Here is a 115,343-nt window from a genome sequence, read left to right as displayed (position 1 = left end):
TCAAGCCCTCCCTTGCGCCTTTACACGCTCGCAGGTCCGGCAACGACAGTCCCTCTGTCATCCGGACCGCTCGCCCCGACAGCTCCCACGCTGGAAATCAGCCGTGTTTCACTGCCCGACTACCTCGACTCCCAGGATATTCTCACCCGTAACGGGCAGGCCATCGAACGCAGTCCGAATGGACGCTGGGCTGAGCGGCTTTCCAACGGGATTACGGACCTGATCACGGCAAGACTCAGCGCTGCACGTCCCGATATGTTTGTGACCGAGCAGGCGCCGCCGGGTTCGGCTTCGGTATCCCGCATCCGCACTGCGGTCACCCGACTGGATATTCCCGCATCCGGTCGAGCCTTTCTCGACGCCAACTGGACCTATATTGCGGGTGACGACCATATCTCGACGAGAACGGATCGGGTTCAGCTCACGTCATCCGTAACTGACAACGGCACTGACGCAAAAATAGTCGAAACGACGAATGATCTTGTCAGTCAGCTCAGCAAGGCGATTGCTTCCTCCCTGCCGCAATAAGTCGATTTTTCAGCATATTCCAGCAATGTTCGTGAAAGCGCCTTTCCTTTACCGGTTCTTTCACGAAATGTCCTTAGGTTTTTGTAAGTCCAACAGACGTGCCTCACTGATTGTCGCAGGCTATCGCCTCATTCCTGAAGCGCCGGTAAGTTCTGATGTAGTGTTCGGCAACTTTGTCGATGCCGTATCGAGCGCCGCACCGTAATGCCGTTTCCGCAAATGCTGTGCGCTCCTCGTCATTCATCATCTCCCTGATGGCCTGCATGATGAAAGACTGAAAAATTTCATCATCTTCCTCAAGAGGTAGCAAGAGACCTGCCAGACTGTGATCGTCACCTGTCATCATCGACCGGACGAAGCCAACCTCCGTCGCAATGGCAGGTGTCCCAACCTGAAGCGCCTGAATCAGCGTAAGGGGGAAAGACTCTCCCGGAAATCTCGTCGGCAGCAGCATGCAGTCAGCCAGACGATACAGGCCGCTGATACAATCCTGATAACCAAGGAAATGGATTTCAGGAATGTCACCATACTGCTCGACAAGTTCTTCCAGTGCGTCTCCGGTTCCACAAAGCAGCAGATGTACTTTTCGTCCATTTTCCGCCAGATTAAGCTGGCAGACAGCTACACATGCCTGTTTCCAGCCTTTTTCGGGGATGCAGCGGCTGGCTATGGCCAGAACGAAGTCATCTTCAGTCAGACCAAGTTGGGACCGGCTCATCGGAAATGGCCTGTCATCCAGAGCCATGCCGTTACCGATAAAGGCGATGTCTCCAACAGGCAGTTGCCCCTTCTCATCACGCAGATGCAGAAGGTTTTTCTCTGTCAGATAAACCCAGAGCGTCACAGCCTTTTCCAGACGTCGAATGATGTTTCTGGAGAAAGAAACGCATTCATAGGAACCATGCAGCGTCACCAGATAGGGCAGTACAGGCAGGGACGCATCATCAGGGAAAAACAGCAGTTCACAGAAGCAGAAATGTGAATGAATCAGGTCTGCACGCAGGTCGAGAACATAACGCCACATCCCGACCATACGCGCGGCATCGGCTGAATAGACGGGAATGGAGCGATCCAGAAGCGCACGTATCTGCGGGTCTTCCCCAGTATGTTCGTATACCAGAAACGAGACCATGACGCCCTGTTTGACAAGCTCGTTGGCAAGCTGGATGGGGAGAATTTCCCCTCCTCCCAGCTTAAATCCGAGCACGGCAAAGACAATGTGCTGTTCTTCATGCTGACAGGCAAGAACCTGCTCCAGATCGAACACGCTTTCGAAAGACCCCAAGAGCTGTTCAGCCGCCACAGAGGTAAAAGTCGATTTCAGGGCGTCAGCAAAGCGCAGCACATGGCCATCGTCCACGCCCCATTTGCGACGGAGATACTCTATCAGTTCCTGATGTTCCCGATAAAAACGGGCTGTTTTAAAACTGTTTACCGACGTATTTCTCTCATGCTGTCTGAAATACGCTCTGGCTTCAGGAGAGTAGACGATCTGGCCTCCTGCGGCCCACTCCGCATAAAGGTACCAGTCGCCAAGAACGTGAAACTGTTGCGCCCTTTCCCAGACTTCAGGCCGAACATCATGACGACGGATCAGACACCCGCCAACATTGGCAATGACGTTCGATACAGAAAAGGCGTTGGTAAACCACCATCCGGCAGGCTTCACCAGCGGTGCGTCCCATATGCCTGATTGCGCACGCTCCCTGTAACCATCAAGGCCATCCTGAAAATTGCCCTGACGGTCGCAATACTGGATGCGACCAAAAGCTATCTGGACACTGGGATCAACAAAGCTACCGACCAGTTTTTCCACAAAGGTCTCATCCGCGAAATCATCACTTTCGCAAATCCAGATGACTTCGCCCTGAGCCGCCTCTACCCCTTTGCGCCACTGTCTGAAAACATTCCCGGAATTAACTTCATTGGAAAAAATCTTTATTTTATCGGGATATTGCTCTTTGAATTTTTCCGCGATCTGAAGACTTTCATCCTCCGAGCAATCATCGAGAAAAATTATTTCTATATTTTTATAGGTCTGATTTATAATGGAGTCGAAACGTTTTTCAAGAAATTCCGCGTGGTTATAGTTGGGAATGATGGCGCTGATCAAGGGGGCGTAAGCTATGGATTTCAGGCGCTGTTCGTAAGGCACCGCTGGACGGCCTTCACGTCGTCCATGCAGAACCCAGTGCCACAGCGGGTGCATGCCCGCCTCTATGACATCTGGATATCTGTTTCGATAATAATTGGTATCAAAACCCTCACAGGGGTTCAGTCCTGCGTCATAGCCTGATCTCAGGTAATGCGCCGCGGCGGTAAAATTATCCAGATTTTCCAGAGAGATACCCGACTGCCGACTGTAGTACGGAACGTCAAAGACCTGAGCAATATCAGACGCGATCATACGCTCCGTGTCGTCGAGGACATATTCTGGTCGATGAGCGCCTCCATCCGCTTCACCCGGCGCGTCATCGCGTACGGGTGCTGCAACTGACGGATTAGCGCCTGCCCGATGGCGGACGCGCCGGACCGCGGACCTCACGAGAGGCATTTTTGAGAACACATACCGGACCGGTTTCGTCACGCGCCATGCAGTACTGTTCTCAACCGCATTATACCGGTGTTCAGCTCCGGCAAGCCTTTCAGCCAGATCCTGCGTTTCCTTGCTCAGGACATTGTTTTTCTCTTCGCGTTCATCGCAGAGGGCCGCCAGAAGGTTGGCGTTATGACACTGGGTGGCAAGGTCCGTTCTGAGAACGGCATTTCTTTCACGCTCCTCGAACAGATTACGGGCGAGATCAATGACCTTCACCTTTTCCCTGTCCAGTTCGCCTTCCAGTCTGGAAGAATGGTGTTCTATCTTTGACATGCTTTGAAAAGCATCGCTTTCCGTCACATGGTCTATGCAGACGCCGCGCACAGCCAGAGGAAGATCCGCTCTGGATGCTATGGCGATCAGATACATCGGTTCCGGAACGTCTTCAAACCGGGCGATATCGCCCTCAGCAAGCGAGAAACTGACATCCCTGCTGGCTGTGTCGGGAAAATCTATGACCGTCCCGAACATGTTTCTCTGACCGCCGAATACGACATTGGAAAAATACTGCCGCATGAGTTGCTGAAACTCATGGCTGAAAAGTTCTTTTACGTGAAACTCATTGGAATAGCCGGTGATCATGGAATAACGATATTTATCGGGGCTGGAAATGATCACCACACCCGATGGTTTCAGAACACGGACAAACTCCCCGAGCATTTTTTCATGATCGGCGACATGCTCGATCGTTTCGAAACTGACGATAAAGTCGATGCTGGCGGAAGGCAGGGGCAACGCGCAGGCATCGCCGGTCAGGAATTTTACGCGGTCGTTACCATATTTACGCTGGGCATGTTCCGCGGCGCTCCGGGACACATCCACGCCAACAACCGTCCCGGCCTTTGCACTGAGAAGAGCGCTTCCGTAACCCTCGCCCGATGCCACATCCAGAACCGCAGCCCCTTCACTGATGACCTCCCGGGCGAAAAGATAACGGTGCATATGCTCGAGCGCCGTCTCGCCGCGCATCTCAGGCATGAACCGTTCACCAGTGGCATCCAACGTCATGGTAGTTCCTCAGCACCGAATATCTGCCGGTCGAGGCATCTGCCTCAATTGCACTATTTCACCGTTTGTTAGGAGAGGGAGGAAAAAGCGTCAAGCGATGTGACTGAATCACAATCCCATGTCACAAAAAGAAAAACACCATAAAACAGCTTGTAAAATACCGTTTTTTGCATGCCTTTTCCGTCCGGCCTTCCGTTGCCTGCCCGGGATGGCGGTCCCGCCGGGACTGAAATATGATATCACCACGAGAACAGGGACGGCTCCGGTCCAACGATCCGGTCAGGGCCTTCCGTCCAGACAGACGCACGAAACCCTTTTCCCCTAGCGAACACCCAATGGGATACGGCATACCTTACTGATGAAACTTCGTTTTGCTCCCAGTCCGACAGGCATGCTCCATGTCGGCAACGCACGCCAGGCTATTGCCAACGCACTCTTCGCCCGCAGACATAATGCGGCGTTTCAACTGCGTATTGATGATACGGATATCGGCCGATCCCAGGAAATCTATGTCTCCGGCATCAAGACCGACCTCGAATGGCTTGGAATTTCGTGGGATGAAACCTTCCGCCAGACAGAGTGTCTGGATCGCTACAACCGGGCGATTGAAGCCCTGAAGGCGTCTGGCCGACTTTATCCCTGCTTTGAAAGCGAGCAGGAACTCGCCGCCAAACGGGAGATGCGGATCAGGTTGCGTAAACCACCGCTCTACGATCGCGCCATGCTCAAGATGACGGCGGCCCAGCGCGCGCAGGCCGAAGCAAACGGCAAGGTCCCCTACTGGCGCTTCAAGCTGACCGACGCCAGCAAGGGCTGGAAAGATCTTGTGATGGGTGACTGCTCCGTGAAGCTGACAGCGGTCTCGGACCCCGTGCTTGTGCGCGCGGACGGCACGATCCTCTACACGCTGGCGTCGATTGTGGATGATCTGGAAACGGGCGTGACCCATATCATCCGAGGCGAGGATCATATTACGAATACCGGCGTGCAGCTTGACATCGCCGAAGCTCTGGGCGCGAGGCCCGGTCGTTTTACGTTTGCGCACCTCCCCCTCCTGCTGGATGAAGGCGGTGGAAAACTCTCCAAGCGCTTTGATTCCATGTCCATCAAGACATTGCGTCGCGACGGCGTCGAGGCGGAAGCAATGACGACCTATCTTGCCAGTCTGGGCAGTTCCAAATCGCCTGAGCCAATGGGTTTCGACGCTCTGGCACAGGATTATGACCTGTCGTGCATCTCGAAATCCGCCGCACGCTTCGACATGAAGCAACTGTTGACGCTCAACAGGCGCATCCTCACCACCGCGGAATTTCAGGATGTCCGTGAGCGTCTGCCTGAAGGCGCTACTGAGCAGTTCTGGCTGGCCATTCGCGGCAACATCGAACTGCTTACGGAGTGCCATCACTGGTGGCATGTGACGCACGGAGAAATCAACTCTTCCGCACAACCGGAAGAACTCGACTATCTGAGACAGGCAGCCAGCCTGCTCCCGGAAGAACCGTGGTCGGAAGACACATGGTCTATCTGGACAAAAGCAATTGCCGAAGCAACGGGGCGCAAAGGGAAGGCGCTTTTCCGTCCACTCAGGCTGGCTCTTACGGGTGAAGAGCATGGCCCTGAGCTAAAAATGCTTCTGCCGCTGATTGGACGGAAACGCTCGTTGGCCAGACTGTCGTTGACAGTCTGATTTACTGTCCGGGTAAGGCAATCAGGGAGAGCCTGCCCATAATCTCGGGCGGGACAGTCTGGAGCAATTCAACGCAACGCATGTCTGTTGAGTTGCTCCAACCTTTTGCCTGTACTCAGTTTAACCATGTTCGTTTAAACTGGACTGATCTCAAGACCAGATGGCCCAGACACCCAGCGCCGCCACAGATGTCATGGACGCTATGTGACGTTCAACTGTGCGCGCTGCTGGCGATACTGTTTTTAACCTCGGTATAAGTCGCTCCATTCTGGAACAGGGTCATGGCTGCTGTCAGTTCACTGTCTGTTGGCGCACGTGAGAAACTCGCCATGTAGAATCCCGTGATAATGGACTGCGCTTCAACACCATGAGCCAGGGTCGTCACGAATGTCGCATAGGTCGTTCCATTAGACATCGTGTCCTGCCACGCGCTGATCTGGGACGACGAAGGGGTTATGCCCAGTATCGTTTCATAGGCATTGGTAATCATGCTTTGTGCCTCAACACCATGACTGATGACGCTGACCATGGCGCCATAGGTTCCGCCGGAAGCAAGATAGGATGTCCATGCGTCTAACTGCGCGGAAGCCGCGACAATACCGGTTTTATCCTTATATACAGCCGCAACGATCTGACGTGCCTGATCTCCTTGCGAAACAGAACTCACCAGATCCCTGTAAGTAGCGCCCTGCGCCAGATAATCTTCCCATGAATTTATTTCGACGGTCGAAGGAGTGATGCCGATTTTCTGCTGATAGACAGAAATGATGGCGGAAGTCATGTCACTGCCATGCGATATCGCTGTGACCATATCAGTATAAGATGAACCGCTTGAAAGCGCATTGACCCAGACTGCGAGAGCGCTGCTGCTGGGGCTGACACCTGTTTTCTGCTGATACACGCCCGTAATGACCGACTGGGCCTCCTCTCCGGAGGAGACGGCTGAAATGAGAGTGTTGTAGGTTGCGCCATTTCCAAGCGCGTCTTCCCATGAATTTATTTCATTACTACTGGGTGTATAATTAAGCTTGCTTGAATATACCGAAGAAATGATTGCTGAAGCCTCAACACCGTGAGTAACGGCCTGGGTAGCCGTCGCCAGTGTGGCCCCACCATTCGTCATGTTTTCTTCCCATGCCGCCACCTGATTGTCGGTATTCTTGATCGTCAGCCCCAGCTTGTCATAATACAGAGAAACAATAGCATCGGCTGTGTGACTGCTGGCAATGATGCTGTTTTTAAGACTGCCAAGGGTATCCTGTTTGGCCAGAAGGGCTTGTCCCTGAGTAATGATACTGTTTGAAGCCTGTTCACCGGTATAGTTAGAAAAATATGAGCTTAATGTTTGATACGCTTCACTACTGTAAGCGAGCGTCGACACCAGAGCTGAATAATCCGAGTACATAAAACCATTAGACCCCAGAGGCGCAAGCGTTATCTGGGAAGCATAGGTTGCCTGTTCCGCCGAGGTTGGATCACGACCCAACACTGACTGAAAAACCCACGAAACACTCTGGCTGATCAGAGCATCCTGATTGTTCGTGACAAAGAAAGGCGTCGTTGGTGACAGTGAAGATGACCAGACGAAATTGGTGTCGTTGATCGTATTGTCGGTTGCTTCTGACGACGTCACCAACAGTGCCGACTTTGCACTGAGAAACTGAATTGTTCCTGTTGATGAAGATAACGCTGTCGTGGAATCCTGCGCATTCGCTGCGGTCGCTGTCGCTGTGATGCCGGAAGAAGACAGTAAACTTGCCGCACTGCTAACCAGATTCCCCGTCTGGGAATAATCTCTGGAGACAAGACTGCCTGATATCGTCGTGTCAGCGACTGATGAGTTCGCGTAACCGGCGGCAAGCGCATCCGCAGTGGATTGTGTGGAAACCGTACCCGCAATAATCTGGTCACTGGTTGAGTCGCCAGTTGTGCTGCCCGACAGCAGCAGGGAGGTATCGGTCATTCCCAGCCTGTTCTTTATATAATCCCGAAATCTTCTTTATTAAGATCAGTGATTCGGAATTATGTTTAATGATTTATTAGCGATACAAAATAAATCATCACATGGTCAACAAAACATTTGTGTAAATTTTTATAATGTATTTATACTATAAAAATAAATCGAAAAATAATTATAAAAAATAATTAATTACAATAATAAATATCAAAAATATCTCTAAATACAAAAATTTATCGTAATTTTTATTTTGGATTTCATTATAAATAATAAACGCACATTCCGGAAATTTTTGGAGACACCCGAAAAACTTATGGTCGTCCAGAACGATGATAGGGATGCCCGGTGGCAATCGCGCGGGCTCTGTAAATCTGCTCCACCACCATGATGCGAACCAGCATATGCGGCCATGTGAAGCTCCCCAGAGAGATCGATGCATCTGCACGGACCACTACCGCAGCATCCAGTCCTTCCGCTCCACCAATGATGAAACAGACGTCACGCCCCGTTTCCGTCCACTCACCCAGTTTTTGTGAAAACACTTCGCTGGACATGAGTTTTCCCGCCAGATCAAGGACCACTACAAAAGCACGGTCAGGGAGGGCCGACAGAATCGCCTCTCCTTCCCGGCGTTTGATTTCCGCCGGACTACCTTTTCCATCGGGAAGTTCTGTGATTGTCAGGGGCGGATTCAGGCGTTTGAGGTAGCGTTCCACCAGTGCCCGCTCATGACTGTCCTTCATCCGCCCGACGGCGATCAGGCGCATTTCAAATGAGCCCCCTGACTGTGGGCGACACTACTTCGTTCCGAACAGCCGATCTCCCGCATCCCCCAGTCCCGGGCAGATATAACCGTGATCATCCAGTTCCCGGTCAATCGAGCAGGTAATGATCCTCACGTCAGGATGCGCCTTCTGAAGGCAGGCGACGCCCTGAGGAGCAGCAAGCAGACAGACGAAGATGATGGAACTGCATCCGGCGTTTTTAAGACGATCAATTGCCGCGACCGCGCTATGCCCTGTCGCAAGCATCGGATCGACGGCAATGCAGATACGCTCGCCGATATCGTCCGGCAGTTTCATATAATATTCGACAGCTCCCAGAGTTTCCGGGTCTCTGTACAAGCCGATATGACCGACGCGGGCTGATGGAATCAGGTCGAGCATACCATCCAGAATGCCGTTTCCCGCACGCAGGATCGAGACAAAGCAGAGTTTTTTGCCGGAAAGCTCCTCGGCCTCCATCGTCTCCTGAGGGGTCTCAATCGTCACCGGCTCAAGCTTGAGATCCCGGGTTGCTTCGTAAGCGAGCAACAGGCTCAACTCACGCACCAGCCGTCTGAATCCGGCGGTCGATGTCGTGCGGGCTCTCAGATGTGTCAGCTTGTGACGAACAAGAGGATGACTGACGACAGTAACCATATCGGTCGGCATGCGGGAACTCTCGGTTGAAGTCATGTCAAATAGCACCTGAACTGGCGGAATCTTCCGGCTGGAAATCGAGAACCAGACCGTTCATGCAATAACGAAGTCCGGTGGGAGGCGGTCCGTCGGGAAAGACATGACCAAGATGTCCCTGACAGTTCGCGCACAGAACCTCGACGCGTATCATGCCGTGACTGATGTCTCTCCGTTCCTCGATGGCTCCGGGCAGAACATCGAAAAAGGATGGCCAGCCACTCCCGCTCTCATACTTGGTGTCGGCCGTGAAAAGAGGGTTGCCGCATCCCGCGCAGCGATACTGCCCCGGCCGTTTTTCATGGTTGAGCGGACTTGAGCCCGGCCGTTCCGTTCCGTGCTCACGCAGGATACGCACCTGATCCGGTGTGAGCGATCCACAAACGGCTATCGGTGTGGATTTTTGAACCATTGCCTGACTTCCCTGAAGCCGCACACTTCGGCGGCATGCCCGCTGTAACGCCATCGTCAGAAAATACACAGCCCGTGTCAAACTGCGGTTCCTGATTTTCAGCACGGAATCGTGATGCCTGAATGATTTTAGTCCGCAACTCTCCATTCACACGGCGTTGAATCTCCGTGGACACGTCCATGGAAAGAACCGGAGAACGTGAGATGAGTGAGAAAAAACCACCCGTATGCGGGACATCAAGCTCCAGCAAGTCCATCAATGAAATTCTGGATGACGAAGGCAAGGGATCTTTCCCGGCGAGCGATGCTCCCTCGTCAGGAAAAATAACCGGGGCCAATGATTGCGTCGATGACATCGCGGACAACACCGAGAAAAAGAAAGGGGAGGATACGGGCAGTCACCCCTGAAATCCGCCTGTCCAGAATGGCAGTGACTTGGAAGCTTCGGCGTGTGGTGCCATATTTGGAGCACGAATAAAGGCGCACACAGAAGAAGGCCTGAGCAATAATGGTTCCCTCATCCACTCCCCGCCCGGTCATGCTCGCCATTCTTGACGGCTTTGGCTGGCGTGAAGACGAATCCGACAATGCGGTCCGTCTGGCGTCCACACCTGTCTTCGATGGGCTGTGGGACACATGCCCCAGCACTTTCCTCGACACCAGCGGGGAGGATGTCGGTCTGCCGGACGGACAGATGGGCAACTCCGAGGTCGGACATCTGAATATCGGCGCGGGTCGTGTGGTGATGCAGGAGCTTCCCCGCATCGGCAAAGCGATTCGGGACGGAAGCCTTGCCAGAAACGAGGCGCTGACGGCCTTTATCGACACGATGAAGGGAACAGGCGGAACCTGCCACCTGCTTGGACTTGTTTCCTCTGGAGGCGTGCATGCCCATCAGGACCACGCCGCGGCGCTGGCGCATATCCTGACCGATGCCGGTGTGAAGGTTGCCTTCCATATCTTCACGGATGGTCGTGATACAGCCCCCCAGTCCGGCGTGGGCTATGTCGGAAAACTCCTGAAAGCCCTTCCGCAAACAGTCGAGATCGCGTCGATCTCCGGGCGGTATTACGCCATGGACCGCGATAATCGCTGGGAGCGCGTGTCCAGGGTCTATGATGTGATCACCAGCGCCGAAGGCCCGCGCGCGGCCTCCCCGCTGGATGTTCTGGAGGCGTCCTACAAGGCGAATGTAACGGACGAATTTGTCGTCCCCACCGTGCTGGGGGATTTTCAGGGCGTCAGGGACGGCGACGGTATTCTTTCCTTCAACTTCCGCGCGGATCGCATCCGCGAACTGCTCACGGCGCTTCTCGATCCGGAGTTCAACGGCTTCCAGCGAAAGGCCGTGCGCCACTTTGCCGCGACAACCTGCATGACGCGGTATAGCGATGAACTCGCGAAACTGACGACCGTTCTGTTCGCTCCGCAGGACTTGCAGGATCTCCTCGGCGACGTTGTTGCCGCCGCTGGCAAAAAGCAGCTTCGCATGGCGGAGACCGAGAAATATCCGCACGTCACCTACTTCCTGAACGGTGGCCGTGAGGAAAAATTCGAAGGAGAGGATCGTATCCTCGTGCCTTCCCCCAAAGTCGCCACCTATGATCTGCAACCGGAAATGTCAGCGCCTGAACTGACGGACAAGGCTGTCGCCGCCATCGAAAGCGGCCAGTACGATCTGATCGTGCTCAACTACGCCAACCCTGACATGGTCGGCCATACAGGTGTCCTGTCCGCCGCCATCAAGGCCGTTGAAACGGTGGATACCGGGCTGGGTCGTATTGCCGACGCCATCCGCAAGCAGGGCGGCGCGTTGCTCGTCACCGCCGATCATGGAAATTGCGAAACCATGAAAGACCCGGAAACCGGCGGCCCGCATACTTCCCATACACTGAACGAAGTCCCCTGCGTTCTCATGGGAGCAGGAGATGTCAGGCTCCATCACGGACGGCTTGCCGATATCGCCCCAACGCTGCTCGGTCTGATGGGACTGCAACAACCGACTGGCATGACCGGGAAATCCCTGATCTCCGCGCAGGAGGCCTGAATTTTCCGCTGTCCTGAGACAATGGCGACAAGGGAAGAAGCGTGAGTCCCGCACAAACGCTTCCCCCTGACGCAGCAAGAAAATCATCTGTCAGCAGTCGGAGAAAATGGGCCTGTCGTGTTTTGACAGGAAGCGTCCTCTTCTTGATGGGGACGCACATGTCTGAGGCAACATCCGGCAGACAGGCCCGGCATCCGGTTTCATCGCACGCAAGTCCGCATACAGGCAGGAAAGCCGCACGGCCTTCCCTTCCGGCGTCATCCTCCACCCGTGCGACGCTCGAAGCCGCGCAGGCACGGGAAACGGCACTGAGGGCGCAGACAAAAGCGGAAGCCGCACGGCTGGAACAGGCTCGCCGACAGAATATCGCCGCAGCCACGCAGGCGGCGCAGGATCATGCCCGTTCCGTCGCCCTTTCCTCCGCGACGGTCGCGGCGGCGGAGCAACTCCAGAAAACGGAAACCCGCACCCAGTCCCTTCAGTCACAGGTCGAGGATCTCCGCGCCGATCAGCAGACGACACAGGCCGCGCTGGAGTCGGACGCCAGAGCGCTCGAACCCATGCTGCCTGTCGCCCAGCGCCTGTCGCTCTATCCCATGGACGTCCTGCTGACAGGCGCTGGCCCCACGGAAAACGTGGTGCGGGGTTTGATGGTCATGCGGGGGCTGGGCAGCCTTCTGGAAACACGCGCGGAATCCCTTCAGAGCCGACAGAAGGATCTTCTGGCGATTGAAGGCAGGCTTTCCGGACAGGTCGCGGAGCTGAACCGGATCGAGAGCCTCCAGAAACGGCAAAGGGCTGATCTGGTCAGACAGGCGACTGCGGCGCGGAATGCCCAGATCCAGTCGAACGCGGCTGCCAGACTGGCCTCCAGCAATGCCTCTCAGGAAGCAGCGAAACAGAAAGCGCTTCAGGCGGAACTCGACAGCGTGCTCGCCGCGGAAACAGCAGCCATGGCTCAGTTGCAGAGAGAGGCCGAAGCCGCGGAACGGGCAAGGAAAGCCCGTGAAGCCGCCGAAGCGCGCCGCAGAGCCCAGCTTGCCGCGGCGGCAGCGGCCGCCCGTGCAGCCGGCCATCATGTTACGGTCAGGGAAATTGAACCGCCGCCAGCAGCAATTTCAGGCCACGGCGGGGATGGCATCGTCACCGGCCATCTTCTCACGGCATGGGGACAGCCGATGGAGGGTGGCGCGGCCTCGGGCAATACATATTCGGCGGCTCCCGGTAGCAGCGTGCGCGCTCCCTGCTCCGGCACCGTGGAATTTGCCTCTCCTTTCCGGAGTTACGGCCAGATGCTGATCCTGAATTGCGGGCGCGGCTACCGCTTCGTGCTGGCTGGCCTCGGCAGCATGAATGTCGCAACAGGCCAATCGCTGGCCAAAGGCTCCTCGGTAGGGTCCATGCCCTCTTCTGGCGGGGCGCTTCTCGTCCAGCTCCGCAACGGAGCGCGGTCGGTCAACCCTAAATCGCTTCTTTGACGGGTATTATTGCTGCCATGTCCGGGTGTTGGATGACACGCGGGTTGGCGTCCCGGATGAGAGGCGGTATTCGTTTTGGTAAGAACCTTGTTGGATGATACGCCCCGACTGGGGCGATTCGTGCCGAGAGAGACAGAAAGCTGACTGCCGCGCGGCGCAGTCCGGCAACAGGAGACTTCACTTTATGACGTTCCGCACCGCCCTGCTGTTCGGAGCCGCAGTTCTTTCCGGACTGACGCTCGCGCCCGAGTTCCCTGCTGCTGGAGGACATTACGGCGTCATCGCAGAGGCTCACGCCGAGACTGCGCTCGTTTCCTCCACTGACCCCAAGGTCAGCCATGCCGAGACCTACAAGCTTCTGACCCTGTTCGGCAGCATTTTTGATCTTGTGCGCGCCAACTATGTTGATCCGGTCTCCGACCGTGAACTGATCACCAACGCTCTCAACGGCATGCTGAGCGGGCTTGATCCTCACAGCTCCTACATGACGGAAAAACAGTATGCCGACATGCAGGTCCAGACGACCGGCAAGTTCGGCGGACTGGGACTGGAGGTTCAGGGCGAAGACGGCCACGTCCGCGTGGTCTCACCGATCGACGGCACGCCTGCCTGGCGCGCGGGGATCAAACCGGGCGACTATATTGTCGCCATCGACGGGCACAATATTGACGGCAGCCCGCTGAATGACGCCGTCGAGAAGATGCGCGGCAAGCCCGACACCAAGATCACGCTCACGCTGATTCGGGCAAAAACACCCAAGCCGGTCATCGTGACCCTGACCCGTGAAATCATTCATATCGAGGCCGTCAAATCGGCTCTCTATGACAAGACGGGTTACATCCGCATCCCGCAGTTCACGGAAGATACCTCGGAAGAACTCCACAAGGCCTATGACGATCTGCTCAAGAAGGCCGGTGGCAAGCTGACGGGCGGCCTTGTACTGGATCTGCGTAACGATCCGGGCGGTCTGCTGACGCAGGCGATCGATGTCGCCTCTTCCTTCATCAGCAATGGCGAAATCGTATCCACACGTGCCCGGCATCCCAAGGACAGCCAGCGCTGGGACGCGAAGGGTCATGACATGACTGACGGCATGCCGATCGTCGTCTTGATCAACGGCGGGTCCGCATCCGCCAGTGAAATCGTGTCCGGAGCGCTTCAGGACCATCAGCGCGCCGTTCTCATCGGCACCAAGACCTTCGGTAAAGGGTCTGTGCAGACGATCATGCCTATCCCGGGAAATGGCGCCGTTCGTCTGACCACGGCGCGCTATTATACGCCATCGGGGCGTTCCATTCAGGGGCTCGGGATCGTTCCTGACGTCTCGGTGAAGGAAAGCCGCGAAGAGCCCGCTTTCAGCATCAGGGAAGCGGACCTTTCCCACATTCTGAAAAATCAGGGTGGCAACCAGACCAAGCCGCCGCAGCGTTCGGACCTGCCGCCTCTTGCATCCAAACTGCCGGAAGAGCCGCCAGCCAACTGGCCCGCTTTCGACGTGACCAAGCCGACCACGGACTTCCAGTTGCAGGAAGGGCTTCGTCTGGTACGGAGCATGGCCGGTGTTACCGCGCCTGATCCGGTCGCCGCACTGCCGCCAGCTCCCACACCGGTTTCCGACAAGACAACGCCAGTAAAGAATGAGGCCTCCCATCACTAACGACGCTCTTCATCCGGCGGACAAGGCGCTGGACGGTACGGCTGCTGCCAGTCTCTGGCAGCGTTTGCCCCCGAACGGGCGATTTTTCGTCCGTTTCTGGGGCGGTGTCTCCTTGCTGGCGCTTCTGGCCGGTATCGGCTTACAGGAACTGTCTTCCAGACACAGGACAACCGCCGCTGTCGCCGGGCAGAACAAGCCAGTCGCCGCTCCTCAGGTTGCGCAACCCCAGCCTGCAAAAGAGGTCGCTCCGAAGCCTCCCACCGCTGTTGCGGCCAATATTCCACCGGACCCGCAGAAGGTGGATGCCTCGTCTGAGGTTACTCCCGGCGTGGCCCCCATCCCTCAGCCGATGCCGGACCTGCTGGAGCCCGTGGAGGGCGATCCGGGACACAGCCTGCCGAAGGTCGGCCCGCACGGTGAAATGTCCCGCAACGTTTATGCGGCGGCTATTCCCTCCGTACCGGCAGGAAACGCCCGGATCGCCATCCTTCTGGACGGCTACGGCCTGTCCGAAGACATGAGCCTGAATGCGGCCCGCAATCTTCCTGCGATGGTCTCGTTCGCTGTGCCAGCCTATGCGCCCGCCCGCCAGCTCCTGTCTGAAACAGCCAGACTGCGTGGCCACGAAACCTTCCTTTCTCTTCCGATGCAACCATCCACGGCGCCGCTCGACGATGAAGGCCCCCGTGCCCTTGGCTATGACCACACCGCGGAAGCCGATAAGGAAAATCTGGAATGGGCGCTCTCCCGTTTCAATGGATATGTCGGCGTGACAAACGCCTTTTCGGGTCTGGATGGAGATGCCTACGCGCAGTCACCTGACTTCAGGATGGTAAGCCACATCCTTGACAGCAGGGGACTGCTCTATCTGAACGCCACGCCGGGCGCTCCACGAAGTGGTCCCGTCATGGGCGGAGACGCCTCCCTCACAATGGATACCAATACGGATGCCGCCGGGGTCGATGGTCAGTTGGCGCGTCTTGTAGCCATGGCGAAATCCCGTGGAACCGCTACCGCAGTCGCTGGACCGATGCGGCCGGTGTTCCTGCAAAGACTGATCGAATGGACCCATTCTCTCTCGAATCAGGGTGTCACACTGGTTCCCGTGAGCGCACTGAGCCGGAACGCTCCTCTTTCTCCAAGCGTTTCGGATAGCCGGACGTTGCATGTCACGGTTCCGGCGGTGGCATCCCAGCCATCGCCCACGCCTGTTGTCGCTCCGGCAAAAGTCGGGACGGCGTCAGGAAAACGCTCTGTCACGGAAACTCCTCTTGCCTCCCCTGCTTCGACGCCTGAACAGACTGCTTCGCCTCCGGCTCCATAAACTGTTGAAGACCAAGATGACTGATCCATCATCCCTGCCCTATCGCCGTAATGTCGGCGCCGTCATCTTCAATGAAGCTGGCGAAATCTTCGTCGCACGGCGCACTGATATGCCCGGTGCGGGCGGTGGACCGGATGAAGGTGTGTGGCAGTGCCCTCAGGGAGGGATTGATGAGGACGAAGCCACAGATCACGCTGTTTTCCGGGAGGTCGCTGAGGAAACCGGCATGACGTCTCTGGCTCTTCTCGGAGAACATCCGGACTGGCTGAGCTACGATCTGCCTGCCGAGCTTGTCGGCAAGGCTCTCAGAGGGCGCTACCGGGGACAAACGCAGAAATGGTACGCGTTACGTTTCACGGGACCGGAGACTGAGATCCGGCTCGATCTTGATGCACATCAGGAATTCGACGCATGGAAGTGGATTCCGCTGTCACAGCTTCCCGCGCTCAATGTGGGTTTCAAGAAGCCCGTCTATGAGACGCTCGCAGTCTCTTTTGCGCGTTTTTCCTGACCGTTTCTATGCTCGCTGACAGCTCAGATATCCTCCAAGGATATGAGAGATTTTTTCAATCCACACTTCGGCGCCGAGCCTATGGCCATGCAGCCCGAAGCCTGTGATCAAAACTGCCATCAGGCTGAGAAACGCTATCTTGGGTGAAAATGGGTAATGTCTTTGTCCCAGTAATCGATGCAGGACCATGACGGCACCCACGCCAATCATGCCCCCGACAATAACTTCCGGAACCGTGTGGACCTGCAACAACACGCGGGTAAGGCCGAACCCAACAGCCAGAGCGCAGGCTCCAAAAAGAACGATCCACCCATTACGGCACATCAGAGCCAGCAATCCTCCATAAACCAGCGTTCCACCCATCGTATGACCACTGGGACTATAGAGAATACGCTGGTGCGGCACGCCACAGCGCTCACACCACAGCTTCAGCAGAAGAATGAATACTGAGGCCGCCACCATGACAGCGGCCCATGCCAACGCATCCTTTTTTCGTCCGGTCAGTAAAAGAATGAGGAAAACCGAAATCTCAACGGGACCGGCAACGGCCTGATCGGCGAAATCACTGAAAGCACCGATCACTCATGACACTCCGCACTGTGAGACCGGAAAAAGGTCTCTCTGGTCGCTGTTCCCAGCCTTATACGGGAAATGGCAGCAATGACGATGCCAAGCATGACGTAAAAATCGGGCAAACCTATGGTGGGGGACGAGAGGATGGCCGCGATCAACCGACCGGCAATCGCCGCGAGAAATCCTTCTATCGCCATTCCTTCCCCGGACAGCGGCGCGGAGCGGAGCGCGGAACCTGCCGCTTTGGCCAGTTGCCAGTCAAAGACAAGCAGGCTGATAACCCCCACAATGCCAATGGTTGCCAGCAGTCCGGGTATCAGACTGGATGAGCGGTTGCTTCCCCAGCCCGTTCCCAGTCCGTAGGTCGCGCGAAAGGCCGCCATGGCGTCCAGATCGACCTGACTGCGTTCCTGATAGGACGAACTCTGTTTTTTCTCCGCCGTGCCGCTGGCCACACTCTGCGCGGCAGTGATCACCTTGGGCGAAAATGTCGCAACCGTTGCACCGGCGACTCCCAGAATCAGCGCACCGATCATGCCCAACTGTCCAATCCGTCCCAGAAGACGGCTGTGTCCGGTCACCACCACCAGCACGGGCAGGAGCATCAACCCGATCGCCACAGTGCCAAAACCCGTTGTCGAGGTTGTCAGGCAGAGTGCGACGCTGGACGCCCAGATCAGCGGTCGCATTCCCCGGACGCGATAGCCTTTCAGAGTGAGCCAGAGAGTGGAGAACACGATACCAGCCAGATAGGACGCACAGGCTGCCGGTTCTGAAAATGAGGCATTGATGCGGGGAACAGGCCCGGCAGTCTGTCCGTCAAGGACGGACCAGCCTGTATTTGAATAAAAGAATGAACGCGGAAAAGGGACATGCACTGTTCTCGCGGCAAACTGCCAGACACAGATACCGACCAGAAGCCAGCCGGTGAAAACGAACGTCTTATAGAATTCCGCGATCTCGATATGTTTGCGGGTCAGATACTGCGCCGTCAGCACCATCAGAACCACATTGATGATGAGATAGGCATCCTGTGTGACATTGCCGAAATTCGGCGCAAGCAGCGACAATGTGCCAGCGGCGTCCTGTTTCTGTGGCCAGACCAGAACCTCGTTGCGGAATAAACGCGGCATGATCTGCGAACCGAGAACGGCCCAGACAAGGTTGAACAGCATGCCCATCGAGAGCGTCCGCACGTTTCCCTCGCCGGGATAACGGACTCCCAGCAGCTTTTGCAGAACGACATAGGAAATGAACGCCAGTCCCGGCGCGAGCGTGGGCTGGAGACAGAAGCCGCCAAGTTGCAGCACGGCTGCGGCCGGGAAAATTCCGGCGATGAGAACCAGTTTCAGCAGACGTTCGGGTCTGGACCAGAACACAAGGCTGAGCGGAATGAGAATTGCTCCCATAAGGGGAAGCATCGGCTGTATTTCCTTGTATGTCTCTACGCATCATGACCCAGTTCTGAAGCCATGCTGCGCGATTTCAGAACCGGCTGCTACACCCCCTCCGCCAGAATGCGGTCGGTGAGATCGATGATGTGGGAACGGAACGCGGCTTTTGAAAAACGAAGCGCGTTTTCCCTGCATCCCTCGGCAGAGATACTACCCCGTATGGATTCAAATCGGTCTATGGCCTCAACAATTGCATCCGCAGTCTGCTCGTTGAACAGAAGGCCTGTGGGTGTCGCCGAGAGCGCATCATCCTGAACAATATCCAGCGCTCCTCCACGACCGAAGCTGATAACGGGTGTTCCGCAGGACTGGGCTTCGACCAGCGTGATTCCGAAATCCTCTTCGGCGGCAAACACAAAAGCCCGCGCGTTCTGCATCAGGGACAGGAGCTCCGGATGAGGCACCTTCCCTTTGAGAATGATATTCGGAGCGCCCGCCGCAACGGTCCGGATCTTCTCATTCTCAGGTCCGTCACCAACCACGACCAGTTGTCTTTGCGGCATGCGACGGAACGCTTCCACCACAAGATCGATGCGTTTGTAAGGAACCTGCCGCCCGGCAACCAGATACGCCCCACGGTCAGCCGAAGCAGCAGGAAGGTTGAAGGCATCCGTATCAACGGGCGGATGAATGACCGTAGCTTCCCGACGATAGACCTTCCTGATGCGCCGGGCGATGTAGCGTGAGTTGGCGACAAAAACATCGACACCGGTGGCCGAGCGTACGTCCCAGTTCCGGATGCGATGAAGAAGCCAGCGGATAAACAACCCTTTCAGGCCACGCTCCAGACCGCTCTGTCTCAGATAGGCCGCCTGCATGTCCCAGGCATAACGCATCGGGGAATGGACATAACTGATATGGTACTGGTCAGGACCTGTGATGATCCCCTTTGCGACCGCGTGGTTGCTCGAAAACACAAGATCAAAACCGGCGAGATCGAACTGTTCCACTGCGAGCGGCATCAGCCCGAGGTAGTTCCTGAAATGTTTTTTCGCAAACGGCAGCTTCTGGATGAAAGTTGTCGTGACCTTGCGCCCTCCGAGAAAGCTCCGTTCTTTTCTGGGAAGAAAATCGACGATGGAAAAAACCTCCGCCTGTGGAAAGACGGCGAGCAGTTCTTCCACCACACGTTCTGACCCGGCGTAATGCTCCAGCCACTCATGAACAATCGCAACTTTCAGTGTTGAGGTTCCGGCCTTCACATTTTTCCCTTTTCTGTCTATTGATCAAAAAGTAAATAATAACTATTTTTTAGACGATAAAACCTTTATCTTTTTCATCTGTTAAAGGTTTGGTCATAAGTGTCCACTACTGTTCGCTGACAAGAGCCTTATTGGAAGCCCGGAAATGACACCTGTTTCCTCCCATGCGCAGTACGACCACCTCTCCTCCCCTCGTTTTTCCGCGTCGCTGCCCCAGCGGGAAAAACTGGCTTCAGCGAGAGGTATTGTGCTCGCTATGATGGCAGGAATTGCCTTATGGACGCTTGCTCTTGCTTTTGCTCTCTTCTCCTTTCGTTGACATCAGCAGCAAAACAAAGGCGTGATTTTCTGTTATATTAGAAAATACCAGCATTTCTTACAGTCAGGCTTTTCTTTCTGACTGCTGCGATCGCACCTGAGCGTGCGTTTTGTGCGGCAGCGGAATTTTGAAACATGTGACAGTGTTGCGCGTTCATGGCGAGGTGAAGTCCAAAGCGTGCGTTCATCGTCTGTGCGAAATGTCCGCCGAGAGAATTCACCATCATGGTGTTGGCGGCTGGCATGATTTTTACGTCACTTATATAGAATTCCTGCCTCTCCCCATTTTCAGCACTGCACCACACAAAGCTTTTCTTCTGGACATCTTGTGGTGTGAGAGAACCGTCATCTGCGTTTAATGAGGCAGAGCTGTCCTGCGCCATGAGTGGCACGCCACCAGGCAAAATGAAGCTTAGTCCCATCAGGATCAGCACGCGTTTTTTCTTCATTCCCTATCGTCTTCCGCCAGAGCGACCAGCATTCGGGCGGCTCTCTCCCACGTGAAATACCTTGCCCGAGCATCTCCTCTGTCGCGCAGGCTGGCCGCAAGCTCAAGGTCGCCAAGCAAACTGCATACGCCGCGACTGATTTCCTGCGGATTGCGCGGATCGACATAGAGCGCCGCATCACCACAGACTTCTCTCAAGGCCGGAATATCGGCCGCGACGACCGGACAATGGCAGGCCATCGCCTCGATCGCTGGCAGGCCAAAACCTTCATAAAGCGAGGGAAACACAAAACAGGAAGCCGCAGCATAGAGCGCGTGCAGTTCCTCATCCGTCACCCTGCCGACATACAGAGCCGATTGCGGCAACTCCACCTGCCCGGAAAAAACGCTCTTATCGATACCGCCACTGATGACAAGAGGCACACCACGCTGCTTCAGATCGCGGGATAGAACCGTGAGCGCACCGAGGTTTTTATGCCGCGCAAGATTACCCACAGCCAGCACGAAAGGGCGTCCCACAAGATCATGGCGCTGGAGAATGGAGGTGTCAGGCGTAACGCGCGCTATATGTTCACAGCCTTCGGGAATGACCTCAATGCGCTCAGGACTGATCTTCAGGTATTTTGACAACTCCCGTCGGGAGAAGTCTGAAACTGTTACGATTCTGGTCTTCGTATGGCAGAGAACTGTCTGTAAAATCCTGTACCAGAGACGAAATTTCCAGGAATATCCCTCTGGTTGAGCAAACACCGCAGCATCATGCAGCACCACAAGCTGATGGCGCCCGGAAACAGGTGCGGTATTGCCGGGATTGATCAGAAAGCGACCTCTGCTGGCACGAGGGAGATCAAACTGCTCCCATGCCTGCCCTCTCAGGCGACCGCATGGCGCAACACGCACTCCCAGTTCCTCTGGAGGAAGCCGCAGTTTTGTGCGCGGCGCCAGCAGGACAGGCTCCCGTCCCGGCTGCCAGCCAAGTCCTGCAATGGCGCGTGTCAGTTCTCCAGCAAATCGCTGCACCCCGCTTTGCGGCTGCGAAAGATATCGCCCGTTGATGGCGATTTTGACCGTATCCGGCATCTTCATCACGAAGCCAGTAGCCCATAATGACGATAAACCTGTAAGGCTGCTCCCGACAGGCCGGAGGCATTCCCTGCCGGAACCTGCGTGAGCACGGCTCCGAGAGTGCGCGCGTCATAGGCTTCCAACTGCCGCATCGCCCCTTTCAGATTTTCCTTTGTCGTCGTGCCCCATTTGACTATCAGCACAACGCCGTCCGTTTCATGAGACAATACGGCCGCGTCAGGAAAAGCCAGCAAAGGCGGGGTGTCCAGAATGATCAGATCGTAGTGGGGACTGAGTTCCGACAGCACGACCTGTATGACTTCAGGGGCAATCATCTGATCTCCTGAAGATTTCCAGTTGCTCATCGTCATGACATCCACGCCGGGAAGCACATCCCGGCTCAGACCGTTCTGATCCAGCGTTGCAACCTGATTTTTATCGGCCTTCCCTTTGCCTGACATTCGGGCGGTTTCCAGCGCGGAAGGCCCTCGCGTGTCACAGTCGAGGATCAGCGCCTTTTTTCCGGCACGGCCAGTATTGGCGGCCAGAGACAAAGCGAACACCGTCTTGCCTTCTTCCGGTCCGGAGGATGTGACAGTGATTGTTTTCGCCCGGAAACGACTGCGCCCGAACGAAAGGATCGTTCTTATGGCCTCAACGGATTCCATATAAACCGAAGGCTGATGGGACCGATAAAGCTCCGAAAGCGGACGGGAAAAGGATGGAATCATTCCGAGCGTAAACAGTCCCGGAACAGAGTCGATTTCCGTTTCCTGCTTCACGCCCTTCTGCATCCGCTCCTGTCCGATGGCGACCCCGACCCCGACAAGCGCTGAAAAGAGAATTGCAATGGCCATAAACTGCATGCGGTGCGGTCCCGAGACGCCGAGGGGTTGGTCAGCGCGACTGATCAGCTCGGCCTCCGGTTCCTGCAAGGCCGCGGCGCTTGAAGTCTGGGCATAGCGGCCAAGAAAATCCTGATAGACGGCGCGGGCGGCCGCGGCTTCGCTTTCCAGTTGCTGCAGGGTGACATTCGCCTCGTTTTCGCGCCCGACATGCTCCTGCAATTTTGTGACTTCATCCGTCAGGGCGGCAACCCGCCGCTCGGCGCTCCGCAGATCCTTGTCCGTGCTGGTCGTAATCTGCGCCGTCACCTGTTCGATCTGCGCCCTGACATGAGCCGCCGCAGCCCGGGCCGCCTGCAAATCCGGATTGGCGTCTCCCGCCGTGCTTGCAAGGCTGGCGACACGGGCGTTCAGCATGGCTTCCTGAGCCCGGAGTTGCTGGATGATCGGCGATGACAGAACATCCGTCGTGCTTCCCACACTCCCGGTCAACTGGTTGGCCCGCGCCCTCTTGGCTGTCAGGTCGGCCTGCGCCGCAACGAGAGCGCGATTGGTTTCGACAAGCTGCTGATCCGTCACCGTCACGCCAGTTGGCGCGTTGGGACTGCCGGAGTGAGTGATTTCGGCTGAGATCAGACCATTTTTCTCGCGATAATGTTCAACAGCCTGTTCAGCCTTGCGCAGCCGCTCCCGCAAGGGAATGATCTGTTCGTCGAGAAGCGAGTTGGATCGCCATGTCGAGGCGATCTTCATATGACGTTTGAAGTCCAGATAAACGTCGGCAAACGCATTCGCTATATTGGCGCTGAGATCCGGACGCCCGGTTCTGACACTGACCGTAATGAGATAGGAACGGCCATCATTCAGGATGGTGACGTTTCGGCCGAGAAGATCCCTGACAACCTGAAGTTTTTCAGATGCTGAAAGCTGTTTCTCCTGAGAGGCGCTCCCTGTCATCCTGCTGAGCCAGCCGACAATCCGCGTCTTGAGGGACTTTTTTTCCATCTGGGTACGGAAATACGGATCGTCCACAAGTTTCAGCCGTTCCACCACGGCCTTGGCAATGGACTGGCTCTTGATGATCCCGACTTCCGTATTGATTGCTACGGCATCAACATCCAGCGCCCCCTGGGTTGCCTGCAAATCCCGAAATTCAGCCTGTCGCGTGCCGATCATCAATGACGACGAGGCATCGTAATAAGCTGGTAGCGTCAGAATGAAGGCAAGCGCAGGCAAAGCGAAAAGAGCTGTAACCAGCCCTATGACCATCCATCGCTCCCTGATGATCTCGAATATCTTCAGGGGAGAAACATGGGATGGGTCAGGTGGAGGCTCGGAAATCCTGTCAAACACATTAGGCTGAACGACACTCATAAAGGCGCTCCACTGCGCGAAAGAAGAAAGGCTGACGATGACAGCAGGACAGATATTGGCCGACTACAACACGCCTCAGCGCGCCCCTTTCTGCATCATGACCGCTGGAATGGTGCGATAAAGGATCTTGAGATCAAGAGCCAGATTCCAGTTTTTAACGTAATAGGTGTCCAGCTTGACCCGTTCCTCGTAGGCGGTGTCACTCCGGCCACTGACCTGCCACAGCCCCGTGATACCGGGGCGCACCGCCTCATAATAGCGTAAATACTGGCCGTAATATTTCAGCTCCGCCTCCACCACCGGGCGCGGACCAACCAGACTCATGTCTCCCTTTATGACGTTCAGGAGTTGAGGGATTTCATCGAGACTGGTCTTCCGCAAAAAACGGCCAATCATCGTGATGCGGGGATCATGACTGAGTTTGCGGGTGGTTTCCCATTCACGCCTGCATGCCTCATCCGTTTCAAGTATCTGACGTAATACGGCGTCGGAATTGGTGACCATTGAACGGAATTTGAGGCACCTGAACGGCACGCCATTCCTGCCTATCCTGACCTGACCGTATAATGCCGGACCGTCATCCAACGCCACAATGCCCCAGATGATCAGAAAGACTGGAAGGATGACCATTAGAATAAAGGATGCCACAACGACATCGAACAGTAGCTTTATTTTTCTTGAAAGAAAGCGGTCGCCTGCATGTGTCTCGGTTTTTTCCACAAGAACCGGAGCGTTATGTGCAGGCGCATGCCAGTAACTCAGATGAGAGGCGCATGTCTCCGTCGGTTGTTCATTTAAAGAAGCAGAAGCATCAGAAGCACTTCTTTCAATCTCAGAGTCTGATGCACTCATTGTCTGTCACCAACCATAATCTGTTTCATTGTTTTACAGATTGTTTGTGACTTTCCAGTGATAAACGTAAGAAAAATTTGAATAAAAAATTTCAATTCTATTCTTTTTTGAGTATTATAAAATTATAGACACTAAGGATAAAATATAACAAACATGCTAAATATATACATGTTTTTTGTCATTATATTTTAATATCATATATAAAATTATATACATTTTAAATTATATTGCTAGATATAATTTTATTATACAAAATCCAAAAATAAAAATTATATGTAATTATTTATTCAAAAAACTATTTATAAACAAAACACTCGGCGAAAAACGCATCCGGTTTTTATTGCGCGACGGGCTTTCATATTGATTCATAACGATTTCCTCGACCATAAAGTCTAAGCATGGGATTTGTCCGCAAAAGTAATCGTAGCCGCCCGAATGCTACGCAGTCTCATAAAAAAGTATTGTCTCTAATTTTGGAAATAAAATAGCGAATCGTCTACACCTTTAACTGACGACATTTCGCAGAAGTTAATGTTAAAAAGACACGGTTAGGGAGACATACTACTCAGCCAATGAATAAAGCCTTTCATCTGCTCCGGGCTGTCGCAATTGTCGGACTGTCACTGCCAGCAACAGCACATGCTCAGGTCGTGACGCAGTATTTTCCGACACTGGGCTCAGGAGCCGGTGAACTGAGCGAAGAACCGGCGCAGGTGAAGGCGACCCGTTCCTACCAGCCGCTCGGCTATCACTCTGGGCCGCTGACCGTGCATCTGGATGGGGATGAACGTGTAGGATACACCAGCAACGCGGACCTCATTCAGCATGGCCGCAAAAGCTCCGTCATCAACACACAAGGCCATATCGGAGCCGTGCAACTGCTTGACCACAATGATCAGATCCATGCCGACGTCAGTGTTTCAGACCAGCGCTACCCTACCCGCTCCCTGCAGAACCGGACGACCTGGACCGCCAATATCGGTGGCACAAAGCATTTCGGGCGGGACGAACTGGGCGTCGCCTTCACGCATCTTTCTCTGGTCCAGATGCCGACAGAGTCCGGAGCCCTGCTTATCCTCGGCCCGGTTCCCTACACTCTTGACGATGGCAGGATCAGCTATCTCCTCACTACACACGGCAGACTGAGCTTTCTCCCGGAATTCTCCATCCAACACTACCAGTTCGGCAAACCGCAGCTTCAGGGAGCCTCCGCGTTTCAGGATCAGAGTTACCGTGATCGCGTGGTGATCAACGAGAACCTCACTGCCCGATACCAGATGATGGAAAACAGCCACCTGCTGCTCCTGCTTCAGGGAACCCAGATCGACTATCAGGCCGGAAATCTGGAACTCCCGGCCCGCAGTTCCAATGGTTTCTCCATCATGGGCGGCTATAGCTGGAACGAGGCCGGTCCATTCCAGTTCCGGGCTTTGATCGGTTACCAGAGGCGCATATTTTCCTCCTCGCTTTACGGCTCCCTCAGCTCTCCCATCGCTGAGGCTTCCATCAAATGGGAGCCAACACGCCTCACAACCATATCGGCCACGGTCAGCCACGGGATTGAGGATGCGGCCTTTGAAGGCGTGGTTGGCTACACCAATACGAGCGCCAGACTCAGCGTCACTCACGCCTATTCACGAAACATCGTGTTCGAAGTGCATGCGGGCCTCCGTAAGGCGCACTATCCGTCCAGTTCTCCGGAACTGCTTTCCTCTCCGATCGGGCAGCTTGCGAACAACCAGAGCAGCTATGGCGGCGGCGGCGGCGTGCATGTCTATCTCAATCGTCACCTCAGCCTTGAACTGAACTACGATTTCGTCAGCCAGAGCGCCTTTATGGGCCCTCTTTTCCCGATTCACATTGTAATGGCTGGGGTGCACTTTGCCCTGTAACAACGCCAACCATCTCCGCTTCGGGCATTCCGGAGCCTCTCGCCACGCCACCTTTCTGAATGACAGGATTTTTCAGAGCATGACATCAGGGCATTCTTCTTCCTTCCGCCGCATGCGTGCCTTGGCTGCTGTCGGAAGCATCGTCATTTCTCTGGCGGCCTGTGCGGAAGGTGGCGGCCTGAAACCCGTCCCTCCCTACGATCCCGGCGCCTATACGCTCGGCGTCGATGACCAGATCCGGGTCATCACCTATGGACAGGATCAACTGACCTCCGACTTCAGGGTGGATAGCACCGGCAAGGTGGCTTTTCCGCTCACCGACGGCTTGCAGGCTTCGGGCCTGACGACCACCCAGTTCGCCAATGAAGTCCGACAGGCTCTTGAACGCTCGCGCATGCTCCGTGATCCGAAAGTCTCGGTCGAGATCACAGCCTACCGGATGGTCTCGGTTCTCGGTGAAGTCGCACGCCCCGGCCAGTATCCCTATCAGCCCGGCATGACCATGCTGACGGCGGTGGCTTCGGCTGGTGGCTTCACCTACCGCTCTCTCGAAAGCCGGGCTTATGTCATCCGTCAGGAAGGTGAGCAGAGCGTGGTCGGCCGGATCATGCCGCAGGATTACGTAAAACCGGGCGACGTCATCAAGATTTACGAGCGGCATTTCTGACCTCCCCCTTCTGGAGGCCAGAAAGTCGCTGCTCCTTCAGCCGACCAGCACGTTCTGAAGCGTGCTGCCCAGTTCGGCCGGTGTGGGAGCGATATGCACGCCAGCCGACCGGAGCGCTTCGATCTTGGCCTGCGCTGTGTCGTTTCCTCCCGAAACGACGGCTCCGGCGTGCCCCATGCGGCGGCCCGGCGGCGCGGTGATGCCCGCCACCAGCCCGACCACTGGTTTTTTCGTCCTGCTGTCCTTCAGAAACCGGGCCGCCTCAATCTCTGACGTGCCGCCGATTTCGCCGATCATGATGATCGACTGCGTTTCCGGATCAGCCAGAAATCGCTCAAGAATATCGATGAAATCAAGCCCCTTGATCGGATCGCCACCAATGCCGACACTGGTGCTCTGCCCCATTCCAAGCTCTGTCGTCTGGGCGACCGCCTCGTAAGTCAGGGTGCCGGAACGGGAAACGATCCCTACGGAACCACGGCGATGGATCGGCCCGGGCATGATCCCGATCTTGCAGGCGTCAGGCGTGATGATGCCCGGACAGTTCGGGCCGATCAGAAGGCTTCTGGAGCGCTCCAACGCGGCTCGGACCCTCAGCATATCCTGAACGGGGATTCCTTCCGTGATACAGACGATCAGCGGCATCTCGACCGAAATCGCTTCCAGAATGGCGTCGGCGGCTCCGGCAGGAGGCACATAAATCGCGCTCGCGTCGGCTCCGGTTTCGCTGACAGCCTGTTCCATCGTGTCGAAAACCGGCAGGCCAAGGTGGGTTTTACCACCCCGTCCGGGTGTTACGCCGCCAACAATAGCCGTGCCGTAGGCGATGGACTGTTCCGAGTGAAAGGTGCCCTGAGCGCCAGTGAAGCCCTGCACGAGAACCTTTGTGTCTTTATCGACCAGAATGGACATCAGGCAGCCCTCCGTGCGCGCACTTCGGCGACAATCTTTCGGGCCGCGTCTCCCAGATCCGTCGCAATGGTGATGTCGAGACCTGACTGGCGGATCATGGCCAGCCCTTCCTCGACCAGCGTTCCCGCCAGTCTGATGACCAGAGGCACCTTCAGCCCTTCCTGCCTACAGGCGTCGATCACCGCGCCAGCGATGAGATCGCATCGCATGATCCCGCCGAAAATATTGACTAGCACCCCTTCAATCTTCTGATCCGACAGAAGGATACGAAAGGCCGCGCCAACCTTTTCCCGTGACGCGCCACCGCCGACATCAAGGAAGTTCGCGGGCGACTCTCCTTCTTCATGGATGATGTCCATGGTCGCCATGGCAAGGCCCGCCCCGTTGACCATACAGCCGATGGTCCCATCCAGACTGACATAGGACAGACCGAAACGGGCCGCCTCCTGCTCACGGGGGTCTTCCTCGTTGGGGTCGCGCAGTTCTGCAATCTGAGGGTGCCGGAACAGGCCGTTGTCGTCGAAGGACATTTTGGCATCGAGAGCCATCAGGCTCCCTTCCTTCGTCACCACCAGCGGATTCATCTCGATCATCGAAGTGTCGAGACTGGTGAAAGCCGAGTAGACACTCCTGATAATGGAAGCCAACTCGTTAATCTGCTGTCCTTGCAGGGCAAGGCGCGTCGCGAGAACCCTAGCCTGATAATCTCCGAGGCCCAGTTCCGGATCAATCCAGATTTTCTGGATTTTCTCGGGCGTCTTTTCCGCAACATCCTCGATGCTCATGCCCCCGGCCTGTGAGGCGACGACCATGATCTTCCGGGTGCTGCGGTCGATAAGCATCGAGAGATAAAGCTCTCTTTCAATCGCACAGCCCGCCTCGACATAGAGTTTATGCACAACGCGACCAGCCGGACCCGTCTGACGCGTAATCAGCGTCTGATTGAGCATCTGATAAGCGGCTTCTTTTGCTTCTTCCGGGCTTTTGACGATGCGCACGCCTCGGATTTCAGGATGATCCCTGAAATGTCCTGCTCCACGGCCACCTGCATGAATCTGCGCCTTGACGGCGCAGATGGGCGTTCCAAGCGAGCGCGCTGCCTGCCGGGCCTCCTCAGGTGAATGGATGAGCACTCCTCGTGGCGTCGGCACGCCATAGGAACGCAACACCTCCTTGGCCTGATATTCGTGGATATTCATGAGCCTTCTCCGCCGCAAGGAGGGCCTGCATGCTGCTGTCCCTCATATGGTGAGCACCTGTAACGGGCTTCACCTATAGGCGCGCTTGGTGATGGAGCACCACGGAGCAGGCTTCAAACTTTGGTGCTCTTCAGCATCAGCCTGCTCAGGTTTTCTCGAAACAGGCTAAACAATTTTATAAGAAAAAATATATATTACATTGATAATAAAATATTTTATTTTTATCTCATTCCAGAGATATCCGTGTGGTTCTACTCTTCTGTCAAATGATTGCCCACCTCAAAGACGTGTGACTGTTCACCGACGCCGTGTGCGCCTACCGTGACCTGTAATATCGCAACCGGACACAGGACAGAATGATGGCCATCACCATTCCTGACGAAATGAACGCCATCACGCTGGATACTCCCGGCGGTCCGGAAGTCATGCACCTTGGCAGAGAGGCCACTCCCACACCCAGGCCGGGTGAAATTCTGGTTCGCGTGGAAGCCAGTGGCGTCAACCGCCCGGATATCATGCAGCGCAAGGGGCTTTATCCGCCACCTCCGGGAGCAAGTCCGCTGCTGGGTCTGGAAATTGCCGGAACAGTCGTGGCGCACGGAAATCCGATCAGTGGCGTGGAGTTTCCAGCGATAGGCAGCAAGGTCTGCGCGCTGACCAACGGTGGCGGATATGCCGACTATTGCGCCGTTCCTGCCTCGCAGTGCCTTCCATGGCCAGAGCATTATGACGCCATCAAGGCCGCCGCCATTCCCGAAACCTTCTTCACCGTCTGGTCAAACCTTTTCACTACAGCAGATCTGAAAAAAGGTGAGACCGTGCTGATTCATGGTGGCGCTGGCGGTATCGGCACGGCTGCGATCCAGATCGCAAAAGCCATGGGAGTCATTCCGCTCACGACTGTAAGTGATCCCGAGAAGGGGGAATTGTGCGAGAAGCTCGGCGCGATCGCCATCAACTACAAGACCGATGACTTCGTCGAAAAGACACTGGAACATACGGACGGCAGAGGGGTGGATGTCATTCTCGACATCATTGGCGCGCCTTACTTCTCCCGTAACCTCAAGGCGCTGGCAATGGATGGGCGACTTGTCATCATCGCCTTTCAGGGCGGCGCGAAGGTTGAGGATGTTTCACTCACACTCCTCATGACAAAGCGGCTTCATGTCACCGGAACCGCGCTTCGTCCGCGCAGTAAGGAATACAAGGCCGCAGTGGCTCAGGCCCTGAAGACCCATATCTGGCCCTTGCTAAATAGCGGCGTTCTGGAGCCAGTCATACATACCACATTCCCTCTGGGAGAAGCGGCTGAAGCGCATCGGTTGATGGAGAGCAGCAGCCATAGTGGAAAGATAATTCTGACGCATTCAATTTAATATACGACATCATAAAACATAAATAATATTATGTTTTTATAGTATTTTATTATCAAAAGGAAGAAACACATGCTTCTTCATGCTCTCGAACGCGATCCTGAAAATCCGTCAGCAGACCTTCTTCCCGTCGTATTCATCCATGGTCTTTTCGGTCGCGGACGGAATTTCGGTTTTTTCCAAAGACGCCTTGCCGACAGCAGGCGGACAGTGGCTCTGGATCTTCGCAATCATGGCGAGAGTCCGCACGGCGCTACGGACTACACGACCATGGCTGACGACGTTTATGAAACGCTGAAGCATCTTGGCATCCACTCCGCCATCATTGTCGGCCACTCTATGGGTGGAAAAACCGCGATGATGCTGGCTTTGCGTCATCCCGAGATGGTTGCGAAACTTCTCGTCGCGGATATCGCACCGGGTGAAGGTGGTTTTGCGCAGGGCCATGATCTGGCGGCAAGACTGGCCGCGTTGCATTTTCCCGAGCATCTGAACCGGACAGAAGCGGACTCCTTGCTCGCAGCAGTCATCAGCGAGCCGGAAGTGAGAAATCTCATGCTGCAAAATATCGAACTGGGAGATCATCCGCGCTGGCAGATCGGGATCAACGAACTCGCAGCAGCCATGCCGCAGATTATCGGCTGGCCGGAGATTCCCACCGACGAAACCTATGAGGGGCCAACGCTGTTTGTGGCGGGACAACGCTCCCATTATATTGCTCCGGAAAACTATCCGGCGATGAAAAGGCTTTTCCCTCATTACGTGCTGAAGACAATTGAAGGCGCCGGGCATTGGGTTCACGCGGAAAAGCCGAATGAATTTTATAAGATATTGTCAGATTTCATCGACAGAGCCTGACAGTATCGCAAGACAGCGCCGCTTTCAGGGACGACAGAAACATCCGGTTGCGGCATAATTCAGTCATGATGATCTCTCCCATGCCCTCATCACCAGCGCCTGCCCCTCTCCTGACACGCAAGGAGCGGTGCAAGGAAGGGCAGAAGCTGCGTCAGTCAGTTCCCCGAACCACCCATGCGGAATGGTCTCCTGCCCAAAACCGTTCCGAGCCGCTTGATCTGCTCACCCGGCAGAACGCCCGCCGTATCACCAGTCTGATTCCCGTTCGCTACGAGAGAATGAGGGCGTCTCCCTTTGCGTTCCTTCGTGGAGCCGCAATTGTTATGGCGGCTGACCTCTCGGGCACCCCCACGAGTGGACTGACTGTGCAGGCGTGTGGTGACTGTCACCTCGCCAATTTCGGAAGCTACGCCTCGCCAGAGGGCAATCCGGTCTTCGATATCAACGATTTCGACGAGACGTTCCGTGCGCCCTTTGAATGGGACATCAAGCGTCTCGGCACGTCATTTGTTCTGGCGGGACTTGAAACCGGCCTGTCTTCACATGGGGCTCGCGCACTCGCCGAACTCATGGCGCGGACATATGGCGAGGAGATGCATCGTCTCTCCCGATTAAGCCCGCTTGAGGTCTGGCTCAACCGGATTGATCTCAAGGACGCCATCGCGCATTTCGAAGACGCAAAGACCCGCCGGACGACCGAGGCGCTTCTGAAGAAACGCCTGAACAGCACAAGAAACAGTTTCGGCCTCATCGCTGACGACCGCAACGCGCCCTCCCTGAAAGAGCGTCCACCACTGGTAGTGCGTCTACCGGATCAGGACGACACAACACGGCAGGCCTTCGCCCGCTATGTGGATACACAGCCGCCGGAGCGACTGGCGCTTCTCAAGCACTACATTCTGCGTGACGTGATCTTCAAGGTTGTAGGAGTTGGCAGTGTCGGCACATTCTGCGCCATCGGCCTGTTCACCACGGCGGACAAGGAGCCTCTGCTGCTCCAGATCAAGGAAGCTCAGGACTCGGTTTTCGCTCCGTACGCAGGTCCGGCCCTTCACATCCACAATCAGGGTGAGCGTGTCGTCACAGGGCAGCGCATCATGCAGGCCGTTTCAGATTCCTTCCTTGGATGGACACATAGCGCGGACGACAATGGAGGGCAGTCCGGGACCGAGGTACAACAGCCGGCAAGCCATTCAAGACGGCAGTTCTATGTGCGTAGGGTAAAGGACACACGTCTTGTCGCCATCGGTACGGACTTCGCGCAGGAAGGACTGAAAGACTACGCGAAGCTCTGCGCACGGGCGCTTGCCCGCGCTCACGCCCGATCCGGCGACCCTGTGGCCATCTCGTCCTATCTCGGCAAGGGCGCGGCTTTTGCCGACGCTATCGCCATATTCTCGGTCGCCTATGCCGCCCAGACCAAACAGGACTGGAAGAAATTCGTAGAAGTCACCAGCGGCAGGCTCTCCCAGACGTAAAAATCTTCCTGCTTTCCCGCCGTACATGCGCGGAAGGCAGGAAGATATATCTTGAACTACGCCTTCCCGGCCTCATGCGAGAGCAGTACACGGCCAGTCGGCGTGTCGATTTCTTCCAGCACGACACGATAGCCCCACAGGTCCGCCAGCGCGTTGAGGGTCAGTTTCATGTCGTTTTCAGCCAGAACCTGACCCGACTTTGTGCGATGCTCCAGCCTCAGGGTTCTGTCGCCGAAACTGTCCACATCCACGATCTCGATCTCGGTATACCATGTCGAAGGGTCATAGGACGCCGCGACGGTACGGCGGATATCGCGATACCCTGCCTCATCATGGATGGCGTCAACCAGCAGATAGGGATCACGGGTGTCATCCAGAAGCCGGAACATACGAAAATCGCGCATCACTTTCGGCGTCAGAAACTGAAGCACGAAACTCTCATCCCGATATTCCGCCCAGGCATGACGCAGGGTGCCGTAAGCATCGCCGTTGCCAGCGATATCCGGCTGCCACCGTCGATCCTCTTCCGTCGGGTCGGTGCAGATGCGTTCGATGTCTTTCATCATCGCAAAGCCCAGCGCATAGGGGTTGAAACTGGTCGAACCCTGCTCGTACCCGAACTGGGCAATGACGTTCGTGGTGGAATGAATCACCTCCATGAACGCCGCGTCATCAATACGTCCCTTCTCATGCAGACGGCTCATGATGCGGTCATGCACCCACGTCGCACATCCCTCATTCATCAGTTTGAGCTGGGGCTGCGGGTAGAAATACTGGGCGATCAGGCGGACAATGCGGATGATTTCCCGCTCCCACGCCGCAAGCCTGGGGCCATGTTTCTCAAGGAAATAAAGGATATTTTCCTCAGGCAGCCCGAGCCTGCGACGCAGCGCCTGTCTCTCACCATCACCAGCCAGTTCTGGCTCGCTGCCTTTTGGCAATGTGCGCCACAAATCGTTGAAAGAACTATCCTCATAGGCACGGCGTTCCCGCGCGCGCGCCTGTTCGTCTTTCAGATCGACACGCCGTGAACCGCTATGACGATTGACGCCCTGCCCCTGCAAGGCATGCGCGGCGTCCAGTACACGCTCCACGGCAGCCTGTCCGTGGATTTCCTCGCAGCGGGAGATATAGCCACGGGCAAATTCCAGATAGTTCAGAATCTGCGAGGGATCGGTCCACTCCTGAAACAGACGGTTGTTCTTGAAAAAATGATTATGCCCAAAGGCCGCGTGTGCGATCACCAGCGCCTGCATCGTGGCGCTGTTTTCTTCCATCAGGTAGCTGATGCAGGGATTGGAGTTGATGACGACTTCGTAGGCAAGTCCCATCAGTCCACGGCGGTAGGCGTTTTCATGTCCTGCGAACCGCTTGCCATAGGACCAGTGATGATAATTGATCGGCATGCCGCTGGCCGTATAGACATCCAGCATCTGCTCTGAGGTGATGACCTCGATACGGTTTGGAAAAACGTCGAGACCGAGTTCCTTTTCCGCAATCTCCTCAATGGCGTTGTAGCAATCGCGGATGATGGTGAAGTTCCAGTCCGCGCCCTGATAGAGCAGCCCTGTTCCTGTCATGCGTGGCTGGCCTCCCCGGTTGTCTTGCGTGCGAAAAGATCGCGGAAAACAGGAAAAATTTCCTTCCGGTCACTGACCTGACGAATGGCGAGATGTGGCTGTTTCTCCGCAACACTGCGATAGGCCTGCCAGAGATCGGTCTCACCGCGAATGATCGCCCCTGACCCTGTGACTTCGATGTAAGCGTAATACTGCACGAGCGGCAGAATCTCTTTATCCAGCAAACCCACAACCTGCGGGGTATCGGACGGAGAGTTATCGCCATCAGACGCCTGCGCGACGTAGATATTCCATTGCTGGACGGGATAACGTGCCTTCTGGACACGCAACATCTCTTCCAGCGCCGTCGATACGACTGTTCCGCCCGTGCGTGGATCGTGGAAGAAGGTTTCCTCATCCACTTCCTCCGCCGTTTCCGCATGTCGGATAAAGACCACATCCAGCGTCTTGTAACGTTTTTCCAGAAAGACATGCAGCAGGAGGAAAAACTGCTTGGCCAAGTCCTTCATGCGCTCGGTCATGGAGCCGGACACATCCATCAGGCAGAACATGACCGCCCGGGTGGAAGGTTTCGGCGTTGGGGCGAACCGCCTGTAACGCAGATCTACTGGATCAACCCACGGAATGCGGTTCAGCCTCTGCCGAAGGTTTCCACGCTTTTCACGCAGTTCCTCAAGCTCTTCGAGTTGCGCGGAAGAAAGTGGCCGAATGTCCTCCAGTTCGGAGATACGGGCTTCGATTTCATCTAGTTCAGCAGGTTTCGGACGTCCCAGTCCGATACGTCGCGCCATGGAATAACGGATGGTCCGTCCCAGATCGAGCTGCGACGGAGAGCCGTCATTGCTGAGGCCTGCCCGACTTGGCGCAGTCGTTTCAGTCGCGGAGATTTCCCGCTTTATGAGGTCGGGAAGTTCCAGATCATCAAAGAACAGATCAAGGAATTCATCACGGGAAAGGATAAAACGGTAAGCATCCTCCCCTCCTCCATCCGTTCCCGCCTGTCCGGGGCCACCGCCCTTGCCGCCACCGCCGGACGGTGGTCGGCGTAACTTGTCTCCTCGGGAAAACTCGTGATTTCCCGTCAGAATGATGTGTCGCTCTCCCTGCGTAAAAACACGATGGAAGCCCGGCTCATGCAGAGCATCTGCCGGAACGGAGACGGCCTTGCCCTCTCCAACTTCACGGATCTTGCCGTTCGCCACGGCGTCCCGCACGGCTTTCTGAACCGCGCCTCGTGCTCTTTCCAGAGCACGACGACGGTTTTCAAGATTTTTACCATGTGGGTTGGATCGTCTGTCGATAATGTCCAAAGCGCACCCCTGATCTGTGGGCGTATGTCAGGCAGACTGTTTTACGCGCATGTACCATTCAACGAGGCGACGGACCTGTCGCTCCGTATAGCCGCGCTCCATCATGCGTTCGACGAACTCGTCATGTTTGCGTTCGGTTTCACCATCTTTCTTGGAACCGAAGCTGATGACGGGCAGAAGGTCTTCCACCTGACTGAACATCCGCTTTTCGATCACGTCGCGGATTTTCTCATAAGATGTCCATGACGGGTTGCGTCCACCGTTGGAAGCCCGTGACCGCAGGGCGAATTTCACCACCTCGTTCCGGAAGTCCTTCGGGTTGGCGATGCCTGCGGGTTTTTCGATCTTCGTCAGCTCTGCGTTTAGAAGATCACGATTGAGCATCTGCCCGGTATCCGGGTCCTTGAAGTCCTGATCCTCGATCCAGGCATCCGCGTAATCAAGGTAGCGATCGAACAGATTCTGTCCGTAGTCACTGTAACTTTCCAGATAGGCTTTCTGGATTTCGTTGCCAAGAAACTCCGCGTAACGCCCTGCAAGTTCGGATTTCAGAACCGCGAGATAGTTCGCTTCCACTTCCGCCGGAAACTGTTCCCGCCTGACAGCATGTTCAAGCACATACATCAGATGGACCGGATCGGCTGAAATCTCCGTTGAATCATGGTTGAAGGTGGCCGATAGCACCTTGTAGGCAAAGCGCGTGGAAATACCGTCCATGCCTTCATCCACTCCGGCTGCATCCCGATACTCCTGCATCGTGCGGGCCTTGGGATCAGTCTCGCGGATATTCTCGCCGTCATAAACACGCAGTTTCGCATATTGCGTGGAATTGGGGTGCGTCTTCAGCCGTGACAGCACCGCAAAGCGCGCGAGCATATCGAGCGTATTGGGGGCCAGCGGCGCTTCCTTGAGCGCGGACGTCTCCACAAGCTTCTCGTAGATTTTCGCCTCTTCCGTGACACGCAGGCAGTAAGGCACCTTGATGACGCAGACGCGGTCGAGGAAGGCTTCATTGGTGCGGTTGTTGCGGAAACTCTGCCATTCCGCCTCGTTGGAATGCGCCAGAATGACGCCGGTGAACGGGATGGAGCCTATATTCTCCGTGCCGACATAATTGCCTTCCTGCGTCGCTGTCAGCAGCGGATGCAGCATCTTGATCGGCGCCTTGAACATCTCCACAAATTCGAGAACACCCTGATTGGCGCGGTTCAGGCCACCGGAGAAGCTGTAAGCGTCCGGATCGTTCTGGCTGTAATGCTCAAGCTGGCGAATATCGACCTTTCCGACGAGGGCCGATACGTCCTGATTGTTGTCATCACCGGGTTCCGTCTTGGCGATGGCGATCTGACGGAGCTTGGACGGGTTCAGTTTGACCACGCTGAAGCGCGACAGATCACCGTCAAATTCATCCAGACGTTTGAGCGCCCACGGGCTGGCAATGCCCGTCAGCACGCGTCTGGGGATGCCATAATCACGCTCAAGCGCCGCGCTCATGGTAAAGGGATCGAACAGACCCAGCGGGCTTTCAAAGACAGGGCTGAGATGTTTTCCCGCCTTGAGCACGTAGATCGGCTCATGCTCCATCAGGGTCTTGAGCCGCTCGCCGAGCGAGGATTTGCCGCCACCGACAGGGCCGAGCAGATAGAGAATCTGCTTACGCTCTTCCAGCCCCTGAGCAGCATGACGGAAGAAGCCGACGATCTGTTCGATCGTCTCCTCCATCCCGTAAAAATCCTTGAAGGCCGGGTAGATACGGAGCGTGCGGTTCATGAAGATACGCGACTGGCGTGGATCGCGGGAGGTATCGACCATCACCGGCTCGCCGATCGCCTTCAGCATGCGCTCCGCCGCGCTGGCGTAGCAGGATGAATCAGTCCGGCAGGCTTCGAGATATTCCGCAAGGCTCATTTCAGTCTCGCGGTGCCGGTCTCGCATCGCGGTTGCCAGGGAAAAAACGTCAGAGACAGAAGCCATCAGTACCGTTCTCCGGAAATGTCAGAAATCAGACGCAGAATTGTTACGCGATAGAAGAAAACCTTTCAGACACAGGGTCGTCCCCTCTGTGTAATCGCCTGTTCAGCCTGCTTGTCCCATTACAGCATCGCAATGAAAAGAGAGTGAACAGGCACGCATCCCATCAGGAAACGGAAATCAGGCCTTGCTATTTTGTCCCAGAAAAGGCAGAAGACGCAGTCCTGTCCGGTTCCCTGAAAACACGCTATCGAACCGACACCGATATTTTCAAGAGAAATCGCTATTCTTTCAATTCCGGGCAGCAGGATGCATCCGGCTCGCGATAATTTTTTTATTTAAAATCAATAAATTAGAAAAATATCTGACGAATTCATGAGAAACATTTCACATCCATGCGGGGCATAAGCAACCCGCTTGCCCCGTCATGGCGGAAAAGGCTGTCCGTCGCGGTTTTCCCTGATAGACAACGCGAATCTCGCGATTCGGATCAGAACGCGATTTGCCCCGGCACAGCGAAGGTCAAGCCGTCAAAAGCAGCCTCGATGCCGGGAGGAAGTGTTCTCTCAAGGGTCGCCCAGTCCATGAACGGCCCCAGATGCGTCAGAATCGTGCGGCGCGGGCGAATACGCTCACGCCATTCCAGAACGCGATCCAGCCACGCATGGGCTGAGTGAGGCTTCATCTGGAGGCAATCCACCATCCAGGTGTCAACACCCCCCAGCAGGGAAAGAACTTCATCCGTCAGGGACACGACATCCGTGCAATAGGCGAAGTCCCCGCAACGGAAACCGAGAGAGTTCAGTTTTCCATGGTCCTGTTCAAAAACATCAAGGATCAGACCGACAACCTCCAGCCGGTCTCCAGCCTTGATGAAACGAGGCTCGACACCCGGGCGAAAGGCATCTTTCGGTGTCCATGGACGGAACGCATAGTCAAAGCGTCCGCGGATTTCCGCGAGTACCGCCTCTGTGCCAAAAACCTCAATCGGCCGCTCAAGCGCCCAGTTGAAGGGCCGCACATCATCCAGACCGGCAATATGGTCGGCATGGGCATGCGTGTAGAAAATGGCATCGGCATAGGGAATACCGTTTGCAATCAGTTGATTGCGCATATCCGGCCCGGTATCGACAAGCAGACGTCGGCCATCCGGCGCCTGCATGACAATGGAAGAGCGTGTCCGCCGGTTACGCGGTTCGTCCGGATCACAGTCACCCCAGACGCCACGCCCGTCCGCTCCGCCGATAAGCGGCACGCCGGAAGAACCTCCACAACCAAGAACGGTGACGGTGAGCGTGCTGTCAGTCACGATTGGTCTTCCCCGTATTGAATGGCTGGCCCAGTACGATTGGCCCAGTATGCGCGGGTAATCAGTGTGCGCGGGTAAACAGACGGTGGAAATTGGCTGTTGTCGCCTCAGCAAAGGCCCGCTCTTCCATTCCTTTCGCCTGCGCGACAACGGCAGCAGTGTAAGCCGTATAGCCCGGCTCGTTCCGCTTGCCGCGTCGCGGCACCGGCGCGAGATAGGGCGAATCGGTTTCGACAAAAATGCGGTCCAGCGGCACTTCGGCGGCGATATCACGCAATTCCTGACACTTCGGAAACGTCACGATCCCTGAAAAACTGAGATAGCCGCCCAGTTCCAGTGCCGTTTTCGCCAGTTCCGGTCCCGATGAGAAACAGTGGAGCAGAAAAGGGAAGACTCCCCGCGTTTCGGTCTCTTCCCGCAGGATCGACGCCATATCCTCGTCAGCCTGCCGGGTATGAATCACCAGCGGCAGACCGGTCAGACGGGCCGCATGAACATGCTCACGGAAACTGGCCTGCTGCGTGGGACGGACTTCTTCCGCACCATGAAAATAGTCCAGACCGCTCTCGCCAATCGCCACGACTTCTGAATCTTCCGCCAGTTTCACGATGGCGTCGGCGTCCATCGACGCCTCTTCCGTGACGTGATCCGGATGCGTGCCAATGGCGCACCAGATCGACAGATCCGGACGGCTGTAACGGGTCAGCGCCTTCTGCTCAGACTGTCGCGAAAGCCGCGTGCCGATGGTCACCATCCCCTCCAGACCGAACTCCTTCGCCCGGTCCAGCAGTCCCGGCATTTCCTCTTCCGAGAAATGGTCGAGATGACAGTGCGTGTCGATCAGGCCGGTCATTTTGCCTCACCAGCCTCCGGCTCGACATAACGGGGGAAAATCCCCTCCGGCTTCGGCAGTTCGCGGCCAGCGGGAAGCGGCATTTCCAGCGCGTCGAAATCACGCTCGTCCGGCTCGACACCAAGCTGCGTGAGCATCTTGTCCATGCTCTCCGGAATATAGGGCTGAAGCACCGTGGCGATGGACCGTAGCGCATCAGCCAGAACGCGGAGAACGTCGGCCATCCGCTCGGGATCGGTCTTTTTCAGCGCCCACGGAGCCTGATGGTCGATATAGGCATTACAGGCGCGGATCAGCTTCCACGCTTCTTCCAGCGCATCGGTCAGAGCCACGCGAGCGACCTGCGCCTTCATCACATCTGGCAGCACAGCGACCTGCCCCAGAAGATGAGAGTCCGCCTCGGTGTGCTTACCCTGAGCGGGCAGGATGCCGCCGCAGTTACGAGCGATCAGGGAGAGCGTGCGCTGGCCGAGATTGCCTAGGTCATTGGCCAGTTCGACATTCAGACGGTTGATGAGCGAACGGCGCGACAGATCACTGTCACCACCGAACGGCACTTCCCGCATCAGGAAGAAGCGGACCGGATCAACACCGAACTCTTTCACCAGATCGCGCGGGTCGATGACGTTTCCGAGCGATTTGCTCATCTTCTCGCCCTCGACCGTCCACCAGCCGTTGGAGAAGACCATATCCGGCAGTTCGATACCCGCAGCCATCAGGAAGGCGGGCCAGTAAACCGTGTGAAAGCGGGCGATATCCTTGCCAACCAGATGCAGATTGGCCGGCCAGAACTTCATGCGCGGGGCATCGGCGTCAGGATAGCCGAGCGCGGTCAGGTAGTTGGTCAGCGCGTCGAACCACACATACATGACGTGATCCGCATCACCCGGAACCGGCACGCCCCACTTGAAGCTGGTGCGGCTGACGGAAAGATCACGCAGACCCTGCTTTACAAAGCTGACGATCTCGTTGCGGCGACCGACAGGACCGATGAAATCCGGATGCTTCTCGTACAGTTCAAGGAGGCGATCTTCATAGGCAGACAGCTTGAAGAAGTAGGACGGCTCGCGCATCCACTCCACCGGTGCACCAGTTGGAGCGATCTTGGTGCCATCTGATCGTGTGGTGATCTCGTCCTCATTGTAGAACGCCTCGTCACGGAGAGCGTACCAGCCTTCGTACGCGCCGAGATAGATATCGCCGTTCGCCGCGACCTTCTCCCACACAGCCTGAGCGCCTGCGATGTGGCGCGGCTCGGTGGTGCGGATGAAGTCGTCGTAAGAAACGTTCATCGCATCGGCCATGTCGCGGAAATCGGCTGAAATCCGGTCCGTGAACGTCTGCGGGGCCTCACCGGCGGCCTGCGCGGCCTGCTCGACCTTCTGGCCATGCTCGTCGGTGCCGGTCAGGAAAAATACTTCGTCACCGCACAGACGATGAAACCGTGCGACGATGTCCGCAGCGATGGACGAGTAGGCATGGCCGATATGGGGCGCGCCGTTTACATAATAGATCGGGGTCGTGACGTAAAAACGGCCGGTCATGTCCTGCTCTTCGTTAAGACTGCCTGTCTGGATGGCAGTAGGGTGGAGGCTCACTCACTACGATGAGACGCCGCGTGATCCTGCCTGATGGTGCCGTATTCATATCGGATCAGCGTCCATGAGGCGACCCCCGGCAACGGCAAATCCACCCTTTTCAATCAGGCCGCTCAGCTCTGGCGGGTCTGACCTGCAACAGTCAGCGCTTCAATAATCGCTTCCTGCTTGTCGAGATTGAAATTCTCGGTCTTGGCCCGGATCGCCGCGACTTCCCGCCATGCGTCCGCCAACCGGATGCCAGTGCGCAGCCCGTCTTTCGATACGGCACGCGCCTCTTCGGCAATGGCGCTCCCCAGCAGAGTGAAGAACAGTCCGAAACCGGCGTCCCCTGACCGGGACAGGGTTTCCGCCGCGTCCAGAATACGTCCGGTTGGCATACCTCTGACGGCTTCATGAACCAGAGCGTCGATAGCACCACCCTTGTCCGCCAGAAGGGCTATCGCCCGTCCTGGCGATCCTTCGGCCAAAGGCACGACACGTTCGATTTCACCCGGCTCGGCGTCGGGCACAGTCGCCCTCAGCACAGCGCGGACATCGCTTTCCCGGAGTGGCGCGACCGACAGCTTGCGCACCCGGCTGCGAATGGTCGGCAGCAATGCGCCGGGCGTGGCGCTGGTCAGGATCAGAATGGCGCGGACAGGTGGCTCTTCGAGAATCTTGAGCAGCGCATTGGCCGCGTTGCGGTTCATGGCTTCGGCGGTATCCACAATGACCACCCGCCAGCCGCCTTCCGCCGCAGTCCGGTGCATGAAGGCGTTGATGGGCCGAATGTCATCGGCGACGATCTCGCCCCTGAATTTCTGTTTTTTCTCGTCGAAGGCGCGCCCGACTGCCAGCAGATCGGGATGGGAACCCGCGCTCACCAGACGTCCGGCTGATGAATGCCCATCCTCCGCACCAAGCAGTCTGCGCGCCATCCGGAACGCCAGCGGAAGTTTGCCGATTCCCTCCGGGCCGGTCAGCAGCCATGCATGATGCAGCCGCCCGGACGCAAAAGCCTCGTCGAACGCTCTGAATGCATCGTCATGCCCCACAACATGCAGCGAGGCCGCACGAGCCGCATCCATCGGAGAAACGATCGCGTCAGGATCAGCTTCGGTAGCGGATGTGACGCGTCGGGCCGCCATGATCTAGCGCTCTTCGAGGAAAGTCTTGAGCAGGTCCACAACCCGTTCAGTGACGGCTTGCACATCCTCGCTTTCGGATGAAACCGTGACAAAACGCCCGGGCTCGGCATCGGCAATCTCGCGAAACCCGGCCGCAAGCCGTGCATGAAAGGCACGGTCCGCGCTTTCATACCGATCAAGCGGAGCATCCTGTCCTGCCAGAGCTGCCGCACGGGCCGTCATACGACGGTGGCCGGTATCCAGACCGACCTCGAACAGCACGGTCAAATCCGGTGTCAGTCCGACAAGATCACGCAGGGAACGGATCATCGCAATCAGGGATGGATCGCCCTCCCCGCGTCCATAGCCCTGATAGGCCATGGTGGAATCGAAGAAGCGGTCACACAGAACTATTTTTCCGGCTGCCATGGCTGGCCGGATGACCTGATCGACATGATCGCAGCGGGCCGCGAAATGGGTCATGATCTCGGCACGGGCTGAAAGATCGTGCTTCCCGAACAGCAGCAGTTCCCGCAGGGCTTCCGCACCGGGAGAACCACCCGGCTCGCGCGTCGCCACAACCTCGTAGCCGAGCGCCTCAAGACGAGGCGCCACAGCCCGGAGCTGCGTCGATTTACCGGCCCCTTCTCCTCCTTCAAAGGTGATGAAAGCACCGGGGCTTTTGCCTGCAACGCTCACCGTATCAGTGACGCTTCATGCCAAGATGGGCGGCAATCCGGCCACCGAAGCCCAGTTTGGCCACAGCCGATCCTGCTTCGACGGGAACCGTGATCACGGTCGCCTGTGGTGCCGGAGCGGCGGGAGCCGCAACGCCCGGCACGACAGCGGCAGGCACCACTGCGGTCTGGCTGGTCGGAAGCGTGACGGTCAGTTGCCCGAGGGACTGGCCAACCGTGACCGGAGCGGCGACAGGCGAGAGATAGTCCACGGAAATATGCACGCGGGACTGCCAGCCATGCGGCAGAAGGAACGTCACGTCACGGGACGCCACGACTGGCACGGTCGCGTCCTGTCCCATCCACACAGGAGCCTGATCAAGCACCTGTCCTTTGCGCGCAATGACGGCCAGTTCGAAGTTGGCGAACGCCCAGCCGAGCAGACGCTCGCCTTCGTGCGCACGGATATTCGTGCTCGCCATGCCGTTGATGCCCATTACCACGCGGCGACCGTCCCGCTTGGACGAGGCGCAAAGACCGAAGCCGCCCGCATCCGTATGGCCGGTCTTCAGACCGTCAGCGAGGCCCTTATCGACCAGAACGTTCCGGTTGCCCTGATTGATCTTGTTGAAGGCGAACGAGGTCTCAGAGAAGAAGTGATAATATTGCGGGAAATCGCGGATAAGGTGCGTCGCGATGGTGCAGACGTCCCGCGCCGACATGTAATGCCCTTCAGCGGGCCAGCCGGTCGTGTTCATGAAGTGGGAATTGCTCATTCCGAGCTTGGCGGCCGTGTCATTCATCACGGCGACAAACTGCTCTTCAGAGCCGGAAATACCTTCAGCCAGAACGATGCAGGCGTCGTTGCCGGACTGGATCAGCATGCCCTGAATCAGATCCTGCACCGGCACGCTCTCGCCCAGCGGCACGAACATCTTCGACCCCTGCATGCGCCATGCCTTTTCGCTGACAGGCAGCGTCTGGTCCAGCTTGAGGCGTCCCGCGTTCAGCATGCCGAACACGACATAGGCGGTCATCATCTTGGTCAGGGATGATGGCGGCATATGCTCGTCAGCGGCTTTTTCCAGCAGCACCTGTCCGCTGTCGAAGTCGGTGATGCAGGCCCAGCGGGCAACCGTATCCACGGGGCCGATCGGGGTCATGGCAGGCGTCGAATCAGCGATCGGCGTCTGGGTTTCAGCAACCGGGGCCGCTTTCCCGCCATGCCGGGCAGCATGGTGGGGTTTTGCCGCGAATGCCGCGACACCATTCAAAAGGCCGGCGCCACCGGTGATGGCGGCCGCGCCGCTGGCGAGAAGTATCCGACGGGTCTGCACGTTCCCAATCCTATTCGACGACAATGTGGGCCCCCGTTAACCCGAGGGTCAGGGCTTGGTCCAGTGCCGCGTCCGCATCAGCGACACTGGTGAATGGTCCGACGCGCACGACCCAGCCGGGACCGTTATTGTCAGAGGCGTAACTCACCGTTCCTCCGGCGCGTGCCGCTTCTATCGCCGCATAGGACCGCTGTGTAAATCGCCCGACTTCAATCCAGAGACTTCCCGGGGTCGCCCAGCCCTGTGTGTAGACGACAGGAAGGGACGGCAGAGAGGCAGGCTGCACCTGCTGTGCGCCCGTTTCCGGCTGGCTGCCCGGAACCGTTTTCGGTGCGGCAGGCATATCGAGCGATTCGGTCTGCACTGTGCCGACGGGTGCGGCCTTCATGTCCAGCAACGGACCACCCGGCAGCGTTTCAGCGAAGAGTCGGCTCGGCAACTCGTTCTCGATCACTTCGACACGCGCCGGTCCACGCCCCATCCCGAGAGCCGCCGCCGCCTGCGGTGTGAGGGAAATCAGCCTGCCGCGCTGTTTCGGCCCTCTATCATTCAGACGCACCTCGATCTGACGACCATTATCCAGATTCCGAACCGTCACCTGCACAGGCAACTGAAGGGTCGGATGCGCCCCTGTCATCGCCGTGGGATCATAGATTTCGCCATCCGCCGTGATGTGAGGAGATGTGTCAGCATCCACCACCGCCAGACCGCTCTCCCGCCATGCGAATTCCTGTCGCGGATAAAGCCAGACACCATCCTGTTTATAGGCAGCTCCGACTTCGTAATGGATGTGGGCAGGCGGCAACTGCGGTGCAGGCCTGTGGCATGCCGTCAGGAGAAATGCCGTTCCGGGAACGAGCCAACGGACGACAGACAGACCTCTGGCGCGAGAGACCGGACATTTCATGTTGTAAGATTGCCCATCAACCCGACGCCCAGCGCGTAATAGTCGGATGGATTATAGCGGCGGATCACGTTGAAATTGTGATAAACCATGAAAGCGTCGCCGCCCGGCCCGTCAGGGCGGACGATGGCCCCTTCCACGTCCGGTCGCCCGAAATTCGAACCATCCCTGCGACGGACTCCGGCATCCATCCATGCCTGTAGCGTGCGTGTATGATCACGCCCGACGGATGATTGCGGCAGGGAGTCTGGCACGGTGATTTCCTGTCCCCAAGGCTCTCCCGTCCGCCAGCCGGATCTGGACAGATAGTTACCGATGGACATCAGCACATCCGGCACATTTTTCCAGATATCGGCGCGGGAAGAGCCGTCGAAGGCACGGGCATATTTCAGATAGGCGCTCGGCATGAACTGCGGCTGCCCCATCGCACCGGCGTAGCTGCCTGTCATGGAGGCCGGGGGAATCCGTCCCTCACCAAGGATTTGCAGGGCCTTCAGAAGCTCGGAGCGGAAAAAGGCGGCGCGACGACCGTCGAAAGCCAGTGTCGCCAGCGCGTCGATCACGTTGAAACCACCAGTGATACGACCGTAATAGGATTCAAGCCCCCAGATTCCCATGACCGGCTGCCGGTCCACGCCGGTCGTCGTCTCGACCCTGACGAGCGATCCGTGCTGTTTGGCGTAAGCCGCCCGCCCCGCGTCGATCTTGGCTTCTGTCAGCACCTTCTCCCGATACTGCGCCCATGTCAGCGTGAATTCAGGCTGATGACGGTCAAGCTGCAATACGCGGGCATTGGGCTGGTGCGTGAGGGAAAGGGCCTCGCTGACAAGAGAACCCGACAACCCCATTCCGACAGCCTGACTGCGGACGCCTTCCAGAAACTGCGCATAGGAGCCGGTCGCATGACCTGTTGCTGCCCGGAGCAGTGCGGGACGCAGGAAAACCGCGCCGCCAAGCCCGCCGAGAAGCAGACCACGCACTGCGGAACGACGGTTGATCATGCAAGTCATGCCGGCACACTCTCCAAAATGCTGCACTGCCTGTCAGATGGCGGCTGGAACATCCCGCCTCAGCCATCCACGCTTTCCCTTACTGCGATCGGTGGGGCTTCTCCAGAGGGGCAGTGAAGCTATTTTACGACCGGTCCAGCAGGCTTCAGGCGGCGGCGCTCCGCAATGCCGAAAAAGATGAAATGTTCGAACGGATTTGTGGAGGGATCGACATCCGGGTTGGCTGCAAGGTAGGCGCGGCCATCGAAATAGGGATTGGGATTTCTCCCCTCACGCCAGCCTTTTTCCATGTAGTGGCGGCTGGGGTCGATGCCGGCATGTCCAACATCGGGGTGCTGACCGAGATACCATTCCCGATCAAAGAAGCGAACGGCTACGGGGAGCGCTCCGGCTTCTGCTTCGGTCATCCGCAGCACCGGCTGTGACGGCGCGGTCACTGGCGACGAGGTTATGGGAAGGCCGGGCTTTCTGGTCGACTTCACGATGGAACGACGCCGCACCCCGAGAGCGGCAGGCGCCGGGCGACTGCCTATCGCAGACCGCAAGGCGGCCAGTCGCGCAGGGCCTGTGGCAGGCAAATTCGGAATTTCACGAGCAAGATCGACGAGTGAGCACAGCTTTTCTGACAAGATTGTACCGTCCTGCTCCATGAATGACATAAAGCACAGTAAACATAAATCACCGGAAGTTAAGCTTTTTTAATCAATTTTTTCCGTCAAAACCGGGTTTGACTGGCCGCTGTGCGTTTTTGGAAACTGGAGTTCAGTTTCAGCCCGTGTAAAGAACTCGCGATGTCCTTCGATCTGCCCAGCATGCTGACAACCGGCCTCACAACCGCCGCGCATACTCCCCTGTGGCAGGTTGTGACGATCATCATCGGCACATTCATTCTTGAAGACGGCGCGACCATTCTGACCGCGATTGCTGTCGGAGACGGAGCCGTCGCGCTTCCCCTCGCCCTGCTCTCTCTCTATGTCGGGATCGTCACGGGAGATGCGGGACTGTATGGGCTGGGTCGGCTGGCCGCCTTCTGGCCTCCCGCCCGCCGCTGGGCGCCCGCAACGACTGGAAAAGGACATGCGTCCGGTCCGAAATGGTGGCGTGGAGCGGCTCTGTTCCGGGTTATTTTCGTGTCCCGCTTCATTCCGGGAACCCGCCTTCCCATCTACACGGCAACAGGTTTTTTTGACGCAGGGTTCAGGGTTTTCATCCTCGCAACGGCTTTGGCCACGCTTTTGTGGACAACCGCATTATTTGCGCTGTCGCTGAAAATGGGTCAGATTCTGCTGGACGAACTTGGCGCCTGGCGCTGGGTCGGTGTCGCAGGGTTTGTTCTGGCTATCGTTCTTGTCGGACGTCATGTCGCCCGCATGCAATCGCCATCTGCACGAGGTTAGGGCGAAATGGATCACTTGGATGGAACAGGTCTCTCGGACCTTGTCGCGGATACATCGACGGACTCAGACCACTCGTCGCAACCGGCTTCGTACGCCACACCTTCTCCTCTCCGTGGCCCGTCCGCCTCAGGACTGAAACATCAGCCCACTCCTTTCGCGCCCCCCCCGACTGACAACAAAAAGCTCTCCTTTGTCAGCACCCTGATCGCGCATATACGGGGACGGCATATCGAGAACGCGGAGCCTGTCAGCTTTTTCGAGTTCTGGCCGGGCTGGCTGTTCTATACGCCGATCGTCGCTTACTGGCTCGCTCTGGGCGTGCGTTACCGCGATATGGGCATGCCCACAGCGGCCAATCCGCTGATTTCGACCGGCGGTCTCTGCGGCGAGAGCAAAAGCTCGATCCTCGATATGGCTGGCCCGTTTGCAAAAGGCTTCATTGCGCCCTACGCGATTCTGGATACGGATCGTGACGATCAGAGACGTGCCGAAGTGGCCATGAAAGCCGTGGGCATCACCTGCCCTGTCGTCGTCAAACCAGACGTGGGCTGCAACGGTACAGGCGTGAAGCTCGCCCGCACTCAGGCTGATCTGGAACAGATTCTTCAGGAATACCCGCGCGGTGTCCGTCTCGTGCTCCAGCGTCTGATCCCATGGGAGCACGAAGCCGGGCTTTTCTATATCCGCCATGCAGGAGAGAAGCAGGGGCGGATTACATCAATCACCTATAAGGATGTGCCTGTTCTGCTGGGTGACGGAAAATCGACCGTCGCCGAACTGCTGGACCGTGACCCACGCACCAGACTTCTACCGCAGATCTACCGCCCCCGGCTGGCCGACCGTCTGAACGATGTGCCTGCCGCTGGTGAAGGGCTGCCGCTGGTCTTTACAGGCAACCACTGCAAGGGTTCGGTTTTCCGGAATGGCGCTGCCGACATCACTCCGGAACTCACGGCCGTTCTGGATCGTATCATGCAGGATATTCCGGAATTCCATTTCGGACGCGTGGACGTAAAGTTCCGTTCTCAGGATTCTCTCCGACACGGCGAGGATTTCGAGATCATCGAAATCAATGGTGTGGGCTCGGAAGCGACCCATATCTGGGATGCCCGCACGACGCTGCGGGAAGCCTACGCCGCGCAGTTCCATCATTATGGAGAGGCGTTCCGAATCGGCGCTGAAAATCGCAGGCGCGGCTGGAAATCAACACCTCTGCCCGCGGGGTTTCGTCTCTGGTTCGAACAGCGCCGGCTACTGCGTTCCTATCCGCTGAACGACTGATCAAGCCGGAAAATCTGACCATATCAGTTCTGGCCGTATCAGTTTGCGGGCAGACCACCGTTCCCGAAAATGTAGTTGCTCACCTGCTGTTCAAGACTCAGAGGCTCACGGGTATTGGTGAGAACATCTCCAGCCTTTGTCATCTGGCTGGACTTCCCCGGCTCGATCATCAGGGCGTTATCGCCTGACATGGTCGTCGAACCAACGCTCAGAACGCTGTCCACAGGAAAGTGCAGCGTGTCGTTGACCTCAAACCTGACGACAGCCACCTGTGTCTGGGAATCAAGATGCACGTCGGAGACACGTCCGACAGACACTCCCGCGATATCGACCGCAGCCCCGGGGTTCAGACCGTTGGCGGAGACAAAGCTCGCGGACAGGGGGTAGCGGGAAACGCCAAAGCTTGTCTGCGTGCCGTGAGCGTAGACAGCGAACCCTATCGTGGCAGCCAGAACGCCAAAGCTGAAAACGGTGGTGCCTGTCTGTCTGTTGCGGGCCATTCCTGCGTCCTTCTAGAGCGGCATCCATTCAGACTGGATCACGGATGCCGCTCCAACTCATTGTTTATCGAGCAACTTTATCCGACCAGACGATTCCGTCTGATCGGACGTTGCTCTAGCGGACATTCCTGAACGCCCGTCATGCTTCAATAAGGCTTTGCAGCCCCACACGGTCAAGCCGACAGGAAAAAAGAATAACGCCTTGATACCAAAACGATCATAAACGCAGTATCCCTGCCGGATAAGGCGCGGTAATTTTACCGCAAATATTCAGACGATTCACATGCAAGGCATATCTGGGTCGTCAGGTCTTTCAGGAAACGGATTCACTCTATGTCATTGCTGCAGGCCCTCATCATTGCAATTCTTCAGGGGGCAACCGAGCTCTTCCCGGTCAGCAGTCTGGGTCACGCGGTGCTGCTGCCCGCTTTGCTGCACTGGCACTTTGACGAGAATGATCCGACTTTTCTGCCTTTTCTCGTGATGCTTCATCTCGGGACATCCGTTGCACTGTTCGTGTTTTTCTGGCGCGACTGGGCGGCGATCATTGGCGGGGCGCTCGGACTGCATGGCAGACGCTACAGGCTGGAAAGCTTCCGGATTCTCTTCCTGCTGGCCATCGCCACTGTCCCTGCGGTTATCTGTGGCGGCCTGTTCGAGCATCTTTTCCGCCATCTGTTCGGCTCCCCCCTGCCTGTCGCAGGGCTGCTTGTCGCAAACGGCGTGATGCTCCTGATCGTGGAGAAACTGCGCTCACGAATGTCCACGCAACGCGCTGAAGAGGCCGAGGCCGGACGGCCGATCGCCAGTCTGACTGCACGGGACGCTCTGGTTATCGGCCTGTTCCAGTGTCTCGCCCTTTTTCCGGGTATGTCCCGTTCCGGCGCAACCATCGCAGGCGGTCTGCTGCGTGGACTGCATCACGACGTCGCCGCCCGCTTTTCGTTTCTGATGGCGGAGCCGATCATTCTGGCGGCCACGGCGCATCAGATTCTGAAGATGCGCCACGTTCCCGTCACGCACGAACAGATCCATCAGGGCGCAATCGCTGCCTGTGTCGCCGGTGTAACCGCTCTGATCTGCACTGGCATCCTGATGCGTTACTTCAGCCAGCATGAGAAATGGGCTCTGGCTCCGTTTGCCTATTACTGCATCCTGCTCGGTCTGGGGTCGCTGGCTTATCTGAGCGGCGTCCTTTAACGGACACCATCTTTTTCACGGCTCTGTTTCCCATGACTGATTTCCTGTCGTGGGAGCGTGTCGGCCCATAACGACTGCTCGCTTGCAGACCGTTTCTCCAGATAGCAGCAGGTCGTCAGAAACATGACAGAACCACGACGTAAAGAGGTTGAACAGGCCGTGCAGGCCAGTGAGACGTCCGGCCTGCGTCGCACCATGGGGCCTTTCCACCTGACCATGCTGGGTGTCGGCGCGACTGTCGGCGCGGGTATCTATGTGATGGCGGGCACGGCAGCAGCCAATTATGCCGGTCCCGCTGTCGTACTCTCTTTTATCATCGCGGGTCTTGCCTGTCTGTTCACTGCCTTTTCCTATGCCGAACTGGCCTCTTCCATCCCGGTTTCAGGCTCAGCCTACACCTACGCCTATGTGTCACTGGGAGAACGGGCGGCTTGGTGGGTGGGATGGTTGCTTCTTCTTGAATACGGCATTTCCTGCGCGGGCGTTGCCTCCGGCTTTTCAGGTTATGCCGTCAGTTTTCTGCATGATTTGGGCATTATCGTTCCTGCTTCCCTGCACGCGCCAATGATCACGGCGTCCATGACGCCCCACGGAACCACGCTGTTAGCCGGATGGCGCATAGACCTGCCTGCAACACTTTCCGTTGTGGCCGTAACAGCCATGCTGATGCGGGGTGTGACAGAATCCATCACCATCAACACGGCGATTGTTCTGCTCAAGACGATGACCCTGCTGATCTTTGTCTCGGTCGGACTGACAGCCATCCATCCGGACTACTGGCACCCTTTTCTCCCCCCCTCGGAAGGCGCTTTCCGATACGGCGTCACGGGAGTCTTCCGGGCCGCCTCGGTCGTATTTTTTGCCTATGTCGGCTTCGAGGCCGTCTCGACCGCTTCAACAGAAGCCCGTTCGCCACGTCGCGATATCCCCATCGGCATCATTGGATCGCTCCTGATCTGCACTCTGATCTATCTGTGCGTGGCATTGGTCCTCACAGGTGTCGTTCCCTGGCGTCAACTGGATGTGTCTGACCCTCTGGCGCTGGCCGCTGACGCAATCGGCTCCCCATCTCTGGCGTTGCTGGTGAAGCTGGCTGGCGTGATTGGGCTCTGTTCGGTGCTGTTCGGCCTGCTCTATGGTCAGAGCCGGATCTTTTTCACCATGGCGCAGGATGGTCTTCTGCCGCCTGTTTTCAACAGGCTTCATCCCCGCTTTCATACTCCAGCAGCAGGCTCTCTGCTTCTGGGGATGCTGGTAGCTCTGGCCGCGGCGACGCTCCCCATCGACATCATCAGTGACCTCGTGAGTATCGGCACCGCCGCAGCTTTTGGCGTGGTCAATCTGACGGTCCTCAGGGACCGCTCAGTCCGCCCTGAAGCGGAGCGCCCCTACCGCGTTCCGCTCGGGGCCATACGGGTCGGCCGCATCTGGTTGGGTCTCACTCCTCTGCTAGGAATTCTGTTCGCGGGTGTGATGATGCTGCCGCTTCTGATCGAACTGACCAGCGGCATTCTCTCAGGCAACCGTCTGCCAGCGATTCTTCTGGCGATATATTTTGCTTCAGGTGCAGCCATTTACCGTTTTTACGGACAGTCCCATTCAGAATTTGCCCGAAACAGACAGATATGACGTTATGAGGTCTGATATGGGTTGACGTCGCCATCACATCTGGATATTTCAGCGCTCATCGGCGCGATGGCGGTGTAGCTCAGCGGTAGAGCAGGGGAATCATAATCCCTTGGTCGGCGGTTCAAATCCGTCCACCGCTACCATCGGCCGGTTTTTCCCTTTAAATTGTATCATTATCTCACAAATAATGAGGGCTTAAAATGCCCATATGGGAAATTCAGATTCTTGATTGATAAATACACAATTCCATATCTTCAATTAAGAATTTAATCCCGAACCAATTTTTATTTTCTCTTAAATTAATTCCATTTTGAAAACATATTATTTTTTAAAAAATAATCGAATTTTATCAATGGCCCCATAAAGAAACCAGCATAAAGCTCCAGTCTTGATGGTCACTGCATTCGCGCCAATACACAATGAAGTTCCAAAATAGACCGCCATCATGGATTTCATGATCATGGCTTCCGAGTTGCCGGTTCTATGGAAAGCAATCACGGCAAACAAGACAATAGATAAAGGCAGACCAAGATTATTGAAAAGATAGGCGTATCCTGTATCTGCGGTATAAACTGGAGAATCAGCGAAACCAAACCAGTGCACCAGACTCCAGTCGTCAAGAAGACGACCCGAGAACAGAAGACGTCCTTTAAAATCATCGCTCAAAATGCCTGGTTTAGTCCCAGAAATTTCATATCCTGAGCCTACCACAGTCAAAGTCACCATGATGAGGATCGGTAGAATAAAAACAAAGAAAGACGAGCGCGCAAGAGGCAGCAGACGCACTAAAACAAGCAGAACACAGCATCCTGTAGCAAAACGAGAGTCGGTTAGTATGATACAAAGAAATCCAAGCGCCATTAGTAAAATAGAGTGTTCATTTCGCCTGTTTTCCCATGTAATCAACCCCCATGCGAAAACAATAGTTGCAAAATTACCCATTGAAACCGGCTCAAGAAATACTGATGAGATACGCACAGGTCCAAGCAGAGAGGGAAAATACGTACGAGCATCCGTTCCTCGTGCACCACTTACAAATGATGTTGTCTGGCGATAATTGATAACATCTGAGCCGACGGCGCCTTTATCCACATAATACTGCCAGATATTGAAAAAATGACCATATAGATCAAAAGCCAACAACTCAAAAAACGCAAAAAACAATACCAGAGATATTGAAATCCACAGTGTTTCCCTTGCCGTTTTAATGGATGTCATGCTCCCCAGAAGGTAGAAAACATACGGAATCCAAAGATCGTGTAAGATTTTAAGTGTGACGGCCTGATTGATGAGATGAGCAGCAATCACATAACCCGATATCAGAATTGACAGAATAACTGCTATTGATGTTATGTTTTTTCGTACAATCCATGTAGCGGCGAAGATAATAAAAAGTTCAGATATTACAATAATACCATTAGATGCATGCAAAATTCCCTTCGTGTCCAGAAAACACAAAAAAGGATTGAACATAATACTGGCAATAACCAGCCATTTTCCAGCTGAAAAACTCGATGACGACACAGCCTCACGCCGAGACTGCTGCGGCTCTGCCTGCCCGCCGAACTGGGAAATCGTAACAGTCATGGCATCCTAGAGTTTATTGAAAAAACTTGAAGAGTGTACGAAAACGTCAGCAGCATATTATCTGCCATCAGTATGACAGCTTTAGTCAGAAAACGAATATTCGCATGCATCCCTACAATTCAATATCGTCTACTGAATTACAACAAACTCAATCCGGAGCGGGATAACTACGCGGATAAACAATCTCGCTGTCTGGCCCCGGAGGATGAGGCGCCCCTTTCTTACCGCATCCCGCAAGAGGAACCGTAATACAAACAAGCGCCACCAGTGCTGTGAATCGACGGATCATCAGTTCTGGTGCCCTTTTCCAAGCCGCTTCAGCCATGCTTCGGCTTCCCGATGCACGTTGCTTCCCGCCGTGCCACCTTCACTCACACGCGATGCAATCGATGCCTCGACTGTCAGCACGGAATAAAGATCCTGTGTGATGCCCGGCTCCACAGACTGCATTTCCGCAAGGCTCAGATCAGAAAGATCGACACCCTTCTTTTCTGCCATGGCCACCAACTGACCAGTGACGTGGTGTGCGGTCCGGAACGGCACCTTGAGAACACGAACAAGCCAGTCGGCAAGGTCCGTGGCCGTCGAGAACCCGGAACCCGCATATTTGCGCATCTGTTCCACATTGGCGGTCAGATCACGCACCATGCCGTCACAAGCAGCAAGCGTGAGCGCCATCGCCTCCGTCGCTTCGAACACAGGAACCTTGTCCTCCTGCATGTCCTTGGCGTAGGCCAGCGGCAACCCCTTCATCACCGTCAGAAGACTGACCATCGAGCCCAGCACACGCCCAACCTTGGCGCGCGCCAGTTCGGCGGCGTCAGGGTTGCGCTTCTGCGGCATGATGGAGGAGCCCGTGGTGAAGGCGTCCGTCAGACGGATGAAACTGAACGGCGACGAGCACCAGATGACGATTTCTTCCGCGAAACGCGACATATGCATCGCCATAATGGAGAGCGCCGAGAGATATTCGAGCGCGAAATCGCGGTCCGACACGGAATCGAGCGAATTGGCGGTCGGACGGTCAAATCCGAGCGCCGCCGCTGTCATCCTGCGGTCGATGGGGAAAGACGTTCCAGCCAGAGCCGCCGAGCCGAGAGGACACTCGTTCAGGCGCTTGCGGGCATCCGCCAGACGGCCCCGGTCACGCGACAGCATCTCGACATAGGCCAGCAGATGGTGGCCGAACGTAACCGGCTGGGCTGTCTGGAGATGAGTGAAGCCGGGCATCGCCGTATCGGCATATTCAAGAGCCCGCGTGGCCAGCGATCGCATCAGCGCCTCGACCTGCCCGCTGATCCCGTCGATGGCGTCGCGCACCCAGAGGCGGAAATCCGTCGCCACCTGATCGTTGCGGGAGCGGCCGGTGTGCAGACGCTTGCCCGCTTCACCAATCCGATCGCTCAGGCGCGCTTCGATGTTCATGTGGATGTCTTCAAGCGCTTCATCAAACGGGAATGATCCCGCTTCGATCTCGGCACCGATTTCGGACAGACCACCTTTGATAGCGGCTTCATCGTCGGCGCTGATGATACCGACTTTCGCCAGCATGGCAGCGTGAGCGAGCGATCCGGCAATATCCTGCCGCCACATAATCTTGTCGAACCCGATGGAGGCGTTGATTTCACGCATAATGGCGGATGGGCCGCCTGCAAACCGGCCGCCCCACTGCACATTCGCGCTATTTTCTGTCGGGCTTTCTGTCAGCTTGCTCACTGCGTTCTGCTCGTCCACACTCATCAAATGCCTCAACATCACTTTCGCCACCGCATCCCATCCGCGAAACTGAAACTACAGCGGCGTTCCATCCTTATGCTGGCGGGCACCCTAATCGCAGGCATGACGCCGCGCAAACCTCTTCATGCACAAGATATCACGGATACTCCGCTTTCGCTCGCAACACTGATAAAAGAAACACCCCAGCCTCTGACCGGCCAGACTGTTACAGACAAGGACGGGACGGAGCACGCCCTTGACGATTTCCGTGGAAGACCAACTGTCGTGCATCTATGGGCGACATGGTGCGGTCCATGCATCAGTGAACTCCCTGCCCTCGCCCGAATCACTCCTGCACTGACGACGAGCGGCATCGCAGTGCTTCCTGTATCGGTCGATCATCGTGGCCCCGAAGTCGTCCTGCCCTTCCTCAGAAAGCTGCACATGGAAGATTTCTCTTCCTACTATGACCAGCGGCGCGCCATACCAGCCAGTCTGGAAGAAAGCAGCCTGCCCCTCACGCTTTTCATCAACCGGCAGGGCGAACTCGTCTGCCGCCACGCAGGCCCGCTTCTATGGAATACTCCTGACGCAGCAACAGTTCTTCTGCGTCTGATGACATAAAGGAAATCACCATGAAACTCAGCGCACGCAACCAGATCCCCGGCACAGTGACAGCCATTGCAAAAGGCGCCACCACGTCTCACGTCAGCATCGATATCGGTGGAACAACGGTCATGGCCGCCATCACCAACGAAGCCGTGGCCGATCTTGATCTGGCGGTCGGCAAGCCCGCCTACGCCGTCATCAAGGCCTCGGACGTGATGGTCGGCGTGGAAGACTGAACCGCCAGAGTGCGGCCTCGGCAACATCCCGGCGGCGCATGATCTTGACCGGGCCGGTTGGTCCTCTTCATAACGTCCTGCCCCTTACCGGGACGGGACGTAAGTCCATCATGAATTTTAGCGAATGACCAAGCGGGAACGATGACCGGATCGGACAAGACGAACACGAGCAACGCTGAGGCAGACGGTTTTCGCGAGACCGTTTTCCTACCGAAGACCTCGTTCCCTATGCGCGGCAATCTGCCGACACGGGAGCCGGAGCTGCTCGCCCGCTGGCAGGAACTGGATCTCGACGGCAAGATTCTTGCCCAGAGTGAAGGCCGACCGCTGTTCGTGCTGCATGACGGTCCTCCCTACGCCAACGGCAACCTGCATATCGGTCACGCCCTGAACAAGATTCTCAAGGACGTGATCAACCGCAGCCATCGTATGACGGGGTACGCCGTCCATTACGTTCCCGGCTGGGACTGTCACGGCCTTCCCATCGAGTGGAAGGTTGAAGAGGAATATCGCAAGGCGAAACGCGACAAGGATTCCATCCCCGTTCTCCAGTTCCGTGGCGAATGTCGTGCATGGGCCGCGAAATGGCTTGACGTGCAGATGGGCGAATTCCAGCGGCTCGGCGTGCAGGGCGAGTGGGGCCACCGCTATTCCACGATGGATTACAGTTCAGAATCCGCCATCGTTGGAGAAATCGGCAAGTTCCTGCTGAACGGCGCACTGTATCGCGGCCTGCGCCCGGTCATGTGGAGCCCGGTCGAAAAGACCGCGCTGGCGGAAGCCGAGATCGAGTATCACGATCATACCTCAACGACGATCTACGTCGCCTTCCCGATCATCACCGACCCGACATCAGCGGAAGCGCTCCGCGACGTTTCCGCCGTCATCTGGACGACGACCCCGTGGACGATTCCGGCCAACCGCGCCATCGCCTACAATCCTGAAATCACCTACGTCGTCCTGCGCGCTGATGAAACGGCGGCAGATGCGGCCATCGCACCGGGCATGAAACTGCTGGTCGCCGAGCGCCTTGTCGGGCAGGTCTGCAAGGATTGCGGCATTCTTGAACACCATATTCTCTACACCATGCCGGGTTCCGCTCTTGATGGAGCCGTTGCCTCACATCCTTTGCGCGGTCAGGGCTATGAGTTCGACGTGCCTCTGCTGTCCGCCGAGTATGTCACTGATGACGCGGGCACGGGTCTCGTTCATATCGCCCCCTCGCACGGCGAGGATGACTTTGCCGTCGGCAAGGCGAACGGGATCGAAATCCCCGAACTGATTGCCGATGACGGTCGCTACGTGGACCATGTGCCGCTGTTTGCCGGTGTCCATGTGTTCAGGGCGGCGGACCCGGTCTGCTCCGCCCTGTCCGAGAGCATGACCAAGGCTGTTGCAGAAGATTCCGCGCCAAACGGTCTTCTCGCCCGTGGCGAACTGGTCCATTCGTACCCGCATTCATGGCGGTCACGGAAGCCGATCATCTACCGCGCCACGCCCCAATGGTTCATCCGCATGGATGGCGAAAACCGGATTCGTGAGAAAGCCCTTCAGGCGCTCGGTGACGTGACCTTTGTCCCGGCTCAGGCCCGTAACCGTCTGACCTCCATGGTCGCTGACCGTCCCGACTGGTGCATTTCGCGGCAGCGCGCATGGGGCGTTCCCATCGCCGTGTTCGTGAACAGGCAGACCGGCGAAGTCCTGCGGGACGCCGCCGTCATGGACCGTATCGTGGCAGCCTTCCGTGAGGACGGTGCGGACGCCTGGTATGACAGCGATCCGTCACGCTTCCTCGGCAACGATTACAATGCGGCCGATTTCGAGCAGGTTTTCGATGTTGTCGATGTCTGGTTCGAGAGCGGCTCGACGCATTCTTTCGTGCTGAACAAGCCCGGCCTGCGCTTCCCCGCCGACCTGTATCTGGAAGGGTCTGACCAGCATCGCGGCTGGTTCCAGTCTTCCCTGCTGGAAAGTGTCGGAACACGTGGCGTTGCCCCTTACAGGACGCTTGTGACCAACGGCTTCGTGCTCGACGAGCAGGGTCGCAAGATGTCAAAATCTCTGGGCAACGTCATCGCGCCGCAGGACGTGAACGATTCGCTCGGGGCTGACATTCTCCGCCTGTGGGTGATGAATTCCGACACCAACGAAGACCTTCGCATTGGCAAGGAAATCCTCAAGCAGCAGGGCGAGCTTTACCGTCGTCTCCGTAACACCCTGCGCTGGCTGCTGGGCGCGCTGGAAGGCTACACTGATGCAGAAGCAGTTCCGTATGCGGAACTACCCGAGCTTGAGAAATGGGTGCTGCATCGCCTGACCGAATTTGACGGCATGATGCGTCAGGCGGTCGAGACGCATGAATGGGTGGGCGTGTACCCGGCCCTGCACGGTTTCTGCACGACTGACCTTTCAGCGTTCTATTTCGATGTCCGAAAGGACGCCATCTACTGTGATGGCACCGACAGCCTGCGTCGTCGCGCGGCCCGCACAGTGCTGGATGTCCTGCACCGCTGCCTCGCCACCTGGCTGGCGCCGGTTCTGGTCTTCACGGCTGACGATGCGTGGACGGCCCGTTTCGGCAAGGACTCTTCCGTGCATCTGGAAGCTTTCTCTGTCGTTCCGGAAGAATGGAATGACCCGGAACTGGGCGACCGCTGGACGACACTGCGTGCTGTCCGACGCATCATCACCACAGAGATCGAGACTGCCCGACGCTCGGGACAGATCGGCTCTTCGTTACAGGCGGTGATCGAACTGCCGGTCTATGAGGATCAGGTCTCCCTGTTTGACGGTGTTGACTGGGCCGATCTGGCCATTGTCTCGCAGGCTGAATTTTCCATCATTCCGGAGACCGCGCCCAAGCCTGAAAATGGTGCAGGCATCCCCTGTGGCGTCCCTGTCGTGAGCGTGGCTGAGGGTGAAAAATGCGTCCGCTGCTGGAAGGTCCTGCCTGAAGTCGGACAGAATGCAGCCTATCCGACGCTGTGCGTGCGCTGTGCCGATGTTGTCGCAAGCGGGCTGTTCTGCACTCCCGTATCTGGCCACTGAGAAAATGCGGCTGCATTATCGCTCTCAGGCGGTCGGTCTGCTTTGTGCGGTCACCGTCTTTCTGATCGACCAGATTTCCAAATACTGGATTCTGTTCGGTTTCCGGCTGCCTGAAAAAGGGTCGGTGGCAATCTGCCCCGGCCTGAACTTCACCATGGTCTGGAATCACGCCATTACCTTCGGGATGTTCGGGGGAGCGGGAGCCTCAGGCAGGATCATTTTTTCCGTCATTTCGCTCGCCATCGTCACCGGGTTGCTGACATGGATCGCCCGGACCCCCCGCCTGCTGATCGCGGGTCTGGCCGGGTCGATTACAGGTGGCGCGGTCGGAAATGTGCTTGATCGGCTCCATTATGGCGCGGTTGTCGACTTTATCCATGCTCATGCTTTTGGCTGGTCATGGTATGTCTTCAATATCGCTGATGCAGCGATTGTGTGTAGTGTAGCAGGTCTGATACTGGACAGTCTGTATCGGGAGCGGCAGCATCCTTCCCAAGAGGGTGATGTCCGGCCAGTCGAACGGAGCGCCGGGGACAAGTGAGGCAGAACAGAATGCGAGTAATCGTCGGATTTCGACATGTGGCTCTTGGACTTGGACTAAGCGCCCTGCTGACAGGGTGTGCAGGCAGCGATGTAACCCGCGCCTTTGGCCTCCAGCGCAATGTGCCGGATGAATATACGGTCACGACCCGTGCGCCGTTGTCCATGCCCCCCTCAACCGAGCTGGTGAAGCCCGGCGCTGGCATCAACCATACCCGCGACGAAAGCCAGCGGATGGAAGCTCTGGAGACTCTCTCTCCCGACGTCGCCCTGCACGGAACGGCCGGCCCGGACAGTTCAGGCCAGACGATGCTGATCAACGAGGCGGATGAGGCTGCCGAGCAGGCGGATCAGGGCGAACTGGGCAAAGCCGGAGAAGGCTATGTCGATGCGCTGCTGTTCTGGAAAGGTGGCGGCGCCGGTTCCGTCGTGGATGGTGATGCTGAAAATCGTCGTCTGAAGGCGAACGCCGCTCTGGGCAATCCCCCGACCAAAGGCGCTACACCGACGAAAAAAGTGAAAAAATCCAAAGTTCTCGGGGTTCTTTAATCGGGTTACAGATTAATCCGGTTTTTCTGAAAGTCCGATGTGCAAAAGCAGCTCTTATGGAGCTGCTTTTTTGTTTCCACACCCAGAAATGTGAAAACAAAAATTTCGCCATCCCATGGCGCTGATACACGCAGCCTGAAGACAGCTTTCTCTCGCTGCCAGATTTAAAACACGCGGGAAATATCCATTTTACTGCTCCCGGCGACTGGCAGAATCTGCAATCCAAGGATTGCCATCATCAACCACACAAATCTCCAAATGAAATAAAAAAACACAAATCAGCATTGAATTGCAAAATAAAATAAAAATAAATTATTATATTGTATTATTAATTTTATACTTTTACTTACTTAGTTTTTACAAAACAATACAGTTAAAAAATTTCATTACATTATGAAAATAAGCGATCCGTCTCCTTATACCTCCTAATTCAGAAAGCCCTCCTGCGCTTGAATATAATATATCATTATGTGATAAATATGAAAACAAGATCAAAAGCCTATCAATGGCTCGGCGAGTGGTATGAAAAATCAGGTGCAATCCAGATCATTTCTTGGGAATAATGGCTCGCTTGCGGCGCGTGTGAAAACTGCCCTTCTTCACCAGAAAAGCAGAGTTGCGCTGTTCACTGTCACAGCGTTTCTTTCTCCCCTGTGTGACGGTGATGCGCAGGCGGAAACAACGCTGGTGTCCGCCAAGAACGTTACGATCATGGGCGCGCTTGATATCGGTGGGGCGGCTTTCTTCCTTCCGAACACCAATTTCGGTGCAGGCTCATATGAGCCCCGAAAAGACGGAAGTTATGTAAAAAACAAGAACTCTTCCTACGGAGAACTATACGGCAAACCTATTCTGAGCGGCCGTTGGGACACCCCTTGGGGTTTCAATGTCTTCGGCATGATTTCCGCAGTCGGGTCCACGACCCTCGGCGACGGCGATGCGGAAAGCATATCACAGACATCCGGCACTCCCCGTGCTGTTACACTGGAAGACGCCAATCTGGGTGTTGAGATCCCGCTCCATCTGCTGAAAGGCAAACAGAAACTGATCATTGAAGGCGGGCGGCAGCGTTTTCAGATTGATGACGGTTTCATGGTCGGTAAAGGCGCCTACAGTTCAGGCAATCGTGGTGCCTGGTGGTATGCGCCACGATTTGCATTCTCCGGTCCCGGCGTTGTGAAGTTCGAGGCCGATTCAGTCCGTGCAGACGTTTTCATGCTTGAAAGTAGCAGCGACAACGATCAGGACCGTGGTTACGACCGCCCAAAGACAAAATTCGAAGGTTTTGACGTCTCCTGGTTCAGAAGCAAGCCGGGAGGACATGGCGCCTCACTTTATGAGGATCGGGCCGCCTATGTGACATTGACCTATATCCATGTCCGGGATTCCGACAGTTCATCCCACTATAATTACAATTATCGTGGCAGCCGCGATGGAATGAACATTGCGTCGCTGAGCTGGGGCGGCACTCTCCTCCCTGTAAAAGCCCTTGGCATATCGAAAAACTTTACGTTTTATGGAGATTTCGTCGCGGAACAGAACAGTCACGCCCGCAACGGATATCAATCCACTGAAGCCTATGGAATGTATTTCGAACCCGGCTACGTTTTTTCAATGTTGCCTTGGGCGCCCCATATTTTCTACCGTTACACACGTTTTGGCGGTGCCAAGAACTCTCATGGTTCTGTCAAGAGAAATTACGATCCGTTCTTTCTCTATGACGGACGTCGTTATACATATGGTGGTTACTGGCCCGGTGAAATCGTCGGCATGTACCTGTCGCCGCTTTCCGATGTTGAAATCCATCAGTTCAACATAACCGCAATTCCTCCCGTGCATATTCTTCGGAAAGACGATGAACTCACCATCGGAGCACATTTCTACGATCTCCGCCTGCTGTACCCGGGTGGAATGGGGTTACCCCAGAACACGAAGCGTCATATCTCTGACGAAATTGATTTCTCCGCCGAATACAAATACGACGAGACCCTTTCAGGGGCTGTCGCGGGTGGCGTCGCTTTTTCAGGCCCAACTGCCAAGGCGTTCGCCAGATCGGGTATTCCGGACGGGTACAGCGCGCCTTCCATTGGGAACCATGCCGGGATCATTGAAGCGTATTTCTACAAACACTTCTAAAGTGGTATTGCGTTCCTTGACCTGAGTCGAAACCTAAACTGTAATGACTTCAGAACAAAGGAGAAGCAGATTTTCTCGTTCAGCAATAATGCTGGCTTATCATCAGGAGTTTTTCTTTCTTCTGCCAGGCAGAGGTGACGGAAACAGACAGCGACAGAGGATTTATCTCTACATGGCAGAACAAGATAACGCAGTGAGCACGCTACAGGAAAACGGCCTGAAAAACCGTCACATCATGATGATCGCTCTTGGCGGCGTCATTGGTGCAGGCCTGTTTGTCGGAAGCAGCGCGGCGATCGTGGCGACGGGGCCAGCCATCCTTCTGGGTTTCCTCATGGTCGGCGTCCTGATCTTCATGATCATGCGTATGCTGGGGGAAATGGTAATCGCCGATCCGGGACGCGGTTCCTTTGTGGAATACATCCGCAAGGCTCATGGCGATCATGTCGGTTTCACCTCCGGCTGGCTCTACTGGTTCTTCTGGGTCGTGGTTCTGGGCAGCGAGGCGATCGCTGGCGCCATGCTGTTACAGGACTGGATCAATCTGCCCGTCTGGGTGCTGTCTCTTGGCCTGATTATCGCCCTCCAGTTGGTGAACTTCGCCGCTCCCCGCATTTTTGGCGAATGTGAGTTCTGGCTGTCCGGCATCAAGGTTCTCAGTATCCTGCTTTTTGTCGGCATTGCCCTGCTTTACGTTTTTCACATCTTTGGTCCGGGTGTGCCCGCCACTGAGAATTTCTTCGGTCATGGCGGCTTTTTCCCACATGGATTCATCTCCGTTCTCTCCCTGATCCCCACCATCCTGTTCACCATGATGGGGTCGGAAATCGCGACAGTCGCGGCGGCTGAATCGTCAGAGCCCGGCAAGAACGTCGCCCGTGTGACGCGCAGCGTCGGCATCCGTGTGACGCTGTTCTATCTCGCCTCCATCACGATGATCCTGCTCGTCATCCCCTGGACATCCGTCGTCGCCGGAAAATCGCCTTTCGTGACAGCCATGGATGCGATGGGCATTCCCGGCGCGGGCCTCATTACCCGTATCGTCATCCTGAGCGCGGTCCTGTCCTGTCTCAATTCCAGCATGTACATCACGTCCCGCATCCTGACGGAACTGGCCGACAAGGGCGATGCGCCACAGACTCTGACCCGTAACTCCACGGCTGAAGCCCCTCGCCTCGCCATTCTGGTCAGCAGCATCGCCGGAGCGGTGGTCGCTTTCTCATCCATCCTTGCCCCGAAAACGGTTTTTGCTTTTCTTCTGAACTGTAGCGGCGGCCTGATCCTGCTGATCTACTGCCTGATTGCCTCGTCTTACATCGTTGCGCGTCATCTGGCCCGCAAGGACGGAACAGAGAAAGAAAACTTCCAGCTACCGCTGTTTCCCGTGATCAACTATGTAACCATCGGTGCCGTTATTCTGGTTTTCATCGCCATGCTGATTGATCCGGAAGAGCGCATGACAGCACTCAGCTCTCTGCTGACCGCTGTAGGGTGCTATATTCTGGCGCGTATTTTCGCGAGCAAGACTGCGTGATCTGAAACGGACCATATCGTTCGTTTCCCACGGGAGAAGGAGAAGACGGAACCCCCGTCTTCTCCTTTTTCATTATGAGCTGACTGTCCGCCTCACGGCCCTTCAAATGGTATCGGCCGCAGGACTCGCTCATTGATGTCCGGAATCAGACGGTGATTCAACGGTGGGAAAGCCCGTGACCGGCAGTCTTCCCAGTCACACAGATGACAGGAAATACCGATTGAGGTCGGGTGTGCATCCAGATTGAGATGATCGGAATACACCAGTTCCCGCGCCCGCGAGAGGTCGCAGCCAATGGTGATGGTCCGTATCGGCCGCGCATCCCCCCATCGCTGGGCCATGCCCATCGAACTTCTGGCGATGGACAGGAAGGACTGCCCCGTCGTGAAGGTAACGATCTGCGTCTTGATCTGGCCAAGCGTTGTAAAAGCCGTGCAGGCATTCCACTGGGGACATGGATTACCCTGACGCGGAATGGGGAAACCGCAGGCTGAAAAACTTTTACTGATATTGCCAGCCGGGTCCGTCCTGACAAAGAAGAAGGGCACGCCACGCGCTCCCGGACGTTGCAGGCTGGCAAGACGCTGGGCCGCCTGCTGGTATGACACGCCAAAGCGAAAACTCAGCACTTCCATATCATAGCGGTTGGCAACGGCCATTTTGAGAAAAGCCATGTAAGGCATGAGCACTGCCGCCGCAGCATAATTGGTCAGACCAATCTGAAGGAATGTCCGGGCCTCCTTGGTGCTCGGCTCCATTTCCGTCAGAAGGGCCTCGACCACATCCCGGGCTTCCAGCAGCATGAGCTGAAAAGCCAGTTGGAAGCCACGACTTTCACGAGGCAGAAGGTCGGAAAGAACAAGCTGGCGTGTGACAGGATCATAACGCCGCAGCGCGTCGTCGAGCGGCAGAACCTGCACGACCACACCGTGTTTCTGACGCAGCCGCGACGCCACAGCATGATTCACCTCGGCCTGTGGCAGTCCTTCCCCACGGACAGAGCCCATATCCCGCGCCATTTCCTCCCGCACGACCTCGGCAATTTCCTCCAGCGCCGGAAAATAGCTGCGATGTTCGTCATAGACTTTCCGCACTTCTTCCTGCGGCAGGACAAGACGACGCCCTCCCGGCAACGCCATACCTTCCGCATCGTGTCGTGCGGCTCGATAGGCCTGATGCAGCGCCAGAATCGCCTTGGCGACATGCGCCTGCGACGCCACCGCGGCGACTTCATGGGCCGTTCCCTCCATGTCGTTGCCCAGTTCCGGATCTGACAAAGCCTCCCTGAGCTGGGCCTCAAGCTTCTGCTCCTCCGAACCCGACAGCGCCTCGATGCTGACATCGAGAGCGCGTGTGAACTTGATCAGCAGGGTGGCCGTGACACTCCGCTGATCATGTTCGATCAGATTCAGATAACTCGCTGAAATGCCCAGTCTGGCAGCCAGAGCCTGTTGGGACAGTTCTCTCTCCTGCCGGAGACGACGAACAATACGACCGATGCGTGTTGAAGATGATCCAGCCATAACAGATTTTACAAATATAGAGTTATTTTTGTAAACGAATTTACAGCATTCATTGGAATCTGTTCCTTTTCTGTAGAAGTAATCAATGAAACCATCTTAACTGAAAACATCACAAACAAGAAGGAACAACGCCATGTCCGTTGAAGCCATCGAAAAGTTCATGAGCGACAAGACCCGTTTTGCCGGCATCAAGCGGGATTACACCGCGCAGGATGTGGCGAAACTCTCCGGTTCGTTCACCGTCGAGCACACGGTCGCACGGATGGGCGCCGAACGTCTGTGGAAACTGCTGCATGAAGAACCCTACATCAACTCTCTTGGTGCGCTTACAGGCAACCAGGCCATGCAGCAGGTCAAGGCCGGCCTGAAGGCCATCTACCTGTCCGGCTGGCAGGTTGCGGCGGATGCGAACCTAGCGGGGCAGATGTACCCCGACCAGTCGCTCTATCCGGCGAACTCCGTGCCGAACGTGGTGTCACGCATCAACAACGCCCTGCGCCGTTGTGACGAAATCGCGACTCTGGAAGGGAAGGGCGACAAGACCTACTGGATGGCGCCGATCGTGGCCGACGCCGAAGCGGGTTTCGGTGGCGCGCTGAACGTGTTCGAGCTGATGCGCTCCATGATTGCGGCTGGTGCGGCTGGCGTTCACTTCGAGGACCAGCTTGCGTCCGAAAAGAAGTGCGGCCATCTCGGCGGCAAGGTGCTGATCCCCATTTCACAGCACCTGCGTTCGCTGAACTCCGCCCGTCTCGCAGCGGATGTCGAACGCACGCCAACCCTCGTTGTCTGTCGCACGGACGCCCACTCAGCCCAGCTTCTCACGTCCGACGTGGACGAGCGCGACCGCCCGTTCCTCACTGGCGAGCGCACGTCGGAAGGCTTCTTCCGGATCAAGGAAGGCCTCGGCGTTGAATACGCGATCGCCCGTTGCGAAGCCTATGCGCCGTATGCCGACCTGCTGTGGTGGGAGACGTCCGAGCCGAACCTGAGGGAAGCCGAGCAGTTCGCCGAGGCGATCCACAAGAAGTTCCCCGGCAAGCTGCTGGCTTACAACTGTTCGCCTTCATTCAACTGGAAGAAGAAACTGTCCGAGAAGGAGATCGCCGACTACCAGAAAGCGCTCGGCAAGCTGGGCTACAAATACCAGTTCGTCACGCTTGCGGGCTTCCACGCACTGAACTTCTCCATGTTCCAGCTTGCGAAAGGCTACGCCGAGCGCGGCATGGCGGCCTATTCCGAGTTGCAGCAGGCTGAGTTCGCGGCGGAAGTGGACGGTTACACCGCCACACGCCATCAGCGTGAAGTGGGCACGGGCTGGTTTGACGCGGTCGCCACGACAGCCAGCGGCGGCCAGTCCTCCACCACAGCCATGAGCGGTTCCACCGAACACGACCAGTTCAACCATCACTGAACACTGACCTCCTGCGCCGGGAGCCGATCCGGCGCGCATCGTTCCGTCCAACTGCGGAGACGGGCGGGACGATGGTCCTCATTCATCGAAGAATCCGTGACGGTTTTCCGGTCCCTATACATCCAGACAGGGAGCTGCCGACAGACCGTCACGGACCCGGAGACACGACCATGACCACGCATATCCAGATTGAAGGCATCAGCATCGACTGCGGTCTTCATACGTTCGTCAACACCGAAGTTCTGCCGGAAACCGGCGTTTCACCGGAGACGTTCTGGGCGGGCGTTTCCGGTCTTGTCGCCGAATACTCCCCCAAAATTCGTCACGCGCTCGCGCAACGTGACCGACTCCAGAAGGCCATCGACAATTTCCTGATCGGCAGCAGCGGCACGGACATGCATCTCCGCACCCGCTTCATGCGCGAGATCGGCTATGTCGAGGAACTCCCACCCAAATTCACCGTCTCGACGCAGAACGTGGATGCGGAGATCGGCCGTGTTGCCGGGCCGCAGCTCGTGGTGCCTGTCAACAACGCCCGCTACGCCCTGAACGCCGCCAACGCGCGCTGGGGCAGCCTGTATGACGCGCTCTACGGCACGGACGCCCTGCCCCAGAACGCGCCTTTCCAGTGCGGAACGGACTACAACCCGCTGCGAGGTCGTATCGTCGTGCGCCGCGCCAAGCTGTTTCTTGATGAAACCGTGCCGCTGCTCATCGGTAGCCACGCCGACAGCGTGTCCTACTATGTTCATCACGGCGAACTGCACGCCAAGCTGGACTGTGGCCGCACGACCGGTCTGAAGCACCCAACGCAGTTCGCCGGGTTCGCGGGATCGCCTTCAGAGCCGCGCGCGGTCCTGTTCAACAATCGCGGCCTGCATATTGAGCTGAAGATCGACCGCTCCTCCCCTGTCGGCAGCACGGACAAGGCTGGCATCGCCGACGTGATCGTGGAATCCGCGCTGAGCACCATCATGGACTGCGAAGACAGCGTGGCCGCCGTGGATGCGCAGGACAAGGTCATCGTCTACCGCAACTGGCTCGGCCTCATGCGCGGCACGCTGACGGCGGCGGTTCCCCGCAACGGCAAGGTCACGAACCGGTCTCTGGCGCAGGACCGCAGCTACACCGCACCGAATGGCGCGCCGCTGACCCTGCATGGCCGAAGCCTGATGCTCGTGCGCACGGTCGGCTATCACATGTTCACGGACATGGTGCTGGATGCCGAGGGCAACGAGACACCGGAAAACGTGCTCGATGCGATCATCCTGTCGGTCATCGCTCTGCATGATCTGCGCGGCAACAGCGCCTTCCGCAACAGCCGCATGGGGTCGATCTATCTCGTCCGCCCGAAGATGCACGGTTCGCAGGAAGTCGCTCTTTCCGACGCCATCTTCACCTCGGTCGAGGAAACCCTCTCCCTGCCCCGCAACACGATCAAGATGGGCATCATGGACGAGGAGCGCCGCACGAGCTGTAATCTTGCCGCCTGCATCAATGCGGCGCGGGAGCGCGTGTTCTTCATCAATACCGGCTTCCTCGACCGGACGGGCGACGAGATCCATACCTGCATGAAGGCTGGCCCTGTCGTGCGGAAAGGCGACATGAAGAAGGAGCCGTGGATCAGAGCTTACGAGCAGCGTAACGCCGCCATCGGGCTGGAATGTGGTCTGGGCATCGGCCCGCGTGGTCATGGACAGATCGGCAAGGGCATGTGGGCGATCCCCGACCGGATGGCCGACATGCTGGAGCAGAAGGGCGCGCAGATGCGGGCGGGCGCCAGCACGGCGTGGATTCCCTCTCCGACGGCGGCCACACTGCACGCCCTGCATTATCACGAGGTCGATGTAGCCGAGGTCCAGAAGGAACTCAGATATCACGCGCCCCTGCCGATGGAGGATCTGCTGTCCCTGCCGCTGGCGCATGGCGCTCACTGGTCTGAGGAAGAAATCGCCGCCGAACTCGACACCAATCTCCAGAGCATTCTCGGCTATGTGGTGCGCTGGGTGGATATGGGCGTCGGCTGTTCCAAGGTGCCTGATCTCAACCATGTGGGGCTGATGGAGGACCGCGCCACCCTGCGGATTTCGTCACAGCATGTCGCCAACTGGCTGATGCACGGCATCGTGACGGAAACACAGGTCGAAGCGGCTCTGACCCGGATGGCGCGACTGGTTGACGAGCAGAATCAGGACGAGGCCGGATACGTCCCGCTTTCCACCCATCAGGATGGTCCGGCGTTCATGGCGGCCCGTGAACTGGTGTTCGACGGCGCACGTCAGCCGAACGGCTATACGGAGAGCATCCTGCACAGGCGCCGCAGGGAAGCCAAACACCGTCACCGTGTCGAAGGCGTGACACAGGAGGACATGGAATTCGCCGCCGACTGAAGGCGGTCCATTCCCTCCAATGTGACGAGACGTTTCGACCGGGTCCTGAATCTGGCCCGGTTGAAACAGGCTTCTTTAATCTGATGAAAAGCCTCTATTAACAACGCCCTGACACACTGTTTATCGAGCAACTTCATCCGACCAGACGATTCCGTCTGATCGGATGTTGCTCCAGAATCATTCTGCTCAACCTGCGTTCAGTGGAATGATTCCATGAAACGGAACGCCTCCCCGTCAGGGAGTGCGCGCAAATGTGGTTTGCCAGTCATCGGGTTGCGGGCAACATGGGCTGACGCGCCCTTTCGTGAACCGGGGAGCACCATGCCCGGATTGCAGCTTTTCCGGTTCGGGCATCCGATGCACCTCCAAAAAGAAGAAAAACCATGCCGGAAGCTTTCCTCATTCTGATTCTGTTCCAGTTGCTGGGGTCCGCGTTGCAGATAACTCTACGCCTCCCCGTTCCCGGTCCGGTAATCGGCATGTTCCTGCTCGCCGCCGCCCTGCTCTGGAAACGCAGCCGGACACGCGCAGACACGCGAGTTTCCTCCTTTGATACCCCAGCCCTGTCCTCTCTGTCCCGCAGCCTGATCGCCTGCCTCGGACTGCTATTCGTCCCTGCCGGTGTGGGACTGGTCACGCAGATGCCCGTGCTGCTCGCCAATGGCCTGCCGATTGCGGTGGCCCTGTTCGGTTCCACGCTTCTCGGACTGATGGTGACGGCGTTCGTAATGCACAAGGCGACGCATGACCGTCCTTCACCCGAGCGGATTCCCGATACCGGCGGACAGGTGCTCTGACAATGCAGTCTCTTTCTCACACGCTCCATCAGATTTACGCACGCTTTCTGCCGGAGCCGAACATGGAAACCCTGTTCTGGCTGAGTGTGACGCTTGCGGTTTTCGCGCTGGGCGTCCGGTTGCAGATCCGGCTTGGTCGTGCGCCCTGGGCTAATCCCGTGCTGTTCGCGATCGCTTTCGTAGCACTCGGACTTCTTCTGACCGAAACGCCCTACGCGACGTATTTTCAGTCAGTCAAAATCATCAATTTTCTGCTTGGCCCGGCCACGGTCGCTCTGGCCATTCCGCTGGCGGATTCAATTCGCCTTGTGACGCGCAGTCTGCCTGCCATGACACTGGCCCTTCTGGCCGGGTCCGTGACGTCGGTAGTCAGTGGCGTGCTGCTTGTGCTGCTGCTTGGCGGCTCACACGATGTCGCCCTGTCCATGGCTCCCAAGGCTGTGACGACACCGATTGCCATCGCCATCACCACGCAGATCGGCGGGATACCGGCACTGACGGCGGCCTTCGCCATTCTGGGTGGGATCATCGCAGCGATGATTGGCGAGGCGACCCTGCGACGGTTGGGCATTACGGACTGGCGGGCGCATGGACTGGCGGCAGGAATTGCCGGTAGCGGAATTGCGGCGGCTCAGGTCGCGCAGCGTGATCCGGTAGGGGCTGCTTTCGCGGCGCTGGGCATCGGCCTGAACGGGCTGGTGACGGCGATTATCGTGCCTCTGATCCTGTATTTTCTGCCCGGATAAATTGGAGGATTGTCGGAATGCTGCTTTTTGCAGCGGCATTTCCCTGAATGCTCAAGAGTTTAAAATAATTTTTCACGGCTCTTTTTATTATTGACCATATCCGCTGAAGCGAACGGATTTTGATGTGTTTTTAGAATCGCAGTTTGTAAAAATACATACTAATCACTTTTCTCGTCATTGTTTTTTTCAGCCAACACCCTCTCTCTGGCAAGCATTTCAGCACGCAGGGTAGAGATTTTCCGAATGATCTGTTTTTTTACTTTAGACAACGCCGCGACAAGAATTCGGTCCATGCCCGTCTTTCGCAGCACCAACCTGACATGAAGAGGCAAAAGATCAATAACGAGGTTGGCCACCCTTACGATGATCAGTTCATCAGCGATGATTTCAAACGCGGCTGAACTCGCGATTTTTGAAATCGCGCGCTCTATGTAGGGCCAGTATTTTCTGATGAGCGCAGCTTCTTTCAGAGACAGGGTCTTATCCCTGAACCAGGCTGCGTTGCCTCTGATATCTGCGATTTTCCGCAAGGATTCTGAAACATTCAAGCGCATTGGCTGGCCTTCATCTTTCTCTTCTTGATGTAACTACGCATCAGAAACTCTACGAAGTCCCACCTGCAAATCACCCAGTCTTTCCATCTGGCGGAAGCACCCGGAAAATATTGCTCCGGGCAAGACGTCAGATCAATTGCGCCGCATCAGCAGGCAAAAACAAAAAAGAGGAGCCAAGAGCTCCTCTTTCATCATCCCCAATACAGAAAGACCGTATCAGTTGTGTGTCTGCTGATGGACCAGCACATCGCGGATATCCTGAAGCAGAACTTCAGTCTTGGTCGGCTCCGCCGGAGCAGCCGGCTCTTCAGCCTGCTTCGTGTGCAGCTTGGACAGAAGACGCACCATCCAGAAGATGACAATGGCGACGATCAGGAACTGGATGACAGCGTTGATGAAAACGCCATAGTTGAGGGTGACGGCGCCCGCTTTCTGGGCTGCGTCGAGCGTCGGCTCAACAGGACCTTTGAGCGTCACAAACAGGTTGCTGAAATCAATACCACCCGTGGCCAGACCAAGCACCGGATTGAACACGTCCTTGACCAGACTGTTCACAATCGCTGTAAAGGCTGCGCCGATGATGACACCGACGGCCATATCAACGACATTGCCTCGCATGATGAAGGCTTTGAAGTCATTGACCCAACCCGGCGTATGCACAGCAAGTTTCTTGTCTGCCATGAGATCCTCTAAAAAATGATGTAACCTGTCTTAACGACTGTCCACGCAGATTTACAATGTTAGATTAATCTTATGGCAACAAATGGGCGAAGGCGTTGGTTTTACGCCACAGGAAGTAAAAAAACCATCAAGCGGTTTTTCGGTGAGACGTTATCCGCACTATGCGGAAAATTGCCGTTTTTCGCCGCTTTCCTCGTTGCCTTGCCTGTCTGATCCGCCTATATGTGCGCGATCCATTCCCGGTCGGCATCGGGAATTTTTTCTAGAGAGCGTTGAAATGAAACAGAATATCCACCCCGACTATCACGAGGTCAACATCATCATGACCGACGGTACGGAATACAAGACGTATTCGTGCATGGGCGCTGCTGGCGACACCCTGCGTCTTGATATCGACCCGAAGTCTCATCCGGCATGGACAGGCGTCCAGCGCATGATCGACAGCGGAGGCCAGGTGGCCAAGTTCAACAAGCGTTTTGCTGGCATCGGCAAGCGCAGCTCCTGAGAAAAGGATATTCGTGGGAAGAATTTTTCTTTCCACGGGTGGAACAGGAAAAACCCTGCCCCGTAGCCCGGTGGCAGGGTTTTTCTTTTTGAGCCTTATCCTCGTGCTGCTCTCCCCATTCGCCCGGTTGACGATTTTCGCTTGACCCCATCGCGAGCGGCGGCCATTACCGTACACAACAGCGCGCCGGCAGGCACGCAGGGACGGGTCGGTAAGGCCCTCGCCCAGACAAGCCGATCCCGGTGCCTGCGTGAGCGCCAAGAGACCACGCAGCAACAGGATCGACGATGAGCACGCTTCCTCTTATGCCCAAGGCGACAGCCGTCTGGCTGATCGAAAAAACGGCTCTGACCTTCACACAGGTCGCTGAATTCTGCGGCATGCATCCGCTGGAAGTTCAGGCCATCGCGGATGGCGAAGTCGCGCAGGGAATCGTGGGATATGACCCGGTTGCCAACCGTCAGGTCACAGCGGAAGAAATCAGCCGGTGTGAGGCCGATCCCAACGCGAAACTGAAGATTCTTGCGACGGTCAATTCTGTAAAGCGCCGCGCCAAGGGCGCTCGCTACACCCCGGTTGCGCGTCGCAATGACCGTCCGGACGGTATCGCGTTTGTTCTACGCAACTTTCCGCAGGTTCAGGATCAGCAGATTGCCAAACTGCTCGGCACAACCAAGGACACCATTGCCAAAGTTCGTGACCGTCAACACTGGAACAGCCAGAACATCAAGCCGCGTGACCCGGTAACACTGGGGCTGTGCAGCCAGATGGATCTCAACGCCGCTGTGACTGCCGCCAATGAGCGTCTGACGCGCGACGGGCAGGAAGTCCCCCAGCCCATGCCGATTGAAAGCGAAGACTGAGACACTCAGAGGCTGCGCCTGCTTTTACAGACGCAGCCTGTCGAGAAGCATTCCGTCAGGACGTGGCCCTGACGCGATCCATCTCTTCCTTGACCGTGAGTTTCTGCAGTTTGAGGCGCATCAGGACATGCTGGTCGGGCATGGGACGATGCCCTTCGTCATGGATTTTCGCATCGAGGACGGAATGACGGCGGCTGAGGCTTTCAAGGCGTGATTGCTTGCTCATTGTTTCACTCTCCGATTTGGATAGTTGCAACGAGACGATGCTAGCGCCGTCTGTCACCAATCTGACATGAAAAATTGCTCATGTTTCACGGTTTATTTTTCATCGCGGTCCACTTCTTCCTTCCGGAGAAGATTCTGGGCACTGGTGCAAGACAATCCGTTGGCTTAACGTGACAAAGATCAGGGCTGATGGTCTTACGGATGTGTAAAGCAGGTGCTCGTGGTGAATATCACTGGACGAGAATGCCGGAGGTGCGATGCTGAGTGATCGGGAGAGTATGCTGCGCAGGCTTCATGAGCTGCGGAGCGAACATCGTGATCTGGATACGGTCATTGACCGTCTGGTTCATGAACCGATGGATCATCTCCAGCTTCAGAGGCTGAAGAAGCGCAAGCTCCTCCTCAAGGATGAAATTGCGTGGATCGAAAGTCATCTTATTCCGGACAACATTGCATAACCGCAATAGTCTGATCAGGTTCCGAGATTTGAGAGATCATGGATAATACTGAAAACCAGCCTGAATCGGCAGCCGATGATGCTGTGAAGCAGGGCTCAGAAGCGCCCCGTGTGGGAATCATCATGGGAAGCCAGTCTGACTGGGAAACCATGCAGCATGCCACGCTGACTCTGGATGCGCTGGAAGTGCCTTATGAGACAAGGATCGTCTCGGCGCACCGGACTCCCGACCGTCTGGCGGAGTATGCCCGCACGGCCTCCGATCGCGGCCTGTCTGTCATCATCGCCGGAGCAGGTGGCGCGGCCCATCTGCCGGGCATGTGCGCGGCATGGACACGGCTTCCGGTTCTGGGTGTGCCTGTTGAGTCCAAGACTCTGAAAGGCATGGACAGCCTGCTCTCCATCGTCCAGATGCCCGGCGGCATACCCGTGGGCACCCTTGCGATTGGCAAGGCGGGAGCCATCAATGCGGCCCTTCTCGCCACCTCCATTCTCGCCATCTCGGATGCGGAACTCGCGGCCCGTCTCGACACATGGCGCGCACTTCAGACTGCCTCGGTACGCGATGAACCTGAACAATAAGAACGGTTTCCTGCCTCCCAACTCGGTTCTTGGTATTGTCGGCGGAGGCCAGTTGGGGCGCATGTCCGCCATGGCGGCCGCCCGCCTTGGCTTTCGCTCCCACATTCTCGCGCAGCATGAAGATGAGCCGGGTGTTCAGGTTTCTCACGGCGCAACCATCGGCTCGTTCAATGATCCTGACGTGTTGAAGCGCTTTGCCGAAGCCGTTGATGTCGTCACGTTCGAATTTGAGAATATCTCGGCAAACGGGCTTGATCTGCTGTCCGGTCTCAAACCCGTCCGTCCTTCCGGCGCCATTCTCCGGATCAGTCAGGACCGTGAGCAGGAAAAGACGTTCCTTGGTTCCATCGGTATTCCGGTAGCTCCCTGGAAAATTGTCACGGATGCGGAAAGTCTCGCGGAAGCCGCCGAGACAGTCGGTTATCCCTTCATCCTGAAAACCACCCGCATGGGTTACGACGGCAAAGGCCAGTTTCGTGTCCAGAACGCCGACCAACTGACAGAGGCTCTGACGACTCTCTCGCCAAAACCGCTGGTTGCGGAAGGGATGGTCGATTTCGCCATGGAAATCAGTGTCATGGTTGCGCGGGGTGTCGATGGGACCACCTGCACATTTCCGGCGACTGAAAACCGGCATGTTTCCGGCATTCTGGATCTCAGTCTTGCCCCTGCCCGCATCAGCGAGGAACTGGCAACCGAAGCGGGCAGGCTCGCCTGCCGCATTGCTGAAGGTCTCGACCTCATCGGGATCATGGGGGTCGAAATGTTTGTTGGGCGCACCGGCGCACTGCTTGTCAATGAAATCGCCCCCCGCCCCCACAATTCCGGCCACTGGACAATGGACGCGTGTTCCTGTGACCAGTTTGAGATGCATGTCCGCGCTGTGACCGGATTACCTTTGCCTGAAGCCGTGCGTCACTCGGATGCAGTCATGAAAAATCTCGTCGGACCTGATGACATGGCCTTGTGGCCTGAGATCGTCGGGAAGCAGGGGCTGATCCCGCATCTTTATGGTAAACAGGAGGCGCGCCCCGGTCGCAAGATGGGCCACGTCAACGTGCTTTTTCCTTGCGGTTCCCTACCGGGAGAATTTGGCGTGCAGGCCGCGCTGGGGCCTCTGGCCGGTCCACGATAGTAACTGTTGCCAACAACGAGCATGTAGATAGGTGTTTAAGAGCGACTGGCAGGAAATATAGAAACTGCTTCTGAGACTTTAATTCCCCGGCTTTATTCGTAATAAACCGGGGAATCCCCATGCAAAAACCAAAATATTTTCCGTGACCATTCTGAAATTCGCGCCGAATACAGCAATCTATTCATCAAAAACAAAAAAATATAGAGCCGAATCCCGTTGGTTTATGGGCTCTTTTATGTGTCCGTATGCCGGAATTATACTACAAAACTGACACCAAATATGGTTACCGTTACTTTTCAGAGATAGATTTATGCTTTCAGTGTTTGTGTTATTCTGTGTAACGATATCCGGCGCAAGATATGAAAACTCCAAATTTCCCAATGGAGCTTACTCCTTGAAAAAATATTTTCTTATTATCCCATCCATACTTCTTTTACATAATACTACAGTTTTTGCAGAAAATACTCGAATATCAGAAATAACCGGATGCAACTCTTGGCCCATAGGGATGGCCATAACATATCTTCAGAATGAAGAAATCATACGGCCCGGAAGTATAGACGAGAAAGCCGTCACATCCGATCTCCTCTCGGTTCAGTCTGTGGGGAAAGGCCTGTATAGCCAGATATGGAAGCTGACGATAAAGCCAGAAAGCGGCTCTCCCATTACCGTCATTACGAAAAATACTTTTTCACTTAAGGAATGCTCGGAAAGCGGTGTCGATGTGTGGATTGTCAGCCAGCATCTGGGTGGCCCCAATGACTGAAGTATAAAACAGCCGAATATCTTCAGAAATCTTCGCAGAGCACGCAAGCCACCACTATTCGGCATCCAGATAGATCGGCAGCACATCGGCAGGCTTGCCATCCATCACAATCTTCCCCTGCTCCATCCAGATTACGCGGGTGCACCACTTCTCGACAATGGACGGCATATGGCTGGAAATAACCAGAATTTCCGCCCCTTCCACCAATCCGGCGATCCGTCCTTCCGCCCGCTGAATGAACGTGGCGTCGCCCGCCATGAACCATTCGTCCATAATCAGGATTTCCGGCATGATCGCCGTCGCCAGTCCGAACGCCAGACGCAGACTCATGCCGGAACTGTAGGTCTTCAGCGGAAGGTCCATGAACGCGCCAAGATCGGCGAAGGCTTCCACATCCTGTTCGACTTCCCGGATAGCCCTGTCGGACAATCCGAAAAACAGTCCACGCAGACGGATGTTCTCCCGTCCTGACAGCTCAGGGTCCATGCCGAGCGATGTATCCAGCAGAGTCCCTACCCGTCCCTGCACAAGAACATGCCCCTCGACGGGCTCATAGATACCGCCAAGCGCCCGCAGGAGCGTCGTCTTGCCGGCTCCGTTCCGCCCGATCAGCCCGAGGCGCTCACCCGGTCTGAGGGAGAAGCTGACATCTGTCAGCGCCTGCACCATGATCCGGTTGCGGGCATCACGGGAGAAGCGGCTGGAAGGCGCTTGGCCTTGCAGGACTCCCTTCATGGTCTTCTTCAGGCTGCGCGCATCGCCGTGATAGAGCGGAAACGAAATGGACAGGTTCGTGACATCGATTCCAGCCATGTCGCCTACACCCAGTACGCCAGCCGACCGCGCAGGCGGGCGAACAGCAGAAAGGAAACGCACCACAGGACAACACTGTATGCCACAGCCATCAGCCAGATGGATGGCCTGACAGGCGTGCCCATGAACGGACCGCGCACGATCTCGATCAGCGGATAACAGGGATCGAGCAGCATATATTGCCGCCCCGTATAAATCAGGTCGGGTTTCCAGAGGATCGGCGTCACGAAAAACAGGATCTGCATGATGTTGGCGGCAATCGGCGGCATATCCCGAAAGCGCGCGCCCAGCACACCCAGCAGAAGGGTGATCGCGTAAAGATCAGCAAACCAGAGGACGACACCCGCTGGCAGCGACCAGTTGAGTGTCGGCATGACGCCGAAAACCGCAAACAACACCACGATCACGCCGACACTATGCAGAAAGGTCAGAAAATTCCGGACCATGACCCGCATGACATGGACCGTGAAAGGCATGCGGATCGAATGAATCAGATTCACCGTGCTGGTGAACGCACAGCAACCATCCGTGACGGTTCCGCCAAGATAGGCCCACAGCACGAGGGAAAAGCACAGGAACGGCAGATAGGCCTTCAGGTCCGTGTGCAGGAGTGTGGCGTAGAGCACTCCCATGGCCGCAACCAGAATGGTTGTGGAAATGGTGACCCAGAACGGCCCCAGAAGAGAACCGCGATAGCGCATTTTTATATCGAGCCAGCCCTGCATCCAGCCCAGACGGAACAGCCGGAGGCTGCCGGACAGGTCGTTCAGCGCATGAACGATACGGGCCGTTCCACGTTCAGGCCGCAGATCCATGACCGGCATGTCACCATGAGCCGCCAGCTCTGCGGCAACATGCGGCTCGTCCGTGATGGGCTGTGCCAACCCTGTCGGTTCTGACGTCACGAGAGGCTCCCTCTCCTCGCCCGGCCGTTCTACGCTGTTCATGCTTGCGCGATAGACAACCCCGGACAGAAGCGCAAGGTCATGGACCTCGCACGGCGGCTTCCGCCTGCCGCGCCAGTGCGAAGACACCTGCGCTTGCCTCAGCGCCAAACCCCTGAATGGTGTCCAGACTGAACCAGTCCGCCTCAAGAGCATCGTCGGCAGCGACAGGCGCGGGTGTTTCCTGAGGATTCATCAGTTCGCAAAGAACCGCGACAATCACATAATGAAACCTCAGAGAACCATTTGCATGGCGGTGGATCGAATCAAACGCCGTCAGCACGCGGACGCCTTGGGTATCGAGGCCGGTTTCTTCCGCAAGCTCACGGCTCGCAGCGGTCAGCAGATCTTCACCGGGCTCGATCCGTCCACCGGGAAATCCCCATAGCTCCGCATCGGGAGGATTGGCGCGGCGGACCAGCAGAAACCGTCCGTCGAGAGGATGGCGGCAGACGGCAATGACCGCGCCTCTTGGCTCAGGTGGCGGGTTTGATGTCATCGAGCCGATCCAGTTCACGTAGCCCCGGGAAAAGACGCATCCATACCCCCGTCACAATCAGCGTGCCGATGCCGCCGATCACCACGGCAGGAACCGCCCCGACACAGGCCGCCAGCATACCGCTCTCAAACTCGCCGAGCTGATTCGAAGAGCCGATGAACAGCATGTTCACAGCAGAGACACGCCCTCGCATTTCATCAGGTGTGCCGAGCTGAATCAGCGCTCCCCGGACCATCACGCTGATCACATCCGCAGCACCCAGCACCATCAGCGCCAGAATGGAAAGCGGGATCGAGCGGGATACGCCGAAAACGAGCGTCGCCAGCCCGAATATGGCGACAGACAGAAACATGATCTTTCCGGCATTCCGGCGAATGGGCCAGCGCGTCATGATGAGCGCCATCAGAACGGCGCCCATGGCGGGACCGGCCCTGAGCAGGCCAAGCGCTACAGGCCCGGCGTGCAGGATGTCGTCGGCATAGACCGGCAGAAGCGCCGTCGCGCCACCAAGCAGCACGGCGAACAGGTCTAGAGAGATGGCGCCGAGCATGGGACGCTGCCTGCGCAGGAAAGCGATGCCTCCCATCACGGAGGCCAGCGTGATGGGCTGACGACGACGTTCCGGAAAACGCATCTTGATTGACGCTGTCGCGAGAGCGGAGGCTGCAAACCCGACGCAGCACAGCGCATAGCAGGTGTCCGGACCGAAGCCGTACAGCACCCCGCCAAGAGACGGTCCTGCGATACAGGCCACCTGAAACAGTGAGGATGACAGAGCCGCCGCCTTGGGAAACAGCGGTGCCGGGACGATAGCAGGAAGAAATGTCTGCTGTGCGGGCATTTCGAAGGCGCGACAGGCTCCGAACAGCGCCACCAGCAGATAGAGCGCCCACGGTCCAATCAGATGCTGCCATGAGGCAATCGCCATGCTGAACGCCGCACATGCCTCGACCATCTGGCAGGTAATCACGATCCGGCGGCGATTGAACTGATCCGCCACATGCCCGGCGGGCAGCGTCAGCAGCATCATGGGAAGAAACTGGGCCAGGCCGACGAAGCCCAGCGAGGCTGAACTATGCGTCAGGGAATAGACCTGCCACGCGACGGCAACCGCCTGCACCTGTGATGAGAAGGCCGAGAGATTGCGACCGGTCAGGCAACTGATCAGTCCCGGTTGGCGCAGCAGGGCAGGACCGGGAGAAGGAGGGACGGAGACATCGGACTCTGACATGGAGCCGTCTCTAGCAGGTGATCATTCGGCTGACACCACCCGCCTTGTCACGTTGCCAAGACGGATTGCGGGAGGCAATACAATCGTTACGCCGCCATAAGCCTTTAGAGAGCCCTTGGCGCAGAGACTGAGATCAATGGAGACGCGGTGCGATGGCGACGACTTATGCAACAGTGACCTGGGACCAGCTACACCGCGATGCCCGCACTTTGGCGGAAACCCTCATGTCGAAGGGGCCTTTCAAAGGCATTGTGGCCATCACCCGCGGCGGTCTGATCCCTGCCGCCATTCTCGCCCGTGAACTCGATTGCCGTCTGATCGAGTCAATTTCCGTTGTGACCTATGATGAAGAGTCAAAGGGCACTCCAGAAATAATCAAGGATCCTCAGGCTGCCGGAGACGGCGAAGGCTTCCTTGTGGTGGATGATCTTGTCGATTCCGGCATCACCGCGCGCGTCGTCCGCGAGCGTCTGCCGAAAGCCCTGTTTACCTGCCTTTACGCCAAGCCGACGGGCAAGCCCCTGACCGACCTGTTTGTCATGGAAGTGCCGCAGGATACGTGGGTGCTCTTTCCGTGGGATACAGCGCCCCTGTTCATCGCGCCTCTCGCCAAAAAAGCGACGAACGGGAACTGAGGCCGATGACCGCCTCCCTGCCCGCGACGGAGAATGCAGACCCAGCCTTTCTGGAGTACGACACATGGCCCGTCGCAACCCAACTGACAGCGCTCTGGCAATCCCAGCTTGCGGCAGCGGCGGTTGTGTCCTCCGCCCTGCCCGCTCTGACTGCTGCGGTTGAAGAGGCCCTGCCCCGCCTGAAAGCTGGTGGACGGCTGGTTTATGCTGGCGCGGGCAGTTCAGGTCGTCTGGCGGCACAGGACGGAGCGGAGTTGGAGCCGACCTATAACTGGCCGACCGAGCGGATGTGTCTTCTGATAGCGGGAGGCCGGGAGGCTCTGCTCAATGCCGTTGAAAACGCCGAGGATGACGCGGCGGCGGGCTGTGCTGAAGTCGAAGCGATTGTACTGACCCCCAATGACGTTGTGGTCGGTATCGCAGCCAGCGGCAGAACACCCTACACCGTTGCCTGTATCAAGGCGGCCCGGGCTGCTGGCTCGCTGACCGTGGGCATCGCCAATGTGCCAGACACAGCCCTCCTGCTTGCTGCGGAACACGCTGTTTTCGTTGGCACCGGGGCCGAGCCGATTGCAGGCTCGACACGCATGAAGGCCGGCACAGCCCAGAAGATTGTTCTGAACCTGCTGTCCACCTCTCTCATGACCGGACTGGGCCGTGTCTACAGGGCGCGGATGGTCGATATGCGCAGCCGAAACGCCAAATTGCGTGAACGCGCTGTCCGTATGGTTATCAACCTCACGGACTGTAGCGAAGAGAACGCCCGAATCGCGCTTGAACAGACAGAAGGCCATGTGAAACCAGCGGTTCTGATAGCGCTTGGCGCCGGGAAAAAGGCGGCTGAGACAGCCCTTTCCCAGTCTGACGATAATTTGCGTGTCGCTCTGAGCCGATTGGGGCTTGCCAGAACCTCTCTCTGCACATAGGTTCCGCCGCAGGTTCGGGGCGTGGCGCAGCCTGGTAGCGCGCCTGTTTTGGGTACAGGAGGCCCCCGGTTCGAGTCCGGGCGCCCCGACCACTTTTCGACACGGTCTCGTTGAAAGCAACGGAGTGGCGAGTGATGACAGCAAGAATTTACAAGCAGCCTAAAAGTGCGGGACAGTCTGGGCTTTACGGTGCCCGCAACTGGATTTTCGAATACGGCCAGTCCGCTCCGCATCGTCCAACTCCCCTCATGGGATGGACCGGAAGCAGCGACACCAAAGCTCAGGTGAGACTGAAGTTCGGGAGCCGTGAAGAGGCGGAGGCCTATGCCCGCCGTCACGCCATTCCTTATAAGGTTGAACCGACAGTAGAGCGTATTCGCGTTCCCAAGGTTTATGCGGATAATTTCGCAACGGACCGTATCCAGAACTGGACGCACTGAAGTTTTCCAACGGCTCTTGTTTTTTCTGCTGGAACAACGGATAAAACGCCAGCCGGTCTTCCAGACGGTTCTGTGCGCCCTTAGCTCAGTTGGATAGAGCAACAGCCTTCTAAGCTGTGGGCCGCTGGTTCGAATCCAGCAGGGCGCACCAGTTTTCTGCGGTTTTCTTCAGTAAAATTTGCACTTGGTTTGCAACGGCGATGGGTAACCGTTCCATATCTGCTCATTTTCTCTGAAATCTGCCCTCTCCTACCGCTACGAATTTCAGGGTCTGACAAACCTTGTGACGCTTCCATGTCGGCAAAACCTAAGTGCGGCATGATCACGTCACTCATTGTCCCCCCCCCCCCCCCCAGCGGCTCATATACATCAGGTCGATTTCACTAAATTGTGGTTACGGCCAGCAAGTGCTTGGTTTGCTTCTGCTATCTGTTTCGTCAATTTACGGTTACGCCATAAAATCCATGCAGTAGCGATGTCGGACAAATCGTAGATATTGCTAGCCAGACTTCTTTCGTCTGTTATCAAGGCTTGTCTGGGTTAGTTATCCCTTCTTCGCTTTGGAGATATTTGCTTCTGACGTTCAGGATAACTCTGGTAAAAAATCCTCATCAGAAAGAACCGATGATTTATAACCGATTCACCAGTTTAACTTTATCCATTCAAACTAAATTTTTTCTGCCCGCCTCGGACAATGTTTGTAAGTAACTGAATTACAAAACAAAATATTCAATCATGAAATATATACACAAATAAATCTATTTAATTAATATACTAAAATTTATCACAGAAATTATTTAAACCATTCCAAGCAAATTCCAATTTCAATTATTACCAACAAGTCGCAAGGAAACATCATTCATGATGGAACTGAATATCGATGAAATAGCATTTTTAATGGCGGGACCATCATCTGCTTCAAAAAAATCTTCAGGGGCTGACGCGCAGGATTGCATGGTTCCCTGCATCGAACCTGCCCCGGTCCCCATAAAAGGATTGACCATATAATCATTAATTGAATAGTACGTGGCCCATACAGAGAAAAACTTTATACCGCTATCCTTGATTTTTTGGCAGGCTGAACTGTAGTCCACATTTACAACACGATAGCGCGTATTGGGGTCACTGTAGACATCGGTATAACCATCCCACACATCCTGAGCGCCATCAGACAGAAAGACGAAGTAAGTTTTTTTCTTTTCCGATGTTGATCCATCTCCTATGTTACTTATCATTGATAGAGATTTATTTAAATATTCGGACATATTTGTATAGCCGTAGTTATAATTTTTGAAATCAAAAGGAGCGCTGCCACTGTTTTGCGCGTTCGACCACTGAGTCGCGTTTTCAACATCAATGGACGAGGCTGCACTGACGGCAGATTGCATGTCTGATGTCGGAGAAAGTATCTGATTGAAATTTGTACCGATCGTGCTGATACTGACAACGATCTTGTCAGGATATTTTGCAGAATACTCTGACATATCCTGCATAAATTCCTGTATGGCCTGATTGACGTAATCTATCTTAAGATTGATCCCCTGCTGTTTTGCATAGGTCCGCATATCGCAAGGCCATTTTCGTGATGATGATTTACGCGATCCCGGAGCATAGCAACTTTCCGTAGATACCCCATAACCATTGGGATCATGGCAAGCGAAGACACACTGGCTGCTACCGTTTTCCAGAGTCGAAATGGCCGCCGGATCTCCTCCGATCGCCATGGAATTGGAAATGTCCACAACGAAGACAATCTGGAAATAGGACTCACCTTCATCCATCGCCGCTGTCGATTTTACTGTTAGCGGACTACCGGCGTAATCAAGCAGGTTCGGAATCAGCAGGCTGGGTGTATACGAAAGGGAAACGGATACTGAGCCGGAAATGGAAGAAGCCGGAACATACTTCACGACAATCGCTGGAACAGGAGAAATTCCAGCGATCTGGGCGTTCTGGGTTACAGACTGGGTAGCCGTCGTCTCAGCAATCTGCTGGGCTGCCGCTTCCGCCCCGCTATCACCCATATGACTGAACATGTAGTTGTTGGCAGCTTTTGTCGCAGACAAGGCGGCTGAATCGGTAAAGGCCTGCAATTTTGTTTTTGTCGCTACCAACTGGGAATAATCAATTCCAACAGCTATCGCAGTCATAATCACAAGAGAGCCGAGCGCGGCGAACACAATAACGCCGCCGGACTGATCCAACAGAAATTGTCGCAATAAAAAATTTCTGAACAAGACTGCATCCACATATAAAACAGCTTGTTAAGATAACGATTTAATTATTAACGACTAGATAATTCCATGCAGTTTCTTCTGTATATTAGTCAGAAAAATCCAGCGTTATGACATGTTGCCGGTCATCGACAATAATAAGTCCGGACAGCGCCAGCCTTGCGCCATCATCCCTGAAACGCAAGGTCAGCAGACCATCTGACATCCGATCCGTTCGGGCAACGGAGACCTGAAGCATCGCCACTTCACGTCGCACCGCCGTCACGGTCACAGCCCCCTGCATACGGATCGGGTGAGCAAGCAGCAGGCCGAGCGGTGTATGAGAGAGCCCCATACGAGTCACTGCGCCTGTCTGGGGATTATCCAGAACGAGATGTCCATCCCCCGCCGTCAGGACCATTCCTTTCGGATTGGTGTAATCCAGCTTCAGATGTCCCGGCTCATAATGAAGCATCCCCGCACCCTGATTTCCATCTGGCCAGGTCTGCACAAACGAAAGATCCAGATGGGTCAGGCCATTCAGATACTCCTCCACCCGCGCTACGGCCTGCTGCTCCTGCACAGTCAGGGCGAACGGAGACGTCTGAGCACAGGCCGTCAGCGCCAGACCTGACAGCAGCAGGCTTCGGCGGGAAAGCAGCCGTATCATGCCGTCACCTCTGAGGGCGTGTTCAGTGTCAGGGCCAGCGCGTGCAGACCATCGGCGAACTCGGAATCGAGATATTTGTGAACAAGCCGGGAGCGGGCAACACGCGAAAGCCCCGCAAAGGCGTCGCTCACAACCGTCAGGCGAAAGTGCGTTTCAGACGCTCCTTCCTGCGGCCCGCGTGGGCGTGCGATGTGATGCGCATGCCGATCACTCTCGTCGATAATCTCGATACGGGCTGGAACAAGCTTCTCCTGAAGAAGCTCCATCACGCGCTGCGCCCTTGGACCTGTCGCCACACCTGCCATCGCCTTAATCTCCTGCCTTCTGTATGCCACTCTCCGTCAACAAGCCTCTTGCATCCGGACCATCGTGGCACACATAACAGGCTGCATGAGCAGACGAAACACACGTCATCGGGCATTTGACCCCGATCCGGATGCCCCGAGGCAATGTTGCGACGCCCCCGGCTGCGAGCAGGAGGCAGGCTATCGCGCGCCCCGGTCCCGCGATAGCCTGAACGAGTATTTCTGGTTCTGTCTTCAACACGTTCGCGAGTACAACGCACGGTGGGACTATTACAAAGGCATGAGTTCGGCACAGATTGAAGCCCATCTGCGGGCCGACATGTCGTGGGACCGCCCCTCATGGAAAATCGGGCATATAGGTCAGAAAGGATTCAACGAGGAAGACGTCCTCGATCCACTCGACATTCTCCGGGCCTCCCGCGCCGATCGCGCCCGCCGCCATCGCCAGTCCCGCGAGCCGAAAACCCCGGAGCCCCTGCGCGAACCACTCGTCGCAATGGGATTGCGCTGGCCCGTGTCCCTTGAAGAAATCAAGGCACGCTACAAGACACTGGCCAAAAAGCACCATCCGGATACCAACCACGGTGATCCACACGCCGAGGAGCGCCTGAAAGTCATCAACGTGGCCTATTCAGCCCTTCGCGCGCATTTCACCTCCAACATCGACAGTAACCTCGAAAAATCTGCCTGACCGTGGCAGGGTTCCCCCCGCACATTAACGAACGGATGCACCATGAACGCTGAGTCTGCTGACCTGATACCAACATCTGCGATCTCGGTCCCTGACCTGGAGGTCTCGGCGCGTGAGGTTTTCGGAATTGACAGCGACCTCAAGGTTCCAGCCTTCTCGATCCGCACCGAGCATGTGCCTGAGATCGACACCAGCTACCGGTTCGATCACGACACGACACTCGCGATTCTGGCGGGATTCGCGTTCAACCGCCGCGTGATGGTGCAGGGCTTCCACGGCACCGGCAAATCCTCCCACGTCGAACAGATCGCCGCCCGCCTGAACTGGCCGTGCGTCCGCATCAATCTCGACAGCCACGTCTCGCGTATCGACCTGATCGGCAAGGACGCCATCGTCCTGAAAGACGGCCAGCAGGTCACCGAGTTCCGTGAAGGACTGCTCCCGTGGTGTCTCCAGCACCCCTGCGCCCTCGTATTCGACGAATATGACGCAGGTCGTCCGGACGTGATGTTCGTCATCCAGCGCGTGCTGGAAGTGGACGGCAACCTGACCCTGCTCGACCAGAACCGCGTCATCCGTCCCAACCCGTTCTTCCGCCTGTTCGCCACGGCCAACACTGTCGGCCTCGGCGATACGACCGGCCTCTATCACGGCACGCAGCAGATCAATCAGGGACAGATGGACCGCTGGAACATCGTCACCTCCCTGAACTACCTGCCACACGAGCAGGAAGTGGCGATCGTCACCTCCAAGCTGGGGGTTTCCGCCGACGACAAGAAGATGCGCCAGACCATCGACAACATGGTCGCTCTCGCCGGGCTGACACGGTCGGGCTTCATGGCCGGCGACATCTCCACCGTCATGTCGCCGCGCACGGTCATCGCATGGGCCGACAATCTCCGCATCTTCGGCGATCTGGCCTTCGCGTTCCGGGTGACGTTCCTGAACAAGTGTGATGAAGCCGAGCGCAGCATGGTGGCTGAGTATTACCAGCGCTGCTTCAACGCCGATCCTTTGGGCAAGCGCAAGCACTGACGACAGGAAAAAGACAGGACATGGCCGAACGTCCCCGTTCTTCCCAGACTCCTTCCACGGTGAACGATGCGGCTGACAAGGCCGAGGCGTTCCGGCGTGCGACGGTCGGGGCCATTCGCGCCATGGGCGGACGGCCTGACACCAATGTCACCTTCCACTCCGGCAACATGCCGCCGGGGCCGCTGGATCAGGAAGGACCAATCCGCCTGCCCCAGCCGTCACGCCATGCGACGGATGAGGAAGCGACCCGCATCCGTGGAGCCGCTGATTCCGAAGCGCTGAAGATCAGGCACCACGACGCGGAATTTCATCGGTCCCACCAGCCTGACGACGGAGCGGCCCGCGCTGCGTACGACGCGCTTGAACTGGCGCGCGTCGAAGCTGTCGGCTCCCGCCACATGCTTGGCGTGGCGGCCAATCTGGACCAGAAGCTGGAGCAGGAATGCCGCGACCTCGGCGTGTCGCACATGTCGAGCAAGGAGCAGCTTCCCACTGCCTTCGCTCTAGGGCTTCTTGCGCGCGCCAAAATCAGCGGACGGCCTGTGCCGGAGATTGTCCGTCCTCTGCTTGACGACTGGAGCCGTACGCTTTCACCCGATGCCCTGAAAGCGCTTGAGGCGCTCAATGCCGTTCAGGATGATCAGGCTGCCTACTCCAGAGCCTCGCAGAAGCTGATGGCCGCCTGCTCTCTCGTCGAACTCGACAGCGAGAAGCCGGAAAACGATGAAGACGGGCAAGATGATGCGACCGGAAAGGATGAGGACGGCGCGGAAGAGCCATCTGCCTCGCCGGAAGAACAGCCTCCCACTGATGAAACGGAAGAAGATCAGACGGGAGCCGAGCCACAACTGATGGATGGCAGTGGCGAAGCTGGTGATCCGGATGAGACTGCTGAAACCGAATCCGGCGACACCGATGGTTCCGGAGATCCTTCCGGTCCCAATGAAGGACGGCCCGCCACTCCCGGTGATACGGCTGCCGGGTATCACGCTTACACCAGTCAGTTTGATGAGGAAGTTGCCGCAGAGGATCTGTGCGACGAGGATGAGCTGACCCGCCTACGCCAGCAGCTCGACATTCAGCTTGCCTCTCTGACGGGCGTGATTTCCAGACTGGCCAATCGTCTCCAGCGCAAGCTTCTCGCCCAGCAGACCCGTTCATGGAATTTCGATCTGGAAGAGGGCATCCTTGATGCCGGACGCCTGTCACGGATTGTCGTCAACCCGACCCTCTCCCTGTCCTACAAGCAGGAAAGTGAAACGGAGTTCCGTGATACCGCCGTCACACTTCTGATCGACAATTCCGGCTCCATGCGCGGACGGCCGATTTCGGTAGCCGCGATGTGTGGCGATATTCTCGCCCGCACGCTTGAGCGTTGTGGTGTGAAGGTCGAGATTCTCGGCTTCACGACGCGCGCGTGGAAAGGTGGTCAGAGCCGCGAGAAATGGACAGGTGACGGCAAGCCGAAAAACCCCGGCCGCCTGAATGACCTGCGACACATCATCTACAAGGCGGCCGATACTCCTTTGCGACGCGCCCGCCGCAATCTCGGCCTGATGCTACGGGAAGGTCTTCTGAAGGAAAATATCGACGGCGAGGCGCTTCTGTGGGCGTCCCGTCGTCTGCGTAGCCGTCCGGAGCAGCGGCGCATCCTGATGGTCATCTCCGATGGCGCGCCCGTGGATGACAGCACTCTCTCGGCCAATCCGAGTTCCTATCTGGAAGACCATCTGCGTGAGGTCATCACAGCCATCGAAAGCCGCAGTGAGATCGAACTGATTGCGATCGGCATCGGACATGACGTGACCCGTTATTACCGCCGCGCCGTCACCATCACGGATGCTGAGGAACTCGGCGGCACAATGATGAAAAAACTATCCGAACTGTTCGACGAGGGCACGAGACGCTCAGGCAGATAAGCCTGAGCGACGTTTTGCGGCAAGGCTCAGAACGGCGTCCACCATCCGATCAACATCCGCCGCCATTGTCCTGTGATTGACGATGGCGGCCCGTATCACAAGACGCCCGTTGACCCGTGTCGTCGAAGGGACCGCCAGACCGGACTCCTGAACGTCCTTCACCACCTCGCCGTTCAGATGATCAAGCTGTTCATCCGTCAAGGCAGGATCAAGAAGCCGGAAGCAGACGATATCCAGCGTAACGGGCGCCATCAGTTCAAGTGCCGGTTCGGATGAAACCCGGGACGCAAGGTGTCGGGCAACGGCGCAGCAATGATCCACCATCCGGCCAAGCTGATCTGTGCCGTAAACGGACAGCGTCGCCCAGACTTTCAGCGCCCTGAATCCCCGTGAGAGATCAGGCCCAAGATCACAGAACCACGGCGCACCCGCCGCCACGCCCCGATCCTCCCGCGAGAGATAGGACAACGTCTGTGCGAAGGCCGCAGCGTGTCTGGCCGGGTCCCGCACGATTACACAGCCGGCGTCATAGGGCACCTGAGCCCATTTGTGGAAATCGAACGCAAGGCTGTCCGCTTTTTCAAGACCTGACAGAGCCTTCCTGAAATCCGGAGAGAGTGCCGCCATAGCCCCGAAAGCACCGTCAACATGGAACCAGAGTTTTTCCTCGGAGGCGATTTTGGCAATGGTGTTCAGGGAATCAATCGCACCCACATCAACGGTCCCCGCCGTTCCGACCACCAGAAACGGTTCCAGACCGGCTTTCCTGTCTGCGGCAATCATGGTCCTGAGAGCCGCCGTATCCATGCGGAAAGACCCGTCGAGAGGAACCAGGCGGAGCGCGTCAGAACCGAGACCGGCAAGATCGAAGGCCCGGCTGACGCATCCATGAGCGCTGCGTGCGGCATAACCCACCAGCGAACGCCGACCCACACCGTGTTCTCTAAGGGACAGGCCATCTTCCGCGGATCGGCTGGCGACGATGACCGCGATAAAATTCGCAATGGAAGAACCTGTGACAAACAGACCGGACGCTGTGTCCGGGAACCCCATCAGGGTCGCCGCCCAGCGGATGACCATGCGTTCGACTTCCACGGGCGCATGATCCCGGCCTCCGAGATTGGCATTCAGCCCGGCCGCCAGCATCTCCGCCAGCATGCCTACAGGCGTGCCGCCTCCATGCACCCATCCCATAAATCCCGGATGGCGATTTCCGACACTGTAGGGAAGGACCTGCTCCCTGAATGCCTCCCCAAAAGCCGCTATGTCCATTCCATGATCAGGGACCGGCGCATCACGAAAACCAGATCGTATATCGGTGGGCAACGGCTGCCAGACAGGCTGTTCCCTGATATCGCGAAGATTATCGAACATCATGTCGAGCAGGTGATGTCCTGTGGCCCGAAGCCTGTCCCAGTCTGCTCCCTGCGGGTCGAGAGAAAGGAACGGGTCGGTATCATCCATCATAAAAAGGCTTTCGCAAGAAATGGGCTGGCGGGAAACTTAGCCGATCACTACGCTTTCATACAGAACTGAGCTGATGGAAACCAATGCAGGCCAGCATGATGCCTGTATTGGTTTCCACAATCTGGAGCGAGGCCATACATGCTGTTCGACGGTTTTGCTCTCACTTCCATGACTGTAAACGGCGTTTCTTACCGTTTCTGTCTTGGTGGCAGCGGGTCTCTGCTCGTGCTTCTGCATGGTCGGCCGGAGACACACGCCATGTGGCACAAGGTGGCCCCTGCCCTTGCCTCGCACCACACGGTACTCTGCCCGGACTTGCACCCGGAACGCTCCCTATCCCAACAGGCGGAAGATTTACTCGCTCTCGCGGACAGTCTCGGCCATGACAGCCTCATTCTGGCGGGACAGGATTATGGAGCGCGGGTCGCGTGTGAAGTCGCCGAGTTGGAACCATCTCGTGTAAAGGCGCTGATTCTGCTGGAAGCCCTGCCCGGCCCTGACCACACAGGCCGTGACGATATGGCGTTTTCCCTTGCACAATATGAGAGCTGCTGGTTCGGTCAGCTCCATCCGAAGCCCGAGGCCAACGCCGTCCAGATACCCGCCGAATGGCTGGATACCGCCCCTGTCGGCGACAGTTTCTTCTCTCCCGAGGCGGTTAAGGATTATCTCTCCGCACCGATATGGCGAAGCAGGACGCCGTTTTCATGGCCAGTGTGCCGTCCGGACCTGCACTGTCCCGTTCTTGTTCTCTGGGGAGCAAAAGGCCGTATTGGCGGCTGGTACAACCCTGTCCTCCCGTGGGAGGCCGTCTCAACCAGCATGGTGAAGGGACACGCACTCCCGGGCGAGCATTTTCTTCCAGAAGAAGCACCGGAAGAGACGCTTTCGGCCATTCAGGACTTTCTGACCACGTTACCTGTGAACTGAAGCCGAAATCTTTCCGCTCAGAACACCTCTGCTCTTCCCCGCTCCTAGCCGAACAGCGAGGTGACCAGAGATGTGCCGCTGGAAGTAATGCCGAACAGGCTGAGAGTTGGATCGCTGGAACCATCCGAACCATAAAGCGACAGCATTGTGGCTGGCTTGGTGACCGTCTGCGGATTGAACTGAAGGATCGCCAGATAACGCTCTGCGTATTTCTGGATACTCGCCGCAGATGAAAAATCCGAAGCCTTGTATGTTTTTTCAATCAGGCGCTTCTGTTCGTCATAATCCAGAACACCAAACTGCGTTGGATTGTATCCACTGACAGTTTCAACAACTTTCAGAAGCGTGGAGTCAGACATGATCTGATTGACTGACATGCCTGTCGTCATTGTTCTTGTGAAATAAAGGGCGTTACCAACGCCAGACGTGCTCTGCTGAGCTTCCAGCGCCGTTTCATAAGATTTTTCTTCATATTTCGTGACAATCGAATCAATGGCCGACTGATCAGCGAAAGGCGATGTCGTGGACGCCGAGGAACCGCTTGTGTTGAAGGCTGAAAAGGCTTTTGCAAAGGCCGTCCAGGCCGCATTCCCTGACTTGGCGGACACCGACTTGGAAGATGTCGGGTCCTGCGTGAGCAGGTCTTTCACCAGCGCTGTGGAGTTCTGGATTGACCCAAGCCCATAGGCCCCGAGCACAACGGAAAGCGCCTTGTAATTTTTCATCAACTCGGCGGCGGAGGTGATCGTCACGGCATCCTTCTCAAAGGATGAGGTGTAGTTTGTCACCGTCGCATCTGTTTTGGCGTAATCGGCTGCTGATTTCGCCTCGTCCTTGAGATCATGCTGATAAAGGGCGACAGGCGAAAGACCGGTGATAACAGACATTGCAGACCTCCATCAGCCGGCTTTTCCGGCGTTTGCGTCCGCCCGCAGATTGCCGCGCCCGTATTAACAACCAGTTAAAGTCATATGCGCAAAACAGAGGCTCAGGATTAATTTTGAGCTTGGCGACATGAAATTTTCTTGCTCTTCTGCAACGAACTTCTCCCGGCGGGCTACGTTTTCCAGGAGAAAAGCGGTCAGGAGCACGAATGGGCAACTCTACGCACAAACAGACCGGGCACAAACAGACCGGACCTTCCCCGACAGTCAGCGGACTCTCCGCGACAACGCCGTCTGAAGGCCTGTTCTCCACTTACCAAAACGGGCATTTCTTCTGTGAACTCACCAACTCCGGAGCGCCGCTTGATCCCCGGATAGATCTGCTCCGGCAGCGACTGAACGCCCTTCCACTGGACGATCTCCGTGCCCGGGCGGCTCAGGCCGAACAGGAACTCTACAATCTCGGCATTACCTTTACAGTCTATTCCGAGAGAGACGCCATTGACCGTATCCTGCCATTTGACCTTGTTCCCCGCGTCCTGACCCAGCCTGAATGGCGTCATGTGGAAGCAGGCGTAAAACAGCGGGTCAAAGCCCTGAACATGTTCCTGTGGGACATCTATCACGACCAGAACGTTCTCAAGGACGGAATCATTCCGCGCGAACTGGTCGTAGGAAACGCCAATTTCTGCAACGCCATGATGGGACTGGACGTTCCCGGCGGCACCTATATCCACATTGACGGCACGGACCTTGTCCGCGACGAAACCGGCCGTTTCCTTGTATTGGAAGATAACGGCCGCACGCCCTCCGGCGTGTCTTACGTGATTGAAAACCGTCACACGACTCTTCGTGTCATGCCCGATATCGCGTCAGGCATCGACCTCATGCCCGTGGATGAATACGGCATGCGGCTTCAGAGCGCCCTCTGTCAGGTCGCTCCCGACGGCGTGGACAATCCTCAGGTCGTGCTCCTGTCGCCGGGCATCTACAACTCCGCCTATTTCGAACATGTTTTCCTTGCCCGCGAGATGGGAGTTCCCCTCGTGGAAGGACGCGATCTCGTCACGGAGAACGACCGCGTCTACATGCGCACGACGGCGGGTCTGCGACCGGTCCATTCCATCTACCGCCGTCTCAACGACGATTTTCTTGACCCGGAAGCCTTTGATCCATCAAGCATGCTCGGCGTACCCGGACTGGTGCAGGCGTATCGCAAGAGGAACGTGACCATCGCCAACGCGATCGGCACAGGTGTCGCGGACGACAAGGCCGTTTATGCCTACATGCCGAGAATCATTCAGTATTATCTCTCCGAAGAACCGATCCTTTCCAATGTGGAGACGCATATCTGCGCCGAGCCGGAAGGACTGGCCTACACGCTGGCCAATCTCGACAAACTGGTTGTCAAACCTGTCGGTGAATCGGGTGGATACGGTCTCCTGATAGGTCCTCACGCGACAAGGGAGGAACTCGCCGAGTTCAGTCGCAAGCTCATGGATGATCCGGCGAATTATATCAGTCAGCCTGTCGTGCAGCTTTCCGTCTGTCCGACGCTCTGCGAAACCGGCCTCGAAAATCGTCATGTCGATCTGCGGCCTTTTGCAGTCACCGGCAAGGACACATGGGTACTCCCCGGCGGCCTCTCCCGTGTCGCCCTGAAGCGTGGCTCACTCGTCGTCAACTCGTCCCAGGGCGGTGGCTCCAAGGACACATGGGTACTGGCATCATGACCATTACTGTCGATCCGATTGCAACCCTCCCGCCCCAACCGCTGCTGTCGCGCTATGCGGAATGCTCCATGTGGCTCGCCCGCTACATGGAACGTATCGAAAATCTGGCGCGTATCATCGATATCACGGAGACCTTCGTCCGATCCGGCGCGACGGACGGCTGGCAGGCGATCATCCAGATCAACGCGGATGAGGAGACCTTTTTAAAAGCGCACGGCCAGTATACTGCCGAGCGGATTATCTCCTTTTATGTGATTGAGAGGGATAACCAGACTTCGATCGCCGCGCTGGCGCATGCCGCCCGTGAAAACGCCCGCTCCCTGCGTCCGATCATCTCAGTGGAAATGTGGGCGCAGCTCAACGTCTTCACCAACTTCATTCGTGACCTGAAAGCGAGTGACATTCGACCCGGAGAAATTTCAACCCTCTGCACGAAAATCAAGGAAGAGTGCCAGACCCACACCGGCATTACCGAGGGCACGCTCTATCGCGATCAGGTCTCGGTTTTCTACAATATCGGGCGCTTCCTTGAGCGGGCCGACCAGATTACACGGCTGATCGACATCAAATACCACACCCTTCTTCCGTCAGAAGCAGGCGTGGGCTCAGAGGTCGATATCAGCCAGTGGTCCGCCCTCCTGCGGTCGGCTGCCGGGTATCATGCCTACAGACGCGTCATGGCTGGCGACATCCGCCCTTCCAGCGTCATCGGTTTCCTGTTGAAGAGCGCAGCCTTTCCGCGCTCTCTCACCACCAACCTCAGACTGCTCCACAACGGCCTGACCCAGCTCCGTCGGGATTACCGTCTTCTGGCCTCATCCAACATTCTGGAACGTGTGGAGCATCTGTCCGCCGTTCTGGAAAGCCAGACGGCAGACCAGATCATCGTCAGCGGACTCCACGAGTTCTGTGACTGGGTCCAGAGTGAGCTTCAGCAGGTCCAGAACGAGATCGCTCAGGCTTTCTGGCCGGCAGAACCTGTCGTGGTGAGACCCCTTCAGTCACTTCCGCCACTTGAGCCTTTTCCAGCTTTTTCATCGCAGACACAGAGCCACAGTCAGGCCTGAGCGGAGCAGGCGCACCAGATAGTCCTGCGTGGCCGGGCCAAATGCCCGGCCATAGCCTTCTCAGAACACCTTACAGCAGCTTCGCCTCTGCAAAACTCAGCCATTTGCCGTTTCCAACAATCACGTGATCCCGCACCGTAATGCCCAGCACGCCAGCAGCAGCGGCAACCTGTCTGGTCATCGTGATATCCTCGGCAGAGGGTGACGGGTCGCCGCTCGGATGATTGTGCACGAGAATCAGGGCGGTTGCTCCCAGTTCAATCGCACGCCGCACAACCTCTCGGGGATAGACTGGCGTGTGGTTGACTGTGCCCCTCGCCTGCGCTTCATCAGCGATCAGCACCCCATTCCCGTTCAGAAAAAGGATATGGAACTGTTCGATAACCTCCCGGGCCAGAACGGCTGAGAGATAGGCATAAAGCATTTTCCGGTCCGACAGAATTTCACTGTCGGCAAGTCGGGAGCGCTGAATCCTGACTGCGGCCTCACGAAACACGGTTACGGCCGCAAGCATGTAAGGACCGATCCCGGCCACGGAGCGCAAAGCCTGTGCGGAAGCCGTCAGAGTGCCTGCAAATGTTCCGAAACGGGCGAGAAGCACCTCCGCCAGCAGCTTAGGTTCCTCGTGCTTCGGCATGGCCAGACGCACCAGAGCGGACAGAGCGTCAATGTCGTCCAGAACAGGATGGTCGGTGACGAGCCCCTGCTCTCCGGGGTCTGACTGTTCACTCCTGAGGAGCGCTCTGGTTGGGTCCGGCGACAGTCGCGCATCACGAACATTCAGGTTGCGGAATGTCGCACCATCCGAAAACCCATTATTCACGAGAGACCTCGACGTAAATGGAAAGCGTCGCAAGTCTACAGTCATGAACCCGAAGTGAATACTCTTTATATTTGTTTCTTTATATAAACAATAACCAAAATTATAACTTTATACAATAAAAGATATATTTATAAAAATAGACTAATTATCGAGAAGATCATTCAGACGCGGCAGATCGAGCCAGAGGCTGCGGGCATCGAGCCGTTTCACCAGCCCCTCTTCTTCGAGTTTCCCCAGCATACGGCTGACTGTTTCGACGGACGTGCCCAGATAATCGGCAATATCCGAGCGATCCATGATCAGGCTGAGAACATTTCTTACAGGATCAAATACTTCCTGTTGCCGACTGCATTCACGCAGAAAATCAGCAACCCGCTTCAGCGCTCTCTGATGTGTGACAATCAGAAGATGCCTCTGGGACAGCCTTAACTGCGCCATGGCCCCCACGAGACAATCCTGCTGCAAACGAGGCTCATGCTCGCACAGCGCGTCCAGAGCCGCACGGGGCACACGAACAAGAAGACAATCAGTCAGCGCACAGGCGGAATTCAGATAAACGCCGTTCTCTCCCAGCCCGAACGGCTCGCCCGGCATATAGAAGGCAACGATCTGATTTCTTCCATCCGCAAGCTGATGGGAAACGCGGACAGCTCCAGAATGCGGGACGTAGATATATTGCTCAGGCGCTTCCTGAGCGTAGATATGTTCTCCGCATTCGTAAGAGACCAGTGAGGCGATGTTAGCGATTTCTTTCTGAACCACATCGTCCAGAATCAGAAAGCCATCCCTGTCGATACGGTCAGCAGGCCATTGTCCCACGGCGCAGATACGGACTTTCGGCAAGGTGACGGCAAGAATCTTCATCGCAACCTGTCTGGCTGAAAAAACTGAAACGCAAAAGCCGACACTTGAAAAGTGTCGGCTCCCTGAGAATGATCAGATTTATCCGCGGAACGAATTCAGCAGACGCGGTGAACCCAGTTATGCGTGTCTTCCACACGACCGCGCTGTGTGCCGATCAGGGCTTCCCGCAGGGCGCTGGTCACCGGACCCGGCCCCTTTCCGTCAGAAATCCTGACTTCACCGCCATCTTTGCTGCGCACCGCGCCAATCGGCGAGACAGCCGCCGCCGTGCCGCAGGCGAATGTCTCGGTCAGACGGCCTGACTTCGCGTCTGCCAGCCACTGGTCGATGGAATAGGCTTCCTCCCGCACCGTCATACCCTTTTCACGGGCAATGGTCAGGATCGAGTCACGGGTAATGCCCGGCAGGATAGTCCCGGTCAGGGGCGGCGTGCTGATGGAGCCGTCATCAAACACGAAGAAGATGTTCATGCCGCCCATCTCTTCGATGTAGCGATGTTCTACGGCGTCGAGGAACACGACCTGATCGCAGCCCTGCGCCTTGGCTTCCGCCTGCGCCAGCAGGGAGGCGGCGTAATTCCCGCCGCACTTCGCTGCGCCCGTGCCACCGGGAGCCGCGCGTGTGTAGGTCTCGGAAACCCAGACGGTCACGGCGCCGGAACTGAAATACGCGCCAACCGGCGCCGCGATCACCAGAAACAGGTATTCCGATGCAGGTTTGACCCCCAGAAACGCGTCATTGGCGAACATGAAGGGGCGAATATACAGGCTGGCGTTCTCGCCCGACGGCACCCAGTCACGATCCGCCTTCACCAGTTCATCGACAGCACGCATGAACAGGGCGTCCGGCAGTTGCGGCATGGCCATGCGCTCGGCCGAAGAACGGAAACGACGGGCATTGGCGTCCGGACGGAAGATGGCGATGCCACTATCCTCGGTACGGAAAGCCTTCATGCCCTCAAAGATTTCCTGAGCATAATGCAGGACCGCTGCGGACGGATCGAGCGTCAGAGGACCGCGCGGCATGACTTTTGCGTCATGCCAGCCCTCGCCATCCTTGTAACGGATCATGACCATGTGGTCGGTGGCAATCCGCCCGAACGCGGGATTGGCCATAAGCTCGGCCCGCTTTTCCGGGGACGTGAGATTGGGATGAGGAAGGGTTTCGAAACTGATGTCCTCGGCGCTGCTCACGGCCTGCTCTCCTGCCCTTTTCAACGGGCTTGCTGTGGTTTCATGGCCCTCAGGGCCGGTATTGCGCGACACTTGAGCGGAAATTGTCGCTTTGGGCAATCCGGTCGCGGCGCAATCCTGTCTGCTGTTTCCGATGCAGTGACCGGCTGGTCAATCCCTGCTGAGCCGGACTTCAGGCATGAACATGCTTCAGGGCGGCCTGAACCTGCGCGGAAACAAGACGTGGCAAGTCGGAGGGTGTCGTGGCGATGGCGTCCGCGCCCGCCTCGATCAGCTCCCCGTCTCCACCGTAGCCCCATGCGATGCCGATTGCCCGGATGCCGTTGGCGTGGGCGCCTGAAATGTCGAACCGCCGGTCTCCAAGCATGATGGCATGATGCTTTTCGATCTGGTGATCCGACAGGACAGAGGCGATCAGCTCAGGCTTTTCCGCGCCGCTGTCATCAGGACGGGCACCATAGACCTCCCGGAATTCCGATAGAAGATCCGCGCGCTCCAGAATGGCGCGGGCCAGCATTCTGGGCTTGGAGGTCGCAATATACAGGGTGGCGCCCGTCTCCCTGATGGAGGCGATCGCTTCCCGCATTCCCGGGAATACCGGCGTCCTGAACATGCCCTCGGCCTCATAGTGCCGACGATAGGCTTCCATCGCCTCGTCACAGCGATCATCGCCGTAATGTCGGAGAACCTCGCCGATGAGATCCCGCAATGGCGGTCCGACGACCCAGGTGAGATCCTGATCCAGATCAGGTTCATGACCCAGTTCGCGGAGCACTTTCCGGATTGTTCCGATGATCCCGGCGCGGGAGTCGATGATTGTTCCGTCCAGATCGAAAAGGACCGAGGAACCGGCAAGAGGATGCGCTGTCATTTCTCCAGTTGAATACGCATCCGCCCGGTCGTCAATGCAGCGTCTCCGCTCCGGCGTCTGACAGGGCTTGTATGACCTTACGGGCTGCCTGTAGCGTGCCGGCCGTGAATGCGTGCCCAACAGACCTGCGGACATATCGCAGGTGTCAGGGCGCATCCGAAACTCGGGAGATCGACCATGTTCAGCCACATCATGCTTGGCAGCAATGACATCGAAAGGTCACGCACATTCTACGACGCGATCTTCGCGGCAATCGGCGGCGCGCCGGGAACCCTCAATCCCAAGGGTCGTCTGGTTTACAGTCATAACGGCCAGCGCCTCGTCATCGGCAAGCCCCTCAATGGCGAGCCCGCCACGGCAGGCAACGGTTCGACCATCGGTTTCGCCATCGAGACGCCGGAAAAGATTGACGCCTGGTGGAAAGCTGGTGGCGAAAATGGCGGCGCCCAGATCGAGAACCCACCCGGCGTGCGGCAGAATCCGGCTGGCGACATGTATCTCGCCTATCTGCGCGATCCGGACGGTAACAAACTCTGCGCCCTGCACTCGCTGTAACCTGCGTCCCAGCCCGATATCGGACCAGCATTTTCCGGTATCGGGCTGGCAGTCCATTGTGACCCGAAACGACAGCGCGGCTCGTCCGTCGGGTCCATACGACCGTAGATGCGGCCCAGATCGCCACCGACACGCGCCAAGATACGCCCCAATTCAGCCCCGCTGGTCCTCGCGGCTGAACTGACTCTCGCCGGACGCAGCCTTCTGACCGTTATAGACCCGGACACCCTCGACGCACGCCCTCTCCCCGGACTATTTCTGTCCCGTTTCAAGAAAGGATGACGCAGCGTCATCCTGACTGAAGGGAGACCGGCCTGCGCCGGGAAGCATGCTCATGACCGCTGCCATTGAACGCCGCTTTGAAGCGGCACGTGCCGTTGTGGACGATGCCGCGCGACTGGCCCTTTCGATGAGACCGCCTCCGGGTGGGCCGGTCGGCACGCAGAAATCCGCGCAGGACTGGCTGACGGAAGCGGACGGCGCGGTCGAGGCTTTCATCTCGCGACGTATGGCGGTTCTTTTCCCGGATGACGGATTTCAGGGCGAGGAAGAAGGCGCGACCCGCAACGGCAGCCTGCGCTGGGTTGTCGATCCGATCGACGGCACCTCAAACTTCGCGCGTGGACGCAATCGCTGGTGTGTCTCACTCGGCCTTCTGGAGGAGAACCGCCCCGTTGCCGGGATCGTCTGCGCGCCAGCCCTCGGCGAGACCTATACGGGTCTGATCGGCAAGGGCGCTTTTCTGAACGGCAAGCCCATCAAGGCGTCGCCTGTGAGCGACCCGCGCAGCGCCATGATCGAGATGGGCTGGAGCAACCGTGTTCCGAAGCCGGTTTTCATGGAGAAGATCGGGGCCATTCTGGACTCCGGCGCGATGCCCCGTTCAGGTGGCTCCGGCGCACTGGCGCTGACCGATGTGGCCTGCGGTCGTCTGGATGCCTATATCGAGATTGTCATCAATCTCTGGGACGTCGCGGGCGCACTCCCCATTCTGGCGGAAGCCGGGGCGAGGGTTTCCCCTTTCCTGCGCGATGGCGGCCTGACCGGAGGCGCAACCATTCTTGCTGTCGCGCCGGGCATTGCGGAGGCGCTCGCTCAAGCCGTGGGGATTGCATTGGACTGATGCGCTGACAGCCGGATGGCGAATGTCATCCGGCGGCCTGCCTCGATAGCCCTGCCTTGATATCCATCATGTAACAGATGGCTACAAAACTATTACCTTTCATGTCTCAAACAGGGTTCTCGCCGGAACCCACGCACGATAACCTGTGGTCACGTCATTCACGAATGACGACAAGGAGTTTGAAACATGAAGAAAATTGCACTCTCTCTCATGCTGGCAACCGGTCTGGCGACAGCACCGACATTCGCTCATGCGGCTTCAGCCCATGTGGCGTGGGAGAAGTACAAGGCAGGTCATGCCCTGAAAAACCTGTCCGCTGACGGTCAGCGCGCTTTCGGCGATCTGCTTCAGGCCCATGACCTGCTGGCGGCAGGCAAGACGGAGCAGGCCATCCCATTCCTTTACGACGCGAATAAAAGCCTGGCAGCGGCTTCAAAGGCGGATCACCGGTTTGTCGCGGCTGAAGCCTCTTTGACTCCAGCCCCGCAACATCCGGCGGCCCCGGGCCACACCCCTTCCACCACACAGGAAACCTGGATTCCGGTCGGCGGTGAGTTCGTGGAAACGGAAACGCTGGCTCCCGAGAAAAAAGCCGCCATCGCAGCCGCCAACGGCCAGATCAAGAGCGGCATGGCACCTCAGGCCGCCGAGACCATGCAGGTCGTTGATGACAAGCTGGACTTCATCGTGGCTCTGGCACCGTTGAACGCGACACAGGGCGCGGTAAACCGGGCGCAGGTGTTCACCGAGGGCCGCGATCCGCAGGCAGCACTTGAGGCTGTCACGCAGGCTCTGAATGGCCTCGTTTTTGTCGATGACGGCCTGCTTGATGCGCAGGCGGTTCCGGCAGGATCGTCCGCCCCGGCAGTTGCTGCGACCAAAGCAGGCCAGACGACGCAGCCTACCGCCAAGGCTGCCCAGTAAGTCTGACATAATGCTTCCTGATCTTAGCATGAATGATCAGGAAGCATTTTTATATTTTACACAGACGATAGATAAAACAGCGCTGAAGTATTCCGGTCTACTTCAGTAAACCAACGACAAAAGGACTGTTATCTTTCGCGGCATCAGAAGAATATCCTGACAGTTCGAATCTGTATTGTTATGCCAAGACAAATCTCTGTTCCACGTTTTCAAAAACGCTTCGATGCGGCAACCACCGCCGCCTTCGCGGTTTCATTGGCGCGTCTGGCCGCCAGCTTGCGTTCCTTGCGCTCCCGCATGGCCATCCGTTCGTAGCGGATACGCTGGCGGACCCAGTTCAACACACCCGAGAACATCAGCACCGTGATGCCAACGAAGGTCCAGCCATCCAGAGGCTCCCTGAAAACGATGTAGCTGAGCACGACACCCCAGACCATCTGGCTGTATTGGGGCAGCGCCACACGGTTTGCCGGAGCCTTCGCCGTCGCCATCATCATCAGCAACTGACCGAACGCCGCAAGAAATCCATAACCGAACAGATAGAACCAGTCCCTGAAGGAGTCTGGCCATGTCGCATGCACGCCCATCAGGATGCCGTTTCCGACAATCGGACCGATAAGGCTGGAACCGAACAGGGACAGACGGGTCTTCTCACGGTCGGCAAGCCGGTAGGTGATCACGCTGCCCGCATTCGCAAACGCCGCTAGCAGGGCGCACAGATGTCCAAAATGCAGGGCGCGGAAACCGGGACGGAGAACGATCAGCACCCCGACAAAGCCAAGAATGACCGCGAGCCAGGCCCAGAAAGTGACCTTTTCTTTCAGAAAAACGACAGAAATGATCGTCACGAACAGCGGCATCAGAAACATCAGCGACATGGCTTCCGGCATGGGCAGAAGCATGAAGGCTTCGACGCTCGCCGCCGTCGCGACAAACACGCAGATCGCCCGGAGCAGCCACATCGTCCACAACTGGGGACGAACGACATCAAGATAGGACTCGCCCTTCTGCCGGATGAACGGCAAAATCAGGAAGCCGAAGACACCACCGGAAAAAGCGACTTCAAACGGGTCGAGCGAGCCGGCCAGCAATTTGGAGAAAGCATCGCTGATGGAGAAAGCCGCATAAGCCCCAAAGGCGAGCGCCATTCCTGTGAAGAGGTCTCTGGGAGTCATGGAGTGCTCGGCGCTCGTTCTGTTGGAAAAATGACAAAAACCGTCACAGGCTGTTCAGGCTGGCGCACACGCAAAACCATCACGCCACACGCTTTTCTGCATCACGAAATAGGCGTGATCATAAAAGGACGTTTTTATGTGCTTGAAATAACATCATTCCGGGATACCTGCTCTGTCCAGTCAAAACCAGAGTGTGTCTGACATGCCTGACACACGCTCCCCAGAATATTCCTACCGTGAACGGCTCAGAGAAAACCCCTTCGAGGTTGCGGTCACACGCGTCTCATCCCGAAGCGCCTTTACCAGATCAGGCGTCAACGACATCCCGATTACAGTGATCTGCGACCATTCAGGATAGTGTTCCTGAACATTCCAGATCGCTCCAAGGACCATGTCGGAGACATTTTCACTGTTCCGGAACGTGAACAGGGCACTCTCGCCATCAAGACCTGTTTGCCGTTCAAACCAGCGACGATTTTCAGGGCTTTCCACAATCCAGACAGACCCAACAGAACTACCCTGAAACACCGTCTCGAAAATGATCGAAACGTCCATATCAGCCCCTGTTGCCCGACAATGATCAGGGAGTGTTGCCCCCCCGATCATCGGCCCTACTCGACCGTGACCGACTTCGCCAGATTGCGCGGCTGATCAACATCCGTCCCTTTGAGCAGGGCTGTCTCATAGGCCAGCATCTGCACGCCGATCGTCTGGATGATGGGCGTGACAAACGGATGCACCGTCGGCAGCGCAATCGTCTGCTCGGCGATGGCGGACAGCCGCTCCCTGCCGACTTCATCGGTAAAGGCCAGCAGACGGCCCCCACGGGCTTTCGCTTCCTGAAGGTTGGACAGGGTTTTATCGAAAAGCGCACCTGACGGAACGGTCGCAACGATGGGAACCGTGCGGTCGATCAGGGAAATCGGCCCGTGCTTCATCTCACCGGCGGCATAGGCTTCCGCGTGGATGTAGGAGATTTCCTTGAGTTTCAGCGCCCCTTCCATGGCCACAGGATAGGCGCTGCCTCGACCGAGATAGAGCACATCCCGCGCCTCGGCCACGACGGACGCCATCTGACGGATGGAATCGCCATGCGTGAACACGTCCGCAGCACGACTGGGCAGATCAAGCAGAGCGGAGACCAGTTCTTCCTCACCGTCCGCATCAAGCTCACCTCGGGCGCGGGCAATGGCGATGGTCAGGCAGGCCAGCACCGTCAACTGCGCCGTGAACGCCTTGGTCGAGGCAACCGAGATTTCCGGCCCGGCTACCGTGCCCAGCACGGCATCGCTGTCACGCGCCATGCTGCTATGTTCTGCATTCAGGATAGACAGGATCGGCAGACCGGCGTTTTTGAGACCACGCAAGGCCGCCAGCGTGTCCGCCGTCTCCCCCGACTGGGAAATGAGAATACCCAGTGAACCCGGCGTCAGCGGCGGGTTGCGGTAGCGCATCTCGCTGGCGACATCGATATCCACGGGAAGACGAGCGACTTCCTCAAACCAGTAACGCCCGACGACACCCGCATAAAACGCCGAACCACAGGCGGTTATGACGGCTCGCGGGATATTGGCGAGATCGAAAGGCATCTCCGGCAGCACGACCTTGCGGGTCGCCGGGTCGATCATGCGCTGAAGGGTCTGCCCGATCACCAGCGGATGCTCGTGCAGTTCCTTCTCCATATAATGACGATAACCGTCCTTGCCGACCGCACCGGCGATGAGAGCCGTCGTCTGGATGCTCCGTTCGACACGTTCGCCGGAATGATCGAAAAATTCCGCCCCCTCGCTGCCGAGAACGACGCAGTCGCCATCATCGAGATAGGCGATACGGCGTGTCAGTGGAGCCAGCGCGAGACTGTCCGAGCCAAGGAACATCTCGCCCTCGCCGAAACCAACGGCAAGCGGCGCGCCATGACGCGCGCCGATCATCAGCCCTTCATGCTCGGCGAAGATCATTGCGACGGCATAAGCGCCTTCCAGACGACGGATCGCGGAAAAAGCCGCCTCGCGCGGAGACAGGCCTGCGCCGAGATAATGATCGACCAGTTTGGCAATCGTCTCGCTGTCCGTCTCGGTCTCGAAGCTCTGGCCTTCGGCCTCAAGCTCGGTCCGCAGCGTCTCGAAATTCTCGATGATGCCGTTATGCACGATGGCGACCCGCGCCGTGCCATGCGGATGCGCGTTGGTTTCAGTCGGTGCGCCATGCGTGGCCCAGCGGGTGTGTCCGATGGCGGTCCTGCCGTGCAGCGGAGCCTGCTCCAGCACCTTGCCGAGATTGTCCAGCTTGCCCGCCGCGCGACGACGCTCAATATGGCCGTCAGAATTCAGTGTAGCGATGCCAGCCGAGTCATAGCCCCGATATTCCAGCCGACGCAGACCTTCAAAGACGATCGGCGTTGCCTGTCTGTGTCCTACGACGCCACAGATACCGCACATCAGCCCTGTTCCTTCTTTGCCCGAAGCGCTGCACGGAAGCGTGCGGCCCAGCCAGTCTTGTTTGTCTGCACCCCGCGCGCAACCGCCAGAGCATCCGGCTCCACATCACTGGTGATGACGCTTCCCGCCGCCACCAGCGCGCCGTCGCCAATCGTCACCGGCGCGACAAGGATGGAATCCGAGCCGATGAAGGCGTTCGCGCCGATGGTCGTGCGGTGCTTGAACACGCCATCATAATTGCAGGTGATCGTCCCGGCCCCGACATTGGTGGAGGCCCCGATGCTCGCATCGCCGAGATAGGTGAGATGATTGGCCTTCGCGCCGTCGCCCATGGTCGTGGCCTTGAGTTCGACGAAATTACCGACGTGGCAGCCCTCACCCAGCGTCGTGCCGGGCCGCAGTCGCGCATAGGGGCCGATCAGCGACCTTGCTCCGACTTCGCACTGTTCGAGATGGCTGAACGCCTTGATTTCCGCGCCGGAACGCACCGTCACGCCACGTCCGAAAACGACGTTCGGCTGCACGACCACATCCGGCTCCAGCACCGTATCGAACGAGAAGAACACCGTCTCCGGCGCGGTCAGGGTCACGCCCCGTTCCATCGCCTCACGCCGCAGACGGCGCTGGACCGTCGCCTCAGCGTCCGCCAGTTCGACGCGGGAGTTGACGCCAAGCAGTTCGCTCTCGGGTGCTTCGACGGCGCGGACGATGCCACCCTGCCCCCGCACGATGCCGACCACATCGGTCAGGTAGTATTCGCCCTTGCTGTTCGCATTGCCGACCTTGTGCAGCCACTCGCGGAAACGGGTCGCATCGGCGCAGAACACGCCGGCATTGCACAGATCGACAGCGCGCTCGGTGTCCGAGGCATCGGCCCATTCGATAATTTTTTCGACCGTACCATCCTGATTCAGGATGACGCGACCATAGCGACCGGGATTGACCGGGCGCATGGCCAGCAGAGCGAGGTCTGTCCGTTCGGTGTCACTACGGCGCGTGTCGAGCATGCGCTGGAGTGTCTCTGGCGTGATGAGCGGGTTATCGGCGTAGAGAACCGCCACATCACCGTCGCCGAACAGGTCTTCCGCCTGAAGCGCTGCATGGGCCGTGCCGAGACGGTCGTGCTGGATCACCGTCGCATGAGGAGCCGCGCAACGGGCGAGATCATCCATGTCGGGACCGATGACGATGACAACACTGTCAAACACCTTGGCCGCACTGGCGATCAGGTGGCTCAGCATCGGCTGCCCGGCCAGCGGCTGGAGCGCCTTGGGCAGGGAAGAGCGCATCCGCGTGCCGAGACCGGCTGCGAGGAGAACGGCTGTGGAAGAACGGTTTGCAGGCGATTTTGTCATGGTTTTCTGGCGGTAGGCCACTGACGGAAGACTGTCAAACCCGTGAGGTGTGTTTCTGTTTCACTTCGCGTTACTCTCATTTTCCGAACAGGACTGGTGATGAAGGAATACCTTATGCGACTGGTGGTTTTTGACCTCGACGGTACGCTTGTGGACTCCCTTCCGGACCTTGCGGATTGTGTGGGACTGCTGCTTGCCGAGCACGGACTTCCCACCCCTTCGCAGGAAGCTGTCCGAAGCATGATCGGCGACGGTGTCGGCAGGCTGGTCGAACGCGCGCTCGATCACGCGGATGGACAGGATGTTGATCGTCAGGTCGCCGTACGCCGCTTCATGGAACTCTACACGCCACGGGCAACCAACCGCTCCCGCCTGTTTCCGGGCACTGAGGAAACGCTGCACCGTCTTGCAGGCGACGGCTGGACACTGGCTGTCTGTACCAACAAACCTGTTGCCGCCGCGAATGATATCCTACGGACCTTCGGTATTCTGGGCCTGTTCGCCGCTGTTGGCGGTGGAGATTCCTTCTCTGCCCGGAAGCCTGATCCATTCCATCTGCTGGGCACCATAGCGCTCGCCAAGGGCACAGCAGCCCGCTCCGTCATGGTTGGAGATCATGCCAACGACATTCTGGCGGCGCGGGGAGCGGGTTCAAGATCGATCTTCGCCCGTTGGGGGTACGGTCTTCCGGCCTACGCCGAAGGCGCCACGGCAGAAGCGGACAGGATTACGGACGTAGCAGTCATTGCCGATACGCTCGTGAGTGGTTCCTGAACGACACTCCTGCCCTGCTTTACGAAGGAACGACAAGGGCTCTCCGGGAACCGAGCCTGTTTTACAGAGAAGCACGCTGACCGTGCAGGCGTGCGTTCAGCAGGGTAAGGGTCAGCACCACAAGAGCCGCGCCGCCAACCGTCAGCATCAGGGCTGGAGCCAGACCTTCTCCGGACAAGGAAGCCATCCGGGTCTGGAGCAGCGCATTGCTCGCGGCGATCAGATTGCCGCACTGATAGGCCAGCCCTGGAAATGTGGCGCGGACCGAAACTGGTGACAGTTCGCTGAGATAGGCAGGCACTACGCCCCATGCGCCCTGCACACAGAACTGAACGCACACGGCGCCTGCCGCCAACCAGACGGCAGAATGAGAGAGCGCCCAGACCGGAAGAAACGGCACTGTCAGCAGAGCCGCCAGAGCAATGCTGTACTGCCGCCCGATCCTTTGGGAAAGCATGCCGAAAAACAGCCCGCCCACGATGGCGGCAATATTGTACAGCACGACAATGAGCGTAATGGTGGGATGAGGCAGCCCCCGTTCCAGTCCCAGAAATACTTTCGGGTACAGATCCTGCGATCCATGACTCATGAAATTGAATGCCGCCATCAGGGTCACGGCGAACAGGCACAACCCCGGATTATCCCGTATCACCGACCACAAGGCGGGCGCATGGGAGGCTGTCTGTTCCCGTCTCGCTTTCAGCCATTCCGGGCTTTCAGGCACACGCAGCCAGATATAGACTGCGGCAACCAGCGCGCTGCCGCCCAGAATGAACAGTCCGCGCCATCCCATGACGGGCAGCAGAAGGAAGACGAGAGAGGCGAGCAGATACCCGGCGGGATAGCCGGCCTGAAGAATCCCGGATGCCGCGCCCCGCCATGAAGGCGGAACGCTTTCCATGATCAGGGACGTTCCCACGCCCCATTCGCCGCCCAGCGCAATGCCGAACAGGGCGCGCAGGATCAGAAAAACCGTCAGGTTGGGAGAAAAGGCTGATAAAACCTCGATCAGTGAATAGACGGTGATGGTCGTCATCATCACCGGTTTGCGGCCATACCGGTCAGCCGCACGACCGCATAAAAACGCGCCCACAGGACGCGTCAGCAGTGTCAGGGTCGGCGCAAGCAGCACGCTTTCCAGCGGAACGTGAAAGCTCGCAGCAACATCATCGAGCGTAAAGAGAACGATAAAGAAGTCACAGGCATCGAGCAGCCAGGCCAGCAGGGAAGCCATGACGACATGACGTGCGGTTGTCAGGTCATACTCGTTCCCCGCCTCCGTTACGGAACCTGAGGTACGGGCAATTGTCTGGGTCACCATCCCGGCCATGCACATTCTCCGGCGGACACCACCCGGCAAGCTTTTCAGTCAAGCTTCTGTCAGCGTTCGGTCCCGCTCATTTCTGTTCTATCCGGATCAGGCAGACGGCCTAGAACGCAGCCTGCACCCGTCCGGCAAGAGCATTGCCACTCCGCCCGAGGATATTGAAGCTCTGGCTGTTACGGCTGACAGAGAAGTGAGAATAATCCAGTGCAAGACGGAAATGCTGGTTCAGATACCAGTTCAGGGCGCTCTCCCATGTCGTAGAACGGCCTCCCCGGAAGCCGGTGAGCGTGCCGGGATGATCGTTGAGATTGGTTTCATCCCAGCGGACTGAAAGCTCCATGGCGCCCCAGTGATTCTGGAACGGGTCGAAGTCTTCCGTGACGCCGGGAGGCAGGAAGGACGCTCTCTTGACATCGAAGGCGCGGGCGTGACCGAACAGGGTATAGCTTGCCGTGACGTACCATCCGTCAAAACCAAGGGACGGCTGGGCAAGACCGGCGAGCGGAGACCGGTTGACGCCGATATGGAAATACTCGCCTTTCACCAGCAACCGCTTCCACCTCACGGCCAGTTCAGGACCGACTGACCAGACGGAGCTGGCGTTCGGGATGCTCGCGGTCAGCAGATGATCCTGAGAGAGCGGCACGTTGCCGGTCGGTGGCGACATCCTGAACACACGCCCGGACGCGCTCTCGTTCCTCTTGAAGCTGTCCGATGTGCCGACACCGACCATGACGTCGATGTCCCGACTGACATAAGGACGGCCGACGGCACGGGCGACCACCCCCGTCTGGCTGTCGCTGATCGTGGTGTCAATATTCCGGTCGCCGTACTGCTGGCCCGTGAACCATGCGCTCACGAACCACTGCTTTTCATAATGCAGTCCCCCGACACTGAACCGCCAGGCATTGGCTGCGATATTGCGTACGATATCGATGATCGACGGACGTTCAAGTAGTGTCAGGCCACCCGAACGTTCGGCGCTTTCCTCGGATTCGCGTGGCTCATAATATCCCACGGTCAGTTCGGTGTTACGCAAACCGGCGTAATTGAGATTGGCCTCATAGAGTCCAACCTTGCCGTCCGCCGTGCCCGATCCGAAATCCGGCGTCACATTCGCCACCCAGTCCTTGTAGCGGAAGGTGAGGAAAAGACGCATCCGCCGCGCATTCTCGGTAAAGCCGGGAAAACGTCCCTTTGGCTCTCCTCCCCGGGACGCCATACCGAGATAGCCGCCAAAATCCTCCTGAAACCCCAGACCGGTCGAGAAAGCGTAACGACCATCTTCTGTCGCGATGGTCGGGCGACCATTGGGAAAACCGACTCTGAGACCTCCGACCTGCACCACTTCGGATCGTGCGGTCGCCGCCCTGAAGTCCTTCCATGACGAGACAATTCCCGAATCGGGAGGCGTTCGCCTGATGACCGGAGGACCAGCGAAGACGGGCGTTGCTTTTGCCGCGACGAAACGTATTCCCGGCTCGGGAACGCCGTTCCAGTCGTGGGAATGCGTTACGGCAGAAGCAAGAGAACTGTTCCCGCCATGATCTGCGGGAACAGCAGGATGCGCGCTGCCGATGGCGCGGCGCATTTTCCTCAGTTCCGAACGCATTTCAGCGACTTCGCGACGCAGCGCGACAATATCCGGATCGACGCTCTCAGCCTGAGCCGGTGACGATAAAAGAAAGGCCCCGCTCCACAGGATCGGACAGATGGCGGTCAAGGTATCTGCGAGAAAGGTGGCCGTGGCTCTTCGCCTTGTGGAGAAACAGCCAAAGAGACCATGTCTTTCCTGAATTTTTATTTTTGCCGACATTGCCTCGTGACCAGAACATCTACCTGACAGCGTTAACGGAGCGGAATGAACTGTCTGGCGAAAAGCCTTTCACATTTCTTCCCGGCTGGAGCAATACTGCTGTCGGCTGCTGAGTAATAGCCTGTGTCCCCTTCTGAACAGGCACCCTGTCGTCACGAAGTCGTCACCCTGTCTGCATACGGTTGTCCCGGACCGTCAGTGACATTACCGAAGAGATCAAGGAACGGGGATATTTTCTCCTGATGGATATCAGGGGACACAGGGCTTTCTTTGCTGAAGAAAGAAGAGAGTGTTTCAGGACATTCATTACCGATTATGGAATATCTGGTGTTATTGCATAAGTTCCACACAGTGACATTCAGGCTGAGCCATTCATCGGGATTTCCCGCCAGAGCTCCGTCGAACGAAGAATTAAAATAGTTACTGAATATAAAAAGAAATTACCAAAATATTATCAGACATATTAAACGATCTGCAATATCCTGAAGATAAGCTGGTCCGAACAGATCAAGGCCGGACGAGTGCAACCTTCCCATATTTCCCCTCATGTTTTCATCGCCACGCCCTGTTTCGGCGGACTGGTCACGCAGATTTACATGCAGTCCATCATCGGCTGCATGGCCATGGCGCAGCAGCACGGGATTGAGCTGACCCTCTCGCTCGTGGGAAATGACGCACTGATCACACGTTCACGCAATACATTGCTGTATCAGTTCTATGCCCAGAGCGACGCGTCCCACATTCTTTTTGTGGATAGCGATATCGGCTTCAGCCCGGATGCGGTGCCCCGTCTTGTGGCGACCGGAAAAGACCTTGTCGCCGGGCTTTATCCTCTCAAGGATCGCTATTGGGATTCATTCACGAACATTCTTACGAAAAGAGGCGAGCCGACTGAAACCGCGTCCCTGCGCTATGTCGGTGAAAGCACTTCCCTTCATGAACATCCCCCCGGCGAGGGCGCGGACAGGGGACTCGTCAAGGCTGGCTATGCTGGGACAGGTTTCATGCTGATCTCCCGACAGGTCGTGCAGCGCATGATCGAGGCCTATCCGGAAACTCGTTACAAACGGATCGACGCCCCGGTTGGACAGGACAATTCGTCCGCCGTCGAGACGGAGGCCCATGCGCTCTTTGACTGCATGATCGACCCTGAAACCGGCACCTATCTCAGCGAGGATTTTACCTTCTGCAAACGCTGGCGCGATATCGGTGGTGAGGTATGGCTCGATACCGGAGTGGAACTTTCCCACACCGGCGCATCAACCTTTACCGGTGATCCTTCGCTGCGTATGGGCATTGTCAGAAACAAATAAAGAGGCCGAAACGTGAGTTGCTCGATAATCAACGAGTTAGAGCAAACTCACTGAGACTGCGTTCGGGGAGCTTGCCCTAGAAATCCGGCATCGCTCCCGACAACATGCCTCCCTGCCGCAAGGGGGCCACCCTGCGGGCAAGACCGGTGGTGTCATCGGTCTCGACCATCAGGCCACAGACCGTCGCCTCGCCTTCCGCCGGTTGCAGGCGCTCACCCGGCATCTTGCGGACAAACCGCGAGACGGCGGCCTCCTTCTGCATACCGATCACGCTGTCATAATCACCGCACATGCCAGCATCGCTCTGAAACGCCGTGCCAGCCGTGAGAATACGGTGATCAGCGGTCGGCGTATGCGTGTGCGTGCCGACCACCAGCGAGACCTTACCGTCCAGCACATGACCGAGCGCCCATTTTTCGCTGCTGGCTTCCGCATGCACATCAACGACAGCCGCCTGCACCGTGACACCCAGACGATGTCTGGCGAGCAGTTCAAGCGTCATGCGGAAAGGATCATCGAGAGGGTCCATGAACAGACGCCCCATGACATTGACCACAAGAGCTTTCCGTCCATCGGCAAGCGTGACGACCGTGCTGCCCTGTCCGGGCGTGCCGGGAGGAAAGTTCAGCGGTCTCACCACCTCCGGCATCCCGTCGATTTCCCCGATAAGGTCCCGACGGTCCCATGCGTGATTGCCGAGCGTGATGACATCGACACCGCAGCCCATCAGATCGCGGGCAATGCCGGGAGAAAGTCCAAATCCGTGACTGGCGTTCTCGGCATTGACGATCACCAGATCAAGAGACAGCTTCCGGCGCAGTTCCGGCAGGCGTGCCGTCACACCGTCACGACCGCTCCGCCCGACGATATCTCCCAGAAACAGAATTCTCACGACATGACTCTCACAATAATCTCCGGTTTTCGTGGTGCTGATGGTCGGGAATGACACAATGCGACGCGGCCTGCTTACGGAAGAAGACCGTCCGCAGGAACAATGTCCTCTTTTTCGGTGACGATGACCGGCAGCGGCACATCAAATGGCCCCACCGGGATGTGGGGCACTTCCTGCACAGAAAAGGCATAGCCTATGGGACGGGCATCGGGCAAAGCGGCGAGAGTGCGGTCATAATACCCGCCACCATAACCAAGCCGGTATCCACGACGGTCAAAAGCCAGCATCGGCACGAGTATGACGTCCGGCACATCGACCGGACCATCCGGATGGACCGTCCCGAATCGCCCTTCCTGCATCGAACACGCAGGCTTCCACTGCCGGAAAAGCAGCGGAGACCCTTTGGGCGGTGTTTCGGGCGTCAGAATCTGCCAGCCCTCCTCACAGAGACTATGAAAGAGCGGGCGCAGATCAACCTCATCCCCCATCGGCCATACGCAGCCAATCCGCGCCGGAGGGAACATGCAAAGCAGTGCATGGAGACGGTCGCACACTCTCTCAGAGACCGACGCATCAGCATGCCGCAGCGCTGTTTTCATCGCGAGACGAATGGCCCGCTTGTCATCTGCTGTCTGGGGGAGATCTCCAGAGCCTGTCATGGAGTCGGGAGAACCGTGTGGAGCCACCCTGGCCGTTGGACTTTACAACCTCCAGGACCTGCTAGTGCAGGTGGGCGCCGGAATACCATGACCAAGATCACGACAGAGCCAGCTCCCGAGGAAGTGCTTATCGGCCCAGGGGATGAATTGCCTGACGCACCGGGCAGCTCCACGCACATAACCTAGTGCGCCTCAAGCGCCGCCGCAATGGTTTCCGCACGTTCAGCCAATAAAGAAAGTTCATCCATGAGACGCGCATTCTCGCGCGCGGCGGCCTCACCGGCGGCGATAGCCTTGCTGGCTTCCGTGGAAATCAGTTCGGCTGTGAGATCCGAGAGCTCGTCAGCCATCAGAAGGGAAGCCAGAACCAGAATTTTGGCTTCTCCACTGAAGCCAAGCGCCCTAACCCGCGCCACCCGCTTGCTGACTTCCTGCGCCATATCGAGCAGATGACGCTCTTCTCCGGGCTCGCATCCGATCTGATAGGCATATCCGTTGATGCGGACTGTTACCTGCGGCATGAATCAGTATCCTTCGCCGTGCTGTGACGCATCATGAGCGGGAGTGTGGCCCCAGTCATCGTAAGCGGCCTGCCCCTCCGGCATCCAGTCGCGGCTTTCATCAGACAATTCCTGCGACGGAACGTACGTAGAACTTTCAGGCGGTGTTTCCAGCGGATGAGCCGGAGCCAGATTGCCCAGAACGTTTCTGACATCAACCATCAAGGCATCGAGCGTCGCCAAAGCTTTCTGAACGTCCGGCTGCGGCTCCTCGACGATAGTTTCAGGAGCAGATGGCGGAACCTCCTGCCTGCGATACTCAAGTGCGAAGGCGATCCTGTCCAGCGCGGAACGAAGCCGTGTAACAGGGTCGACGGGCCTATTGTTGTCCGGCTTGTTCTCGCTCATATGCGACACTTGACTCCGCCTTATGCACATCTTTGGAATTTTGTTAGAAATCACCCGCAAAGGATTGAACGTCAAGCATGATCCGGCAAATCTGCCAGCATCTTTCCACGGAAAATGACGATAACAACCCCGACTGTGTCTTCATGGTTTCGACTTTACGGGAAGCCTGTGGCGCGCTCAGGGCAGTTCAGGGCAATGGCTGCTCAAAAGTTATACTCATCTCTCCTCCGGCAGCAGCCGGTTGCATGGGCGGTCCCTGGTGGATGGCGATGATGACACAATGCAGAAGCTTTCAGGATCAGGAGCTGGCCTCCCCTGCCTTCGTGGATATTCTCGATTGCGGCAGTCAGGCAGGCAGGGCCGTGTCAGCCCTGACACGGGGACAGAAACATATCGTGTTCGACCCCGCCTCCCCGCAAAGAAAAGCTGTGGAGATGCTGGCGGCGTCACTCGGCGCCACTGTCCTCTTCCAACGTCCAGATACGATTCAGCCTTCCCC

The 115,343-nt window shown here is 57.0% G+C and carries 106 protein-coding genes, 3 tRNA genes and 1 other RNA gene (2 of these 110 running past the window's edge); 53 read left to right on the top strand and 57 right to left on the bottom strand.

Going from position 1 to position 115,343, the window contains the following annotated elements:
• On the top strand, window positions 1-528 hold the 3' portion of the coding sequence (locus LKE90_RS04320; RefSeq protein WP_291491653.1) for a PqiC family protein. The gene continues 69 nt to the left of window position 1, outside the view; only the last 528 of its 597 coding nucleotides appear in the window; the start codon falls outside the window, past its left edge; it ends in the stop codon at window positions 526-528.
• 103 nt (window positions 529-631) lie between these two features.
• Here the strand turns inward: LKE90_RS04320 and LKE90_RS04315 are convergent, their stop codons facing one another.
• Complete coding sequence (locus LKE90_RS04315; protein ID WP_291491652.1) at window positions 632-4,135, bottom strand: glycosyltransferase; 3,504 nt, start codon at window positions 4,133-4,135, stop codon at window positions 632-634.
• 358 nt (window positions 4,136-4,493) lie between these two features.
• On the opposite strand from LKE90_RS04315, the gene gltX reads away from it, so the two are divergent.
• Entirely contained in the window at window positions 4,494-5,822 is a 1,329-nt protein-coding gene (gltX, locus tag LKE90_RS04310) for a glutamate--tRNA ligase (protein ID WP_291491651.1), read from the top strand.
• Between the two features lie 211 nt (window positions 5,823-6,033).
• On the opposite strand, the gene LKE90_RS04305 is transcribed toward gltX, so the two are convergent.
• The 4 genes from LKE90_RS04305 to msrB form a co-directional block, all read right to left on the bottom strand.
• Window positions 6,034-7,785: a hypothetical protein gene (locus LKE90_RS04305; protein WP_291491650.1), complete on the bottom strand. Its 1,752-nt coding sequence runs from the start codon at window positions 7,783-7,785 to the stop codon at window positions 6,034-6,036.
• Window positions 7,786-8,090: 305 nt separating this feature from the next.
• A complete protein-coding gene (locus LKE90_RS04300) occupies window positions 8,091-8,546 on the bottom strand; it encodes a 23S rRNA (pseudouridine(1915)-N(3))-methyltransferase RlmH (protein ID WP_291491649.1) in 456 nt (151 codons plus the stop codon).
• Window positions 8,547-8,576: 30 nt separating this feature from the next.
• Entirely contained in the window at window positions 8,577-9,236 is a 660-nt protein-coding gene (gene upp / locus LKE90_RS04295) for a uracil phosphoribosyltransferase (RefSeq protein WP_291491647.1), read from the bottom strand.
• A gap of 1 nt (window position 9,237) precedes the next feature.
• Window positions 9,238-9,648, bottom strand: coding sequence for a peptide-methionine (R)-S-oxide reductase MsrB (msrB, locus tag LKE90_RS04290; RefSeq protein WP_291491646.1), 411 nt, complete (start codon window positions 9,646-9,648; stop codon window positions 9,238-9,240).
• A 203-nt stretch (window positions 9,649-9,851) separates the two neighbouring features.
• On the opposite strand from msrB, the gene LKE90_RS04285 reads away from it, so the two are divergent.
• The 6 genes from LKE90_RS04285 (at window position 9,852) to LKE90_RS04260 (ending at window position 16,664) form a co-directional block, all read left to right on the top strand.
• Window positions 9,852-10,055, top strand: a complete 204-nt coding sequence (locus LKE90_RS04285) for a hypothetical protein (RefSeq protein ID WP_291491645.1) — start codon at window positions 9,852-9,854, stop codon at window positions 10,053-10,055.
• Between the two features lie 100 nt (window positions 10,056-10,155).
• Entirely contained in the window at window positions 10,156-11,694 is a 1,539-nt protein-coding gene (gene gpmI / locus LKE90_RS04280) for a 2,3-bisphosphoglycerate-independent phosphoglycerate mutase (protein ID WP_291491644.1), read from the top strand.
• A gap of 158 nt (window positions 11,695-11,852) precedes the next feature.
• Entirely contained in the window at window positions 11,853-13,172 is a 1,320-nt protein-coding gene (locus LKE90_RS04275) for a murein hydrolase activator EnvC family protein (protein WP_291491643.1), read from the top strand.
• Window positions 13,173-13,356: 184 nt separating this feature from the next.
• Window positions 13,357-14,829, top strand: coding sequence for a S41 family peptidase (locus tag LKE90_RS04270; RefSeq protein ID WP_291491642.1), 1,473 nt, complete (start codon window positions 13,357-13,359; stop codon window positions 14,827-14,829).
• The gene (locus LKE90_RS04265) at window positions 14,810-16,153 is read left to right on the top strand and encodes a divergent polysaccharide deacetylase family protein (RefSeq protein WP_291491641.1); all 1,344 of its coding nucleotides are present in this window, start codon (window positions 14,810-14,812) and stop codon (window positions 16,151-16,153) included. Before LKE90_RS04270 ends, LKE90_RS04265 begins: the two co-directional genes overlap by 20 nt.
• 16 nt (window positions 16,154-16,169) lie before the next feature.
• Window positions 16,170-16,664, top strand: a complete 495-nt coding sequence (locus LKE90_RS04260) for an RNA pyrophosphohydrolase (protein WP_291491640.1) — start codon at window positions 16,170-16,172, stop codon at window positions 16,662-16,664.
• A gap of 6 nt (window positions 16,665-16,670) precedes the next feature.
• Here the strand turns inward: LKE90_RS04260 and LKE90_RS04255 are convergent, their stop codons facing one another.
• The 7 genes from LKE90_RS04255 to LKE90_RS04225 all read right to left on the bottom strand — a co-directional run bounded on the left by LKE90_RS04255 (window position 16,671) and on the right by LKE90_RS04225 (window position 24,795).
• Window positions 16,671-17,246, bottom strand: a complete 576-nt coding sequence (locus LKE90_RS04255) for a phosphatase PAP2 family protein (RefSeq protein WP_291491639.1) — start codon at window positions 17,244-17,246, stop codon at window positions 16,671-16,673.
• Window positions 17,243-18,658 (bottom strand): hypothetical protein, encoded by a 1,416-nt coding sequence (locus tag LKE90_RS04250; RefSeq protein ID WP_291491637.1) that lies wholly within the window; start codon window positions 18,656-18,658, stop codon window positions 17,243-17,245. Before LKE90_RS04250 ends, LKE90_RS04255 begins: the two co-directional genes overlap by 4 nt.
• 77 nt (window positions 18,659-18,735) lie before the next feature.
• On the bottom strand, window positions 18,736-19,893 hold the full coding sequence (locus LKE90_RS04245) for a glycosyltransferase family 4 protein (RefSeq protein ID WP_291491636.1): 1,158 nt from the start codon (window positions 19,891-19,893) through the stop codon (window positions 18,736-18,738).
• Between the two features lie 356 nt (window positions 19,894-20,249).
• Entirely contained in the window at window positions 20,250-20,660 is a 411-nt protein-coding gene (locus LKE90_RS04240) for a hypothetical protein (RefSeq protein WP_291491635.1), read from the bottom strand.
• Entirely contained in the window at window positions 20,657-21,745 is a 1,089-nt protein-coding gene (locus LKE90_RS04235) for a glycosyltransferase family 4 protein (protein ID WP_291491814.1), read from the bottom strand. The genes LKE90_RS04240 and LKE90_RS04235 overlap by 4 nt, the downstream gene beginning before the upstream one ends.
• Window positions 21,745-23,943, bottom strand: a complete 2,199-nt coding sequence (locus tag LKE90_RS04230) for a GumC family protein (protein ID WP_291491634.1) — start codon at window positions 23,941-23,943, stop codon at window positions 21,745-21,747. The genes LKE90_RS04235 and LKE90_RS04230 overlap by 1 nt, the downstream gene beginning before the upstream one ends.
• A gap of 75 nt (window positions 23,944-24,018) precedes the next feature.
• Window positions 24,019-24,795: a sugar transferase gene (locus LKE90_RS04225; RefSeq protein WP_407066052.1), complete on the bottom strand. Its 777-nt coding sequence runs from the start codon at window positions 24,793-24,795 to the stop codon at window positions 24,019-24,021.
• Window positions 24,796-25,367: 572 nt separating this feature from the next.
• Here LKE90_RS04225 and LKE90_RS04220 point away from each other — a divergent pair.
• Together LKE90_RS04220 and LKE90_RS04215 are read left to right on the top strand one after the other, a co-directional pair.
• A complete protein-coding gene (locus tag LKE90_RS04220; RefSeq protein WP_291491632.1) occupies window positions 25,368-26,687 on the top strand; it encodes an outer membrane beta-barrel protein in 1,320 nt (439 codons plus the stop codon).
• Window positions 26,688-26,766: 79 nt separating this feature from the next.
• Window positions 26,767-27,354: a polysaccharide biosynthesis/export family protein gene (locus LKE90_RS04215; protein WP_291491631.1), complete on the top strand. Its 588-nt coding sequence runs from the start codon at window positions 26,767-26,769 to the stop codon at window positions 27,352-27,354.
• Window positions 27,355-27,390: 36 nt separating this feature from the next.
• On the opposite strand, the gene sucD is transcribed toward LKE90_RS04215, so the two are convergent.
• A complete protein-coding gene (gene sucD, locus LKE90_RS04210) occupies window positions 27,391-28,266 on the bottom strand; it encodes a succinate--CoA ligase subunit alpha (RefSeq protein ID WP_291491630.1) in 876 nt (291 codons plus the stop codon).
• Complete coding sequence (sucC, locus tag LKE90_RS04205) at window positions 28,266-29,465, bottom strand: ADP-forming succinate--CoA ligase subunit beta (protein WP_291491628.1); 1,200 nt, start codon at window positions 29,463-29,465, stop codon at window positions 28,266-28,268. The genes sucD and sucC overlap by 1 nt, the downstream gene beginning before the upstream one ends.
• Window positions 29,466-29,824: 359 nt before the next feature.
• On the opposite strand from sucC, the gene LKE90_RS04200 reads away from it, so the two are divergent.
• The 3 genes from LKE90_RS04200 (at window position 29,825) to LKE90_RS04190 (ending at window position 33,174) form a co-directional block, all read left to right on the top strand.
• Complete coding sequence (locus tag LKE90_RS04200; protein ID WP_407066059.1) at window positions 29,825-30,841, top strand: NAD(P)H-quinone oxidoreductase; 1,017 nt, start codon at window positions 29,825-29,827, stop codon at window positions 30,839-30,841.
• 69 nt (window positions 30,842-30,910) lie between these two features.
• Entirely contained in the window at window positions 30,911-31,696 is a 786-nt protein-coding gene (locus LKE90_RS04195) for an alpha/beta fold hydrolase (protein ID WP_291491626.1), read from the top strand.
• Window positions 31,697-31,776: 80 nt separating this feature from the next.
• Complete coding sequence (locus LKE90_RS04190; RefSeq protein ID WP_291491625.1) at window positions 31,777-33,174, top strand: DUF2252 domain-containing protein; 1,398 nt, start codon at window positions 31,777-31,779, stop codon at window positions 33,172-33,174.
• A 56-nt stretch (window positions 33,175-33,230) separates the two neighbouring features.
• On the opposite strand, the gene LKE90_RS04185 is transcribed toward LKE90_RS04190, so the two are convergent.
• The 12 genes from LKE90_RS04185 to LKE90_RS04130 all read right to left on the bottom strand — a co-directional run bounded on the left by LKE90_RS04185 (window position 33,231) and on the right by LKE90_RS04130 (window position 47,461).
• The gene (locus tag LKE90_RS04185; protein ID WP_291491624.1) at window positions 33,231-34,754 is read right to left on the bottom strand and encodes a SpoVR family protein; all 1,524 of its coding nucleotides are present in this window, start codon (window positions 34,752-34,754) and stop codon (window positions 33,231-33,233) included.
• A complete protein-coding gene (locus LKE90_RS04180; RefSeq protein WP_291491623.1) occupies window positions 34,751-36,064 on the bottom strand; it encodes a YeaH/YhbH family protein in 1,314 nt (437 codons plus the stop codon). Before LKE90_RS04180 ends, LKE90_RS04185 begins: the two co-directional genes overlap by 4 nt.
• A 27-nt stretch (window positions 36,065-36,091) precedes the next feature.
• Entirely contained in the window at window positions 36,092-38,038 is a 1,947-nt protein-coding gene (locus LKE90_RS04175; RefSeq protein ID WP_291491622.1) for a PrkA family serine protein kinase, read from the bottom strand.
• Between the two features lie 487 nt (window positions 38,039-38,525).
• Window positions 38,526-39,344 carry an MBL fold metallo-hydrolase gene (locus LKE90_RS04170; RefSeq protein ID WP_291491621.1) on the bottom strand — a complete coding sequence of 273 codons (819 nt, stop codon included), beginning with the start codon at window positions 39,342-39,344 and terminating at the stop codon, window positions 38,526-38,528.
• A 61-nt stretch (window positions 39,345-39,405) separates the two neighbouring features.
• Complete coding sequence (locus tag LKE90_RS04165) at window positions 39,406-40,197, bottom strand: TatD family hydrolase (RefSeq protein ID WP_291491620.1); 792 nt, start codon at window positions 40,195-40,197, stop codon at window positions 39,406-39,408.
• Window positions 40,194-41,741 (bottom strand): methionine--tRNA ligase, encoded by a 1,548-nt coding sequence (gene metG / locus LKE90_RS04160; RefSeq protein WP_291491618.1) that lies wholly within the window; start codon window positions 41,739-41,741, stop codon window positions 40,194-40,196. Before metG ends, LKE90_RS04165 begins: the two co-directional genes overlap by 4 nt.
• Window positions 41,742-41,908: 167 nt before the next feature.
• Window positions 41,909-42,865, bottom strand: a complete 957-nt coding sequence (locus LKE90_RS04155; RefSeq protein ID WP_291491813.1) for a DNA polymerase III subunit delta' — start codon at window positions 42,863-42,865, stop codon at window positions 41,909-41,911.
• Window positions 42,866-42,928: 63 nt separating this feature from the next.
• Window positions 42,929-43,603, bottom strand: a complete 675-nt coding sequence (gene tmk / locus LKE90_RS04150; RefSeq protein WP_291491617.1) for a dTMP kinase — start codon at window positions 43,601-43,603, stop codon at window positions 42,929-42,931.
• Window positions 43,604-43,607: 4 nt separating this feature from the next.
• On the bottom strand, window positions 43,608-44,918 hold the full coding sequence (locus LKE90_RS04145; protein ID WP_291491616.1) for a D-alanyl-D-alanine carboxypeptidase family protein: 1,311 nt from the start codon (window positions 44,916-44,918) through the stop codon (window positions 43,608-43,610).
• Window positions 44,919-44,928: 10 nt separating this feature from the next.
• A complete protein-coding gene (locus LKE90_RS04140) occupies window positions 44,929-45,825 on the bottom strand; it encodes a septal ring lytic transglycosylase RlpA family protein (protein ID WP_291491615.1) in 897 nt (298 codons plus the stop codon).
• Entirely contained in the window at window positions 45,822-46,823 is a 1,002-nt protein-coding gene (locus LKE90_RS04135; RefSeq protein WP_291491812.1) for a lytic murein transglycosylase, read from the bottom strand. The genes LKE90_RS04140 and LKE90_RS04135 overlap by 4 nt, the downstream gene beginning before the upstream one ends.
• Before the next feature lie 128 nt (window positions 46,824-46,951).
• A complete protein-coding gene (locus LKE90_RS04130) occupies window positions 46,952-47,461 on the bottom strand; it encodes a hypothetical protein (protein ID WP_291491614.1) in 510 nt (169 codons plus the stop codon).
• A 183-nt stretch (window positions 47,462-47,644) separates the two neighbouring features.
• On the opposite strand from LKE90_RS04130, the gene LKE90_RS04125 reads away from it, so the two are divergent.
• Together LKE90_RS04125 and LKE90_RS04120 are read left to right on the top strand one after the other, a co-directional pair.
• Window positions 47,645-48,229 carry a DedA family protein gene (locus LKE90_RS04125; RefSeq protein ID WP_407066058.1) on the top strand — a complete coding sequence of 195 codons (585 nt, stop codon included), beginning with the start codon at window positions 47,645-47,647 and terminating at the stop codon, window positions 48,227-48,229.
• Between the two features lie 6 nt (window positions 48,230-48,235).
• The gene (locus LKE90_RS04120) at window positions 48,236-49,510 is read left to right on the top strand and encodes an ATP-grasp domain-containing protein (RefSeq protein WP_291491612.1); all 1,275 of its coding nucleotides are present in this window, start codon (window positions 48,236-48,238) and stop codon (window positions 49,508-49,510) included.
• Window positions 49,511-49,548: 38 nt separating this feature from the next.
• Here the strand turns inward: LKE90_RS04120 and LKE90_RS04115 are convergent, their stop codons facing one another.
• Window positions 49,549-50,010, bottom strand: a complete 462-nt coding sequence (locus LKE90_RS04115; RefSeq protein ID WP_291491611.1) for an MlaD family protein — start codon at window positions 50,008-50,010, stop codon at window positions 49,549-49,551.
• Between the two features lie 333 nt (window positions 50,011-50,343).
• Between LKE90_RS04115 and LKE90_RS04110 the strand changes: the two genes are divergently transcribed.
• The 3 genes from LKE90_RS04110 to LKE90_RS04100 all read left to right on the top strand — a co-directional run bounded on the left by LKE90_RS04110 (window position 50,344) and on the right by LKE90_RS04100 (window position 52,982).
• Window positions 50,344-51,210, top strand: a complete 867-nt coding sequence (locus LKE90_RS04110; protein WP_291491610.1) for an undecaprenyl-diphosphate phosphatase — start codon at window positions 50,344-50,346, stop codon at window positions 51,208-51,210.
• 123 nt (window positions 51,211-51,333) lie between these two features.
• Window positions 51,334-52,839 carry an amino acid permease gene (locus LKE90_RS04105; RefSeq protein ID WP_291491609.1) on the top strand — a complete coding sequence of 502 codons (1,506 nt, stop codon included), beginning with the start codon at window positions 51,334-51,336 and terminating at the stop codon, window positions 52,837-52,839.
• A gap of 68 nt (window positions 52,840-52,907) precedes the next feature.
• Window positions 52,908-52,982, top strand: a tRNA-Met gene (locus tag LKE90_RS04100).
• Between the two features lie 178 nt (window positions 52,983-53,160).
• On the opposite strand, the gene LKE90_RS04095 is transcribed toward LKE90_RS04100, so the two are convergent.
• Together LKE90_RS04095 and argH are read right to left on the bottom strand one after the other, a co-directional pair.
• Window positions 53,161-54,426 (bottom strand): polysaccharide polymerase, encoded by a 1,266-nt coding sequence (locus tag LKE90_RS04095; protein WP_291491608.1) that lies wholly within the window; start codon window positions 54,424-54,426, stop codon window positions 53,161-53,163.
• A 288-nt stretch (window positions 54,427-54,714) separates the two neighbouring features.
• Entirely contained in the window at window positions 54,715-56,166 is a 1,452-nt protein-coding gene (gene argH, locus LKE90_RS04090; RefSeq protein ID WP_291491811.1) for an argininosuccinate lyase, read from the bottom strand.
• 72 nt (window positions 56,167-56,238) lie between these two features.
• Here argH and LKE90_RS04085 point away from each other — a divergent pair, with 72 nt between their 5' ends.
• The 7 genes from LKE90_RS04085 to LKE90_RS04055 all read left to right on the top strand — a co-directional run bounded on the left by LKE90_RS04085 (window position 56,239) and on the right by LKE90_RS04055 (window position 64,794).
• The gene (locus LKE90_RS04085) at window positions 56,239-56,766 is read left to right on the top strand and encodes a TlpA family protein disulfide reductase (protein ID WP_291500992.1); all 528 of its coding nucleotides are present in this window, start codon (window positions 56,239-56,241) and stop codon (window positions 56,764-56,766) included.
• An 11-nt stretch (window positions 56,767-56,777) separates the two neighbouring features.
• Window positions 56,778-56,987, top strand: coding sequence for a TOBE domain-containing protein (locus tag LKE90_RS04080; RefSeq protein ID WP_291491606.1), 210 nt, complete (start codon window positions 56,778-56,780; stop codon window positions 56,985-56,987).
• Between the two features lie 141 nt (window positions 56,988-57,128).
• Window positions 57,129-60,035: an isoleucine--tRNA ligase gene (ileS, locus tag LKE90_RS04075; protein WP_291491605.1), complete on the top strand. Its 2,907-nt coding sequence runs from the start codon at window positions 57,129-57,131 to the stop codon at window positions 60,033-60,035.
• A 4-nt stretch (window positions 60,036-60,039) separates the two neighbouring features.
• Complete coding sequence (gene lspA / locus LKE90_RS04070) at window positions 60,040-60,576, top strand: signal peptidase II (RefSeq protein ID WP_291491604.1); 537 nt, start codon at window positions 60,040-60,042, stop codon at window positions 60,574-60,576.
• A gap of 11 nt (window positions 60,577-60,587) precedes the next feature.
• Entirely contained in the window at window positions 60,588-61,124 is a 537-nt protein-coding gene (locus LKE90_RS04065; RefSeq protein ID WP_291491603.1) for a DUF3035 domain-containing protein, read from the top strand.
• Between the two features lie 582 nt (window positions 61,125-61,706).
• A complete protein-coding gene (locus LKE90_RS04060; protein ID WP_407066057.1) occupies window positions 61,707-63,260 on the top strand; it encodes a hypothetical protein in 1,554 nt (517 codons plus the stop codon).
• Between the two features lie 172 nt (window positions 63,261-63,432).
• Complete coding sequence (locus LKE90_RS04055; RefSeq protein WP_291491601.1) at window positions 63,433-64,794, top strand: amino acid permease; 1,362 nt, start codon at window positions 63,433-63,435, stop codon at window positions 64,792-64,794.
• Between the two features lie 92 nt (window positions 64,795-64,886).
• On the opposite strand, the gene LKE90_RS04050 is transcribed toward LKE90_RS04055, so the two are convergent.
• Window positions 64,887-66,317 (bottom strand): helix-turn-helix domain-containing protein, encoded by a 1,431-nt coding sequence (locus tag LKE90_RS04050; protein WP_291491600.1) that lies wholly within the window; start codon window positions 66,315-66,317, stop codon window positions 64,887-64,889.
• A 133-nt stretch (window positions 66,318-66,450) separates the two neighbouring features.
• Between LKE90_RS04050 and aceA the strand changes: the two genes are divergently transcribed.
• From aceA to LKE90_RS04030, 4 genes are all read left to right on the top strand, one after another.
• Window positions 66,451-67,731: an isocitrate lyase gene (gene aceA / locus LKE90_RS04045; RefSeq protein WP_291491599.1), complete on the top strand. Its 1,281-nt coding sequence runs from the start codon at window positions 66,451-66,453 to the stop codon at window positions 67,729-67,731.
• A gap of 170 nt (window positions 67,732-67,901) precedes the next feature.
• Window positions 67,902-70,121: a malate synthase G gene (locus tag LKE90_RS04040; protein WP_291491597.1), complete on the top strand. Its 2,220-nt coding sequence runs from the start codon at window positions 67,902-67,904 to the stop codon at window positions 70,119-70,121.
• A 383-nt stretch (window positions 70,122-70,504) separates the two neighbouring features.
• A complete protein-coding gene (locus LKE90_RS04035) occupies window positions 70,505-70,918 on the top strand; it encodes a CidA/LrgA family protein (RefSeq protein ID WP_291491596.1) in 414 nt (137 codons plus the stop codon).
• A gap of 2 nt (window positions 70,919-70,920) precedes the next feature.
• Complete coding sequence (locus LKE90_RS04030; RefSeq protein WP_291491595.1) at window positions 70,921-71,664, top strand: LrgB family protein; 744 nt, start codon at window positions 70,921-70,923, stop codon at window positions 71,662-71,664.
• A 158-nt stretch (window positions 71,665-71,822) separates the two neighbouring features.
• Here LKE90_RS04030 and LKE90_RS04025 read toward each other — a convergent pair whose 3' ends face one another.
• Together LKE90_RS04025 and mscL are read right to left on the bottom strand one after the other, a co-directional pair.
• Complete coding sequence (locus LKE90_RS04025) at window positions 71,823-72,218, bottom strand: hypothetical protein (protein ID WP_291491594.1); 396 nt, start codon at window positions 72,216-72,218, stop codon at window positions 71,823-71,825.
• A gap of 216 nt (window positions 72,219-72,434) precedes the next feature.
• A complete protein-coding gene (mscL, locus tag LKE90_RS04020) occupies window positions 72,435-72,899 on the bottom strand; it encodes a large-conductance mechanosensitive channel protein MscL (protein WP_291491593.1) in 465 nt (154 codons plus the stop codon).
• 277 nt (window positions 72,900-73,176) lie between these two features.
• Between mscL and rpmE the strand changes: the two genes are divergently transcribed.
• Window positions 73,177-73,404, top strand: a complete 228-nt coding sequence (gene rpmE / locus LKE90_RS04015) for a 50S ribosomal protein L31 (RefSeq protein WP_291491810.1) — start codon at window positions 73,177-73,179, stop codon at window positions 73,402-73,404.
• Between the two features lie 287 nt (window positions 73,405-73,691).
• The gene (locus LKE90_RS04010) at window positions 73,692-74,267 is read left to right on the top strand and encodes a DUF1013 domain-containing protein (RefSeq protein ID WP_291491592.1); all 576 of its coding nucleotides are present in this window, start codon (window positions 73,692-73,694) and stop codon (window positions 74,265-74,267) included.
• A 55-nt stretch (window positions 74,268-74,322) separates the two neighbouring features.
• On the opposite strand, the gene LKE90_RS04005 is transcribed toward LKE90_RS04010, so the two are convergent.
• Window positions 74,323-74,493 carry a YdcH family protein gene (locus LKE90_RS04005; protein WP_010669153.1) on the bottom strand — a complete coding sequence of 57 codons (171 nt, stop codon included), beginning with the start codon at window positions 74,491-74,493 and terminating at the stop codon, window positions 74,323-74,325.
• 256 nt (window positions 74,494-74,749) lie between these two features.
• Between LKE90_RS04005 and LKE90_RS04000 the strand changes: the two genes are divergently transcribed.
• The 4 genes from LKE90_RS04000 (at window position 74,750) to LKE90_RS03985 (ending at window position 77,432) form a co-directional block, all read left to right on the top strand.
• Window positions 74,750-74,950, top strand: a complete 201-nt coding sequence (locus LKE90_RS04000; RefSeq protein ID WP_077812842.1) for a YdcH family protein — start codon at window positions 74,750-74,752, stop codon at window positions 74,948-74,950.
• A gap of 38 nt (window positions 74,951-74,988) precedes the next feature.
• Entirely contained in the window at window positions 74,989-75,531 is a 543-nt protein-coding gene (gene purE, locus LKE90_RS03995; RefSeq protein WP_291491591.1) for a 5-(carboxyamino)imidazole ribonucleotide mutase, read from the top strand.
• A complete protein-coding gene (locus tag LKE90_RS03990) occupies window positions 75,515-76,666 on the top strand; it encodes a 5-(carboxyamino)imidazole ribonucleotide synthase (protein WP_291491589.1) in 1,152 nt (383 codons plus the stop codon). The genes purE and LKE90_RS03990 overlap by 17 nt, the downstream gene beginning before the upstream one ends.
• A gap of 310 nt (window positions 76,667-76,976) precedes the next feature.
• Window positions 76,977-77,432: a hypothetical protein gene (locus LKE90_RS03985; RefSeq protein WP_291491588.1), complete on the top strand. Its 456-nt coding sequence runs from the start codon at window positions 76,977-76,979 to the stop codon at window positions 77,430-77,432.
• Window positions 77,433-77,486: 54 nt separating this feature from the next.
• Here LKE90_RS03985 and LKE90_RS03980 read toward each other — a convergent pair whose 3' ends face one another.
• From LKE90_RS03980 to LKE90_RS03965, 4 genes are all read right to left on the bottom strand, one after another.
• Entirely contained in the window at window positions 77,487-78,245 is a 759-nt protein-coding gene (locus tag LKE90_RS03980; protein ID WP_291491587.1) for an ABC transporter ATP-binding protein, read from the bottom strand.
• Between the two features lie 5 nt (window positions 78,246-78,250).
• Complete coding sequence (locus LKE90_RS03975) at window positions 78,251-79,150, bottom strand: ABC transporter permease (protein WP_291491586.1); 900 nt, start codon at window positions 79,148-79,150, stop codon at window positions 78,251-78,253.
• A gap of 79 nt (window positions 79,151-79,229) precedes the next feature.
• Entirely contained in the window at window positions 79,230-79,688 is a 459-nt protein-coding gene (locus LKE90_RS03970) for an NUDIX hydrolase (RefSeq protein WP_291491585.1), read from the bottom strand.
• Window positions 79,666-80,919: an MFS transporter gene (locus tag LKE90_RS03965; protein ID WP_291491584.1), complete on the bottom strand. Its 1,254-nt coding sequence runs from the start codon at window positions 80,917-80,919 to the stop codon at window positions 79,666-79,668. Before LKE90_RS03965 ends, LKE90_RS03970 begins: the two co-directional genes overlap by 23 nt.
• A 152-nt stretch (window positions 80,920-81,071) precedes the next feature.
• Here LKE90_RS03965 and gpt point away from each other — a divergent pair, with 152 nt between their 5' ends.
• The 5 genes from gpt to LKE90_RS03940 all read left to right on the top strand — a co-directional run bounded on the left by gpt (window position 81,072) and on the right by LKE90_RS03940 (window position 83,071).
• On the top strand, window positions 81,072-81,554 hold the full coding sequence (gene gpt / locus LKE90_RS03960) for a xanthine phosphoribosyltransferase (protein WP_291491582.1): 483 nt from the start codon (window positions 81,072-81,074) through the stop codon (window positions 81,552-81,554).
• A gap of 5 nt (window positions 81,555-81,559) precedes the next feature.
• Window positions 81,560-82,480, top strand: a complete 921-nt coding sequence (locus LKE90_RS03955; protein ID WP_291491581.1) for an N-acetylmuramic acid 6-phosphate etherase — start codon at window positions 81,560-81,562, stop codon at window positions 82,478-82,480.
• A 15-nt stretch (window positions 82,481-82,495) separates the two neighbouring features.
• Window positions 82,496-82,572: transfer RNA gene (locus tag LKE90_RS03950), tRNA-Pro, on the top strand.
• 42 nt (window positions 82,573-82,614) lie between these two features.
• On the top strand, window positions 82,615-82,920 hold the full coding sequence (locus LKE90_RS03945) for an ETC complex I subunit (RefSeq protein ID WP_291491580.1): 306 nt from the start codon (window positions 82,615-82,617) through the stop codon (window positions 82,918-82,920).
• Window positions 82,921-82,994: 74 nt separating this feature from the next.
• A tRNA-Arg gene (locus tag LKE90_RS03940) sits at window positions 82,995-83,071 on the top strand.
• A gap of 673 nt (window positions 83,072-83,744) precedes the next feature.
• Here LKE90_RS03940 and LKE90_RS03935 read toward each other — a convergent pair.
• The 3 genes from LKE90_RS03935 to LKE90_RS03925 all read right to left on the bottom strand — a co-directional run bounded on the left by LKE90_RS03935 (window position 83,745) and on the right by LKE90_RS03925 (window position 86,108).
• A complete protein-coding gene (locus LKE90_RS03935) occupies window positions 83,745-85,157 on the bottom strand; it encodes a Tad domain-containing protein (RefSeq protein ID WP_291490974.1) in 1,413 nt (470 codons plus the stop codon).
• Window positions 85,158-85,242: 85 nt separating this feature from the next.
• Window positions 85,243-85,803, bottom strand: a complete 561-nt coding sequence (locus LKE90_RS03930) for a LolA family protein (protein WP_291490973.1) — start codon at window positions 85,801-85,803, stop codon at window positions 85,243-85,245.
• Window positions 85,800-86,108: a BolA family protein gene (locus LKE90_RS03925; protein WP_291490972.1), complete on the bottom strand. Its 309-nt coding sequence runs from the start codon at window positions 86,106-86,108 to the stop codon at window positions 85,800-85,802. The genes LKE90_RS03930 and LKE90_RS03925 overlap by 4 nt, the downstream gene beginning before the upstream one ends.
• Before the next feature lie 85 nt (window positions 86,109-86,193).
• Here LKE90_RS03925 and LKE90_RS03920 point away from each other — a divergent pair, with 85 nt between their 5' ends.
• Genes LKE90_RS03920 through LKE90_RS03910 form a run of 3 tightly spaced genes read left to right on the top strand, consistent with a single transcriptional unit; the run spans window position 86,194 to window position 89,753 of the window.
• On the top strand, window positions 86,194-86,799 hold the full coding sequence (locus LKE90_RS03920) for a J domain-containing protein (RefSeq protein WP_291490971.1): 606 nt from the start codon (window positions 86,194-86,196) through the stop codon (window positions 86,797-86,799).
• A 42-nt stretch (window positions 86,800-86,841) separates the two neighbouring features.
• Window positions 86,842-87,834: a cobaltochelatase subunit CobS gene (gene cobS, locus LKE90_RS03915; RefSeq protein ID WP_291490970.1), complete on the top strand. Its 993-nt coding sequence runs from the start codon at window positions 86,842-86,844 to the stop codon at window positions 87,832-87,834.
• A 20-nt stretch (window positions 87,835-87,854) separates the two neighbouring features.
• Window positions 87,855-89,753, top strand: a complete 1,899-nt coding sequence (locus tag LKE90_RS03910) for a cobaltochelatase CobT-related protein (RefSeq protein WP_291490969.1) — start codon at window positions 87,855-87,857, stop codon at window positions 89,751-89,753.
• Here the strand turns inward: LKE90_RS03910 and LKE90_RS03905 are convergent.
• Window positions 89,742-91,220, bottom strand: a complete 1,479-nt coding sequence (locus LKE90_RS03905; RefSeq protein ID WP_407066027.1) for a pyridoxal phosphate-dependent decarboxylase family protein — start codon at window positions 91,218-91,220, stop codon at window positions 89,742-89,744. The genes LKE90_RS03910 and LKE90_RS03905 overlap by 12 nt on opposite strands.
• 138 nt (window positions 91,221-91,358) lie before the next feature.
• On the opposite strand from LKE90_RS03905, the gene LKE90_RS03900 reads away from it, so the two are divergent.
• On the top strand, window positions 91,359-92,150 hold the full coding sequence (locus tag LKE90_RS03900) for an alpha/beta fold hydrolase (protein WP_291490968.1): 792 nt from the start codon (window positions 91,359-91,361) through the stop codon (window positions 92,148-92,150).
• Window positions 92,151-92,194: 44 nt separating this feature from the next.
• On the opposite strand, the gene LKE90_RS03895 is transcribed toward LKE90_RS03900, so the two are convergent.
• Window positions 92,195-93,037, bottom strand: coding sequence for a DUF1217 domain-containing protein (locus LKE90_RS03895; RefSeq protein WP_291490967.1), 843 nt, complete (start codon window positions 93,035-93,037; stop codon window positions 92,195-92,197).
• 206 nt (window positions 93,038-93,243) lie between these two features.
• Between LKE90_RS03895 and LKE90_RS03890 the strand changes: the two genes are divergently transcribed.
• Both LKE90_RS03890 and LKE90_RS03885 read left to right on the top strand, forming a co-directional pair.
• Window positions 93,244-94,767, top strand: a complete 1,524-nt coding sequence (locus LKE90_RS03890) for a circularly permuted type 2 ATP-grasp protein (RefSeq protein ID WP_291490966.1) — start codon at window positions 93,244-93,246, stop codon at window positions 94,765-94,767.
• A complete protein-coding gene (locus LKE90_RS03885; protein WP_291490965.1) occupies window positions 94,749-95,834 on the top strand; it encodes an alpha-E domain-containing protein in 1,086 nt (361 codons plus the stop codon). Before LKE90_RS03890 ends, LKE90_RS03885 begins: the two co-directional genes overlap by 19 nt.
• A gap of 70 nt (window positions 95,835-95,904) precedes the next feature.
• Here the strand turns inward: LKE90_RS03885 and radC are convergent, their stop codons facing one another.
• The 4 genes from radC to LKE90_RS03865 all read right to left on the bottom strand — a co-directional run bounded on the left by radC (window position 95,905) and on the right by LKE90_RS03865 (window position 99,585).
• The gene (gene radC, locus LKE90_RS03880) at window positions 95,905-96,657 is read right to left on the bottom strand and encodes a RadC family protein (protein WP_291490964.1); all 753 of its coding nucleotides are present in this window, start codon (window positions 96,655-96,657) and stop codon (window positions 95,905-95,907) included.
• A gap of 141 nt (window positions 96,658-96,798) precedes the next feature.
• A complete protein-coding gene (locus LKE90_RS03875; protein WP_291490963.1) occupies window positions 96,799-97,521 on the bottom strand; it encodes a Crp/Fnr family transcriptional regulator in 723 nt (240 codons plus the stop codon).
• Window positions 97,522-97,616: 95 nt separating this feature from the next.
• On the bottom strand, window positions 97,617-98,714 hold the full coding sequence (locus LKE90_RS03870) for a branched-chain amino acid aminotransferase (protein WP_291490962.1): 1,098 nt from the start codon (window positions 98,712-98,714) through the stop codon (window positions 97,617-97,619).
• A 172-nt stretch (window positions 98,715-98,886) separates the two neighbouring features.
• Window positions 98,887-99,585 (bottom strand): HAD hydrolase-like protein, encoded by a 699-nt coding sequence (locus LKE90_RS03865; RefSeq protein ID WP_291490961.1) that lies wholly within the window; start codon window positions 99,583-99,585, stop codon window positions 98,887-98,889.
• Between the two features lie 177 nt (window positions 99,586-99,762).
• Between LKE90_RS03865 and LKE90_RS03860 the strand changes: the two genes are divergently transcribed.
• From LKE90_RS03860 to LKE90_RS03845, 4 genes are all read left to right on the top strand, one after another.
• Window positions 99,763-100,140, top strand: coding sequence for a VOC family protein (locus tag LKE90_RS03860; RefSeq protein WP_291490960.1), 378 nt, complete (start codon window positions 99,763-99,765; stop codon window positions 100,138-100,140).
• 108 nt (window positions 100,141-100,248) lie between these two features.
• Window positions 100,249-100,422: a hypothetical protein gene (locus LKE90_RS03855; protein WP_291490959.1), complete on the top strand. Its 174-nt coding sequence runs from the start codon at window positions 100,249-100,251 to the stop codon at window positions 100,420-100,422.
• 52 nt (window positions 100,423-100,474) lie between these two features.
• Entirely contained in the window at window positions 100,475-101,263 is a 789-nt protein-coding gene (locus tag LKE90_RS03850) for an inositol monophosphatase family protein (RefSeq protein WP_291490958.1), read from the top strand.
• A 186-nt stretch (window positions 101,264-101,449) separates the two neighbouring features.
• Window positions 101,450-102,187 (top strand): YfdX family protein, encoded by a 738-nt coding sequence (locus LKE90_RS03845; protein ID WP_291490957.1) that lies wholly within the window; start codon window positions 101,450-101,452, stop codon window positions 102,185-102,187.
• A 209-nt stretch (window positions 102,188-102,396) separates the two neighbouring features.
• On the opposite strand, the gene LKE90_RS03840 is transcribed toward LKE90_RS03845, so the two are convergent.
• From LKE90_RS03840 to glmU, 4 genes are all read right to left on the bottom strand, one after another.
• Window positions 102,397-103,362, bottom strand: a complete 966-nt coding sequence (locus LKE90_RS03840) for a DMT family transporter (RefSeq protein ID WP_291490956.1) — start codon at window positions 103,360-103,362, stop codon at window positions 102,397-102,399.
• Between the two features lie 231 nt (window positions 103,363-103,593).
• Window positions 103,594-103,917 (bottom strand): hypothetical protein, encoded by a 324-nt coding sequence (locus tag LKE90_RS03835; RefSeq protein WP_291490955.1) that lies wholly within the window; start codon window positions 103,915-103,917, stop codon window positions 103,594-103,596.
• Window positions 103,918-103,973: 56 nt separating this feature from the next.
• Window positions 103,974-105,800 carry a glutamine--fructose-6-phosphate transaminase (isomerizing) gene (glmS, locus tag LKE90_RS03830; RefSeq protein WP_291490954.1) on the bottom strand — a complete coding sequence of 609 codons (1,827 nt, stop codon included), beginning with the start codon at window positions 105,798-105,800 and terminating at the stop codon, window positions 103,974-103,976.
• The gene (glmU, locus tag LKE90_RS03825; protein WP_291490953.1) at window positions 105,800-107,155 is read right to left on the bottom strand and encodes a bifunctional UDP-N-acetylglucosamine diphosphorylase/glucosamine-1-phosphate N-acetyltransferase GlmU; all 1,356 of its coding nucleotides are present in this window, start codon (window positions 107,153-107,155) and stop codon (window positions 105,800-105,802) included. The genes glmS and glmU overlap by 1 nt, the downstream gene beginning before the upstream one ends.
• Before the next feature lie 99 nt (window positions 107,156-107,254).
• Between glmU and LKE90_RS03820 the strand changes: the two genes are divergently transcribed.
• Entirely contained in the window at window positions 107,255-107,929 is a 675-nt protein-coding gene (locus LKE90_RS03820) for an HAD hydrolase-like protein (RefSeq protein ID WP_291490952.1), read from the top strand.
• A gap of 61 nt (window positions 107,930-107,990) precedes the next feature.
• Here LKE90_RS03820 and LKE90_RS03815 read toward each other — a convergent pair whose 3' ends face one another.
• A complete protein-coding gene (locus LKE90_RS03815; RefSeq protein WP_291490995.1) occupies window positions 107,991-109,250 on the bottom strand; it encodes an MFS transporter in 1,260 nt (419 codons plus the stop codon).
• A 109-nt stretch (window positions 109,251-109,359) separates the two neighbouring features.
• Window positions 109,360-111,072 carry an OprO/OprP family phosphate-selective porin gene (locus LKE90_RS03810; protein ID WP_291490951.1) on the bottom strand — a complete coding sequence of 571 codons (1,713 nt, stop codon included), beginning with the start codon at window positions 111,070-111,072 and terminating at the stop codon, window positions 109,360-109,362.
• A gap of 521 nt (window positions 111,073-111,593) precedes the next feature.
• Here LKE90_RS03810 and LKE90_RS03805 point away from each other — a divergent pair.
• A complete protein-coding gene (locus tag LKE90_RS03805) occupies window positions 111,594-112,385 on the top strand; it encodes a hypothetical protein (protein WP_291490949.1) in 792 nt (263 codons plus the stop codon).
• Between the two features lie 76 nt (window positions 112,386-112,461).
• Here the strand turns inward: LKE90_RS03805 and LKE90_RS03800 are convergent, their stop codons facing one another.
• The 5 genes from LKE90_RS03800 to LKE90_RS03780 all read right to left on the bottom strand — a co-directional run bounded on the left by LKE90_RS03800 (window position 112,462) and on the right by LKE90_RS03780 (window position 114,844).
• On the bottom strand, window positions 112,462-113,277 hold the full coding sequence (locus LKE90_RS03800; protein WP_291490994.1) for a TIGR00282 family metallophosphoesterase: 816 nt from the start codon (window positions 113,275-113,277) through the stop codon (window positions 112,462-112,464).
• 74 nt (window positions 113,278-113,351) lie between these two features.
• On the bottom strand, window positions 113,352-113,936 hold the full coding sequence (locus LKE90_RS03795; protein ID WP_291490948.1) for a 5-formyltetrahydrofolate cyclo-ligase: 585 nt from the start codon (window positions 113,934-113,936) through the stop codon (window positions 113,352-113,354).
• A gap of 16 nt (window positions 113,937-113,952) precedes the next feature.
• Window positions 113,953-114,109: non-coding RNA, 6S RNA (gene ssrS / locus LKE90_RS03790), on the bottom strand.
• A 9-nt stretch (window positions 114,110-114,118) separates the two neighbouring features.
• Window positions 114,119-114,457, bottom strand: coding sequence for a cell division protein ZapA (locus LKE90_RS03785; RefSeq protein ID WP_010666544.1), 339 nt, complete (start codon window positions 114,455-114,457; stop codon window positions 114,119-114,121).
• Between the two features lie 3 nt (window positions 114,458-114,460).
• Window positions 114,461-114,844 carry a hypothetical protein gene (locus LKE90_RS03780; protein ID WP_291490947.1) on the bottom strand — a complete coding sequence of 128 codons (384 nt, stop codon included), beginning with the start codon at window positions 114,842-114,844 and terminating at the stop codon, window positions 114,461-114,463.
• Window positions 114,845-114,921: 77 nt separating this feature from the next.
• Between LKE90_RS03780 and LKE90_RS03775 the strand changes: the two genes are divergently transcribed.
• A protein-coding gene (locus LKE90_RS03775) for a hypothetical protein (RefSeq protein WP_291490946.1) crosses the window boundary here: on the top strand, window positions 114,922-115,343 show its 5' portion. Its footprint extends 31 nt past the window's final position; the window shows 422 of its 453 coding nt (coding positions 1-422); it begins with the start codon at window positions 114,922-114,924; its stop codon lies off the right edge, out of view.

The organism is Acetobacter sp., assembly GCF_022483985.1.
GTDB lineage: Bacteria > Pseudomonadota > Alphaproteobacteria > Acetobacterales > Acetobacteraceae > Acetobacter.
Note: the sequence above shows the minus strand (reverse complement) of the source record. Positions and strands in the feature narration are given on the sequence as shown.

Bases quoted from the DNA above. Each gene is read 5' to 3' on its own strand.
- LKE90_RS04175 (WP_291491622.1), bottom strand. From the start codon at position 38,038: ATGGCTTCTGTCTCTGACGTTTTTTCCCTGGCAACCGCGATGCGAGAC.
- sucC (WP_291491628.1), bottom strand. From the start codon at position 29,465: ATGAATATCCACGAATATCAGGCCAAGGAGGTGTTGCGTTCCTATGGC.
- LKE90_RS03895 (WP_291490967.1), bottom strand. From the start codon at position 93,037: ATGTCTGTTATCACCGGTCTTTCGCCTGTCGCCCTTTATCAGCATGAT.
- LKE90_RS04220 (WP_291491632.1), top strand. From the start codon at position 25,368: ATGAATAAAGCCTTTCATCTGCTCCGGGCTGTCGCAATTGTCGGACTG.
- LKE90_RS04095 (WP_291491608.1), bottom strand. From the start codon at position 54,426: ATGACTGTTACGATTTCCCAGTTCGGCGGGCAGGCAGAGCCGCAGCAG.
- LKE90_RS04215 (WP_291491631.1), top strand. From the start codon at position 26,767: ATGACATCAGGGCATTCTTCTTCCTTCCGCCGCATGCGTGCCTTGGCT.
- LKE90_RS04260 (WP_291491640.1), top strand. From the start codon at position 16,170: ATGACTGATCCATCATCCCTGCCCTATCGCCGTAATGTCGGCGCCGTC.
- LKE90_RS03955 (WP_291491581.1), top strand. From the start codon at position 81,560: ATGACCGCCTCCCTGCCCGCGACGGAGAATGCAGACCCAGCCTTTCTG.
- gltX (WP_291491651.1), top strand. From the start codon at position 4,494: ATGAAACTTCGTTTTGCTCCCAGTCCGACAGGCATGCTCCATGTCGGC.
- LKE90_RS04140 (WP_291491615.1), bottom strand. From the start codon at position 45,825: ATGAAATGTCCGGTCTCTCGCGCCAGAGGTCTGTCTGTCGTCCGTTGG.
- LKE90_RS03780 (WP_291490947.1), bottom strand. From the start codon at position 114,844: ATGAGCGAGAACAAGCCGGACAACAATAGGCCCGTCGACCCTGTTACA.
- gpt (WP_291491582.1), top strand. From the start codon at position 81,072: ATGGCGACGACTTATGCAACAGTGACCTGGGACCAGCTACACCGCGAT.
- LKE90_RS03850 (WP_291490958.1), top strand. From the start codon at position 100,475: ATGACCGCTGCCATTGAACGCCGCTTTGAAGCGGCACGTGCCGTTGTG.
- LKE90_RS04120 (WP_291491612.1), top strand. From the start codon at position 48,236: ATGGATCACTTGGATGGAACAGGTCTCTCGGACCTTGTCGCGGATACA.
- LKE90_RS04250 (WP_291491637.1), bottom strand. From the start codon at position 18,658: ATGCTTCCCCTTATGGGAGCAATTCTCATTCCGCTCAGCCTTGTGTTC.
- LKE90_RS04190 (WP_291491625.1), top strand. From the start codon at position 31,777: ATGCCCTCATCACCAGCGCCTGCCCCTCTCCTGACACGCAAGGAGCGG.
- LKE90_RS03925 (WP_291490972.1), bottom strand. From the start codon at position 86,108: ATGGCAGGTGTGGCGACAGGTCCAAGGGCGCAGCGCGTGATGGAGCTT.
- LKE90_RS03930 (WP_291490973.1), bottom strand. From the start codon at position 85,803: ATGATACGGCTGCTTTCCCGCCGAAGCCTGCTGCTGTCAGGTCTGGCG.
- LKE90_RS03845 (WP_291490957.1), top strand. From the start codon at position 101,450: ATGAAGAAAATTGCACTCTCTCTCATGCTGGCAACCGGTCTGGCGACA.
- LKE90_RS04080 (WP_291491606.1), top strand. From the start codon at position 56,778: ATGAAACTCAGCGCACGCAACCAGATCCCCGGCACAGTGACAGCCATT.
- LKE90_RS03875 (WP_291490963.1), bottom strand. From the start codon at position 97,521: ATGAAGATTCTTGCCGTCACCTTGCCGAAAGTCCGTATCTGCGCCGTG.
- rpmE (WP_291491810.1), top strand. From the start codon at position 73,177: ATGAAACAGAATATCCACCCCGACTATCACGAGGTCAACATCATCATG.
- LKE90_RS04110 (WP_291491610.1), top strand. From the start codon at position 50,344: ATGTCATTGCTGCAGGCCCTCATCATTGCAATTCTTCAGGGGGCAACC.
- LKE90_RS03815 (WP_291490995.1), bottom strand. From the start codon at position 109,250: ATGGTGACCCAGACAATTGCCCGTACCTCAGGTTCCGTAACGGAGGCG.
- LKE90_RS03865 (WP_291490961.1), bottom strand. From the start codon at position 99,585: ATGACAGCGCATCCTCTTGCCGGTTCCTCGGTCCTTTTCGATCTGGAC.
- LKE90_RS04195 (WP_291491626.1), top strand. From the start codon at position 30,911: ATGCTTCTTCATGCTCTCGAACGCGATCCTGAAAATCCGTCAGCAGAC.
- LKE90_RS04035 (WP_291491596.1), top strand. From the start codon at position 70,505: ATGCCGGAAGCTTTCCTCATTCTGATTCTGTTCCAGTTGCTGGGGTCC.
- LKE90_RS04005 (WP_010669153.1), bottom strand. From the start codon at position 74,493: ATGAGCAAGCAATCACGCCTTGAAAGCCTCAGCCGCCGTCATTCCGTC.
- LKE90_RS04055 (WP_291491601.1), top strand. From the start codon at position 63,433: ATGGCAGAACAAGATAACGCAGTGAGCACGCTACAGGAAAACGGCCTG.
- LKE90_RS04050 (WP_291491600.1), bottom strand. From the start codon at position 66,317: ATGGCTGGATCATCTTCAACACGCATCGGTCGTATTGTTCGTCGTCTC.
- LKE90_RS03980 (WP_291491587.1), bottom strand. From the start codon at position 78,245: ATGGCTGGAATCGATGTCACGAACCTGTCCATTTCGTTTCCGCTCTAT.
- LKE90_RS04000 (WP_077812842.1), top strand. From the start codon at position 74,750: ATGCTGAGTGATCGGGAGAGTATGCTGCGCAGGCTTCATGAGCTGCGG.
- LKE90_RS04030 (WP_291491595.1), top strand. From the start codon at position 70,921: ATGCAGTCTCTTTCTCACACGCTCCATCAGATTTACGCACGCTTTCTG.
- LKE90_RS03905 (WP_407066027.1), bottom strand. From the start codon at position 91,220: ATGATGGATGATACCGACCCGTTCCTTTCTCTCGACCCGCAGGGAGCA.
- LKE90_RS04185 (WP_291491624.1), bottom strand. From the start codon at position 34,754: ATGACAGGAACAGGGCTGCTCTATCAGGGCGCGGACTGGAACTTCACC.
- glmU (WP_291490953.1), bottom strand. From the start codon at position 107,155: ATGACAAAATCGCCTGCAAACCGTTCTTCCACAGCCGTTCTCCTCGCA.
- LKE90_RS04085 (WP_291500992.1), top strand. From the start codon at position 56,239: ATGCTGGCGGGCACCCTAATCGCAGGCATGACGCCGCGCAAACCTCTT.
- LKE90_RS03885 (WP_291490965.1), top strand. From the start codon at position 94,749: ATGGGTACTGGCATCATGACCATTACTGTCGATCCGATTGCAACCCTC.
- LKE90_RS03785 (WP_010666544.1), bottom strand. From the start codon at position 114,457: ATGCCGCAGGTAACAGTCCGCATCAACGGATATGCCTATCAGATCGGA.
- LKE90_RS03965 (WP_291491584.1), bottom strand. From the start codon at position 80,919: ATGTCAGAGTCCGATGTCTCCGTCCCTCCTTCTCCCGGTCCTGCCCTG.
- LKE90_RS04065 (WP_291491603.1), top strand. From the start codon at position 60,588: ATGCGAGTAATCGTCGGATTTCGACATGTGGCTCTTGGACTTGGACTA.
- LKE90_RS04240 (WP_291491635.1), bottom strand. From the start codon at position 20,660: ATGAAGAAAAAACGCGTGCTGATCCTGATGGGACTAAGCTTCATTTTG.
- ileS (WP_291491605.1), top strand. From the start codon at position 57,129: ATGACCGGATCGGACAAGACGAACACGAGCAACGCTGAGGCAGACGGT.
- LKE90_RS04125 (WP_407066058.1), top strand. From the start codon at position 47,645: ATGCTGACAACCGGCCTCACAACCGCCGCGCATACTCCCCTGTGGCAG.
- LKE90_RS03910 (WP_291490969.1), top strand. From the start codon at position 87,855: ATGGCCGAACGTCCCCGTTCTTCCCAGACTCCTTCCACGGTGAACGAT.
- LKE90_RS04270 (WP_291491642.1), top strand. From the start codon at position 13,357: ATGACGTTCCGCACCGCCCTGCTGTTCGGAGCCGCAGTTCTTTCCGGA.
- LKE90_RS04135 (WP_291491812.1), bottom strand. From the start codon at position 46,823: ATGATCAACCGTCGTTCCGCAGTGCGTGGTCTGCTTCTCGGCGGGCTT.
- LKE90_RS04010 (WP_291491592.1), top strand. From the start codon at position 73,692: ATGAGCACGCTTCCTCTTATGCCCAAGGCGACAGCCGTCTGGCTGATC.
- purE (WP_291491591.1), top strand. From the start codon at position 74,989: ATGGATAATACTGAAAACCAGCCTGAATCGGCAGCCGATGATGCTGTG.
- upp (WP_291491647.1), bottom strand. From the start codon at position 9,236: ATGACTTCAACCGAGAGTTCCCGCATGCCGACCGATATGGTTACTGTC.
- LKE90_RS03840 (WP_291490956.1), bottom strand. From the start codon at position 103,362: ATGACTCCCAGAGACCTCTTCACAGGAATGGCGCTCGCCTTTGGGGCT.
- glmS (WP_291490954.1), bottom strand. From the start codon at position 105,800: ATGTGCGGTATCTGTGGCGTCGTAGGACACAGACAGGCAACGCCGATC.
- LKE90_RS03990 (WP_291491589.1), top strand. From the start codon at position 75,515: ATGAACCTGAACAATAAGAACGGTTTCCTGCCTCCCAACTCGGTTCTT.
- LKE90_RS03890 (WP_291490966.1), top strand. From the start codon at position 93,244: ATGGGCAACTCTACGCACAAACAGACCGGGCACAAACAGACCGGACCT.
- LKE90_RS04230 (WP_291491634.1), bottom strand. From the start codon at position 23,943: ATGAGTGTCGTTCAGCCTAATGTGTTTGACAGGATTTCCGAGCCTCCA.
- metG (WP_291491618.1), bottom strand. From the start codon at position 41,741: ATGACCGGCCGTTTTTACGTCACGACCCCGATCTATTATGTAAACGGC.
- LKE90_RS03985 (WP_291491588.1), top strand. From the start codon at position 76,977: ATGCTTTCAGTGTTTGTGTTATTCTGTGTAACGATATCCGGCGCAAGA.
- LKE90_RS03945 (WP_291491580.1), top strand. From the start codon at position 82,615: ATGACAGCAAGAATTTACAAGCAGCCTAAAAGTGCGGGACAGTCTGGG.
- LKE90_RS04040 (WP_291491597.1), top strand. From the start codon at position 67,902: ATGACCACGCATATCCAGATTGAAGGCATCAGCATCGACTGCGGTCTT.
- LKE90_RS04025 (WP_291491594.1), bottom strand. From the start codon at position 72,218: ATGCGCTTGAATGTTTCAGAATCCTTGCGGAAAATCGCAGATATCAGA.
- LKE90_RS04155 (WP_291491813.1), bottom strand. From the start codon at position 42,865: ATGGATGCGGCTCGTGCGGCCTCGCTGCATGTTGTGGGGCATGACGAT.
- LKE90_RS04115 (WP_291491611.1), bottom strand. From the start codon at position 50,010: ATGGCCCGCAACAGACAGACAGGCACCACCGTTTTCAGCTTTGGCGTT.
- argH (WP_291491811.1), bottom strand. From the start codon at position 56,166: ATGAGTGTGGACGAGCAGAACGCAGTGAGCAAGCTGACAGAAAGCCCG.
- LKE90_RS03820 (WP_291490952.1), top strand. From the start codon at position 107,255: ATGAAGGAATACCTTATGCGACTGGTGGTTTTTGACCTCGACGGTACG.
- LKE90_RS04285 (WP_291491645.1), top strand. From the start codon at position 9,852: ATGAGTGAGAAAAAACCACCCGTATGCGGGACATCAAGCTCCAGCAAG.
- LKE90_RS03810 (WP_291490951.1), bottom strand. From the start codon at position 111,072: ATGTCGGCAAAAATAAAAATTCAGGAAAGACATGGTCTCTTTGGCTGT.
- LKE90_RS03920 (WP_291490971.1), top strand. From the start codon at position 86,194: ATGAGCAGACGAAACACACGTCATCGGGCATTTGACCCCGATCCGGAT.
- LKE90_RS03970 (WP_291491585.1), bottom strand. From the start codon at position 79,688: ATGACATCAAACCCGCCACCTGAGCCAAGAGGCGCGGTCATTGCCGTC.
- LKE90_RS04200 (WP_407066059.1), top strand. From the start codon at position 29,825: ATGGCCATCACCATTCCTGACGAAATGAACGCCATCACGCTGGATACT.
- LKE90_RS04300 (WP_291491649.1), bottom strand. From the start codon at position 8,546: ATGCGCCTGATCGCCGTCGGGCGGATGAAGGACAGTCATGAGCGGGCA.
- aceA (WP_291491599.1), top strand. From the start codon at position 66,451: ATGTCCGTTGAAGCCATCGAAAAGTTCATGAGCGACAAGACCCGTTTT.
- cobS (WP_291490970.1), top strand. From the start codon at position 86,842: ATGAACGCTGAGTCTGCTGACCTGATACCAACATCTGCGATCTCGGTC.
- LKE90_RS04265 (WP_291491641.1), top strand. From the start codon at position 14,810: ATGAGGCCTCCCATCACTAACGACGCTCTTCATCCGGCGGACAAGGCG.
- sucD (WP_291491630.1), bottom strand. From the start codon at position 28,266: ATGTCCATTCTGGTCGATAAAGACACAAAGGTTCTCGTGCAGGGCTTC.
- LKE90_RS03795 (WP_291490948.1), bottom strand. From the start codon at position 113,936: ATGACAGGCTCTGGAGATCTCCCCCAGACAGCAGATGACAAGCGGGCC.
- LKE90_RS03860 (WP_291490960.1), top strand. From the start codon at position 99,763: ATGTTCAGCCACATCATGCTTGGCAGCAATGACATCGAAAGGTCACGC.
- LKE90_RS03855 (WP_291490959.1), top strand. From the start codon at position 100,249: ATGCGGCCCAGATCGCCACCGACACGCGCCAAGATACGCCCCAATTCA.
- LKE90_RS04315 (WP_291491652.1), bottom strand. From the start codon at position 4,135: ATGACGTTGGATGCCACTGGTGAACGGTTCATGCCTGAGATGCGCGGC.
- gpmI (WP_291491644.1), top strand. From the start codon at position 10,156: ATGGTTCCCTCATCCACTCCCCGCCCGGTCATGCTCGCCATTCTTGAC.
- LKE90_RS04235 (WP_291491814.1), bottom strand. From the start codon at position 21,745: ATGAAGATGCCGGATACGGTCAAAATCGCCATCAACGGGCGATATCTT.
- LKE90_RS03900 (WP_291490968.1), top strand. From the start codon at position 91,359: ATGCTGTTCGACGGTTTTGCTCTCACTTCCATGACTGTAAACGGCGTT.
- mscL (WP_291491593.1), bottom strand. From the start codon at position 72,899: ATGGCAGACAAGAAACTTGCTGTGCATACGCCGGGTTGGGTCAATGAC.
- LKE90_RS04105 (WP_291491609.1), top strand. From the start codon at position 51,334: ATGACAGAACCACGACGTAAAGAGGTTGAACAGGCCGTGCAGGCCAGT.
- LKE90_RS04305 (WP_291491650.1), bottom strand. From the start codon at position 7,785: ATGACCGATACCTCCCTGCTGCTGTCGGGCAGCACAACTGGCGACTCA.
- LKE90_RS04275 (WP_291491643.1), top strand. From the start codon at position 11,853: ATGTCTGAGGCAACATCCGGCAGACAGGCCCGGCATCCGGTTTCATCG.
- msrB (WP_291491646.1), bottom strand. From the start codon at position 9,648: ATGGTTCAAAAATCCACACCGATAGCCGTTTGTGGATCGCTCACACCG.
- LKE90_RS03835 (WP_291490955.1), bottom strand. From the start codon at position 103,917: ATGGACGTTTCGATCATTTTCGAGACGGTGTTTCAGGGTAGTTCTGTT.
- lspA (WP_291491604.1), top strand. From the start codon at position 60,040: ATGCGGCTGCATTATCGCTCTCAGGCGGTCGGTCTGCTTTGTGCGGTC.
- LKE90_RS04225 (WP_407066052.1), bottom strand. From the start codon at position 24,795: ATGAGTGCATCAGACTCTGAGATTGAAAGAAGTGCTTCTGATGCTTCT.
- LKE90_RS04165 (WP_291491620.1), bottom strand. From the start codon at position 40,197: ATGACCGGCCTGATCGACACGCACTGTCATCTCGACCATTTCTCGGAA.